The sequence below is a fragment of the Paenibacillus campi genome, from assembly GCF_034659835.1.
In the GTDB taxonomy this organism is placed as follows: Bacteria; Bacillota; Bacilli; order Paenibacillales; family Paenibacillaceae; genus Saccharibacillus; species Saccharibacillus campi.
On sequence record NZ_JAXSQZ010000001.1, the window covers coordinates 749,730 to 865,072 of the forward strand.

92 protein-coding genes (2 of these 92 cut by a window edge) are annotated in these 115,343 nt (G+C 46.5%); 69 read left to right on the forward strand and 23 right to left on the reverse strand.

The window, feature by feature from the left end; translation table 11 throughout:
• From U1I11_RS02945 to U1I11_RS02955, 3 genes are all read right to left on the reverse strand, one after another.
• Positions 1 to 10, reverse strand: the 5' portion of a protein-coding gene (locus U1I11_RS02945) for an MFS transporter (protein ID WP_322903664.1). 1,337 nt of this gene lie to the left of the window's left edge; only the first 10 of its 1,347 coding nucleotides appear in the window; its start codon is at positions 8 to 10; the stop codon falls past the left edge of the window.
• A gap of 438 nt (positions 11 to 448) precedes the next feature.
• Positions 449 to 1,093, reverse strand: coding sequence for a bifunctional 2-keto-4-hydroxyglutarate aldolase/2-keto-3-deoxy-6-phosphogluconate aldolase (locus U1I11_RS02950; protein WP_322903667.1), 645 nt, complete (start codon positions 1,091 to 1,093; stop codon positions 449 to 451).
• A 58-nt stretch (positions 1,094 to 1,151) separates the two neighbouring features.
• Complete coding sequence (locus U1I11_RS02955) at positions 1,152 to 1,949, reverse strand: IclR family transcriptional regulator (RefSeq protein WP_322903668.1); 798 nt, start codon at positions 1,947 to 1,949, stop codon at positions 1,152 to 1,154.
• A 345-nt stretch (positions 1,950 to 2,294) separates the two neighbouring features.
• On the opposite strand from U1I11_RS02955, the gene U1I11_RS02960 reads away from it, so the two are divergent.
• The 6 genes from U1I11_RS02960 (at position 2,295) to U1I11_RS02985 (ending at position 7,611) form a co-directional block, all read left to right on the forward strand.
• Positions 2,295 to 2,909, forward strand: coding sequence for a P-loop nucleotide/nucleoside kinase family protein (locus U1I11_RS02960; protein ID WP_322903669.1), 615 nt, complete (start codon positions 2,295 to 2,297; stop codon positions 2,907 to 2,909).
• A 264-nt stretch (positions 2,910 to 3,173) separates the two neighbouring features.
• Positions 3,174 to 3,716 carry a ribonuclease gene (locus U1I11_RS02965; RefSeq protein WP_322903671.1) on the forward strand — a complete coding sequence of 181 codons (543 nt, stop codon included), beginning with the start codon at positions 3,174 to 3,176 and terminating at the stop codon, positions 3,714 to 3,716.
• 119 nt (positions 3,717 to 3,835) lie between these two features.
• Entirely contained in the window at positions 3,836 to 5,323 is a 1,488-nt protein-coding gene (locus U1I11_RS02970; protein WP_322903672.1) for a helix-turn-helix transcriptional regulator, read from the forward strand.
• Complete coding sequence (locus U1I11_RS02975) at positions 5,320 to 5,802, forward strand: substrate-binding domain-containing protein (protein ID WP_322903673.1); 483 nt, start codon at positions 5,320 to 5,322, stop codon at positions 5,800 to 5,802. Before U1I11_RS02970 ends, U1I11_RS02975 begins: the two co-directional genes overlap by 4 nt.
• A 188-nt stretch (positions 5,803 to 5,990) precedes the next feature.
• Positions 5,991 to 7,010 (forward strand): ABC transporter substrate-binding protein, encoded by a 1,020-nt coding sequence (locus U1I11_RS02980; protein ID WP_322903674.1) that lies wholly within the window; start codon positions 5,991 to 5,993, stop codon positions 7,008 to 7,010.
• Between the two features lie 103 nt (positions 7,011 to 7,113).
• On the forward strand, positions 7,114 to 7,611 hold the full coding sequence (locus U1I11_RS02985; protein WP_322903675.1) for a tetratricopeptide repeat protein: 498 nt from the start codon (positions 7,114 to 7,116) through the stop codon (positions 7,609 to 7,611).
• A 121-nt stretch (positions 7,612 to 7,732) separates the two neighbouring features.
• Here U1I11_RS02985 and U1I11_RS02990 read toward each other — a convergent pair whose 3' ends face one another.
• Positions 7,733 to 8,029, reverse strand: a complete 297-nt coding sequence (locus U1I11_RS02990; protein ID WP_322903676.1) for a hypothetical protein — start codon at positions 8,027 to 8,029, stop codon at positions 7,733 to 7,735.
• Between the two features lie 269 nt (positions 8,030 to 8,298).
• Between U1I11_RS02990 and U1I11_RS02995 the strand changes: the two genes are divergently transcribed.
• Positions 8,299 to 9,024 carry a class I SAM-dependent methyltransferase gene (locus U1I11_RS02995; RefSeq protein WP_322903677.1) on the forward strand — a complete coding sequence of 242 codons (726 nt, stop codon included), beginning with the start codon at positions 8,299 to 8,301 and terminating at the stop codon, positions 9,022 to 9,024.
• Between the two features lie 123 nt (positions 9,025 to 9,147).
• Positions 9,148 to 10,269 carry a hypothetical protein gene (locus tag U1I11_RS03000; RefSeq protein WP_322903678.1) on the forward strand — a complete coding sequence of 374 codons (1,122 nt, stop codon included), beginning with the start codon at positions 9,148 to 9,150 and terminating at the stop codon, positions 10,267 to 10,269.
• Positions 10,270 to 10,394: 125 nt separating this feature from the next.
• On the opposite strand, the gene phnE (U1I11_RS03005) is transcribed toward U1I11_RS03000, so the two are convergent.
• The 4 genes from phnE (U1I11_RS03005) to U1I11_RS03020 form a co-directional block, all read right to left on the reverse strand.
• Positions 10,395 to 11,192, reverse strand: coding sequence for a phosphonate ABC transporter, permease protein PhnE (gene phnE / locus U1I11_RS03005; RefSeq protein WP_322903680.1), 798 nt, complete (start codon positions 11,190 to 11,192; stop codon positions 10,395 to 10,397).
• Positions 11,189 to 11,986 (reverse strand): phosphonate ABC transporter, permease protein PhnE, encoded by a 798-nt coding sequence (gene phnE / locus U1I11_RS03010; protein WP_322903682.1) that lies wholly within the window; start codon positions 11,984 to 11,986, stop codon positions 11,189 to 11,191. The genes phnE (U1I11_RS03005) and phnE (U1I11_RS03010) overlap by 4 nt, the downstream gene beginning before the upstream one ends.
• Positions 11,983 to 12,816: a phosphonate ABC transporter ATP-binding protein gene (gene phnC, locus U1I11_RS03015; RefSeq protein ID WP_322903683.1), complete on the reverse strand. Its 834-nt coding sequence runs from the start codon at positions 12,814 to 12,816 to the stop codon at positions 11,983 to 11,985. Before phnC ends, phnE (U1I11_RS03010) begins: the two co-directional genes overlap by 4 nt.
• Before the next feature lie 408 nt (positions 12,817 to 13,224).
• Positions 13,225 to 14,169, reverse strand: coding sequence for a phosphate/phosphite/phosphonate ABC transporter substrate-binding protein (locus tag U1I11_RS03020; protein WP_322903685.1), 945 nt, complete (start codon positions 14,167 to 14,169; stop codon positions 13,225 to 13,227).
• Positions 14,170 to 14,493: 324 nt separating this feature from the next.
• Between U1I11_RS03020 and U1I11_RS03025 the strand changes: the two genes are divergently transcribed.
• From U1I11_RS03025 to helD, 11 genes are all read left to right on the forward strand, one after another.
• Positions 14,494 to 16,512, forward strand: coding sequence for a bifunctional 2',3'-cyclic-nucleotide 2'-phosphodiesterase/3'-nucleotidase (locus U1I11_RS03025; protein ID WP_322903686.1), 2,019 nt, complete (start codon positions 14,494 to 14,496; stop codon positions 16,510 to 16,512).
• Positions 16,513 to 16,896: 384 nt separating this feature from the next.
• Entirely contained in the window at positions 16,897 to 17,457 is a 561-nt protein-coding gene (locus U1I11_RS03030; protein WP_322903687.1) for a DUF1572 family protein, read from the forward strand.
• 29 nt (positions 17,458 to 17,486) lie between these two features.
• Positions 17,487 to 17,684, forward strand: a complete 198-nt coding sequence (locus U1I11_RS03035) for a hypothetical protein (RefSeq protein WP_322903689.1) — start codon at positions 17,487 to 17,489, stop codon at positions 17,682 to 17,684.
• A gap of 358 nt (positions 17,685 to 18,042) precedes the next feature.
• Positions 18,043 to 19,485 (forward strand): serine hydrolase domain-containing protein, encoded by a 1,443-nt coding sequence (locus U1I11_RS03040; RefSeq protein ID WP_322903691.1) that lies wholly within the window; start codon positions 18,043 to 18,045, stop codon positions 19,483 to 19,485.
• A gap of 146 nt (positions 19,486 to 19,631) precedes the next feature.
• Positions 19,632 to 20,387 carry a glycerophosphodiester phosphodiesterase gene (locus U1I11_RS03045; RefSeq protein ID WP_322903693.1) on the forward strand — a complete coding sequence of 252 codons (756 nt, stop codon included), beginning with the start codon at positions 19,632 to 19,634 and terminating at the stop codon, positions 20,385 to 20,387.
• 311 nt (positions 20,388 to 20,698) lie between these two features.
• Entirely contained in the window at positions 20,699 to 21,208 is a 510-nt protein-coding gene (locus U1I11_RS03050) for a DUF2062 domain-containing protein (RefSeq protein WP_322903695.1), read from the forward strand.
• A 166-nt stretch (positions 21,209 to 21,374) separates the two neighbouring features.
• Positions 21,375 to 22,523, forward strand: a complete 1,149-nt coding sequence (locus U1I11_RS03055) for an FUSC family protein (protein ID WP_322903697.1) — start codon at positions 21,375 to 21,377, stop codon at positions 22,521 to 22,523.
• A 65-nt stretch (positions 22,524 to 22,588) separates the two neighbouring features.
• Positions 22,589 to 23,032, forward strand: coding sequence for a MarR family winged helix-turn-helix transcriptional regulator (locus U1I11_RS03060; protein ID WP_322903699.1), 444 nt, complete (start codon positions 22,589 to 22,591; stop codon positions 23,030 to 23,032).
• Positions 23,033 to 23,115: 83 nt separating this feature from the next.
• Positions 23,116 to 23,448 (forward strand): four-helix bundle copper-binding protein, encoded by a 333-nt coding sequence (locus U1I11_RS03065; RefSeq protein ID WP_322903701.1) that lies wholly within the window; start codon positions 23,116 to 23,118, stop codon positions 23,446 to 23,448.
• A 323-nt stretch (positions 23,449 to 23,771) separates the two neighbouring features.
• Positions 23,772 to 24,515 carry a type I methionyl aminopeptidase gene (gene map, locus U1I11_RS03070; protein ID WP_322903703.1) on the forward strand — a complete coding sequence of 248 codons (744 nt, stop codon included), beginning with the start codon at positions 23,772 to 23,774 and terminating at the stop codon, positions 24,513 to 24,515.
• 192 nt (positions 24,516 to 24,707) lie between these two features.
• Positions 24,708 to 27,065 carry an RNA polymerase recycling motor HelD gene (gene helD, locus U1I11_RS03075; RefSeq protein ID WP_322903705.1) on the forward strand — a complete coding sequence of 786 codons (2,358 nt, stop codon included), beginning with the start codon at positions 24,708 to 24,710 and terminating at the stop codon, positions 27,063 to 27,065.
• A 180-nt stretch (positions 27,066 to 27,245) separates the two neighbouring features.
• On the opposite strand, the gene U1I11_RS03080 is transcribed toward helD, so the two are convergent.
• Positions 27,246 to 28,193, reverse strand: coding sequence for an AraC family transcriptional regulator (locus U1I11_RS03080; RefSeq protein WP_322903706.1), 948 nt, complete (start codon positions 28,191 to 28,193; stop codon positions 27,246 to 27,248).
• A 275-nt stretch (positions 28,194 to 28,468) separates the two neighbouring features.
• Here U1I11_RS03080 and yicI point away from each other — a divergent pair, with 275 nt between their 5' ends.
• The gene (gene yicI, locus U1I11_RS03085; protein WP_322903707.1) at positions 28,469 to 30,787 is read left to right on the forward strand and encodes an alpha-xylosidase; all 2,319 of its coding nucleotides are present in this window, start codon (positions 28,469 to 28,471) and stop codon (positions 30,785 to 30,787) included.
• Positions 30,788 to 31,187: 400 nt separating this feature from the next.
• Positions 31,188 to 31,640, forward strand: coding sequence for a GyrI-like domain-containing protein (locus U1I11_RS03090; RefSeq protein WP_322903708.1), 453 nt, complete (start codon positions 31,188 to 31,190; stop codon positions 31,638 to 31,640).
• A 160-nt stretch (positions 31,641 to 31,800) separates the two neighbouring features.
• On the opposite strand, the gene U1I11_RS03095 is transcribed toward U1I11_RS03090, so the two are convergent.
• The 3 genes from U1I11_RS03095 to fsa all read right to left on the reverse strand — a co-directional run bounded on the left by U1I11_RS03095 (position 31,801) and on the right by fsa (position 34,664).
• Entirely contained in the window at positions 31,801 to 33,255 is a 1,455-nt protein-coding gene (locus U1I11_RS03095; RefSeq protein WP_322903710.1) for an MFS transporter, read from the reverse strand.
• A gap of 49 nt (positions 33,256 to 33,304) precedes the next feature.
• Positions 33,305 to 33,736 (reverse strand): MarR family winged helix-turn-helix transcriptional regulator, encoded by a 432-nt coding sequence (locus tag U1I11_RS03100; RefSeq protein ID WP_322903712.1) that lies wholly within the window; start codon positions 33,734 to 33,736, stop codon positions 33,305 to 33,307.
• Between the two features lie 247 nt (positions 33,737 to 33,983).
• Positions 33,984 to 34,664, reverse strand: coding sequence for a fructose-6-phosphate aldolase (fsa, locus tag U1I11_RS03105; RefSeq protein ID WP_322903713.1), 681 nt, complete (start codon positions 34,662 to 34,664; stop codon positions 33,984 to 33,986).
• An 829-nt stretch (positions 34,665 to 35,493) separates the two neighbouring features.
• On the opposite strand from fsa, the gene U1I11_RS03110 reads away from it, so the two are divergent.
• From U1I11_RS03110 to U1I11_RS03125, 4 genes are all read left to right on the forward strand, one after another.
• Complete coding sequence (locus U1I11_RS03110; protein WP_322903715.1) at positions 35,494 to 36,372, forward strand: methyl-accepting chemotaxis protein; 879 nt, start codon at positions 35,494 to 35,496, stop codon at positions 36,370 to 36,372.
• Between the two features lie 362 nt (positions 36,373 to 36,734).
• Positions 36,735 to 37,448 carry a uracil-DNA glycosylase gene (locus U1I11_RS03115; RefSeq protein WP_322903717.1) on the forward strand — a complete coding sequence of 238 codons (714 nt, stop codon included), beginning with the start codon at positions 36,735 to 36,737 and terminating at the stop codon, positions 37,446 to 37,448.
• A gap of 151 nt (positions 37,449 to 37,599) precedes the next feature.
• Complete coding sequence (gene fumC / locus U1I11_RS03120; protein ID WP_322903719.1) at positions 37,600 to 38,988, forward strand: class II fumarate hydratase; 1,389 nt, start codon at positions 37,600 to 37,602, stop codon at positions 38,986 to 38,988.
• A 466-nt stretch (positions 38,989 to 39,454) separates the two neighbouring features.
• Positions 39,455 to 40,234 (forward strand): hypothetical protein, encoded by a 780-nt coding sequence (locus U1I11_RS03125; RefSeq protein ID WP_322903721.1) that lies wholly within the window; start codon positions 39,455 to 39,457, stop codon positions 40,232 to 40,234.
• A gap of 186 nt (positions 40,235 to 40,420) precedes the next feature.
• Here the strand turns inward: U1I11_RS03125 and U1I11_RS03130 are convergent, their stop codons facing one another.
• The 4 genes from U1I11_RS03130 to U1I11_RS03145 all read right to left on the reverse strand — a co-directional run bounded on the left by U1I11_RS03130 (position 40,421) and on the right by U1I11_RS03145 (position 48,346).
• Positions 40,421 to 41,623, reverse strand: a complete 1,203-nt coding sequence (locus tag U1I11_RS03130) for a S8 family peptidase (protein WP_322903722.1) — start codon at positions 41,621 to 41,623, stop codon at positions 40,421 to 40,423.
• Between the two features lie 381 nt (positions 41,624 to 42,004).
• Positions 42,005 to 45,754, reverse strand: a complete 3,750-nt coding sequence (locus tag U1I11_RS03135; protein ID WP_322903724.1) for a non-ribosomal peptide synthetase family protein — start codon at positions 45,752 to 45,754, stop codon at positions 42,005 to 42,007.
• Between the two features lie 189 nt (positions 45,755 to 45,943).
• Entirely contained in the window at positions 45,944 to 47,629 is a 1,686-nt protein-coding gene (locus tag U1I11_RS03140) for a methyl-accepting chemotaxis protein (RefSeq protein WP_322904479.1), read from the reverse strand.
• Positions 47,630 to 48,148: 519 nt separating this feature from the next.
• Positions 48,149 to 48,346 (reverse strand): hypothetical protein, encoded by a 198-nt coding sequence (locus tag U1I11_RS03145; RefSeq protein ID WP_322903726.1) that lies wholly within the window; start codon positions 48,344 to 48,346, stop codon positions 48,149 to 48,151.
• A gap of 259 nt (positions 48,347 to 48,605) precedes the next feature.
• On the opposite strand from U1I11_RS03145, the gene rpiA reads away from it, so the two are divergent.
• From rpiA to U1I11_RS03225, 16 genes are all read left to right on the forward strand, one after another.
• Positions 48,606 to 49,283, forward strand: coding sequence for a ribose-5-phosphate isomerase RpiA (rpiA, locus tag U1I11_RS03150; RefSeq protein WP_322903727.1), 678 nt, complete (start codon positions 48,606 to 48,608; stop codon positions 49,281 to 49,283).
• Positions 49,284 to 49,562: 279 nt separating this feature from the next.
• Complete coding sequence (locus U1I11_RS03155; protein WP_322903729.1) at positions 49,563 to 50,189, forward strand: FMN-dependent NADH-azoreductase; 627 nt, start codon at positions 49,563 to 49,565, stop codon at positions 50,187 to 50,189.
• Between the two features lie 304 nt (positions 50,190 to 50,493).
• The gene (locus tag U1I11_RS03160) at positions 50,494 to 50,970 is read left to right on the forward strand and encodes a MarR family winged helix-turn-helix transcriptional regulator (RefSeq protein ID WP_322903731.1); all 477 of its coding nucleotides are present in this window, start codon (positions 50,494 to 50,496) and stop codon (positions 50,968 to 50,970) included.
• 203 nt (positions 50,971 to 51,173) lie between these two features.
• Positions 51,174 to 52,745, forward strand: coding sequence for an ABC transporter substrate-binding protein (locus U1I11_RS03165; RefSeq protein ID WP_322903733.1), 1,572 nt, complete (start codon positions 51,174 to 51,176; stop codon positions 52,743 to 52,745).
• A gap of 1,388 nt (positions 52,746 to 54,133) precedes the next feature.
• A complete protein-coding gene (locus U1I11_RS03170) occupies positions 54,134 to 55,867 on the forward strand; it encodes an ATP-binding protein (RefSeq protein ID WP_322903735.1) in 1,734 nt (577 codons plus the stop codon).
• A 434-nt stretch (positions 55,868 to 56,301) separates the two neighbouring features.
• Positions 56,302 to 57,057, forward strand: coding sequence for a class I SAM-dependent methyltransferase (locus U1I11_RS03175; RefSeq protein WP_322903737.1), 756 nt, complete (start codon positions 56,302 to 56,304; stop codon positions 57,055 to 57,057).
• Between the two features lie 37 nt (positions 57,058 to 57,094).
• Entirely contained in the window at positions 57,095 to 57,538 is a 444-nt protein-coding gene (locus U1I11_RS03180) for a GNAT family N-acetyltransferase (protein ID WP_322903738.1), read from the forward strand.
• Positions 57,539 to 57,954: 416 nt separating this feature from the next.
• Positions 57,955 to 58,485, forward strand: coding sequence for a hypothetical protein (locus tag U1I11_RS03185; protein WP_322903740.1), 531 nt, complete (start codon positions 57,955 to 57,957; stop codon positions 58,483 to 58,485).
• Positions 58,486 to 58,503: 18 nt separating this feature from the next.
• Entirely contained in the window at positions 58,504 to 61,305 is a 2,802-nt protein-coding gene (locus U1I11_RS03190) for a DUF6603 domain-containing protein (RefSeq protein ID WP_322903741.1), read from the forward strand.
• A gap of 22 nt (positions 61,306 to 61,327) precedes the next feature.
• Positions 61,328 to 62,755 (forward strand): hypothetical protein, encoded by a 1,428-nt coding sequence (locus tag U1I11_RS03195; protein WP_322903743.1) that lies wholly within the window; start codon positions 61,328 to 61,330, stop codon positions 62,753 to 62,755.
• The gene (locus U1I11_RS03200; protein WP_322903745.1) at positions 62,736 to 63,779 is read left to right on the forward strand and encodes a hypothetical protein; all 1,044 of its coding nucleotides are present in this window, start codon (positions 62,736 to 62,738) and stop codon (positions 63,777 to 63,779) included. Before U1I11_RS03195 ends, U1I11_RS03200 begins: the two co-directional genes overlap by 20 nt.
• Before the next feature lie 34 nt (positions 63,780 to 63,813).
• Positions 63,814 to 65,478: a Hint domain-containing protein gene (locus tag U1I11_RS03205; RefSeq protein ID WP_322903747.1), complete on the forward strand. Its 1,665-nt coding sequence runs from the start codon at positions 63,814 to 63,816 to the stop codon at positions 65,476 to 65,478.
• Complete coding sequence (locus tag U1I11_RS03210) at positions 65,468 to 67,495, forward strand: DUF6765 family protein (RefSeq protein ID WP_322903748.1); 2,028 nt, start codon at positions 65,468 to 65,470, stop codon at positions 67,493 to 67,495. The genes U1I11_RS03205 and U1I11_RS03210 overlap by 11 nt, the downstream gene beginning before the upstream one ends.
• Positions 67,496 to 67,508: 13 nt before the next feature.
• Positions 67,509 to 71,075 (forward strand): hypothetical protein, encoded by a 3,567-nt coding sequence (locus U1I11_RS03215; RefSeq protein WP_322903749.1) that lies wholly within the window; start codon positions 67,509 to 67,511, stop codon positions 71,073 to 71,075.
• On the forward strand, positions 71,059 to 72,384 hold the full coding sequence (locus U1I11_RS03220) for a hypothetical protein (RefSeq protein ID WP_322903750.1): 1,326 nt from the start codon (positions 71,059 to 71,061) through the stop codon (positions 72,382 to 72,384). Before U1I11_RS03215 ends, U1I11_RS03220 begins: the two co-directional genes overlap by 17 nt.
• Positions 72,372 to 73,670, forward strand: coding sequence for a hypothetical protein (locus U1I11_RS03225; protein WP_322903752.1), 1,299 nt, complete (start codon positions 72,372 to 72,374; stop codon positions 73,668 to 73,670). The genes U1I11_RS03220 and U1I11_RS03225 overlap by 13 nt, the downstream gene beginning before the upstream one ends.
• Positions 73,671 to 73,981: 311 nt before the next feature.
• On the opposite strand, the gene U1I11_RS03230 is transcribed toward U1I11_RS03225, so the two are convergent.
• Positions 73,982 to 75,208, reverse strand: a complete 1,227-nt coding sequence (locus U1I11_RS03230; RefSeq protein ID WP_322903754.1) for an MFS transporter — start codon at positions 75,206 to 75,208, stop codon at positions 73,982 to 73,984.
• Positions 75,209 to 75,499: 291 nt separating this feature from the next.
• On the opposite strand from U1I11_RS03230, the gene U1I11_RS03235 reads away from it, so the two are divergent.
• The 16 genes from U1I11_RS03235 (at position 75,500) to U1I11_RS03310 (ending at position 96,662) form a co-directional block, all read left to right on the forward strand.
• Positions 75,500 to 76,084, forward strand: a complete 585-nt coding sequence (locus U1I11_RS03235) for a TetR/AcrR family transcriptional regulator (RefSeq protein ID WP_322903757.1) — start codon at positions 75,500 to 75,502, stop codon at positions 76,082 to 76,084.
• A gap of 352 nt (positions 76,085 to 76,436) precedes the next feature.
• A complete protein-coding gene (locus U1I11_RS03240) occupies positions 76,437 to 78,026 on the forward strand; it encodes a PucR family transcriptional regulator (protein ID WP_322903758.1) in 1,590 nt (529 codons plus the stop codon).
• A 323-nt stretch (positions 78,027 to 78,349) separates the two neighbouring features.
• Positions 78,350 to 79,111: a hypothetical protein gene (locus tag U1I11_RS03245; RefSeq protein ID WP_322903760.1), complete on the forward strand. Its 762-nt coding sequence runs from the start codon at positions 78,350 to 78,352 to the stop codon at positions 79,109 to 79,111.
• 396 nt (positions 79,112 to 79,507) lie between these two features.
• The gene (gene uraD, locus U1I11_RS03250) at positions 79,508 to 80,023 is read left to right on the forward strand and encodes a 2-oxo-4-hydroxy-4-carboxy-5-ureidoimidazoline decarboxylase (protein WP_322903761.1); all 516 of its coding nucleotides are present in this window, start codon (positions 79,508 to 79,510) and stop codon (positions 80,021 to 80,023) included.
• Entirely contained in the window at positions 80,020 to 80,370 is a 351-nt protein-coding gene (gene uraH / locus U1I11_RS03255) for a hydroxyisourate hydrolase (RefSeq protein ID WP_322903762.1), read from the forward strand. The genes uraD and uraH overlap by 4 nt, the downstream gene beginning before the upstream one ends.
• Before the next feature lie 193 nt (positions 80,371 to 80,563).
• The gene (gene allB, locus U1I11_RS03260) at positions 80,564 to 81,955 is read left to right on the forward strand and encodes an allantoinase AllB (protein WP_322903764.1); all 1,392 of its coding nucleotides are present in this window, start codon (positions 80,564 to 80,566) and stop codon (positions 81,953 to 81,955) included.
• On the forward strand, positions 81,948 to 83,207 hold the full coding sequence (locus U1I11_RS03265; RefSeq protein ID WP_322903766.1) for a M20 family metallo-hydrolase: 1,260 nt from the start codon (positions 81,948 to 81,950) through the stop codon (positions 83,205 to 83,207). Before allB ends, U1I11_RS03265 begins: the two co-directional genes overlap by 8 nt.
• Before the next feature lie 10 nt (positions 83,208 to 83,217).
• Positions 83,218 to 84,456: a pyridoxal-phosphate-dependent aminotransferase family protein gene (locus U1I11_RS03270; RefSeq protein WP_322903767.1), complete on the forward strand. Its 1,239-nt coding sequence runs from the start codon at positions 83,218 to 83,220 to the stop codon at positions 84,454 to 84,456.
• Positions 84,456 to 86,045 (forward strand): gamma-glutamyltransferase, encoded by a 1,590-nt coding sequence (gene ggt / locus U1I11_RS03275; RefSeq protein WP_416235593.1) that lies wholly within the window; start codon positions 84,456 to 84,458, stop codon positions 86,043 to 86,045. The genes U1I11_RS03270 and ggt overlap by 1 nt, the downstream gene beginning before the upstream one ends.
• Before the next feature lie 312 nt (positions 86,046 to 86,357).
• A complete protein-coding gene (locus tag U1I11_RS03280) occupies positions 86,358 to 87,683 on the forward strand; it encodes a 5'-deoxyadenosine deaminase (protein ID WP_322903769.1) in 1,326 nt (441 codons plus the stop codon).
• Between the two features lie 435 nt (positions 87,684 to 88,118).
• Entirely contained in the window at positions 88,119 to 89,465 is a 1,347-nt protein-coding gene (locus U1I11_RS03285; protein ID WP_322903770.1) for an XdhC family protein, read from the forward strand.
• The gene (locus tag U1I11_RS03290) at positions 89,431 to 90,171 is read left to right on the forward strand and encodes a nucleotidyltransferase family protein (RefSeq protein ID WP_322903771.1); all 741 of its coding nucleotides are present in this window, start codon (positions 89,431 to 89,433) and stop codon (positions 90,169 to 90,171) included. Before U1I11_RS03285 ends, U1I11_RS03290 begins: the two co-directional genes overlap by 35 nt.
• A gap of 668 nt (positions 90,172 to 90,839) precedes the next feature.
• Positions 90,840 to 91,862 carry an FAD binding domain-containing protein gene (locus U1I11_RS03295; protein ID WP_322903773.1) on the forward strand — a complete coding sequence of 341 codons (1,023 nt, stop codon included), beginning with the start codon at positions 90,840 to 90,842 and terminating at the stop codon, positions 91,860 to 91,862.
• A gap of 6 nt (positions 91,863 to 91,868) precedes the next feature.
• Positions 91,869 to 94,514 (forward strand): molybdopterin cofactor-binding domain-containing protein, encoded by a 2,646-nt coding sequence (locus tag U1I11_RS03300; RefSeq protein WP_322903774.1) that lies wholly within the window; start codon positions 91,869 to 91,871, stop codon positions 94,512 to 94,514.
• The gene (locus tag U1I11_RS03305) at positions 94,511 to 95,029 is read left to right on the forward strand and encodes a (2Fe-2S)-binding protein (protein WP_322903775.1); all 519 of its coding nucleotides are present in this window, start codon (positions 94,511 to 94,513) and stop codon (positions 95,027 to 95,029) included. The genes U1I11_RS03300 and U1I11_RS03305 overlap by 4 nt, the downstream gene beginning before the upstream one ends.
• Before the next feature lie 574 nt (positions 95,030 to 95,603).
• Complete coding sequence (locus U1I11_RS03310; protein WP_322903777.1) at positions 95,604 to 96,662, forward strand: phosphotransferase; 1,059 nt, start codon at positions 95,604 to 95,606, stop codon at positions 96,660 to 96,662.
• Between the two features lie 76 nt (positions 96,663 to 96,738).
• Here the strand turns inward: U1I11_RS03310 and U1I11_RS03315 are convergent, their stop codons facing one another.
• Both U1I11_RS03315 and U1I11_RS03320 read right to left on the reverse strand, forming a co-directional pair.
• The gene (locus tag U1I11_RS03315) at positions 96,739 to 97,416 is read right to left on the reverse strand and encodes a tetratricopeptide repeat protein (protein ID WP_322903779.1); all 678 of its coding nucleotides are present in this window, start codon (positions 97,414 to 97,416) and stop codon (positions 96,739 to 96,741) included.
• 15 nt (positions 97,417 to 97,431) lie between these two features.
• Complete coding sequence (locus tag U1I11_RS03320) at positions 97,432 to 98,097, reverse strand: SMI1/KNR4 family protein (protein ID WP_322903781.1); 666 nt, start codon at positions 98,095 to 98,097, stop codon at positions 97,432 to 97,434.
• Positions 98,098 to 98,587: 490 nt separating this feature from the next.
• Between U1I11_RS03320 and U1I11_RS03325 the strand changes: the two genes are divergently transcribed.
• Complete coding sequence (locus tag U1I11_RS03325; protein ID WP_322903782.1) at positions 98,588 to 100,129, forward strand: tagaturonate reductase; 1,542 nt, start codon at positions 98,588 to 98,590, stop codon at positions 100,127 to 100,129.
• Positions 100,126 to 101,634 carry a UxaA family hydrolase gene (locus U1I11_RS03330; RefSeq protein ID WP_322903783.1) on the forward strand — a complete coding sequence of 503 codons (1,509 nt, stop codon included), beginning with the start codon at positions 100,126 to 100,128 and terminating at the stop codon, positions 101,632 to 101,634. The genes U1I11_RS03325 and U1I11_RS03330 overlap by 4 nt, the downstream gene beginning before the upstream one ends.
• A 467-nt stretch (positions 101,635 to 102,101) precedes the next feature.
• Here the strand turns inward: U1I11_RS03330 and U1I11_RS03335 are convergent, their stop codons facing one another.
• Complete coding sequence (locus U1I11_RS03335) at positions 102,102 to 104,129, reverse strand: beta-galactosidase (protein ID WP_322903784.1); 2,028 nt, start codon at positions 104,127 to 104,129, stop codon at positions 102,102 to 102,104.
• A 112-nt stretch (positions 104,130 to 104,241) separates the two neighbouring features.
• On the opposite strand from U1I11_RS03335, the gene U1I11_RS03340 reads away from it, so the two are divergent.
• From U1I11_RS03340 to U1I11_RS03375, 8 genes are all read left to right on the forward strand, one after another.
• Complete coding sequence (locus tag U1I11_RS03340) at positions 104,242 to 105,075, forward strand: AraC family transcriptional regulator (protein WP_322903786.1); 834 nt, start codon at positions 104,242 to 104,244, stop codon at positions 105,073 to 105,075.
• Positions 105,076 to 105,576: 501 nt separating this feature from the next.
• Positions 105,577 to 106,353 carry an alpha/beta hydrolase gene (locus U1I11_RS03345; protein ID WP_322903788.1) on the forward strand — a complete coding sequence of 259 codons (777 nt, stop codon included), beginning with the start codon at positions 105,577 to 105,579 and terminating at the stop codon, positions 106,351 to 106,353.
• Positions 106,354 to 106,664: 311 nt separating this feature from the next.
• Complete coding sequence (locus U1I11_RS03350) at positions 106,665 to 107,333, forward strand: SGNH/GDSL hydrolase family protein (RefSeq protein ID WP_322904481.1); 669 nt, start codon at positions 106,665 to 106,667, stop codon at positions 107,331 to 107,333.
• Positions 107,334 to 107,517: 184 nt separating this feature from the next.
• Positions 107,518 to 108,426, forward strand: coding sequence for an SMP-30/gluconolactonase/LRE family protein (locus tag U1I11_RS03355; RefSeq protein WP_322903790.1), 909 nt, complete (start codon positions 107,518 to 107,520; stop codon positions 108,424 to 108,426).
• A 210-nt stretch (positions 108,427 to 108,636) separates the two neighbouring features.
• Entirely contained in the window at positions 108,637 to 108,828 is a 192-nt protein-coding gene (locus tag U1I11_RS03360; RefSeq protein WP_322903792.1) for an SMI1/KNR4 family protein, read from the forward strand.
• Positions 108,803 to 109,093 carry an SMI1/KNR4 family protein gene (locus tag U1I11_RS03365; protein WP_322903794.1) on the forward strand — a complete coding sequence of 97 codons (291 nt, stop codon included), beginning with the start codon at positions 108,803 to 108,805 and terminating at the stop codon, positions 109,091 to 109,093. The genes U1I11_RS03360 and U1I11_RS03365 overlap by 26 nt, the downstream gene beginning before the upstream one ends.
• 183 nt (positions 109,094 to 109,276) lie before the next feature.
• On the forward strand, positions 109,277 to 110,461 hold the full coding sequence (locus U1I11_RS03370) for an acyl-CoA dehydrogenase family protein (RefSeq protein ID WP_322903796.1): 1,185 nt from the start codon (positions 109,277 to 109,279) through the stop codon (positions 110,459 to 110,461).
• 208 nt (positions 110,462 to 110,669) lie between these two features.
• Positions 110,670 to 111,149: a hypothetical protein gene (locus U1I11_RS03375; RefSeq protein WP_322903797.1), complete on the forward strand. Its 480-nt coding sequence runs from the start codon at positions 110,670 to 110,672 to the stop codon at positions 111,147 to 111,149.
• Positions 111,150 to 111,196: 47 nt separating this feature from the next.
• On the opposite strand, the gene U1I11_RS03380 is transcribed toward U1I11_RS03375, so the two are convergent.
• Together U1I11_RS03380 and U1I11_RS03385 are read right to left on the reverse strand one after the other, a co-directional pair.
• The gene (locus U1I11_RS03380; protein ID WP_322903799.1) at positions 111,197 to 112,195 is read right to left on the reverse strand and encodes a hypothetical protein; all 999 of its coding nucleotides are present in this window, start codon (positions 112,193 to 112,195) and stop codon (positions 111,197 to 111,199) included.
• Between the two features lie 441 nt (positions 112,196 to 112,636).
• The gene (locus U1I11_RS03385; RefSeq protein ID WP_322903801.1) at positions 112,637 to 112,813 is read right to left on the reverse strand and encodes a YjfB family protein; all 177 of its coding nucleotides are present in this window, start codon (positions 112,811 to 112,813) and stop codon (positions 112,637 to 112,639) included.
• Between the two features lie 590 nt (positions 112,814 to 113,403).
• Between U1I11_RS03385 and U1I11_RS03390 the strand changes: the two genes are divergently transcribed.
• Positions 113,404 to 113,805, forward strand: a complete 402-nt coding sequence (locus U1I11_RS03390; protein ID WP_322904483.1) for a NucA/NucB deoxyribonuclease domain-containing protein — start codon at positions 113,404 to 113,406, stop codon at positions 113,803 to 113,805.
• Positions 113,806 to 113,971: 166 nt separating this feature from the next.
• On the opposite strand, the gene U1I11_RS03395 is transcribed toward U1I11_RS03390, so the two are convergent.
• The gene (locus tag U1I11_RS03395) at positions 113,972 to 114,568 is read right to left on the reverse strand and encodes a VOC family protein (RefSeq protein ID WP_416235581.1); all 597 of its coding nucleotides are present in this window, start codon (positions 114,566 to 114,568) and stop codon (positions 113,972 to 113,974) included.
• Between the two features lie 92 nt (positions 114,569 to 114,660).
• Between U1I11_RS03395 and U1I11_RS03400 the strand changes: the two genes are divergently transcribed.
• Positions 114,661 to 115,343, forward strand: partial view of a helix-turn-helix transcriptional regulator gene (locus tag U1I11_RS03400; RefSeq protein WP_322903803.1) — the 5' portion only. Its footprint extends 259 nt past the window's final position; 683 of the gene's 942 nt are visible here — the first part of the coding sequence; it begins with the start codon at positions 114,661 to 114,663; its stop codon lies off the right edge, out of view.

A 115,343-nucleotide genomic window follows, 5' to 3' on the forward strand; every position in this document is an offset into this window, starting at 1 on the left:
GGGTAGCCATTTGTCAACACTCCTTATAATAAACTGAATATGTGAATCTAAATAAAATAAAGTTAAATAAAATAGCTAAAAAAGGTTGTTATACGAATTGAAATTGGATATAACTTTACAGCAAGCGAATCGTAAATTATAAAATAATACCGTTGATGATTGAGTATGATATCTGTTTTGCCTAGGGTCAGCGATCGTTTGTTCGTCAGTAGGTGTATAGGGTACTATCAAGTTAAATGTTTGCGTTTACAAAATAGATTGAAAAAATACAATCATTCCGCCATAACCGACAATCAACATACCACGTCCATTACATCGTCACATTGGGGAATGCGGAGCATATTACATGAAACATGCTCCGTCCAATGTATACGCTATCGTTTGCAATAGTTATTACATGTCTATATTGTACAGAACGTTGCTGTCTATAATAATGTGTAGGCTATAGTTAACGTGCTGCGGCTACAGCAGCTACAAACTCCTGCGCAGCAGCAGTCACTCGGCTATAGTCGCCGTCTTGCTGTGCAGCTTTCGTAATATAGCTACCTACACCGACGCCGATGCAGCCTGCTTGAAGCCATTCATGCACATTTTGCGGTGTTACGCCACCGGTTGGCACGATTGGTGCTTGCGGAAGTGGTGCATTGACCGCTTTGACGAACTGTGGCCCAAGCGTTTCGGCAGGAAACAGTTTCACAATGTCAGCGCCCGCTTCCAGCGTATCGAAAATTTCGGTTGGTGTGTAGGCGCCACTGATCGTTATAGCTTGATAGCGATTAGCGACATCAATCATATCCGAATTGAGCTGTGGACTGACGAGCATTTCAGCACCAGCGAGAATGGCAGCACGTGCGGTTTCAGCGTCTAATATTGTCCCTGCCCCTACCAGTACATCATCGTTTTTATATTTGTCGGACAGTGTACGAATGATGCCGAGTGCATTAGGCACACTCATTGTAATTTCCAGTGCTTTGATCCCGCCTTGAACAGCTGCGTCGGCAACCGCTAGCGCTTCTTGTTCGCTATCTAGACGGATAATCAGTACGATGCCAGTCTCAGCAATTCTGTTGAGATTGTCTAGCTTTCTCCACATTGTGTTATCCTCCAATTGGTTATTCATCTGCTTATTGCGTTGTGATCAAAGAAATCGATTAGTCAGCCAAATCGGTATACAATTGTTGTCCACGGTAGCCAAGCTGATTGGATAGTTTGAGTGCGGTTTCTTTGACCAATTGTACAATCATTTGCTCGCGTTGTTCATTCATGCTGGCATACATACTTGCAACGCTAATGGCGGCGGCTGGTTGATTCCATTGATCATAAATGGCGGAAGCGATACAATAGATTTCCAAATTATCCTCACGATCATCAATGGAATAGCCGCGTTTGCGGATCGCATGCAAGTCTTGCAGCAGTGCAGATAGCGTAGTTTTGGAAAATACGGTACGTGAAGGCAGATCGCCGTCACCGAGCAAATGGGTTACACGTTGATCCGACATTGCCGCCAGCAGAGACTTGCCCAGACCGGTCGTATGAATATAACGTCGAGAACCAAGGTTAGCGGTCGGACGCATGACCGAATAGCTTTCCGCTTTGTCTAAATAGACGACTTTACTTTTATCTTCGATCCCTAAAAAAACAGTGCTGCCTGTTTGTCGGTTCAACTCTTGCATGAGTGGCCTTGCCAAATGAGGAAGCTCAAGATTAGATACATAAGCCATCCCTGTTTCGAAAACACCAAGCCCCAGACGATACGTTTTCAGGCGCGCGTCATCCAACTCAATGAAACCTTTATACAGTAACGTTTGAACCAACTCAAAAGCACTACTTTTGGGCAAACCTAATTGTTTACAGATTTCATTTAACGTCAGTGGCAATTCGCTTTTGGCAAGCAACACAAGCAGGTCGACGACCCGTTCAGCAGATTTGTTCACACGAATTTTTTCCATATGGACTCCTTTAACATGTTGTTAAGTTCGTATATGTGAACACGTTTCGTAATATCGAATACAACGCCTATTATATAGACAACATTTTTGAAATTCAATAACTTTTCCACAAAAAAAATTGTAATTTTGTACGGAAGAAGCTATTGTAATCCAAATAAAAACGGTATACGCTAAAGCTAATGATTCGATATTAGGAACTTTGTTCGCATATGCGAACTTAAATTTTTAATAATTGTATGCGTATTCAACGTTATGCACAGATGTTGGCGCAAGTATCATCGTTGCTATTTTATCATTAGTCAGAAGTTTGCCCAATGCTTATTCAGTGGGAAAGGGAGTAATGGAATGAAATCTACAGTTATGTTTTTGATCGGTTCTGCAGGTTCCGGAAAATCGACAATCGGCAAATATATTGCGCGTAGATATGGATGTACGTATTTGGATAAAGATATCGTATGCAATACATTTAGTGGGGTGTTGCTGGAAGCGAATGGATACGCTGCTTATGAACGGGATGGTTGCGATTATTACCGTCATGTAGTTATGCCATTGGAATATCGTACATTACTGGATATTGCTAATGATAATGTGCAACTAGGTCAGTCTGTCATACTGGATGCGCCATTTCTTAGTTATTTTGCAGAGCCGGATTATGTCAAAGAACTCGTACAACGTTATGGGTGGGATTCAAATGATGTACATCCGCTTGTAGTGCAAATAAATGTAAAGATGGACGTGTTACGTAAGCGTATACAAGAGCGGAATTTGCAACGCGATCAATGGAAATTTGCACATTGGGATGAATTTGTAGAGGGGATACGACAGAACATATGTTTATGGGATGAAGTAGATCGAATTGAATATGATAACAGCGCAGATCAGCTGGATGAGGAACAGTTAAAGCAGCAATTGCATGTGCACTTCGCGCGTTATGACTCTACTCCTATCCAAGTGGATTAAGTTCAACGCTTAGGCAAGCGATTGAGCGTTACTTAAAGTTGCTTAAACATAGTATAGGCGTGCAGTTCATACTGGACGGTGCTTCGACTATTAAATGATTGGATAACGAGCATGAATTGGAGTGTAACATTCGACGGTATTGTTGTATACTTTGGTATGATTATAAGAAGTGTGATTATGATGCAAGCAGAAGGAAGATCGTCATCTGCTTGTACAGCAAACCTTTTATATTTTAACCAGACTATACAACAGACAGGAGAAATTATGTCCAGAAAAACGATATCCAGTATTCTTTTTGTCATTATTGCTGTGGTGGCGGTGTTGTTCGGAGCGAATGAGTGGAATGGCGGGCAGCAACATACTGCCGATCAAACGGCTCAGACTGCTGGAACGACAACGACTAGCCCGAATCGCTCTGGTTCAAGCACATCTTCCAGTAATGGTACAGCAAGTACAACGACTGTGGATCAATGCACCATTATTAACACATTTGACGGTGTAGCTAACTATTTGCGGCAGCATAACGGTCAGCTGCCTTGCAATTATATTACGAAAAAACAAGCCGAACGACTTGGCTGGGATTCCTCTAAAGGCAATCTCGCTAAAGTAGCGCCTGGCAAAAGTATTGGCGGCGATACGTTCAGCAACCGTGAAGGGCGATTGCCCAAAGCATCTGGTCGCAAATGGCATGAAGCCGATATTAATTACACATCCGGCTTCCGTGGAGCTGATCGTATTTTGTACTCGACTGACGGGTTGATTTATAAAACGACCGATCATTATCGATCGTTTCAGCAGATGAAATAAACGTGGCAAAGCGATAATACCTATCGATGTAACTAGGCAATATACAGTATGTACCGAAGACCATAATTTCCGCTATCGGAATGTTATGGTCTTTTTGGTGAAGGAGGTTCTAAGCAAATATGTACATTTTAAATGACATCCGGCTTCATCAAGTGCAGATGTATAGTGATGATCTGACTGACAGTGGAGCGATTGTTAATGGGGAAGCGGCTAAGTCGCTTTTGAGACCGTCTCATTTTCAGTTACCGATTGCCGTGACCGCAAAGCAGTATTTATTATGGCTCATACGCAGTGGCACAGCTTTATTAGTGCTGGACGGGCAGCCTGCAATGTACGTGTCTGCCGGGCAATGGGTGTTACTGGAACCGAATTGCCATTATGTGATACAGGATGCGTATACTCAGGCAGATGGCACTCACGATGGGATGTGCGATTTAAGGTTAAGTAGAAACTATACGTATGGTCACAAGCGCGAAGTGAATGGTGAACCGCTAAGCTGGCTGGAAATTGCCTTTGATTATATGTACGAAATAGAGTTGCCTGATCAGCCGACATTAGAGCCATCTGCCGAACGGGGGCAGGAAAAACAACAAGAACAGCCCTTTCGTCAGGCACAATCGTGTGCATTGTCCTCCGTTACCGATGAATCGATGTCTGAAATGATGGATTTTTCTGATCCTGACGCGCAGCTGCAAACTACATCTAGTATACATTTGCAACCGACAGCGGTTACCGAACGCGGTCAAAGACGATTTGTGTGCGCTAGCGCTCCTTTTGCCTGTATCGGTTTGTTGCCGCAGCGTTATGGCGACGAACTATGGCGACTTGCCGGCAAGTTATGGGTAGCGATTTCGCCTTGTACTGCACAGACGGGAGCGAACAGAGGCAATCTGGCAGACGTATTGTTTCAGCAAATTATGCATGAACTGGTCTGTATGGTGCCTGAATCTGCGTCTGCGCTGCCAGCCGTAGCGGACAACTATATGGAACGAACGATTGCCTACATGGAGCTGCATTATGCTCAGCCGATAACGAGAAATGAGCTGGCACATATTGCCGGGCTGAGTCCGTGGTATTATTCGACTTTGTTTCAGCAGCATTATCGAGTGAGTCCGATGACATATTTGAATGAATTGCGATTGCGTCGGGCGAAGGAGCAACTTGTGATCGGCAAGCGGTCTGTACGTGATATTGCCGAGCGTTGTGGCTTTCGGGATGAAAGCTATTTTCGCCGTCGTTTTAAAGCTGCGGCAGGCATCACACCGCTGCGTTTTGCCGGTCAGAGCAGGGAGCGTATTGCCGATATGTCGTATGCCTATGTTCCGCATTTGCTAGCACTGCAAATCGTACCTTGCGCTGCGATGATCAATGAGGAAAGAGATATTCATCGACGTCCGTATCATCGGTCGATTGCGGTTCCGTTGCCGCGTCAGCGCCATATGACCGATGCGTTATGGCAGCAAAATGTAACGCTGCTCGCTTCCGCAGCTCCGAGCGTCATTGTGTGCGATGATGCCAAGGAACGTATGCCGTATCGACAACAATTGGAACAGATTGCCCCTGTCTGTACATACCGTGGAAACAGCTGGATTGGCGCAGTCAGTTGAGTCAGATCGCCGAATATATGCATTGTGAGCATACCGCTTCATTATGGCTGGAGCGGTATGAGCAGGAGACTAGCATACAGCGCCAACTGCTGGCACAAACGATCGCTCGGCAGAGTGTGATGCTGCTGCGCATTAGCGGCGAACAGTTAGTCGTATATGGCAGACGAAATGTGGGCGCTGTATTGTATGATGATCTGAAGCTGCATTGTCCGTATGACAGCGAAGCGATCGAGGTGGAACAGATCGTCGAGCTAAGCTTTGTGCAGCAGTGTAATCCGGTTCATCTTTTGCTCGTTATCGATCAGGAGCCGGTATCGTTGACACACTGGGAGCGGATTCGTCATGATGAACGCTGGCAGGAGCTTGCCGCCGTACGCGGACAGACAGTGTATTTTGTCTCCGAAATGCCGTGGCTGGAATATAGCCCACTTGCCCATCAATGGATTGTGCAGCGGATACAGTCTGTTTTGCAGCGATAGCTATAGTTGGCTGACCGTTTTTGGTGGTCGTTAGCGCTGGCGTTGATTTCGTTTATTATCCGACCACATCGCACAATTGTGCCGTTGCAAGTTCGCACAATCGGTTATAGTGTAATGAACTCGCGAATGATATCATGTTGTATTAGTAAATGAGAATTATTATCAATAAAGGAGGGTATGAGGGTATAATGAACGCAAAACGAATGTCATGTATCGTTATGTTTATATTGGCGGTATGCTTACTCTTTACAGCGTGTGCAGCAACAAACGGCGGTCAGAACGAGCGTGGATCATCGTCCGCCTCCAATGCGCAAACAACGACAACGCAACCGACTTCTGCCGGTGCCGAATCGTCATCCGAGTCCGCCGTCTATCCGCTGACGGTGGAACATGCTTTAGGCAAAATTACATTAGCCCATCAGCCGGAACGCATTTATGCGCCTTATATGGAAGATGCGCTGCTGACGCTCGGTATCAAACCTGTGCTGAAATGGTCGTATGGCCCGCTCGTACAGCAATATTTGGAGCCACAGCTTCAGGATGTGCCGAAGATCGATTTTTCCGGCGGCAACAATTATGAGCAAGTGCTGGCGGCGCAACCTGATCTGATTGTGCTGTATAGCTCGGAAATGGCGGCGAATGGGGTGTATGAACAATTTTCAAACATTGCGCCTACGTATGTATTTCCAGATGCAGCTGGGGATTGGCAGCAGACGGTTCGTGTGCTGGGCAAATTGACTGGCAAAGAAGCTGAAGCTACACAGGCGATCGACAACTATAACAGGCTGGTAAAGCAGGCACACGCACAGTTGGAGCCGATCACGAACGGCAAAACATTTGCGATTATTCGTATTAAGCCAAAACAACTGAATCTGATGGAAGGCATTTATTTTAGTGGGGTAACGCTGTATCATGATCTCGGTCTGACACCGCCCCCGCTTGTTAAGGAAAAGTCGTGGAACAAATTTGCGGTGTTGTCGATGGAAGGCTTATCTGAACTGAATGCGGATTATATCTTTTATACTGTACAAGGAAGCGATGCCGTAAGCAATGAGCAAACGATTCAGTCTAGCGCGATCTGGAAGCAGCTTCCTGCCGTACGTGCCGGTCATGCTTACAAAGTGGAAAATAACTACTGGCTTGCCAGCGGAGCGATTGCCAACACACTGCAAATTAAAGATGTAGTACGACTTGTTACAGCCAAATAAATCGTTCGGACAGTGCATATGATGTGCACTGTCTTTTGGCGTTATGCTACACTGTAAAGGTTATCGACAGCCAAAACAGGAACGAGGCAAAAGGAGCAAAACGATGAATAGTACACTGGAACAATCGATTCAACACGCGGCTGAACTGCGCAGCAGTGGACAAGCAGCACAGGCAAAACAATTGCTGGAACAGCTGCTATTGCTTCATCCCGATCAGCCGGATGTGTTGTATCAGCTTGCCTGGACATGTGACAATCTAGGGTTGGAGCGTGAAGCGGTACCGTATTATGAGCAAGCATTGCAGCATGGATTGACAGGTGAGGATCGACCGGATGCATTGCTCGGTCTTGGCAGCACCTATCGGACGCTGGGACGTTATGCGGATTCGGAGCAGCTGTTACGGACAGCGATTGCGGAATATCCACAGCGCAGAGAATTACACGTATTTTATGCGATGACATTGTATAATCTAGGACGTTCCGCTGAAGCGGTTGGCTTGTTGCTGGAACAACTGGCGGCGACAAGCTCGGATGTTGGCATTACACAATACGGAAAGGCGATTCGCTTTTATGCCGATAAGTTGGATGAGGTATGGACATAGCGGACTTAGCGTCGTATAGGGCAACTGTTATGCTGTATTCGGCTACGCTTATGTAAGCCAAGTGTGATTGTATGCAAATGGGATGTACGCAACAGCAATAGCCACGAGTCGCGGCGGAACGCTATAACTCGTGGTTATTTGATGATTCCAGACGAATATATTCCAGCTCAGGCTGCTGCAAAGGCGCTTTTTCAAAACGAATATCATAATAATGATCCAGCTTGACGATCTGTACAATATCATCGGTAGTACGCAATGTTTGCGCTGTATTGCCAAGCTGAATTACGATCCCTTTATCATTGACACCGATAATTTGATAGTTGCCTTCAGTCACTTTGATGCTGCTTCGATAGACAAATGTAACAGCGATGACCGTAATTATGGTCATGGCAACAATCTGCAAGATCAGCTTTTTCACAGATCATCCCTCCGGTTTAAACATGCTTTCATTCATTCAACCATAGCAAAGTTACGTGCGGTTTGCATCCGTCCGCAGGCTGAATCATAAAGGCAATAACAAATAGACAAGGATAATCTGAATCGCCGTGCTTGGAGATAGATGTAGTGGACGCTGTGCAGGCTGCTGCAACCTGTACGACAAATTATACGTCTAAACAATGCTAGGTATTGCTGCTTGTTGCCAGCCTAGTATAAAACGGATGTTCATCAAAGGAGGATGCGAAAGCGATGAAGCAAAATCTGTACGATAATCCGGAGTTTTTTGCATATTATAGCCGTTTGCGTGCATCAAAGCTGACTTATAATGATTTCGTGGAGCAACCGGCTTTTCGTTCGTTGTTGCCTTCATTACAGGGTAAACGAGTGCTTGATCTCGGTTGCGGTTCCGGGCAATTGGCTACTTATATGTTGGAGCAAGGGGCTGCACATGTGACCGGCACAGACATTTCTGCCAGCATGCTCAGTTTGGCACCACAGCATGAACAAATCGAATATATTCAAGCGCCGATGGAACAATTGGATTTCTCGGGGAATCATTTTGATATCATCGTAAGTTCGTTAGCACTGCATTATGTGGAACAATACGAAGCGATGATACGCAAAATCGCTCACTGGCTTCGCGCTGGCGGTACGTTTATATTTTCGACCGAGCATCCGCTTGTGACCGCCAAGCTGGATAAAGAAGGTTGGGTAGAAAATGAGCAGGGCGAGCGCTTATATTATGTTATCGATCAGTATAGCCAGGAAGGAATTCGGCGTTCGCACTGGGTTGTCGATGATGTGATTACATACCATCGCCGCCTATCGACACTTATAAATGGTGTGATTCAGAGCGGGCTACGTATTGAGGCTGTGATTGAACCGGAGCCGACTGCGGAAGGTTTGGAGAAAATGCCGCAACTGGTGGATGAGCTGCGTAAGCCGTCGTTTATAGTGATTGGGGCGAGTAAATGAGCGGGAAAGCGACGGGTATACGTTTTGGCATGGGCATATATGCCATCATTCTCAATAAACAATTTGGTTGCTTGTACCGATATAGTTAGCAAGCAACCAAATTGTTGTTAAAGGGGAATATATATGCGTCTGTATCCGATTGAGATTTGCCGAGCGCTCAAAAATTTAGCATTGTATGAGTACAAGCCGCTCTATTATGTGATTACGACCGATTCCAGTTTGTATAGTATGGAGCAGCTGCCTGCACAAATTGAATGTGTGTCGTTACAGCAATGGAGCGATATGATTTATGAAGATTATAAGCAGGAACTGGAACAGTTTGTTGCTTCTTCATTTAACAAGGACGTTTATGCACTCGTTATTGCTGCTAGCGAATATCGTCTGTATCAACTATATGCGAATAGTGTAGGAGAAGATGAGAAGCTTCTTCATACAGACGGAGATGCAACAAAGCGTTTCTATCGTAGGGAGTATCATCTTGGGGATTTTGATTTTCGTACTCAATTAGGTGATGCGCTGATCGATAAATTACAGCTAGCTATAGCTATTATGCAAATAAGTTATGATGTTCATGATGAGGACATTGTAATTGCTGCGTATACAGGCGATTTTAGCGATATTGAACAAGTGGTTGATGGTCGATTGATCCATTTTGCTGATTATGTGATCGCACAAGATGTTGCCAATCGTTTAAAGCCATATGTTGATCAATATGTGCATAAGGCAGCAGATTTTGTCTTCCATGCTTCGGCGGATAACTGGCATATCGATGATAGTGTGGCGATGCGGGAAATGGTTCCAATCGATCTGTTGTACCGAATTCGTCCTGATTTGGAGCGATATGATGCGCAATTTGCACAGCTACAACAAGATTTGTCCAAGCTGCCACTATTGGAACAATTGCATTATTGGAGTACAGATGAAGGAACGGAGAAACTGGACAACTATAATAAAACATCGTATCAAGTGTTAGAGTCGATGTTGGAGCAAATACATAAAAGGGCAGTAGACCCGTTGCCATTGTGGAAACAAGCGTTGGATAAGTTACACGACAACCCGGATGATTTCTATCCTTTATCGATTTTAACGTATGTGTTGCACGAAATGAAAGTGAATGAGACGCATGCAGCGGAATTGCAGCATTATTTGAATGATGCCAGATGGGATACAGAGGCGTATCAATTTGTAATTCGTGATATTAGAGGGATGTTATTCGCTACGATTTATCCGTTGTATGCGAGTTAAGGAGCAGGGGATTTGGAATATAACAATACTTGTAATGTAGCAACAAAAAAGCGCCCCATACATGCGGAGCGCTTTTGTCATTTTCATATGCAAAGATACCACTGCATGCTGCACAGACCGCATCTTTACACAATCTTTTTCCGAATCCAACCTGAGATCAAATCCGTTAAAATAACGAGCACTATAATGCCGAGCAAAATGACGCCGACACGGTTCCAATTGCGCGAGCTGAGCGCGAACAGTAGCGGTGTACCGATGCCGCCAGCACCGACCAAACCGAGTGTAGTCGCGGAGCGCATATTAATTTCAAACCGATACAGCGCATACGACCAAAATTGTGGAATCACTTGTGGTAATACGGCAAACCAGAGCACTTGCAGTTTGCTGGCACCAGCGGCGGTGAGCGCTTCGGAGGGGCCTTTGTCGATACTTTCGATCGATTCTGCATATAGCTTGGCAAGCATGCCGACCGAATGCACGCCCAGGGCAAGCACACCGGCAAATGAACCGGGACCAACCGCTTTAATAAACAAAATCGCGACGATCATTTCAGGAAAGACACGAATGACGCTAAGCACGACTTTGCCAGTGCCGGAAATGGCGCGCAACTTGCTCATATTAGCTGCTGCCCAAAATGCGAACGGAATACAGAGAAATGCCGACACAAATGTACCAAGAATGGAAATCGTCAGCGTTTCTAGCAGCCCGCGCAGCAAATCTTCGCCGGCAGGATCATACACATAATTCCAGTCCGGATGCAAAAAGCCATTAAGAATGGACAATGATACCGATTTGGCGGTCGCTTGCACACCTTCAAAGTTTAATCCGTTAAATGCCCATAAATAAACAGCGATCAGTACGGCGATCCATACCCAGGCACGAATGCGATGCCATAGCGGTCTTTTGACAGCAATTGAATTCATAGCAACTTCCTCCGTACGACTGTACTGGCATAATCGATCACAAGCACGACTGCCAGCGTCAGTAAAATAATAATGGCGGCGCGATCATAACGAAACAGTCCGAGCGAGCGGTCAAGCAGCAAGCCGATGCCGCCTGCACCGACCAGACCGAGTACGGAAGCGGCACGCACATTCACTTCAAACGCGTATAATAAATACGACATATAATACGGCATCGCCTGTGGCAATACAGCAAACACGATCAATTGCAGCTTGTTCGCCCCGACCGCTGTCATCGCTTCCAATGGACCCGGATCGATCGCTTCGATCGCTTCAAATGTCAGCTTGGCAATCAATCCGAACGAAAAGAACAAAATCGCCAACATCCCGGCAAATGGCCCGATCCCAAACACCGCCACAAAGATGGCGGCAAATAGCAGATCAGGAATCGTCCGCACCAGATTGAGCACGAGTCGTACAGGCAGCGCAATCCAGCGATTGGATGTGACATTGTACGCACATAGCAAGGCAAACGGAATCGCCAGCAATCCGCCGAGCATCGTACCGACAAGCGCAATTTGAATCGTTTCGACCATCGGTTCCCAAATTTTCGGCAAATAGCTCCAGTCCGGGGGCACCATTTCCGCGAGTAAAATGCCCATTTGTGGCAATCCGCGTATAAGCTGATAGGGCGTAACATCGGTCTGAATGCAGCAGACGATCATCAAAGCGACAAATAGCGCCCACGTCGCATAGCGTTTATACCGCGGCGGCGCGGATAGGACGGGCGGAGTATGATTGGTGCTTGTGCTCATAACCGTTCACCAATCGCTGTTGCTGCTGGCTGCGGATCAAGTGTAACGACCTCATCGCCTGGTGCTTGTGCGCCTAGTACTTCATCACGGTGGATCGAACGGCCATAAATATGAGCGAACGCTTCATCGGTCGCTTGTTCCGGTGTGCCGTCAAATACGATCTCTCCCGCGCGCAGCCCGATAATACGTGTCGCATATTCACGCGCCAAATCGATAAAATGCAAATTAATAATCGTCGTAATGTTCAAATCACGATTAATCCGGCGCAGATCGTCCATCACTTGGCGAGTAGTTAGCGGATCAAGCGAGGCAACCGGTTCGTCCGCCAAAATAATTTGCGGTTCTTGCGCAAGTGCACGTGCGATCGATACACGTTGCTGCTGTCCGCCGGAGAGTTGGTCAGCACGACTATACGCTTTATCAACAATATTGACCCGTTCAAGCGCTTCCAGCGCCAGCTGTGTATCTTCGGCAGGGAACATACCGAGCAGCGTACGCAGTGTCGAATGGTGACCGACACGACCGGATAGCACATTGCGCAATACAGTGGAACGTTTAACGAGATTAAAGCTTTGGAAAATCATGCCGATCCCCCGGCGAATCCGTCTTAAACTAGAACCGGACGCATAGGTAATCGACTGCCCGTTAATCAAAATATTGCCTTCACTAATATCATGCAAGCGATTGATCGAACGCAGCAATGTTGATTTACCCGCACCAGACAAGCCGACAATTACGACCAATTCACCTTCACCGATCGTTAGATTAATATCGTTTAAGCCACGGGTACCGTTTGGGTATACTTTGGATACATTTTGAAATTCAATCATAATCAAACCCAACTTTCTGTATAAAATCGTGCAATATTTGCATAAGTGTCTTTTATAAGCGAACACAGGCAGCACCGCCCGCAAAAGAAGGACGGTGCTGCCTTAAACATAACGAAAGCTGTTGCCCTATAATGAGTAGCAAAAATAGGTGGTATGCTTGTTAGTACGCTACAATTCGACTGTCTGTTAAGCAAAATGAGCCATCTGTGCGCCAATACGTCGACCGTAATTGATTGAAGTAGTAAAGTAGTAAAACCGATTTGAGTCGTTCTATATGACCCTATCCATAAGCAATCAAAACGGGTTTTTCAAGCGGTCAATGTACGATGTTGACTACAAGTTGCACCGTGCAGACAGATCGGCATATGCTATCCTAAATGTATGCGGCTGACGCATACTTTGCTGGCATTATTGCGCTTGACCGACTTCTTTGGCGTATTCGCGTACAGGATCGAAGTTTTTGTCATCGCCTTTTTCATAGCCAACATGCGTATAGATATCTTCGATGATCTTTTGTCCGTCCGGATCATTGCCGATATCGATAAACGCTTGGCTAATTTTGTTGCGCCATGTTTGATCCATATCGGAGCGCACGCTAATCGTATCGTTTGGAATCGGGGCGCTGAAATGGATGACACGCGTCTGATCAAAGACGGTAGGTACGTCCTTTTTCACTGTGTTGCGTGCGTCTTGGAATACCGCGACCGCATCGACTTGACCGTTCAACAGCGCCATTACAGCCGCATCATGACCTTTGATCGTAACGCCTTGCACGTCGGTGTCTGGGTCAACGCCAGCTTTTTTCAGTTCGGCAGCCGGAAATACATAACCAGCGGAAGATGTTACATCTTGCCAGCCGATCTTTTTACCTTTCAGATCGGTTAATGTTTTGATCGGAGAATCCTTTTTCACGAGGATCATCGATTTGTAGTAGTTGACTTTTTCGGTGGTCGGCTGACCGGTTTGATCATTGACGCCATAACGCAGCGCTTGCAACAACAGATCAGCAGCTTTGCGTTTGTCATGAGCGAGCACATAAGCGTTTGGCGGCAGGAAGCCGACATCGACTTGACGGGAAGCCATCGCTTCTACGATCGTATTGTAGTCCGGCGATACCGATACGGTAACTGGAATGCCCAACTTGTCACCGAGCAGCTTTTCCAGCGGCTTCGCTTTGGCTTCAAGTGTTTCGGCATTTTGCGAAGGTACAAATTGAACTTTCAGTTCGGTTGGCACATACGCGCTACTAGCTGCTGTGCCGGAGCTTGCGGATGTGGAAAGATTGCCGCCACAGGCGGTTAAGCCAGCTGCAAGAGCCAATGTCATACTAAGAGCTGCTACTTTTTTAAACAATGTTATTTCCCCCTAGATGTCATATACATATTAGCTATGTAATTGATGATGAACAGATGTCGTACCAGTCTATATGTTGACATGTTGCAAACAGAATCGATAATGAATAAGCTCTACTGTGCATACGGTCAAGTTGCTGACTGGCAATGTTCATAAATCGTATTCTACCAGTGTTCGAAAATGGAAGGGTCAAAACAAAAGACAATTTTTGTCATAAAAATGTAAATGCTTATCCAAATGTAAACGTACATGTTTACACTATAATCATATTCATAGGATAAAGTGAGTTCGTTTGACGGATTAGAACAGAAAGGAACGGTATAGATGAGACGAGCTTCTTTTATATACGAATCAACAGACCAATCCGCGCTACAACAGCCAAAACAGTCCGATCGCTTTCCATTACGACTGCTGGCGACGACCGATTTGCATGTTAGTTTAACCGGATATGACTACTATCGTAATCAACATACGATTCATATGGGACTGTCGCGCACCGCTGCCTTGATCGCGCAAGCACGTGCCGAAACGATCAATCATTTATTGTTCGATAATGGGGATATTTTACAGGGGAATCCGCTAGGCGATTATGCGGCAGAGCAGCGCTATTGGCAAAATGAGCAGACCGGAGCAGGTGTGCATCCGCTAATTGAGCTAATGAACAGGCTGGATTATGATGCGGCAACACTGGGCAATCATGAATTTAATTATGGGCTGGACTATTTGCAGCAATGTATCGCTGGTGCGTATTTTCCGTATACTAATGCAAATGTTGAGGTGCTGGATGGGCAGCAGCGTCATTCATTGTTGCCGCCGTATGTGCTGCTACATCGTACACTGCACAATGAAGAAGGCGATACCGCCGAGCTGTGCATCGGTGTCATTGGCATCGTACCACCGCAAATTATGAACTGGGATCGCAATCATCTGGAAGGACGGGTTGAAGCGCACGATATGGTGGAAGCGGCGCGCGCTGCAATTGCCGCAGCAAGGCAAGCGGGTGCGGATATTATTGTGCTGCTGGCGCATTGCGGCTATGTCGAGCAGGATGCGCCTACAATTAGCGAAAATGCCGTATTGCCGCTAAGTCGTCTGGCTGGTGTGGATGCGCTCTTTTTTGGGCATGCACATAAAGTATTTCCCGGTGCCGAGTTTGCCGGGCGACCGGGCGTTAATTTGGAGCGCGGAACGATCTACGGTGTACCGGCTGCCGAGCCTGGTGTATGGGGTAGCCATCTTGGCGTTATCGATCTGGAATTGGAACGGTCTGCTGACGGCTGGTCGGTCGTGGCAAGTTGTGGCACAGTGCGCCCAATCGTTGACCCGGTATTAGGGTGTGCGCTGGTGGAACCTGTTGCTGAATTAGAACAAGTTGCTCAAGCTGCACACGAGCAAACATTACACTATATTCATACGCCGGTCGGACGGTTGGATGTGTCGTTGCATAGCTATTTTGCGCTCGTGACCGATACGGCGATTGTACAGCTTATTAATGAAGCACAGCGCGAGTTGGGGCGGCAGTTGCTGGCAGGAACGTCTTATTCGTCTTTGCCGTTATTGTCGGCGGCAGCACCGTTTAAAACAGGCGGTCGTTACGGCCCGCTCCACTATACCGCGATCGAACCCGGACCGCTCACATTGCGGCATATGGCAGACATTTACAGCTATGCGAACACATTTTGCATCGTACGATTAAATGGGGATGAAGTGCGTGAATGGCTGGAATGGTCGGCAGGTTTGTATGCGACACTTGTGCCTGACGATGAGCGGCAGGAGCTGCTACATGCCGCTTTTTCTCCGTTTAATTTTGATGTGATCGATGGTCTGTCGTATCGAATCGATGTGAGTATGCCGCCGCGTTACAATGCGGAAGGCGAGCTGATCAACAGCAATAATCGCCGGATTGTCGAGCTGACGTATAACGGTGAACTGGTAACAGGAGCGATGGAGTTTGCGGTCGCCACGAATCAATATCGCGCCTTTTCCACACCGCTGGCGAATCCTGACGGGCAACGTGTCATCGTGGATGCAGGCATCGAAAATCGCCAGGTGTTGATCGATTATGTGCGTCATCATGGACGGATACAGCCTGTAGCTGATCATAACTGGTCGCTTTGTTATGGAAGCGGGCAGCAGATGGATACGCAAATAGATATGCTGGAGCAGCCATCACTTCAACAAGCACAAGCCGAGCCAGTTGCTTCAAAAAAAACGATCTATGCGGTATTCCAATCTTCCCCGGATGCACGGCAGTGGCTGGATGAATATCCGCAGTTTGCTCCGGTAGGATTGGAAGCGAATGGGTTTGCTACGTATCGAATTAGCCTGAAAATGGGGATGTAGAAGTGTAGAAGTGTAGAAGTGTAGAAGTGTAGAAGTGTAGAAGTGTAGAAGTGTAGAAGTGTAGAAGTGTAGAAGTGTAGGCAAGAGCCGCCGGTTTCGATCGTTCATTTGCAATCGGTAGGGTTGCCATCTGGATAGGAGTTAGACGCTATTCGTTGTAGTTGACAATGTGATCGTAAGCTCTGACTCAACCTATAGCGCGTTGGTTGTCGTGCACAAACTGCCAAAAACCGAATCGAATATAGTGTGACCTAAGACCGCTAGGTGGATCATAGCGGTCTTTTGCCGTATTTTCCGCTCGCTGTGATCCGGTATGTGGATGAACAATATAGCCTTTGCAGAGACGAACGGCTATCGCTTAAAATTAAAACAAGAGGTGAGGAGATGGGAATAGAGTCCAATATGCTGGAAAGTGCGATCAGCCAGTTTATGTATTACAAACATTTAGGTGAACAAGCGATGCGTCAGCTTGAGCCAGCACAGTTGTTTGTATCACCGAACGAGGACAGCAACAGCATCGCCATTATCGTTAAACATCTGTGTGGCAATATGCGCTCACGCTGGACTGATCTGCTCACTAGTGATGGGGAAAAGCCGTGGCGTATGCGGGATGAAGAATTTGAATGGGAAACGGCGGATGCGGCGCAGGTATGGCATTATTGGGAGCAAGGCTGGCGTTGCTTGTTGGATGCGCTAGAACAATTGCCACCAGAGCAGTTAATGACAATCATTTACATTCGTAATGAAGGTCATACGGTATTGGAAGCGATTCAGCGTCAGTTATGCCATTATCCATATCATGTTGGTCAGATCGTATATGCCGCCAAAATGTTAAAATCGACCGCTTGGGACAGTCTGTCCATTCCTCGTCAGCATTCGGCGCAGTATAACAGCAATAAGTTTCAACAGCCGCAGCAACGCCGTCATTTTACCGAAGATGTATAAGCAGCAGACCGAATGAAGGGGTGTACAGTATGAATGGGCAACCGATGACATGGGATATCGAAATTACGGACGACCAACAGCAGCGCTTTCGGCTGCAATTTGAAAGTCAGCGTGAACTGCAAAAGTTTATTTTGACATTAACAGTGGAGCAATTGCTGGATGCGTATATCTATGATCCGCAGCAACGCAGTATGGAAGGCAAGTTGTATGTGTATCACTGCTTGTAAGCGGAAACGATGCGCATAAGCGATAGGATGTGTACGCAAACTCGTATGCTGTGAGCTGTACGTATCGCAGTCGTTGATGCTACAACGCAATAGTTTGCGTACACGCTCTAATAGGGTGACCAGCTTAAATTCAATGTCTGATTGACTACATTTTATGAAAAATATACTGAAATCGTAGCATAAGAACATTGCTGCTATGCAATATCAAACTGCTTATTTAACGCGTTCAAGGTACTAAATCGATGCGATTCAAACATTGCTGTACGATCGGTGGAGAAAAGTAGACCAGCCGCCTATCCAGACCATGTTCCGATTTTATAAACGATACGTGATATCGAATCAGGAGGACATCTACGATATGAAATTTAGCAGCATTGGCGCCCGATTTCGATTTGCCGTCCGATTTGTCACGGTAACAGCACTTACCGTTTCACTAGGTATCGATTCATCGAACGCTCCGCAGGCAGCGGCGGCTTCTTCTGCAACGCCTGCCGTAATTACGATTGCCGGGCAGCAGATCAACTGGTCTACTGCCCCATTTGTGCGCAATGGCACTACGATGATTCCGCTACGTGAAGCAGCGCTTAAATTAGGCGCATGCACAAGTTGGGATGCCGCAACCCGCTCGGTCGTCATGTACAATAACGGTGATCGAATTGTACATACACCTGGCACATCGACCATTACACTCGATGGCTATCGATTGTCGATGCCAGAAGCGTCGCGCAATATAAACGGAACGATGATGGTGCCAGCACGTTTTGTGGCGGAGGCGTTCAAAGCAAAGCTGACGCTAAACACGACCGCACAGCTCGCCACGATCGATCTCACACCGGATGCGTCGACGGTTCGGGCAACTGCGGCGCAAAATGTGGACACTTATTTGCAAGCACAAGGTTATTCCGGTCTGGCGCTTGTGGAGTCAAACGGTAAAGTCATATTAAAAAAAGGATATGGCTTGTCAGCAGTTGGCAAAGCGACCGCTCCAAATGGCATATCCCGTATCGCCTCGTTAAGCAAATCATTCACCGCTGCTGCGATCATGAAATTAGTGCAAGACGGCAAAATTAGTCTGGACGACAAATTAACGACCTACATCCCTGACTTCCCACGCGGCGATGACATTACTATCCATATGTTGCTGTCCCATACAGCAGGTTTTAACTCGAATTTTACGCGTCGTATAGGCACAACGCTACAGGATACGGTAAATGAGATCAAAACGAAGCCGCTACGCTTCGAGCCAGGCACTACGTTTAATTACAGCAATCAAGGTTATGTGTTGCTCGCGTATATCGTACAGCTGGCATCCGGTAAAACGTACGGTCAATATATCCAGCATACATTTCTCGACCCGCTGCATATGAATCATACCGGTGAAGCGACACCAGCGACGAAGACGATTGCCGGTTTTGTCAAACATAAGGCGACCGGCGCTTGGGTAGAAGGCGATTATTACTGGTCGCAATCCGGTACAGGCACCTTTTATTCCAGTTTGGACGATATGATGACATGGTATCAATCGTTTGCCAATTATACGATTTTAAATCAAACAAGTGTGGAGCGTATGTTGACCCCTCATTCCAATTTGAAGCCATATGGCTATGCGTTTCTGATTAAAAATATAGACGGCAAGCATACGATCTATCACAATGGCAGTGGCACTGGCTATTCTACCGGGTTTACGTACAATTTGGACGATGATGTGATGGTCGTGCTGCTTGGCAACCATTACGGTATAGATATCGCGAAGCTGCTCGTGCAAACGCAGACGCTGGCGAATGATACACTTATTAAATAAGCTTAGCAGCAGCCTACAGCAGCCTAAATCAGCCAGTTGATACTGCCCAAACATTCAGTGCGCATAATGAACACTGCAATGCAGAAAGCATAATTTCAATTGATCGCTGTCACGCAGGCAGCATAAGCCAAAGGAGGAATCGTCTGATGAAGTCCATTATTAACTATGCGCATCGCGGCGCATCAGGGCATTGTCCGGAAAATACAATGGCAGCCTTTCGCCGTGGCCTGGAGCTGGGAGCGACAGGCATAGAGACCGATGTACAGATGAGCAAGGATGGTATATTAGTGCTCATTCATGATGAAAGCGTACAGCGTACGACCGGGCAAGCGGGAGAGATTAGCGAGCTTCATAGCGATGAGATTCGTCGCCTTGATGCTGGAAGCTGGTATGGCAATGAATTTGCTAGTGAACGGATTCCGACATTGGATGAATTGCTTGATTGGGCAATGTCCAACGAGTTGATTTTGAATTTGGAGCTAAAAAACAATATTAAGCCCTATACCGGTATGGAGGAAAAGCTCATTCAGGCGGTGCGTGCACGCGGGCTGGAACAACGTATCCTCATTTCGAGCTTTAACCATTATGCGCTGCTGACGTGCAAACGTCTTGCACCAGACATTCGCACCGGTATTTTATATGTCGAAAATTTGGTCGATCCGTGGAATTATGCACGCAATATCGGAGCGGAAGCGCTGCATCCGTATCATCTGACAATGGAGCCATTTATCGTGCAGCATGCTAATGCGGCTGGCATTGTGAGCAATCCGTTTACGATCAATGAGCTGGAACGGATGCGTGCATTGATAGAGATGGGCTGCGCGGGCATCATTACCGATTATCCGGATCGTTTGGATGAAGCGTTACGAACAGCGACAGCGCCAAGCGCCAAGCCGTTTTAATGATCCAAGTTAATGGCTAATTATGATAAAATTGTAATCATAAACGTTTCGTCTATAAAACAGCAGCGCACCGTATACGTCATATAACGTATACGGTGTTTTTTGTATAGTATAAAGCTGTGTTTTTAGTTATTTTGTGGTATGTTTAAAGTCTGCTCCTGTCGATTGCTGGCACTGGACGACAGCGGCGAAACCACACTATATGCCACGGAAACAACGGATAAAATGACCAAACTGAAACTTTCCAAGCGTAACAGAAATGGTTACAATAATGAATATCTGTGATCCTGGCGCCGTATGGGAGACGAGCGATGAGAAAACTACGAATTGGACGCTACTTGAAGCTTAATACCATTCGGCTACTACGATTGCGGAGGGGCGCGCATCAGGTCGCAATCGGATTTGCAGTCGGGCTCATTCCAAGCTGGTATCCGTTAATCGGAATCGGCCCATTATTATCACTAGGACTCAGTCGTTTGTTCAAAGGAGCAATGCCGGCGGCGATCTTCGCGGCTTCGCTTGACTCTTTTGTGTGGCCGCTGACTTTTTTTCTGAATTATCATACCGGTCATTTGCTGGTCAGTCTGTTCCATTCGGCACGCTGGCCATCCCGTATGCTGCATATCAAAATGCCGGATTGGCCGGAGGATTATATGCAACCGCTGCATGCATCGCATCACTGGCGCGATGCTGGTATGTATTTTATTACCGGTGCTGTCGTGAACAGTTTGGTCTTTGCCGCTATTATTTATGTGGTTATTAAATGGGTGATGTTAAAATACCGCAAGCCACTACTTCAGTTGCTGCGCGGTAAAAAATAATTCTTCCTGCAACCAGTCAGCCAAACAAGGGTATTAATGTATACGCTATGTTGGTCACCGTTTTGCGGCAGTGATCAACATAGCAGCTGTCGACCGGCTAGATGAAACGGTCAGGGGTTGCCAACATAGCTAACGATCTACTACTCGATTTAAAGGAGGAACACCCGTGAACTTCGGAGCCCGCATGCTGAAGACCGGTATCGCGGTCACGCTTGCTTTATATGTAAGCTCCTGGCTCGATTTAAAACCACCCGTGATTGCGGCGATTGCTGCCATTTTTGCGATGCAGCCTTCGATTTACCGTTCGTTTCGTTATTTTCTGGATCAGATTCAGACGAACACATTGGGCGCGATTCTGGCGTTACTCGGCGGGATGGTCTTTTCCAATGACCCGATCGCTGTCGGTCTCATGTGTATCGTCGTCATTATGATCTGTCTGCGCCTCAAAATGGGCGATACGATCGGCTTGACACTCGTAACGGTCATTTCCGTGATGGAAGTGTCGGGGATGGGACAGGGACAATGGCAATTTGCCCTCAATCGATTTACACTCAGTATTATCGGAATCGTATCTGCGTTTCTGATCAATGTGCTGATCGCGCCGCCTAAGCCATTGGAACAGTTTAAAGCACAGATTGAAAGCACGTTTACGAAAATGTCGTTGTTGTTGCGTACAGCAGTATCGGATGAGATTAAAGAAGCGGTATTTCGCGAGGAAAAGCGTTCGCTTGACGGTGCTATTCAATCCCTGTCAGATAAATATAATCTGATGGAGGAGGAAATGGGCAAGCTGAATCGCCCATCGATGACGACGCAGCGGCATCTGGTCGTAGACAAACAGATGGTGACCGCGCTGCGCAAAGGGATGGACGTGCTGACGGCAATTGAGCAGCATTATTTTCAGGCGGAACGTACGAAAGAGATCGATGAATATTTCGATTCCCATCTGGAAAAGCTGATCAAATTCCATGAGCACATCCTGCTTAAATCGGATAACAAAATCAAACATAACGGCAGTGAAGCGGCGGAAGTCGAAGCCGCCAACGACAAATTTCTCGATACGATGATTGAGCGGTATCAAGAAAATTTCGGCGGTGTGCTGCGCTTGTCGATCGTCGCGGCAGTAATGTACGATTATGGTTATCAGCTGGAACGGTTACATCGACTCGTTGACCATGTGAACGGCTCATCCAACCGGGATAAAGATCATCCCAAAGAAGATTCCGGCAAACGGCTGCATGAGGAGCTACAGTCGGATTCGGAAGCACGTTCGTCGCGTGCAAGACGATCGTTTCCAACCTGGCCCTGGAAGTGAAATCCTGGGCCAGGCCATCTATACTTATTCAAATTACGTATTCGGTTTAAAGGAGATCGACGGGAATGACGAAAGGTGTCCCATATGAATTGGAAAAGTCTATCGGTTACAAATTAACCATCGCTTCACGCCTTGCCAGCAATCGTCTGAATCAGCAGTTTCGCGATGCCGGTTATCCGGTCACGTATGAACAATGGATACTCGTTTCGTATTTGTGGAAGCGGGATGGACAAACCCAGAATCGTCTGGCACGTTTGTCGCGCAAAGATCAGCCGAGCGTATCACGGCTAATTGACAATATGATTCGCCGGGGCATGGTCATTCGTGTGCCGCATCCGGATGATCGCCGCACGAATCTGATCTATTTGACCGATTATTGTCGCAGCATTGTAGACGATCTTGCCGCTAAAGCGTATCAAACGATCGAAGAAATTTTCAAAGGGTTTAGCTCGGAGGAACGCGAGTTTACGGTGAAAATGATCGATCGTATTATTAAAAACATGGATTGAGTGTAGCTGCTGCTGTTATCTTTTCGCCATCATGGTTAAGTGTATAATGATGGCTGATTAGTAAACAACAGGAGGGACAAGCGATGATATCAACGGAGGAAAGACAACGCTGCATCGAAGCTTGTATGGAATGTGTGGAAGCCTGTAACAACTGTTATGTGTCATGTTTGAGTGAGCAGCATATCGATATGATGCGAGAATGTATTCGACTTGACCGCGAATGTGCTGATATGTGCCAGTTTGCGATCAAGGCGATGAGTTCGAACAGCCCGTATGTGCAGCAAATTTGTGAGCTATGCGCGCAAATTTGTGAAGATTGTGCCCGAGAATGCGGCAAGCACGAGCATGATCATTGTCAGCGCTGTGCCGAGGCATGTCGCCACTGCGCCGAAGCTTGTCGAAGTATGGCTGCTTGAGCGGAAGCTGCGTTTAATTAAGCGGATATATCTGTGCCTATCGAAGTTTGCGCAACAACAATGACAAACGAGGCTGATTTTGATCGGTGTATAAGTGAAATTCCGTCTACATTTTGCCTCTGTAAGGTATCGATTCCATAGTGATACAGAGCCGGTTAGCAGATCGTCAAAGTCTGTTAACCGGTTTTTTCATATGTGCATATTTTAATATGGATACTGGCTCTAATATCGTTATTTATCGATATACTGTAGCCGGTTCCCGTGCAAATGACTGGATAATAGAGTATAGTAGAATATGATGTTGACGGAAAAGGAGATTATTTATGATTGCAAAAACAGAACAGGATATCGAAGGATTAAAAAAAATCGGCAAAGTCGTAGCGATCATTCGTGACGAACTCAAAAATATGGCACAGCCCGGCGTACGTACGATCGATCTTGATCGTCGTGCAGGGGAGTTATTTCAGCAATACGGCGCAATCTCGGCACCGAAGTCGACGTATGATTTTCCAGGTTATACATGCATTAGCATTAACGAAGAAGTTGCCCACGGCATCCCCGGCGATCGTGTCATTCAGGACGGCGATCTGGTGAATGTGGACGTATCCGCTTCATTGGACGGTTATTTTGCGGATACAGGTGTATCTTTTGTAGCGGGCACAGGCGATGCCAAACTGGAGGCGCTCTGTGATGCATCGATCCAAGCATTTGACGCAGCGATGAAAAAGATCAAAGCAGGCTCCAAACGTAGCAATGCAGGCAAAGCAAGTCATAATACTGCCCGCAAGCTTGGTTTTACAGTCATTACCAATTTGACTGGTCACGGTATCGGCAAATCGCTGCATGATGAGCCGGAATATATTTTAAGCTATTACGATCCGACCGATAACGATTTGTGGAAGGAAGGCAGTGTGATCGCCTTTGAACCGTTCGTTTCGACCAAAGCCGAGGAAGTATTCGAATCCGGTGATGGCTGGACATTAAAAACAGACGATGGCAGCTATGTTGCCCAGTATGAACATACACTCATCATTACTAAAGGTGAGCCGATCATTTTGACCCGCTAACAATTAAAAAGCCGCATGACAGAAGTAGAATTCTCCGTCGTGCGGCTTTGTTATTTGCAAATAGACCAAAAAAGACGTAAAATAAAAAATGCTCTGCCAAAAAGCAGAACAGTTCATCTCGTCTATATACTTATTAACGATAACATATATGTTAGGTGATTGTCAACAGTTAATTTAAAGGGGGCTGGCAGGATGGCAACAGAAGAACAAGCTTGGACGCAGGAGCAGCAACGTGTAGATGACGTAACTGCCAAAATTAAACGCAAAATGGCAGCACTGGAGCAAGAAGTCGGCGATAGTCGTGGTGATGTCGTAGGCATGCGCAAAGATTTTTGGGATGAAGTAACGATCAACTTTAGTGAGCAAGATGATGTAGGTGAGACATCGACCAGCTTGCGCCAGCAATCGCAAGTGCTGTCCGAGTTGGAGCTAAGTCACCGCCGTTCCAGTTTGACGCTGGATAAGTTGCGTCGACTGTCCAGCTCGCCTTATTTTGGACGGATCGATTTTAGGGAGCAGGGACAGGAGCGAAGCGAGCGTATTTATTTGGGTATCGGTTCGTTTTTGGATGATAATGAGGAGGATTTTCTAATTTATGACTGGCGTGCACCAGTATCGAGTTTGTATTATGATGGTGCGCCTGGGCACGCTTCATATCGTACACCGGTAGGCAGCATAGAAGGCGAGATGGAGCTAAAGCGGCAATTCGTCATTCGTGATGCCGAAATTAAAGTGCTGTTTGATACCGGTGTGACGATTGGTGATGAACTGTTGCAACAAGTGCTTAGCCATAGCGCTGACAATCAGATGAAAAACATCGTTGCTACGATCCAAAAAGAGCAAAATAGCGTCATTCGCAACGATAAAAGCCGGATGCTGATCGTACAAGGTGCTGCTGGTAGCGGCAAAACGTCGGCGGCATTACAGCGGGTTGCGTACTTGTTATATCGATATCGGGACAGCTTGCGTGCGGATCAGATGATTTTATTTTCGCCCAATTCAATGTTTAACAGCTATGTGTCAACCGTATTGCCAGAGCTGGGGGAAGAAAATATGCTGCAAACGACTTTCCAGGCGTATTTGGAAATTCGGATCGGGCGCGAATTTGATCTGGAAGACGTATTTTCACAGATGGAATATTTGCTCGCTTGGTCGGACGATGATGGGCATCCGGCACGTGTGCAAGGCATTCGTTATAAATCATCGCTTCAGTACTTCCGCGCGATTCGCTGTTATGCCGAGCTGCTGTTGCATGAGGGGATAAAGTTCAGACCGATTCGTTTCCAAGGACGCGAAATTGTATCGGCAGCGCAAATGGAGCATAAGTTTTACAGTTACGATCCAGCGGTCAAATTGGGCAACCGGATGGAGCTGTTACGTGATTGGCTGCTTAAAGAAGTGAATGAATTTGGACGCGAGGAGCGCAAACAGCCGTGGGTGGAGGAGCAAATTCAGATGCTCACTACCGACGATTATCATCGCGCGTATACGATGATGCGGCGCAAGCAAAAAAACAAATCGGTCTCATTTGACGATTTCCAATTGGAAACGGAAATGGCAGCACGCATGGTTGTGAACAATTGGCTCAAACCGTTACGCAAATGGGTGAAACGGCTACGTTTTATCGATCTAGGTGGGTTGTATCGCCGTCTGTTTGAAGATGAAACATGGTTCCAGCGTATTAATGACGACACATTGCCGGACGGCTGGGCGGAATTTGCGCCACAAACGGTCCAGCGGATGCGTCAAGGCGAGTTAGGCTATGAAGATGCGACTCCGTATTTGTATTTAAAAGAGCAATTACAAGGCTTTCGCTCCAATACGGCGATTAAACATATGATCGTCGATGAAGTGCAAGATTATTCGCCATTTCAGTTGGAATTTATGAAGCGTCTGTTTCCGCGTGCACGCATGACGGCGCTAGGCGATCTGAATCAAGCGATTTATAGCCATAATTCAGTGTTTGATGATGAGGAACCACTAATGGAGCTGTACGGACGGGAGCAGACCGAACTGATCCGCTTAACGCGCAGTTATCGCTCCACCTATGAAATCGTTGATTTTACGCGTGCGATGTTGCCGGGTGGACAAGAGATTATTCCGTTTAACCGGCGCGGTAACAAGCCTGTCATAGCATTGTACGATGATCGTGAAGATATGCATCAAGAGATTGTGCGCAATATTCATGAATTGCAACAGCAAGGTTACCAGTACACCGCGATCATTTGCAAAACAGAGAGCGAATGTACGGAAGCATATGAAGCGCTCAAAGATCGGATTACGATGCGCAAAATGACCAAAAATACGCCGGTGTTTGAAAAAGGGACGATTATTATTCCAGCGTATTTAGCAAAAGGGGTCGAATTTGACGCGGTTATTTTGTATAACGCCTCGGCAGCACAGTATGATCGTGAGGCGGAACGGAAGCTGTTTTATACCGCTTGTACGCGGGCGATGCATTTGTTATACGCTTATGCGGTCGGTGAGGTAACGCCGTTTATTAGTGCGGTAGATGCCGAGTTGTATGAGCGGCATGATTATCGCGGATAAGCGCAGTATGTTACAGCTTCAGTTGCACAGGAAATGATCGTCGCTCATTGTTCAGCGATCACAACGCCGTTTCCTGTGCAACATCAATACAACACAAAGCAGCGCGCTTGTACATTACTCGTGTATAGCGCACTGCCTTTTTTGCTGCACGGATTGTATGTTGACCGATACGATAACTCATTATGTTAACACCATATCATCGATCAATAACTCTGTCGTACGTCCGGAATGCAGCCGATTCAATTCTTTGCGATATTGCGAAGGTGTACAGCTATGATGCTGTTTGAATACGGCGATAAAATAGCTCAAACTATCAAAGCCAACTTCTAGCGAAATGTCCACAATTTTGCGATTGCTGCTTTTTAACAGACGGCATGCTTGTTGGGTTCGGTAGCGATTAATGTAATCGATCGGACTTTTTTGCGTTAAACTTTTAAAAAAGCGGCAAAAATGCCCTTCACTCATATTCACCTGCTCTGCCAGCTCACGTAAGCGCAGCGGCTGTCCATAATGCTCATGGATATGACTAAGTACCGTTTTGAGACGTTCGATCCGGTCATAGGCAATCGCAGGCGGTCGTTCATGCTCATGATCTATATGTTCATACATGGAACCGAGCACGAGATATAAGTACGCCTTTGTCGTCAATTCATACGCCACCGGTTGTGTTAGATTCACATGCACGATCTGTTGCAACAACTGTAATACATGTTGCTGCCATGCTGTACTGCCATCCATATGCAGCAGTGTCGGAGAGTTGCGCGCTAGCAAAGGGTCTAGATAGCTCGCCTGGATCGTATCATAGGAACTGCTGTCTAATAGCGACATGCCAAACACAATCGCCGCAAAGCTACATATGCTATCGTCGATCTGGTACGCAGTATGCAGCTCACCGGAATTCACAAAGATCGCTTCCCCGGCTTTTACTTCACAGCTTACCGTCCCAACCTGAAACAGCGCTTTGCCCTCGGTCACGATAATAAACTCGGGCTCCTCATGCCAATGACATTCCAAAATAATATCATCATGCAAATTGCCCATCTCATAAATGCTGACCGGATATAGCAAATTGCCATGCACCCGATCTTCACGCAGCCGTTCGCGTAGCGGCTCAACGTTTTGCATCATTTCATCCCTCCTTATCGTTTACGAGTACATATTGCTTTCATTTAAAATAATTCTGCACACCAATAAAGCCGCTATACAGATGTTCCATGTTGCATCCGTTCATTGTGAACATGTTTATGATAAATGATTTATAAGCAGCAAAATATTAATACTTTTCGTCAAAATAAAAGAAGAAAAGCGCTTTCTTAATCAATATCATTATACACATAGACGAATATAACTAACAAATGCAACTCGCTCCACTCGTAAATCGAACGCAAGAAAGGACGAAACCGATGAAATTTACCGACGGCTACTGGATGACAAGAAAAGGTTATACGATGCAGCACCCGACCGATATTCGTGATATCGTACGCAAAGGGGACGAAGTGACACTGTACGCGGCAACAAAGCGTATCGAACGGAAAGGCGATACATTAAACGGTGCATTGATCAAGGCGACACTGAGCTCGCCGATGCCAAATGTGATCAAAGTAACGTTTAATCACCATAAAGGCGGTGTTGTCAAATCACCACAATTCGAGCTAGCTACGTTAGAGACGGCGATCGAGTTCAACGATAATGAGCACGAAATGAAGCTGCAAAGCGGTGAGCTTACAGCAACCGTACACAAACATAAAGGCTGGAATATTAGCTTTGATTATGGCGATCGACATTTGACCGGCAGTGTGCACCGTGGTCCAGCTTATATTAACGGCCCGGACGACGGTATATTTTTCCGCGAGCAATTAGAGCTTGGTGTAGGCGAATACATTTATGGGCTTGGTGAACGCTTCACGCCGTTTGTGAAAAACGGACAAATTGTGGACATCTGGAATGAAGATGGTGGCACAAGCAGTGAGCAAGCGTACAAAAACATTCCGTTTTACTTGTCGAGCCGTGGCTACGGTGTATTAGTAAATCACCCGGAACGTGTATCGTATGAGATCGCTTCTGAAAATGTATCCAAAGTACAGTTCAGCGTTGCAGGTGAGACGCTGGAATATTTTATAATCGGCGGCAATACGCCTAAAGAAGTGCTGGATAACTACACCACATTAACCGGTAAACCTGCTTTGCCACCTGCATGGACATTCGGTCTATGGCTGACGACTTCATTTACGACCGATTATGATGAAGCGACGGTTAATCATTTTGTAGATGGGATGGCGGAACGTGATTTGCCATTGTCGGTGTTCCATTTTGACTGTTTCTGGATGCGTGAATACCAGTGGTGTGATTTTGAATGGGATAAGCGTATGTTCCCTAATCCAGAAGCGATGCTGCAACGTCTCAAAGCTAAAGGGCTAAAAATTTGCGCCTGGATCAATCCGTATATTGCCGAGAAATCGTATCTGTTCGATGAAGGTATGGACAACGGTTATTTAGTAAAACGACCGGATGGCAGCGTATGGCAATGGGATTTATGGCAGGCAGGGATGGGACTGGTCGATTTCACCAATCCAGCCGCTGTAGACTGGTACAAATCCAAATTAAAAGTGCTGATCGATCAAGGCGTTGATTCATTTAAAACCGACTTTGGCGAGCGTATTCCCACCGATGTCGTCTATTATGACGGCTCCGATCCGGTCAAAATGCACAATTATTACACATTTCTGTACAACAAAGTCGTATTTGAACTGCTGGAAGAACAGCTTGGCGTCAATGAAGCGGCATTGTTCGCGCGTTCGGCAACTGTGGGCGGACAGCAATTTCCGGTTCACTGGGGCGGCGATTGCTCGTCCACATTCGAATCGATGGCGGAATCGCTGCGTGGCGGCTTATCGCTCGGTGTATCCGGCTTTGGCTTTTGGAGCCATGACATTTCCGGCTTTGAAATGACGGCTGCACCGTCGGTGTACAAGCGCTGGGTACAGTTCGGTATGCTATCTTCCCATAGTCGTCTGCACGGTAATGAATCATACCGTGTACCGTGGCTGTTCGATGAGGAAGCGGTCGATGTGCTGCGTAAATTTACGCAGCTAAAATGTACACTCATGCCGTATCTGTTCGATGCGGCGGTCACCGCTTCACAGCAAGGCATACCGATGATGCGCCCGATGGTGCTCGATTTCCATCATGATCTTGCTACCCATACGCTGGATCGTCAATACATGTTCGGTGATTCATTGCTCGTCGCCCCTATTTTTAATGAGCAAGGGGAAGCAAGCTATTATGTACCTGCTGGCAAATGGACAAACTTGCTTACCGGTGCAGTCGTCACAGGTGGTCGCTGGTATCAGGAAACATTTGACTATATGAATTTGCCGTTGTTAGTAAAACCGGGCAGTCTGATCGCCTTTGGTACAGAAGCTAGCAAGCCAGATTATGATTATACGACTGGCGTACAGCTCCATCTGTTCGAACTGGAAGCAGGCGGCATAACAACCGCACGCATCGTAAGCCTGGACGGACAGCCTGCCGGCGAAGTGACCGCAAAGCGTACAGACAATACAATCGAAGTGACCACATCCGGTCAGATTAGCAACTGGTCGGTCGTACTGCGCGGCATAGCGAATGTAACTTCCGTAAGCAACGCGTCTGCAACAGCGGGTGAATTCGGTCAAATCATTACCGCCGATCAAGCGGCGACTACCGTTCGAATTGAATTGTAAGCAAAAGAAGATACAATCAAGACGCTAATGACAGGAAGCGGAGCAATTGCAGCAATTTGAGTTCGTAAAAACGAGTAGGCTGACCGCGTTAAATAGACAGTTTGCTATTGCATAGCAGCGATGTTCTAACGCTATGATGCCGCAGAATAGTATTAGCAAAGTGATACAATATCGCAATGGCAGCCATCGCTTTAATAAGCAGGCTGCCATTTTGCTATGGATTGATCTAGGGTAATATTTGCACGATTTACCGTCAAATTACTGCCTAATCTACATTAATTGTATAAAAGTTGAAATGAAAGAACGAATGTTCTAATATAATAGAAACCCCTATGCAAACAAGTTCATATGTATTGTCGTATGATACATTTACTGTCGATTATTTTAAGGAGGCTTTACGATGAAATTGTATACGATTCATTCGATCCGCACGAACAACTTTAAAGACACCGAAATGCTCGAAAAGATTCAAACAGTATGGCAGCAAGCCTATCGTCATCTAGGCGAGCAAAGTCAAACAGTGTACGGTGTGTATCACGATTATGAGAACGATTACAAAGGCGATTATTCACTTAGCACTGCAATCGCAGATCGCTACGATGGAGCGGTGGAGCTGGAATTGCCGGTTGCTACCGAATATCGTGTGTTTGAAGTACTAAGCGCTAATCCACAAGGGGTTATTCAGCAATGGAAACATATTTGGCAGCTTGAAGAACAAGGTGAACTTAGCCGTGCGTATACATTTGATTATGAACAATACGAGCCAGATGGCAAAATCACCATACATATTGCGCTCGCTCCGGCACTGATGAGCCAGGAAACAGCACAATCGCAACAACCTGCATCGATGTAAGCAGTCCAATTTTAAACAGGCATCATTATCTATTCGTGTGCTGATATACCGATAGGAATGGCACGTCCAAACAAAAGACGCAGTGACGATCCGTTTACCGGGAAAATAGCCACTGCGTTTTTTTGTGATTACATTTGTATAAACAAACATTCGAATTGATTTAATCCACTTTAATATGAATAGCTGCACTTTGCTGTGCTGGTGTCTTTTGCGCCCGTACCATATAAATGATGCCGATTATAATATACAGCACGATAAACACAACCGAATAACGATACATCGACGTATACGTCGTTGCACTGGCAATCGTGCCCAGAATCATAGCACCGAGCGCTACGCCCAAATCGAGTGAATTAAGGAACATCCCGTTAGCCATCCCACGCTGATGCGGACTAACGACCTGAATCATCCATGTTTGCATCGTCGGTTGCAACGCTCCCCAGCCTACACCATAACATAGTGCAGCGGCAAATAGTCCGAGTGTGGAATGCGCTAGCGATAGCAATAACAATCCGGCAATGAGCAGCATAGCTCCTGGCACGAGCAATGCTTTCGGTCCAAAACGATCATAGATTTTGCCGGAAAAAGGACGAATCAAAATGACAGCCAGTGCGTTAAACAGGAAAAAGTAACCCGGATTAGCGATATGCGCTTCACTCCCGAACAGCGCGATAAAGCTGACCAATCCGCCATACGTGACGGACATCAAAAAATTCAGCAAACTCGGCAACAACAGCTTGCGCTCAAAACTCGATGTTTTACGTGAATGAGTGGAGGCGACAGATGTAGCAGTGTCCGTTTTTGCCAAAACTTGCTTTTCTGTAATCCGCTGTGCAGCAGCAATGTTGGCTCGTTCGTGCTGCTCTACATTCACCGGTACGTGTGAGTCTGAACGTGGAATGGCTCCAACTTGCGCATTCACAAGCGGCGCTGTCACCATTTTTTGTGCTTGTGCTTGTGCTTGTGCTTGTGTCGTCCCATCTGTCCGCGCACGCTGTTTGCCTACGATCAAACTATAAGCGAGTGGAAACAAAATCATAATAAACAGCGATCCGATCACAACGAGCGGTGTAAAGCCATACTGTTTCTCAATCCACATCCCAATCAACGGGCCCATCGACATCGAAATGGTCGTCGACAAGCCAAAATAACCCATACCTTCTCCCATCCGATTGCGCGGAATAATGTCCGATGCCATCGTTGGAAATGTCGTACTATACATCCCAAAACCAAAGCCAAAAATGACCCGCATCACCAGCAACGCGACAATGGTGGCGCTAAAATAATAACCAACCGTACCGAGCAGCGCAATTGCCAGCCCGCCAAACAAAATCAGATTACGCTTACCAAGCTCTAACGCTTTGGCGGAAAATAGCCGTGCGACAATCGCAGACAATGCCATCAAGCTCGTACACAGGCTCACATAAAAGTCACCCGCATTAAAATGCTCCCTCATATACAGTGGGAGCGACGACAAAATCATATGCAAATTCAAAAACACGAGTAGATTACAGGCGGTTAAAACGAGAAATTCTTTAGTCCATAAGCGTGCCGCCGGGCTTTGCTCTGTTACATGGGCAGCTTGGGCAGGTATAGCGGTGTTCGGTTGTTCCATAGTCCAGTTCTCCATTTCGTTTTCTTTTAAAATACATCTTTTGCGATCGTTAGATTTCCTCTATCCGTGAGCGCAGTTCGCGTAGCAACTGGCTAAGCTGCTCCATATGTTGAGGCGTGATCAAGTGGGCGATCTCCTCATTGTGCGCTGCTTCCAGCATCTGTACCTTTTGCATTAGTTCGCGTCCTGTCTCATTCGGATAAACGAGAAAGGCACGCCGATCATGCGGATCAGTCTGTTTGCGAATTAATGCTTTGCGATGCAGCACATCCAAAATGCGTGCAGTTGTCGGCTGATCTTTATAAGCATGTGCCGCCAGCTCTTTTTGATTCATACCTTCCTGTGCACAAATGTAATACAGCACGCCCCATTGTTCAGGCGTAATATCGTATTCTTTTAGCTTGGCGCCAAACATATTGCTTACTTTGCGATATGTACTGCCTAGTAAAAAGCCGATCGAATCTAGCTCTTGCCATGTCATCCGTAACATTCCTTTCTCGTTTGCAACTATAAGGGGAGCGGTCAACCTAATTGATAAGCAAATAGTAGCATGCAAACGAATAAATAGTTGTTAATGCAATTATAATTAATGCAAGTAAATTTTGCAACAAAAAAGCGGGAATCATAGTGATTCCCGCGTCGTGTGTGGTTTCATAAGTGAATCATCGTATGTTTTGCCGGCTAGCGCTCACCTCAGTAGAAGTGAAGCAGGGCAAAATGATGATTTCTTATTTGGTGTTAGCTTCTTCTTTTACTTGCTCTTTGGCTTGTGGAACACTTTCCCAGTCTTTCAGGAAGCGCTCAATACCGTTATCGGTAAGCGGATGTTTCCACAGTGTAGGTACGAGCGAGCCTGGGATCGTAGCGATATGAGCGCCAGCCAAAGCTGCTTCTCTTACATGCTCCAGGTTACGGATACTTGCAGCAATGATCTCGGATTTCAGACCGAATGTATCAAGAATTTGACGCAGATCACGAACGAGTTGCATACCGTCAATACCGATATCGTCCAGACGACCAACGAATGGGCTAATAAATGTAGCGCCAGCTTTTGCCGCCATCAGACCTTGCGATGGAGTGAAGATTAGCGTTACGTTTGTTTTGATACCTTCTTTGGAAAGCTGGTTACAAGCGTACAGACCTTCTTCAGTCATAGGCAGCTTAATAACAACGTTCGGTGCCCATTTCGCGATTTCGTGTGCTTCTTTCAGCATACCTTCAGCGTCAAGGCTAACAACCTCAGCACTTACAGGACCATCGATAATTTCGCAAATTTCGTCGATTACGTCTTTAAAAACGCGACCTTCTTTGGCGATCAGGGAAGGGTTTGTCGTTACACCATCCACGATACCAAGACGAGCGATACGTTTAATTTCGTTAATGTTACCAGTGTCCAAGAAAAATTTCATTGCTCTCTGCCTCCTCAAAATATATATCATTTTGCCCTAGCATACAGCAATTTGCCAGCGACAATATCATCCCTCATACGGGATATGCATATGTGTACATTACCCATTGTTACACATATGTACACCCTAGTAGCAGATGTTTATTTGTGCGTACAAATTGCTTGACACAAGCTGCGATATTCTGCAAGCAGAATAAGGGCGTGCCGATAAATTTCACCTTTTAAACTTCAAATGTGAAACTTGCTATATTTAGTTTTTACCACAATTCCAAACAACATACAATGGGCGCGGTATCGTTTAACCTGCGCTTTACAATGAAGCAAAGATAAACCCAAACCAATATGTTGATTTTAGCAAAGTGATAAAACTAGATATGGTATAAAAATGGTCGATATGAATGTCAAAATGAGTCTTTCAAAAAAACTAAAAAATTTTATCGCTCATACTGCTAATGTACATTCTGCTGTCGAGCGCCTGCAAATAGCATCTTCCATTCTATCCTCTATGTAGTTCCATCTCATCTGGATAGCAAATCGATGTTCATTCTTACTTTGTATAGCAAATAAACCTTTGTTATATTATTTCGAGAAATAAGTTTGTATACTATTTAAAAGATGTCTGTTATAGTCGACATAGATTAATTAAGTGTATGGACTAAGAATAAGCCAAGCGAACCGTAATGATCGGACATAGTTGGCGCCCTATTCTCATCGATATACATCCGTTTCATTAGCCAAATGGTAGAGCGCCATTATGCATCTCAACTTACAATTTGTGATCAATAGGCATCATGATGAACAGACAATATAACAACAGGAGTGATACGGTCATGGTTCAAGGTTATGGAAATAGCGATTATAAAGCGATTGAAGATGTAAGTGTAGTAGAGATGGTCATTGAAAGTATGAAATATTTTGAACATGTAGTTGGCGATGATCTAATGCTCGGCGTCACTGATCTGCATGAGTTTAAATATTATAAACCAGCAAAAGAGCTTGATCTGGGCATTCGTCCAGGCACCCCGATTGCCAAAGATGATCCGAACTTGAACAATGCGCTTAAAAACGGGATCATTACTGTCAAACGTGTGCCAGCATCAGCGTACGGTTTTGAATTGGATGCTACATCTGTACCGCTTAAAGACAAACATGGCAATATTGTCGGTGCGATCGCCTCTGCTTATACATTGCAACACAATACATTTATGGCGAATGTAACGATCGATATTGAAAGTATTAGCCGCCAGTTAAGCGAGATGGTGCAATTGCTCGCCGCACAGTCGCAGCAGCTTTCCGCTACGGCAAGCCAAATTCAAGCCAATACCGGCAAAGCGGTTGAAAACTCCAAAGAAGTAAACCAGGTGACCGGATTTATCCGCGAAATTTCCGAACAGACTAATTTGCTCGGTTTAAATGCTGCGATTGAAGCAGCGCGTGTCGGTGAGGCAGGCGCAGGTTTTGGCGTGGTTGCATCCGAAGTACGCAAGCTATCGGTAGATACCAAAAATGCGACCCAAAATATCGAAAGCTCGCTAAGTAGCGTACAACAGTCGATTTTGCAAATGGAACGCGAAATGACAGCAGTAGCCGCTTCCTCCAACGAGCAGGCACAGCTTGTAAATGAATTTAGCGAGTTGGTTGATAAATTAAATAGCGTCAGCCATGATTTTAAAAACTTTATGGAAATATTCCTTAATTCACGCCTATAATGGTGCAGTCCGTAGTCGCATAACACGATAAAACGATCATTGGGACGGTTTGAACATACCGCCTATTTTAGATCATGAGCGGATGAAATGAACAAGCATAACGAGCAGTATTTCCCACTTGAGCTGGGGAGGCTGTTTGTTGTGCTTATTTGTGTTAATTAAGGCTTGAAAATGGACGGCGGAAGTTCGTGCCTGTATTCCGTACCGCAGTGGGTTACACTATGACTTCAGTATGCGCATACGATTGACCTAGTACGTTGCTTCAATAACGAACAAATACAACTTTTGACAGCAGCGATCATTTTTTGAATAATGAGAACAGAACAAGTGGACTGAAGCAAATGTTAGGGGGAGCGCTTCATATGAGCAAGATTTTTCAAAATGATTGGGCAGACGTGCTTGATCCGGAATTGGAGAAGCCGTATTATCAGGAGCTGCGCCGTTTTCTAGCGCAGGAGTACCGTTCTGCGACGATTTATCCGGATATGTACGATATTTACAATGCGCTTCATTATACGCCATTGTCTGCCGTAAAAGTCGTCATTCTCGGACAGGACCCGTATCATGGGCCAGGGCAGGCGCATGGATTGAGCTTTTCGGTCAAACCGGGCATCGCCGTTCCGCCATCGTTGCAAAATATTTATGAGGAGCTTCATCAAGACATCGGCTGTCCGATTCCACGGCACGGCTCGCTCGTCCATTGGGCAGAGCAAGGAGTGCTGCTGCTGAATGCCGTATTGACAGTGCGGCGTGGACAAGCGGCATCGCACCAGAACAAAGGCTGGGAGGCGTTTACCGACCGTGTTGTAGAGGCGGTCAATCAGCGTGAAACACCGGCTGTGTTTATTTTATGGGGCAGTCATGCACAGCGTAAAGGGGCGAATATCGATCGCCGCCGTCACTTTGTTATTCAATCACCGCATCCGAGCCCGTTATCAGCGCATCGTGGATTTTTGGGCAGTCGTCCGTTTTCGCGTGCCAATGAATTTTTGCAACAGCAGGGCATGCAGCCGATCGATTGGTGCGTGCCTGCTCAGCCGGTGGAGCGGGCAGCGGTATCTAATCGTCCGTCATAAGCGGATCGTGCCCATTGTATCAATATCCATTGATTTTAACGAAAACGGGTGGATTTTTGCCTGATGTAAGCGTTACAATGATAAAGGTTTAACGAAGCATTGATCCGTGGTACGATAATAGTCGATTCGACCTATAAGGAGGACTTGTTCAGTGGAATACCGTGTAGAGAAAGATACGATTGGTGAAATTCACGTTCCTGCCGATAAGCTATGGGGAGCACAAACCCAGCGCAGTAAAGAAAACTTCAAAATCGGTGGCGAAAAAATGCCGGTTGAAGTCATTTCTGCATTTGCGATGCTGAAAAAAGCAGCAGCATTGGCAAACGAGCAACTTGGCAAGCTGTCCGCTGACAAAGCGGATGCGATCGTGCAAGCGGCAGACGAGATTATGGCGGGACAATGGGAGGAGCATTTCCCACTCGTTGTATGGCAGACCGGAAGCGGCACACAGTCCAATATGAATGTGAACGAAGTGATTGCGCATCGCGGCAACCAACTGCTGGAGCAAGCGGGCAAAAGCGAGCGTTTGCACCCGAATGATGATGTGAACATGTCACAAAGCTCCAACGATACATTCCCGACCGCCTTGCATGTAGCCGGTGTGCTGGCAGTGGAAAATGATCTGCTGCCTGCAATCACGAAGCTACAGGATACATTGATGGACAAATCCAAGCAATTTATGCATTTGATCAAAATCGGTCGTACGCATTTGCAAGATGCTACACCGCTCACACTCGGTCAAGAAATTAGCGGCTGGGAAGCGATGCTGCACAAAACGAGCCGGATGATTCTACACAGCTCCAGTGAAATGAAGGAGCTGGCAATCGGTGGTACCGCAGTCGGTACAGGCATTAATGCTCATCCGGACTTCGGTCGACTCGTCGCTGAGAAAATTGCCGATATGACCGGTAAAATGTTCACATCCGCTCCTAACAAGTTCCATGCGCTGACGAGCCATGATGAAGTAGTATATGCACACGGCGCCTTGAAGGCGCTGGCAGCCGATCTGATGAAGATTGCCAACGATGTACGCTGGCTGGCAAGCGGCCCACGTAGCGGCTTGGGCGAGCTGACCATCCCTGCTAACGAACCGGGCAGCTCCATTATGCCAGGTAAAGTCAATCCGACGCAATCCGAAGCGATGACGATGGTCGTGACGCAAGTGATGGGTAATGATGCGACGATCGGTTTTGCGGCAAGTCAGGGCAATTTTGAGCTGAACGTATTCAAGCCGGTAATTATCTACAACTTCCTGCAATCGGTACGTTTGCTGACCGATTCGATCATTTCGTTTAACGATCATTGTGCAGTCGGGATCGAAGCGAATGTGGACAAAATCCAATTTAATCTCGATAATTCGCTTATGCTCGTTACCGCGCTCAACCCGTACATCGGTTACGAAAATGCAGCGAAAATCGCCAAGCACGCCCACAAAGAAGGGCTATCGTTGCGTGAAGCGGCATTGCAAAGTGGCTTGCTGACCGCAGAGCAATTCGACGAATATGTCGTGCCTTCCAAAATGATTCATCCTAAAGCGTAATAAAGGCGTTGTGCTTATCTTGTCTCTGATAAGATGAGCCGGCTTGTGCATAACAGTTAATATAGGATTAGCTGGCATAACTATAAGCACCTATTCAGGCAAGTCAAGCGATCGTATAGCCAACGGTCGCCAGGCTTGCCTGTTTATTTTGTTACAAAATAAGTAACATGCCACAGCCCCCTGATGAATCGGTACGACACAACCTGCTCACAATCGCTTGCCAAATGGCGAAACGTGCTATACAATGGCTTTATCAATTGATAATGATAACCATTATCAATTGATAAAGCTGAATGAACGCTTATCGACAAGTTGATCGGTCTAGAGCAAAAATGCGTTTGCATTCGATCGTCTCGCGTATGTTTATCGTGTATTAGTATGGATAAGTGAGCGCAAATTTGAATCATGATGCAGATGACATAGACCACTTGATGACAGACATAAGCGTCATAGAAGGGGGAGTTTGATGAGTATCTTTTCCGCGCATCTTGCGCGTTTGAGCGAGCAGCTTCAGCTTGATCCTTCCGTATTGGCTTTGCTGCTGGCAGGGGAAGAAGGAAGCCGGAGCGGAGCAACGGTAGCCGAGCTGGATGTGATTATTGTCGTTTCGGATGAGGAATTTGAACAACGTCTGCAACAAGGACGTCTCTATTATAAAATGACCGATTGTGCCGTGCAGAACGGTACAGTAACAGGCAGATATATTTCTCCGCGCTATTTGGACAAAGTGGCACGGACAGGCAGCGAGCCGGCACGGTTTGCGTTTATGGGCGCTGTGATCGTATTTTCGCGTCTGCCGCAATTGCGTACGATGATCAATGATATTACCGAATATCCGCTGCATCTAAAACAGGCGAATATGAATCGATTTTATGCGCAATTTGAGGCATGGTATCACGAATGCAAACGGGCGCTGCTTCAGCAGGAGCACTATGTGCTACATCAGTCGATTATGAATTTGCTGTTGTTTGGAGGGCGTCTTATTTTGGCTCATAATGAGATGTTATATCCGGGCTATAAATTGCTTGTACATATGTTGGAGCATGCCCAGCGCAAGCCGGAGCAGCTTTTGCAATCGATGCAGGCGATGATGGTTACACCGTCCGAAGTATGTTTGGAGCGCCTGTATCGGCAAATCCGTGACTATCGTAACTGGGTTGACGATGAGCTAAGCTGGACGGATTATGTCATTATGGATAATGAGTTACAGTGGCTACGTCAGAGCGTATCGGTTGGGGACATTTAATAGCAACGCAAAGACCGCCTGCTACCAAAAGTTACTTTTGGCAGTAGGCGGTTTTTGCTAACTAAAGCGTATGGTCGGTTTGTTTATCTAACTTTAACAGCGTGATCACGATCTGCTGTTAATTCAATGTTATTTTTAACCGTTATGCGAGCAACCGATACAGTTGTAAATGACTTTAGCTGTACATTACTTGGCGACAGGCTGATCAAACACATGCTGGAAACTAATCATGCCATTGCCGTATATATTGTCTTTGCCAGGTGCACCCAGATCGACTGTATTTTGCTCGATCAAACTGCGCAGCTGGTCATTCGTTAATTGTGGATAGGCTTGTTTAAGTATAGCCGCCATACCGCTTACGAATGGAGCAGCAACGGAAGTGCCATCACGCAGCTCATATTTGCCGTTGCTGGCAGTACTGACGATATGATCGCCAGGTGCGGTCACATCCACTTCCACACCGGTAGCGGAAAACGTAGGGCGGGACAGCTTATCATCGATGGCTGCAACTGCCATCACCTCGCTAAATTTTGCCGGGAATTGCACCGTATCTTGCTGTACGTCAGCGGTTCCTTTGTTACCAGCGGCAGCAATGAGCAAAATGCCTTGATCATGAGCCGTTTGCAGCATCGTTTGCACAGATGGAGAAGCTTGCGGGAAAGCGATGGACATATTGACGATATCCATCTTGTTCTGGATCGCCCAGTTAATGCCTTGTGCCAGTTGTTCAGTCGAGCCATTGCCTTGATTATCCAAAATTTTGACCGCATACAGGCTAGCATCCGGCGCTTCACCGATCAGTCCTTTGCCGTTATTTTGTGCTCCGATAATGCCAGCAACAAATGTGCCATGCCCATTATCGTCGGCATATGAAGATGTGTAATTGACGACAGAGACGCCACCGGCGATTTTGAGATCGGAATGATTGGAGATGCCTGTATCCAAAATGGCGACTTTAACACCTTTGCCTGTATATCCTTTTTGCAAAGCGAGTTGTGCATCGACCGTACCGTAGCCCCAAGATGCCTGTTCTTGACCTTGCACCGTAATCGCTTTGACATCAGGTGTAAATGCTTGTGCTGCCGCAGTGTACGTCATGCTTGGTTCGATATGAACGACACCGGACGTTTGGGATAGCTGTTCTTTTTGCTGTTCGTTCAAATTGAGTGCTGCCATATGCAGGTAGTCGAAAAACTCAGGATGTGCTGAGGAGACATTAGCAATCGCTTCTTTCGCCTGGATTGTGGAATATTGAACGAGATATCGTTGCTCGTTAGATGAATGATTCGAAATATGAACACTTAAAAATGCAGCGGATAAAATAGGAATTAGAATGATTGCAGATACGGTTGACTTTTTCCAGGTTTTAAACTTATTTAAACTTTTCATTAGCAAAGTAGCTCCTCAGATGTGTGGGTAGATTGATTTAAGTCTTATTACCCACTTATCATATGATTAATCAATAACTTCTATTAAATTATAACTTTTTTCGACAAAATAATCAATTATTATTATATTTTGTAATATAATGTCGATTTTAGTAATAAAACTAGAGCGGAAAAATAATTTGGTAATACGAAATTACAATTTATTGTATTTATGAACCATTTAGTTAGCATAATGTAGCATAACCGACTGACAGGTTGTATAGATTATTATACAGCTTACCTAGTTATATGACTAGGTTTTTTGACCTATGTATAAACAAAACAGCTCCCCTGTACACGGGAGCTGTTTTGCTGTATCTCATTTACATGCAATAAGTAACGATTATGCATTTAAAAATTGAGAAGGTTCTTGTTCATTTTGCACATTAACTGCAGCGGACGCAGTAAACGAAGCTGTGGATGGCATAACCGGTGTCGGGAAGTATCCGATACTTGCTGCATAGCTCAGCATAGCGCGAATAAAGTTCAGATCAGGTGCTACACATGTAATGCCATCTTGCTCCAGACGCTGAGTCGTAAGCGGGTTGGCATAGCGGAATGGAGACGGTCTGGCTCCATCGCCTTCCAGCTGTGCCATCGCCAATTGGATCGCTTCCGCAGGCTTGTTTACGGTGGAATCGAGCAGCCAGTTGCGGTATTCCTCCTGATGAAGTTGCTCAACCGGATAACCCGATTGTTGGATAAGTGTCATCAATTCGCTATAAGGAATTTGCTGTGGATTACAAATATGGAAAATGCGACCCGCTGTATCTGCTTGAAGTGCCAGATGGACGATCGAACGTGCAGCATAATCGATTGGCGTAAAATCCATCCATTGCTCTACAGATGGCGCTTTGCCGAGCAATAAGATCGCTTTGATCATCCGATAGACGGCATTGCTATCGATATTCCGTTGGAAACTGCCGGTAATGGAATGACTGGACAGATTGCCCGCTCGATAAATATTGACGGCAATGCCTTGCTGTGCTGCCCGGATGACGAGCTTTTCCGCTTCCAATTTACTGTTCGTGTACACATTGCTCGCGTACAATTGTTCCGGCAGTTGCCCGGTTTGTTGTACTTGTTGCCATTTGCCTTCCAACGATAAATCTTCCGGAATGCCCATCGTAGATATATAGTGGAAGCGAATGCCTGTACGTGTGCCCGCCAGCTTGAGCAGTTCATCGGTCGACTGTATATTCGTCTTGCGGAATTGATCGCTATCGCCAAAGTGACGCACATCGGCAGCACAGTGGATGATAGCGTCCATTTGTTGTTGTAACCGTTCGTAATCGTCAGCGCTCAAACCAAGTTGCGGTTGATCCAAATTCCCTTCAATAACGGTTACCCGATCATCAAATCCAGTCAGTATATCACGACCAAAATACAATTCCATCGTTGATTTCAGCCGATCCGTACTGCTTGTAGTGCCTGTTTTACGGACAAGTGCATAAATGTGTGCTTTGCTGTGCAGCAGTAGTTCATGAAGCAAATATGATCCAAGATAGCCGGTAGCGCCTGTGAGCAGTACACCTGTTGCAGGCAACAATTGCGCTGACTCATACGATGCTACTTGTACCGGATATTCATCCAGCTCGATCACTTCGCCAGCATGTACAAATGGCAGCAATGTCGCCTGGGCATTGCCGGGTTGTTCTGCGCGGACAGCGAGTGCCGCAACCGTTTTGCAATCAAAGAAATCGCCAATTTTGAGCATCGGATAACTGGATTTGAGCAAAGACAACACATGAATAACGTGCAGTGAGTCGCCACCGATCGCAAAAAAGTCATCTTCAATCCCGATCAGTTCACGGTTTAACACTTGCGACCATGCTTGGGCGATCTGTTGCTGCGTTGCGGTTTGTGGTGCTACATAACCAGCCGGTTGCTCGGACAGCTCGGTGTTTGGATAATTGATAAGCCGCTTGCGTTCTGCTTTACCGGTTGGAGACAGCGGAATCGCGTCCAATTGGCAAACGAATTTAGGTACAAAATAAGATGGCAAACGATCAGCCAAAAATTGTTTGATCGCTGCTGGCGATAATGTAGTGCCATCTTGAGTCGTAAAATAGGCAACGATCATATTTTGCTCGGATGCATCTTTTTTAGCGACAACGACAGCGTCTTGAATCGTTGGATATTTGTTTAAATTATCTTCAATCTCACCAATTTCGATACGATGACCGCGAATTTTCACCTGTGAATCACGGCGTCCTACGTATTCAACCGTACCATCTGGCAACAGTTTGGCAAGATCGCCGGAACGGTAAATTTTGGCGCCTTCCACATAAGGGTGGGCGATAAAAGCCGCATCCGTTTTTTCGGGCTGGTTTAAATAGCCTTTGGCAAGCCCTACGGTAGCGATATACACTTCGCCAGGCACGCCGACCGGACAAGGCATATATTCGTCATTGACGATAAACATTTCATAATTGTTAATCGGGCGACCAAGCGGCACGTTAACGACATGCTCCGGCAACGGTTCGCTTACCGTATGCAGTGTCGTGCACACCGTGCATTCAGTCGGGCCGTACACATTAACGATATGAACGGAGGCACCTACATTTTTTTGAAATGCGCGTACCCGTTCGCCATACATCGCTTCACCGGCTACTGCCAAGAGACGCAGTTTGGACAAACGTTCATAACCTTCTGGCGACAAATAAGCGGATAGCTGATTAAAAAATACGGTAGGCAAAGCGGTTACAACGGTCGTACCTGTCCGTTCAACCGCCAGCGCAAACTCCTCGATCGATACACGCTCATCATTGTCGAGCATATACATATGTGCACCGTTAAACAGCGGCGCAATCGTATCCAATACGGAAGCGTCAAAGCTATAACTGGCAAACTGTGCCATCACATCTTCAGGCACAACATGGAAGTAATCCGTCAAAATATGACCGAGGTTAATGACACCGCGATGACCGATCAATGCGCCTTTTGGTTTGCCGGTTGAACCGGATGTATAAATGACGTAAGCGAGATCATCTGCGCCGACACCGGTTTGCGGATTAGGCAACAGGTTAGCAGATGTAGTAGGAACGAGCGATTCAATCGACAACACACCGCGCAAGGTGGAAATGCCTGCTGTCAATTCATGTACTTTGTCATAATGCTCTGGTTGGGTAATGACAAAGGCGGAACGGGTATCTTGCACAATATAGTGATTGCGTTCATTCGGATGGGCAGGATCGACAGGCACATACACACCGCCTGCTTTCATAATGCCAAACAGACTAATGACACTATACAAACTGCGATCCAAAAACATCGTAACAAACTCACCTTTTTGCAAGCCTTTTTGGATCAAGAGGTGAGCGATTTGGTTCGCCTGATCATTTAACTCGGTGTAACTGTACGTCGTTTCACGATAACTAACAGCGGTATGATTCGGATATTGCAGTACAGCAGCTTCAAATGCTCCGTGGTACGTCATGTCGGTATTATACGATGTGGCAGTATGATTAAGTGCAGAATAGAGCACCTTGTCTTCGTCATTTAAAATATCGATTGCGCCAACAGACAGTGTAGGATCGTTAAGCAACCCTTCTAGTAAGCGAATATAGTAGGTGGAAAAACGAGCAATTGTAGCTGATTTGAATAAAGAATCATTGTATTCTACGACCATAATTAGTGAAGATGGTTGTGATTCAATTGTCCAGTTAATTAGTTGTCCGGATTGTGCAGGAATCGTTTGACCGAAACTGAATACCGTTTCGCTTTGGATACGTTGTCCAGGTTGAGCGGTGACAAGCTGATCATACACTTGCTGTACAACCGTCTGGAAAGCAGGCGTCTGTTCAAACGAAATATGAACAGGCACGATTCCTTTATCGGATGCGAATAAAACAGCAGTTTCGTACTCAAATGACATGCGATGAATCCAGCCAACATAAGCAGCAAGTAAAACGCTTTGCCGTTGCAAATCGGATTCCATGTTATGGATCGCATTCGCAATCGTAGCGCCGAGGTCAAACCGGTGCAGCATAAACGTATCTTTTTGGCGTTTGCGTGTATAATCAAGCGGTATTTGTAAAGCGGGAAGTTGCAACGGAAATTGGGAAGGTAGAATAGGTTCAAATGTTGACATTATGATCTCTCCTTAAAATCAGGTTGAATACGTACAGTGTGTCTTATTAAAGTTGAAAGAGAGTTGCATTGTTTACAAATTTTTTCAATTCTGTTCGCAACACCATTACAGTTCTATACAATTGGGGAGAGCTGCATAGTCGATCTACATTTCTCCCCATCATGCTATAGTTTACCAATGAACAATGAATTACTTTTTACGCACATGGAAGTGGGCAATCAGCTCTTGCAATTGCTCAGCCATATTGGAAAGCTGGTTGGCAGCATCGGAGGTAGAGATAACCGTTGCCTTTTGAGCTTCCAGTGTTTCGGACACTTTGGTACTGTTAGCGGCGGCTGTAGCTGCCGATGTTTTCAGACTGTCTGTCGTTGCGGTCATTTCTTCTGTACCGGCAGAAATTTGCTGGGTTGCACTGGAAATATCCTGAATTTGCTCGGTAACTTTTTTGGTTGCATCGTGAATTTCGGCGAATAGCATACCGGTTTGGTTAGCGATCGACATACCGTGTTCCACTTCCATCGTACCTTTTTTCATCGAAGTGACGGCATTTTCAATCTCGGTTTGAATTTCGGAAATGAGTGTGCTGATCTGATTTGCTGAATCAGCGGATTGTTCAGCCAGCTTGCGCACTTCGCCAGCAACAACGGCAAAGCCTTTACCATGTTCGCCAACACGTGCCGCTTCGATCGAAGCGTTCAATGCCAGCAAGTTCGTCTGACCGGAAATGCCTGTAATGATGCCCAAAATGTTGCCGATTTCCTGTGAACGGCTTTCCAGCAGTTCGACAGCTTTGGCGGTTTCGTGCACCGATTTGGAGATCAATGTCATCTGATCGGTTACTTTGGATACGATCTGATTGCCCTGCGCCGATTTCTGTTCCATCGCATATGCTTCGTCCGAAACGGTGGAGGAATTTTTGGCAATCGTATTGATGACCGTTGATACTTCATTCATCGATTTGGCGGTTTCGTCGGTAGCAGCTTCCTGGTATTTCATACCGTCGGCAATATCCTGTACGCTGTTGGCGAGCATAAGTGAACGGCTGCTATGGTCAGAAGCGCTATCCATTAACATTTTGGCGGATTCGGTAACTTGTTTGGAGGCGGATTGAACATTAACGATCACGTTGTTCATTTTGCCCACCATCTCGTTAAACTTATGGTTAATAATACCGAGATCATCTTTACCGGTTTTGATATGGGTATCCAGATTTCCTTTGCTCACTTCTTCAATTCCACGGATCAATTCGCGAATCGGGGAAAGTGTGCGGCGCACGATCAAAAACTGGATAATAAAGATCAAGATGAGGAAGATGACCATAATCGTAATGCCGCGCACAAGCAATTCGTGCAAACCATCCGGCACTGCACTTGCGTCGGCATCGACACCGAAGTAGGCAAAGATTTTGCCATTGGAATCTTTGATCGGATACAAGATCGTTGTCCACAATCCAAAATCATCGCTGTAAAAGCTCGTAAATGTCGTCTGACCGGTTTTGAGCATTTCGCGAAGACCGTTGGCAACAACTTCAGGCTGTGTATACATATCTCCGATATTCACGTTGCCTGCTTTAAATGCTTCCATCAGCTTGGTTGGGAAGGCGATCAAGCTTGTACCTGTTCCGTCTTTCAGTTCTGTACCAAATACATAAGCTTGAGCAATATTAGGATTATATTTATTCACATTATCCAGATATGCACGCAGTTCGCTTTGCACCGGGCCATCATAGCTTTTCTCGGCAATCGCCTGCTTCACCTCATCGGCTTTTACACCCTGGGCAAATGTGTCCGTAACTGCTTGAATCTGTCCGTGAAGCTGGTCGATCAAAATCGTTTTCTGGGTAAAATAACTGCTGACTAGCAAAATCACACCCATCAAAATGATGCTTGCTGCCGAAATGATCAAGTTCTTCGTGAAAAAAGATAGGTTCCCCAATTTGCTGCCTAATTTTTTCAATAATCTCCACTCCTGTAATTAAGTATAAAATTTGGTTTGACTCAAACGACAACGTTTCCGTCAACTTCTAGGCTTAAGTAAATTAGGTATTTAGAATTATTTTTTCTGTTCATTGGAATTGGAAGTAAACTTGAATAAAGTTAAAATTTTTCCCAATGTTAGAAATTAAATCCCAATTTACTGACTAGCACATAAAATTATATGTCGGATTTTGTAGTCATTTATGTTATAGCTAGGAGAAAATTTATCAGGAGATAAAAATACTACTTTAATTTGTAGTACTTTTAGACTATTAGCGTTTACCCTGAATGTGAACAATTGAAACATACCAAATAATGGACTTGAAAAAGTTGTTTTCGTACTTTTTTACATATTTTGGATGATTGATTTACTTTGTATTTCTGAAATACATGGGATAAAATATGGAATAGAGCCTATTTAGCCGTGATAATTACCTTGAGGATGGTCAAGCACCCATTCCAGCATGATGGACATATCCTCAAGCCGGGCAAGTTGCTGATGCAAAGAGGTGTAAGCAGCTGCTTCAGGTGTAAGCGTGGAAAGGCGTGTACGCAAATTTGTCTTTTGCGTGCTTAGTTCATGTAGTTTAGCTTTGATTTGATCTTCGGTTCGCATAAGAGTGACTCCTTTTCGCCTGGGAATAGATTGAGATTAGGATGATGTGTATTCGCCAGTTTCAGTATAGTTCAATTCATACAGGAAATCTATGCATACGCATGTATTTTGGGATAGACGTATTCAATCTATCTACATTGCTGCCTGTTGAAGCTGAAACGTAATCGATATTATTCAAGGCTCGTAAGGCAGGTTGCTTACTTAGACGCAGTGCTGACAAAACAGGCTGAAAAATCTGACTTGTGGAGTGAACGATACGATGAATATTAAGCAACTGGCTGCTGAAAAAGCGGTAGACTGGGTAGAAGATGGCATGACGATTGGATTAGGCACAGGCTCGACTGCTGTGTATGCGATTCGCAAAATCGGTGAACGGGTACAACAGGGACTGCGCATTCAGGCGGTAGCTACCTCGACGGAATCGGAAAAACTAGCGCGCGAGCTATCGATTCCGATTTTGCCGTTTGCGGAAGTGGGCATGATCGATCTGACGATTGATGGCGCTGATGAAGTGGACCCTGATTTGAATTTAATTAAAGGTGGGGGCGGCGCTTTGCTGCGTGAGAAGATCGTAGCTGCGCGCAGTCTTAAAGTGATGATCGTTGTCGGAGAAAACAAAGTTGTCAAACGTCTCGGTGAATTCCCGTTGCCAGTGGAAGTCGTTACATTTGCCCATGAATGGACGATTCAGAAGCTGGAAAGTTTGGGCTGCACACCGGTACTGCGCAAAACGGACAATGGTGATGTGTTTATTACCGATAACGGCAATTATACGGTAGATTGTCATTTTAAAGAAATTCTCAATCCAGTGCGTATGCACCGCCAGTTGAACGATATTCCAGGTGTAGTCGATAACGGTTTGTTTATCGGTCTGGCGAGTGCAGCTGTCGTGGCGTACAATAGCGGCACGATCGAAGTGATGCGTGCAGGGAAGTAACATAGCGCGAGCGCTGAATAAAGTATGCTAGCTAATGGCGCTATTTGTACAAAATTTGGTTAGAGGCTGCTTTACTTAATAGGAGTCCAACAAAAGTCCAACGATGAAGCAGATGATACAATATAGATTGACCTATTTAACCGGAAAGGCTGCATGGCAGTCGATTCCGGTTTTTTGGCGATTTTGCCCGTAACGGTTGACAAAGATGATTCGTTATACTATCTTTAAATCAAGATTTACTAATTCATAATTTGTGCAAACGCCAAAGGAGAGAAACCGATGTCTAAAGTTTTATTTGTCAAAGCAAACAACCGCCCTGCTGATCAAGCGATCACTGTACAGCTGTACGATGCCTTCCTGGAAAGCTACAAAGCTTCCCATCCACAAGATGAAGTTGAAGTGCTGGACCTGTTCGAAGAAAATCCTCCTTATTACGATGCATTCGTAATCGGTGCTAACTACAAAGCAGGTCAAGGTTTTGATGTTTCCGCTGAAGAACAAGTGGCTGTTGATCGTGTGAACCGTTACATGAACCAATTCCTGGCTGCTGAAAAAATCGTGATCGCATTCCCGCTGTGGAACTTCACTGTTCCTGCTGTGCTGCATACTTACTTCGATTACTTATCCCAAGCGGGTAAAACGTTCAAATATACGCCGGAAGGCCCTGTAGGTCTAGCTGGTGGCAAAAAAGTAATGCTGCTGCACGCAAGTGGTGGTGTATACTCCGAAGGCCCTGGCGCAGATGTTGAGCTGGCGGTTCGTTATGTAAAATCGATGCTCGGATTTTGGGGTATTACCGATGTAGAGAAATTCCTGATCGAAGGTCACAACGCATTCCCTGACCGCGCTGCACAAATTGTAGCTGCAGGTCTGGAGCAAGCGAAAGAAGTTGCCAAACAATTTTAATTGAAGTCTAACTCGTTTGACCGGCTTTCATGTTTGTCTGTGATTCCCATGACAGCGAATATTATTCAGTCAAGCAGTCGGGGTCAGAAGGAATATGAACCGTCGATGTCGAAATATACGTCTTGATGCGATTCATACTCACTGGCAGATTATGTCCGTAAAGACTGTCCGCTGCCGAATGAATGGAATGGATGTATTCATACGCGATCTTTGAAGCGATCCATAGATTTACAATGGCGCCTGGGTATACTGCATATCGTTGTAGTATACCCAGGCGTTATACATCATGAGGGAGGAACAAATCATGAAACAGGCAAACCGCACAACTGCTCCTGTTAACGATGTAGAGAAGGAGTCTCTGCATTTGTGGATGGTGCTATCGAGAGCGTATCAATCGGTTGTATCGCTGATCAATGCCGATATACACAGCTATGGTCTGAACCCGACCGAGCTTGGTGTACTCGACTTTTTGTACCATAGTGATGAACCGCAACCGCTGCAAAAGATTGGGCAGAAAGTGCTGATCTCCAGCGGTAATATTACGTATGTGGTCGATAAGCTGGAAAAGAAAAATTTGCTTGCCCGTCGTTCCTGTGATAATGACCGCCGTGTTATTTTTGCCGAACTGACCGAGCAGGGCAATTCGTTTTTTGAAAGTATTTTTGATCAACATAAGCAAGCGATTGTTGAAGCGATGGCAGGATTGACGCAGGAGGAAAAGCTGGTCGTCATTCCATTGCTCAAAAAGCTCGGCTTTGCCGCAGCTGACAAAACCGTCTGACCGATAGTTTCTATCGGTTGGACTTTTTTTGTGTGGACGCATATTAGGTTGTATAGATTGTAATGATTGACCTGTGTAAACGAGGCAGATATAGTAAGGAAAAGTCATATTTTGGCGTTTTGTAGGATGTACATACTGAATGAAGTCAGGTATCCATTTGCATATGAACATACTATATAAACATCGTTGGGGGCAGAATACAGATGAGGGTGAAATGGCTGTGGAGCGGTATACTATTATGGATCGCAGCAATCGTGTTTGCAGGCTGTAACAGCGATAACACAAGCTGGAATGGGGAGAGCAAACACGGTAGCGGCAACGTGTTAACGATCGGTACAGCTTCCAGTATAGAAAGCTTTGATCCGCACAATAACAACAATACATCAAGTGAAGCGATTCTCGTCAATATGTTTGATTATTTGCTCAAAAACGACAGTAACCAGCGCAAAATCCCCGTCTTGGCGACGTCCTGGCAACAGACTGATGATAACATATGGCGCTTTCATTTGCGTCATGGTGTTACGTTTCAAAATGGTGACCCCTTTACGTCTGCTGATGTAAAATTCACGCTGGATCGTGTTGCCAAAGATACGACACTGCGGCAAAATCGCTATTTTAACAAAATTATCGAAGTACGCATTATCGATGATTATACGGTCGATATTGTGACCGACGGCCCTGACCCGTTACTGCTCAATCGATTAAGTAAAATAGGTGCAGGTATGCTGCCATCCGCTTATATCGCAACAGAAGGGATGGACGCTTTTTTGCAAAAACCGATTGGAACCGGGCCGTATGCATTTGGGCAATGGCTTAAAAACGATCGGGTTGAGCTAGTGCGTAATGATCATTATTTTGGCGGCAAACCGAAATGGGATCGGGTCGTCTTTTGCGAGCTGCCTAATGCGGCGACCCGTGTCGCTGAGCTGCTTGCCGGGCATATTGATATTGCTACCGATATTCCGGCGCGCGACATTAAACGAATTGAACATATGGCAGGCAAAACGATTGTGAAAGCGCCGATTCAGCGTGTGTTACAAATTATTTTGCGTACGGCGTCAGGCAATGCGACAGCGAATCCAAAGGTGCGGGCGGCGATCGATTTTGCCATCGACAAACAGAAGCTTGTCGACAGTGTGGCAGGCGGCGCAGGTGTGGTGACGCGGACCTCAGTTACACCGGGAAATTTTGGTGCAGACCCCGGCTTGTATGGACATAGTTTGTACGATGCGCAGCGGGCAAAGCGCTTGTTGCAAGAGGCGGGCTATAGATCAGGCGGGCCTGCCATTCAGCTCAGTGTATCGTCCGCGTATGAACAATATGCACAAATGGTAACCTCGATGCTGGATCAAGTAGGCTTTCAAACGACATTGGAAGTGTTGGAGCCGAATGCTTTTAATAAGCGGTACAGTTCCAGATCATTTAAAGAAGCATTTATGATCGGAATCGGCAATTCTTTGTTTGATGCTTCGAACAATTTTACTCGTTATTTAAAAGCGATAGCGGTAGGCGAAACGGATTATAACAATCCTAAAGTGGAACAATTACTACAGGCAGCAGCAATCAATCTGAATCCGATCACACGTGATAAGCAGTACGAGCAAGTACAGCAAATACTGGCACAAGATCGACCAGCGATTTATTTGTTTCAAATGGAAGGCGTATATGGGGTTGACCAGCGGATCATATTTGCGCCGCGCCGGGATGAAATGTTTTACGCCGACGATATTGTGCTTGCTAGCTCCTCACAGGTATCAAACGCACAGAATGAATAGCTATATACAATTGTAAGCTGAACGTGAAGCAGACGTATAAACAAGGGTGTTGTTGCATAGACATCGTAATTGCAACGTATCATTAAAAAAATTACTTCTATTAATAATGTATAAATATTTGAGTATGCAATTTGGAAGATTGCTTTTGCGGTTATTGTCCTATTGCTGCTAGTGTTAGTTCGTAATCAAGGCATGGTGGAGAATTTATTTTATTTAGAGACTGGATAAAGTTTTTGTTGATTTAACCTTGTATAATTGAGTCATAAGGTTTATAGTAGGGCGACATGGAAACAGAACAAAGAAGGTCCGACAATAGCTGTGTCTATGTAGTCGGGCCTTTTATGTATGTATAGAATCGGTTTCTATGTAGCGATCATCGCTCGGGGCGGTCAAGACGGATTGAATAGTATGTGTAGCATTGCATAATTATTTTTAATTTGCGACTGGATTTGTGGATGGGAACTTGCTTAATTGACAGATGTGTGGGAAAATTTCACTAAAGCAATCCAACGTGGACTGTTGCAATTATTGCCAGTTGGCGTCGATCGAATAGGTATAATTCAAAGCATGCTAAAAGTCTGTTCGGCAGGGGAGCTGAACGATAACCGGCTTTTTTCATATTGCTTGGAGGCATTATTAGTGTGATCGTACAGTCGGGAGCCGACGGTCAGCGTAGGGACAAGTTGAAGTGTTATATGCGTCGTCCGCGTACGAATGAACAGATATTAAACTTATTGTGAAAGTTATGTGATGCTTGCGGAGTCATTTGTGCTACTTATGAGAGATGCCCGCTGCTGACAGGACAATAGAACAGCAGGTGAACATTTAATTATAGAAGCGGACCGATTGGCAGAACAGGTAATGATGATTCAATACCTGCAACAACCGGATTTGGTCCAGCGATTTGGGGCCAAGGGTAGGGACAGAACAAAACAGGACTCTTTGTACAGCCTCAGCTATGTAGCGAAAAGCGTACAGATGAAAAGCCTGCACTGTTCATGCACTATATCTCTTGGCTCAAACTGCTTTTATGCGAATATCGCATTATTAATTAAGAGATCGGTATTCATTTAATGTTTGCGGTTTCCAAACACGATGTGCAATGTGTTGGAAGCGATCATTTCCTAACAATGTGGATTTGATGGGAAACTACGTAATAATGACCTTTTATGTGCATCTGGTACAGTAATTAATGATGACTATTCGCAGTAATTAGCAGGTCGCGCACACTAACACGACAGTGGGCGAATTGCCTTTTCATATAGATCGGAAATTCTGGAAACAGAGTTTAGAGCCGATGAGGATGCGCCTGATGCAAGCGGAGCGATAAAACTGGCTGATACTCTGGTGACTGCTGCGGAGATTCAGCAGAATATGGGGAAGGGAAGATGAAGGCAATGACAAATGCAGAGCATGAAATTATGGTTTTGCGGAAAACAATTGAAGATCTTTCCCACCAGATTATCCAGAGTAAGCACCAGGAACAAAAAACGCTGTCCGAATTTTCCGCCATGAACAATGAACTCGTTAATTTACAGCATCTACTTGCCAAAAGCAATGCAGAGTTAAGTGAAGCACGTGAGGAAGCGGAGCTGGCGAATCAGGCACGTGCTCGTTTTCTGGCGATTATGACGCATGAGATTCGCACACCGATGAACGGTGTAATCGGGATGGCGGAAATGCTAATGTCGTCCGAATTGACGGAAGAACAAAAGCGTTCTGTGATGCTGATTCAGGAATCGGCAGAGCTACTGCTCAGTATGATCAACAATATGCTTGATCTGTCCAAAATGGAAGCAGGCAAAATGCAATTGCAAGAAGGCGTAATCAATATGCGGCTGTTGCTTGATCATATTGTACGGCTAATCGAACCAAAAGCGAATGAACACGACAATGCAATTTCGACCTTTATCGATTATCGCGTGAAAAGTGATCTGATCGGAGATGGTGGGCGTATCCGCCAAATTTTGCTCAATCTGATCAACAATGCCAATAAATTTACACGCAACGGCAAAATCGAAATCAGTGTGCAATTGAAGGAAAATCGTGCAAATCTACAGATTCTCCATATCGAAGTGTCTGATACTGGCATTGGGATTGCACCGGACCAGCAACAAAAATTATTCCAGCCTTATGCACAGGCACAGCGTCCGGAGCAGCATGGTATGGAAGGAACGGGGCTGGGCCTCTCTATCTGCAAGTCATTGGTGGAGTTGATGGAAGGGACAATTGATTTGAGAAGCGATGAAGGTAAAGGATCGGTATTCTGGTTTGATATTCCTTTGAAAAAAAATACAACTGCACAAGCGCAGCCTGAATATGAGCAAGAGCGTACGACCGGACAGCGTCACGGTAACAAATCGAATACGCCGGTCGCCCGTGTAACCGATCAACCCATTTTGATTGTTGAGGATAACCCGATTAACAGTCAGGTCATTCAGCTTCAATTGAAAAAGATGGGGATGAGCAATGTGCATATGGCGATCAACGGCCAAGAAGCATTTGATGTGTTTTTACAACATGAATATGTACTTGTGCTGATGGATAACCGGATGCCTATTATGGATGGATTTCAGGCAACACGCAAAATTCGAGAGCTGGAGCGCATGAAACTGCGCGAGCCTGTACCGATTATTGCGCTGACAGCCAATACAAGTCCTGAAGATCGGCAGCGCTGTCTAGAAGTCGGCATGGACGATATTTTGACCAAGCCGGTCAATTTGGAAAGTCTGACCCGTATTTTGCACAAATGGTTACCAGCGGCAGCGATGACCGAAAAGGCGCTTGATATGAATGTGATTCAGGAAATTATCGAGTTAAATGAAGAAGGCGATCCTGAAGTGCTGCGTACGTTGATCGATATGTATCAAAATGAAACGCCTGCCAAACTGGAGCGTTTGCAACGATTGGCAAGTGAGCGCAATCTCAAAGGACTTACCGAAGCTGCACACGAATTGAAGTCTGGCAGTCTAAGCATCGGTGTGCATCATCTGTCCAAACTGTTATCCGAGATTGAGCAAAAAGCTCGTGATGGCGAAATGGACGACATTGAGCTGTTGGTCGATTCGTTATTTCCCGCTTATGAGCAAGTCTGTCTGGAGCTGAGACAACTGGTGAATTAAGCTTTATGTAGTGGGAAAGATAACATATAAGTAGGATGATTACTTTTGTCAGCATTTAACAGAAGGTAGACAAAAAGGATGAGTATACATGTAGTGATATGATGGATCGATGCTAAGCGGTATGGAATAAAATCCTGCATTCCCAATTGGGATGCGGGTTTTTTGTTATTTTTAGCAAGTATAAAGATGGGCATCCTCTGTCAAAAAGCAACTTTATCGTGGTCGATTTCAATGTAGAAAGCGTATAGGTGGCAGCTTTTTGTCAACTAATCGATGCTTACATATAGCATATGTTCATTGCATTTTCAAATCGGAACGTATAAGCAGATCGATTATGGATGGGCGAAAGATTCAGTCTGTGGGTAATGGTATACGATGGAATGTTTGCATATTATACCAATACAATCGATGCAGACAGAAAGGTGGATTTTAGCATGAGTGGGTCTTTTCATACGGCAAGAGATTCGGAGAACGAGTATCATCAACAATTTTATAAAGAAAATAAACTGTTTGAAGACGGAAGCTGGATGTCGCGTCCGACTCCGCTGGCGATGGAACTGCTGGAACGATTACAGCAATATACACCTGCGCCACAAGTGCTTGATCTCGCATGCGGCATAGGCAGACATGCGATTCCGATCGCGCAACAGTTGGAGCAGGGCGGTAATGTGATCGGTGTTGACTTGCTGGAAGACGCAATTAAGCAGCTTCAGCAATATGCGGAGCAATACGAAGTGAGCGATCGCATTAAAGGTGTAGTCGGTGATGTGGAGCATTATGAAATCGCCCCGGAGCAATTTGATTATATCATTGCGACCGGATGTTTGGAGCATGTATCGTCACAGCAGGCGCTGCACGCTGTAATAGAGCGAATGCAGGCGGGTACACGTACAGGAGGTATTCATTTTATATCGATGACATCGTCTGTTCAACAGGTCGATCAACAGAGCGGACAGGCGGAAGCAGGCAATATTGAGCTAAATCTAGATACGACTGAATTGCTGCAATTGCTTGCACAGGCATATGATAGTTGGCAGATTATCGCTCACAAAGCAGTCGCACAGGCGATCGAAGAAAATAAAGACGATCATGATATTGAGCTACAAGGCAACTGGGTGACTTTTGCCGCGATCAAGCAGCCGCATTCGAATGAGCCGGAGCTATTGCGACAGCACGGACAAACAAGGTAAACTATGAAAGTGTGTTGGACAGACGGGAGGGACTATAATGCTTGAATTGATGAATGAACGATTGGATGATACTGAACTGCGGCAGTTATTGTCGTACGCTGTATTTCCGGATGATGAAGTATTGGATGCGGTGTTGGAACAATATCGTCATGATCCGCAGCAGCGTCTGTACAAATATGTAGAAGATGGTGCAGCGATCGGTGTAATTGGCTGTGCTGCCGATCAGGAGATGGAACAAGCGCTGCGCATTCGCCATCTGGCAATTGCTCCGGAGGAACGTGGACTTGGCTATGGACGCGGTATTATTTTGCTGCTGCTGGAACAGGAACAGCCGGCTATGCTAATGGCGGAAACGGATGCGGAAGGTGTGGAATTTTACCGCAATATCGGTTTCTCGGTCGTGAGTACAGAGCTGGATGAAGCAGCTTCGGATTCGTATATGTGTATTTTTCATGCGGATGTGGAGGAGCAGGAGGTGTAGAGGATAAGCTATAGGAAGCCGAGCTGTTCATCTGTTCATCATAACGTACGGTGAGCATAGGAATTGCGTTAACGGTTGATGACTATATTTGTTTTAATGAAGCCCGGTTCTAATGAGAATCGGGCTTTTTAGTCTAGTTTATACATTGGATTCATAGCTAATCCGATTTGTAAATTAAAGATTTAATCAAGAAATAATAAAGAAATGTAATAAAAGTTAAAGTTATCTATATAAAGGTTGTATGTGGTAATTAATTTGAATATGATAAGCGAGAGAGCAAGCAAAACCAATTTGCACTCTCTGGAAGGCAGTATTTATTTGAAAAGAATGCTGCTCAATACAGCGATTCAGCATCGTAGCTTTCAGTATACATCGTATGATCATTATACTATTTGAAATGCGAAAGGATGAATGGGATGCCTGTTATTGCTAAAGGAGAAAATGGAGCACCAAGCAAGCATATTCAAGCGTTTATTGATCTAAGATTGTTGAACTGTAATTTGAAAGGCATTTATGAATATCAGACGATTGAAGAACCGGCAGAAAAGAAAACTAAAATTTTGATTATGCCTACGGATGAAAAGCCGGAGAGCATGTTATTGACTGAATTGATTGACGAAATCAATAACATCATTAGCTCTTTTAGCGGCGGAGAGCAAGTTAGCACAGACGATATGAAAGAAACATTGAACTCGATGGGCTTAACAGTGCTTAACACGCTTCGCGTGGAATTGCGTCAATTGTTTCTGTATGTGGATAAATCGAGTATTGGAGAGAAGAAGCATTGTGAGTACGCATTCAATTTTGTCGTGCTTCATGAAGTGGCGCCGGACGAAAGTTTGAAAGTATTTGAAATCCAAAAGTTGGGGTTAGCCATTTACAATACGGATCGCAAAAAAGTAATCGAACGCATGGAGCTTCAAGATATCGACCAATTGTTGGCTTAATGTAGGAGGCGATATCTATTGAAAAGCTATGATGCTGAATCCATTTCATCTTCTACACCAACCGTCGTTTTTTACAGCGATTTTTCGATTAATACCGCTCAGTTTCAGCTTACATTTATGAAAGATATGCAAGGTATACTCGTATCAGGAGCATGGGTGAATCAGAAGACTAGATTTGAGTTGAATGATTTGACCGACTATTTTGAGATTGAGTTACCGGAATTTTTGGATTTTGAGTTTGTGCTGGAAATGGTGAAATTGAAATATTTCACCAAGGATAGCAGTTTAAGTTTTGCCGCGACGATTAAAAATTTTGGGAAATTAACTTTAGCCACTACCAAAGTCGAAAAACAAAAGAAACGAAATTATAAGATGGATTTGGAGTTTAACCGGACGTTAGAGCTGGCGCAGCTTCCGATTATCGGTAACTTTTGCGATGCTGGTGATGGATTTATATTTGAGCAAATTGGCGTCAATTATAAGCCGAGCGATGCGCTTGTATTTTCTTTTCTCTCCAAGTTGTTGATCAAACGACACTCATTAAACCTCAACATTGACTATGCCGAGTCATTAAAGTCAAAACCTGTTCGCGAGGCGAATTTGTCACCGACTCGTACGGCAAGTCAGCCTGCAACAGCTTCACCTGCATCTTCCCGCAAAAAAATATACTGGTTAGACATTAACAAAGGATTTAGCGTATTATATTTTTCTAAAATTGGCGCAAGTCTTAATAAATCCGAGCTGACGCTGTATTTGGACGCCAGCTTTACGATTGCAATGCTGCGGATTGATTTTTATGAATTGTATGTGTCCGCTTCGTTGAAAAAATTAACGGATGTCCAGTTTGGCTTGAACGGTTTGATGGTCAGTATGGAGAAACCGAGTTTTTCCTTGTCCGGTGGATTGTATAAATCGCCGGAAGAAGAAATGATGTATAACGGAGCTTTAAGTTTACGAGTGGGCTCTTATGGTTTTCAAGCATTAGGCTCTTATGGTCAAATGCCTGGTAGTAATGAAAAGACGTTTTTTGCTTATTTGATGTTGTCGCTACCATTAGGCGGGCCAGATTTCTTTTTTGTAACTGGGCTGGCGCTTGGATTTGGTGTGAATCGTTCGATTAAGCTGCCTGGAATTGAAGGTGTTAAAGATTTTCCATTTGTAGCGGCAGCAATGGGGACGAGTTCTAAGCTTAAAGCGGATACGCCGCCAAGTGTAGCGTTAAGTGCGCTTAGTAAAACGATTGTACCGGATTCAGGTCAATATTTCTTGTCCGCCGGTATTCGCTTTCTTACGTATGGTGTGCTGGAAAGTTTTGCATTGCTAAATATTGAGATGGGCAAACGTCTCGTTATTTCCATGCTGGGCTTGTCTAATGCGTCGATGCCACCTAAAGTGACCGGCTCACCGCCGATTGTGCAGGCTGAACTGGCACTGAAAATGGTGTTTGATCCACAACAAGGTGAATGTATGATGATCGCGGCGCTCACCGATCGTTCATTTATTCTTGATCCTGCATGCAAACTGACTGGCGGCTTTGCGATCGGTTTTTGGTTCAAAGGCGAGTATAGTGGCGATTTTATCGTGACGTTAGGCGGATGTCATCATCCTGAGTTTCAGAACGTTCACTATCCAGCGATTGCACCGCTTGGTATATCTTGGATCATCAGCGATCAAATTTCGATCAAAGGTGAAGCGTATTTTGCGCTTACACCGACTTGTCTAATGGCAGGTGTCAATGCCCAGCTTTTGTTTGAGCGCGGGAATTTACGAGCATGGTTTTGTGCATCGGCTGATTTTATTTTGAAATGGAAGCCGTTTTATTACCGTGCTACCGCTCAAGTTAGTATCGGTGCCTCCTATCGGGTTAGCATTTTTGGCATCGGCAAAACGTTTAAAGTTGAAATTGGGGCAGGTTTGGAATTGTGGGGGCCTGAATTTTCGGGCAATGTGCGGATTAATTGGTTTATCATTTCGTTTACGATCGGATTTGGAGCAGGTAATAGAGCGTTACCAGCGCCGATTCAGTGGAATGAATTTGCCGATAGCTTTTTGCCAGGGGCAAAGCCACAGCCTGCTGCTACGGTTCGAGCAGCTAATGCGACTACAGCCGTGAAGCTGAATACGGTTCATATGGCTGGTGGATTGATCGCTGAATATACGGATCAGCGCGGTCAAAAAGCGTATGTGTTGGACGGCTTTAATGCTGCTTTTACGGTCGAATATAAGATGCCGTGTACGGAGTTGCATTTAAATGGACAGTCATTGTTAACCGATAACGTTCAACTCGGTATCGTGCCAATGGGACTTGCGGATGTAAAAATACAGCAGCAAGTCAATGTCATGCGTAAAGAGGATCAACAGCGTGTAGAAGGATTTACTGGAACGACTCAATTGCGCAATGTACCAGCAGCATTGTGGGCGACTAAAGCGCCACAGATGAGCGATTCGCTCATTCGCGATATGCCTGTCGGGATGGCAGTCAATATGAGTGAGCCTTGTATCGTCAGACATATTTTGCCGTCTCAGGGAGCTTATGATGAAGCGGTATTGGATGAACGGGAAAGTATGACAAGAACAGCAATCTATACTGCGCCGATTTTTGCTGATGGCGTACAGTATCCGTCAGATGAGCAAACCGTCGTGCAGCGATTGCAAAATACGATTGGAAATCACGCGGTTCGTGATACGTTGCTAGCTGATACGGCAGCCGAATTTGGAACATGGGAGCAGGAGCAGCTGCATAGGCTTGCCAGTCATCCTAAAGCGGTATTGTTTGCAGCGCCAGAGCTGCGTACAATCGGCGCAATGTACGCATCGTAGCCGAACCAGAAAGTAGAGGAATATGGGGAAATCGATTCGTTTTGCCGAAATGTGTGAGCCTTCTTTAAAAGCTGGAACCTATGAAATCCAAATGGAGCCGGTTACGACTATCGATTGTCAGCTTGCCAGTGAGATTGTGGAGTTTACGGTCGCGACCGAACGATTTCACTTGCCGCCCAATCAGGTGTATTCGGTATATCCACCAAGAGAAGCGGTTGGCAATTATGAGCGTTGTTTACCGCATATTGTACTCCATCGACGTACATTGCCGTGGGAGAAAAGATTATTACCCCACTATCCGCATATGCCCTGGGTCGCTTTGCTTGTATTTGATGAGGCAGAGACAGTACAGATGAAGGAAAGCACTTGTGCGGAAGTGTTACAGCCTGAAGCCGGTGTATTTGTACCTGCTTTGTCATTGCAAACGCATGAGAAGAACGATGATGCTTGCATGTATATTCATGTGCCTGTGCCGCTGTTAACGAGCATATTGCCATATGGTGATGCATTATCGTTATTAGCACACGGCAAAGGGGTCAGCTTGGATCGTAAAGTAACCGATGCAACCGTACAGGATAATTGGTTTGCGACGGTAATTGCCAATCGGTACAACAGAGAGCCAGTCGATGAACATCCTGTGCGTCATACCGCTTGTTTAGTGTCGCTGGAAGGGTATGAAGCTTGTCTGGATAACGAGCCTAAGCGCCGAGAAGCATTGGCGGGTTATGAGCAGGCACGGATGATCGTTTTGGCAAGCTGGAGCTTTTCGATGTCACAGACCGCATTTGATTTTAGTTCAACCGTATCTTCGCTCGATGCTGCTATTCTGTCTACGCCATATGGTGGTAGTCAAGCGCAAGTGAAGCAGCTTTGCAAATTAGGGTATTTTCCGCTGAATCATCATATTCGTGACGGAAGTAAGGCAGTGTCATGGTATCAACCTCCGCTTATTCCATATGAGCAGCAACGTAGCGAGACGAAGTGCAAGCTATTTGCCGACCAATGGCTTGCTTATGATCCGGGTATCGGTATGCTGGATATTCGTTATGCTAGCGCCTGGCAGCTAGGCAAATCGATGGCATTGGCGGATCGCGCTTATGCACAGCGACTGTACGCTTGGCGTCAACAAAATAAACAGCTTGTTCGTACCGCTCGTTATCGGGAAACATTAAGCCGTCATCTGACACCGGATGTGATTGCTCCTAGCGTAGATGTGATACAAGGACGGGCGATGGTAGATTCGGATGGAATTGACATGCAGTCGACAGAAGTGCAATCTGCACCGGTCAGTTTGTTGGCGACGAGTTTTTTGCATGCTGCTCGTAATGATCAACAAATTGGAATCGCAGATAGCGGTAAGCTGGATGTGCTTAAGCAACTCAATGCGCGTTATGCTTCCATTTTAAGCGGAATAATTGGGGGATTGGACGATGAGACTATGGGCAAGTGACCAACAACAGCCGCAAGCACGTGCTGCTTCCATACTTCACAGCAGTCCAATGGCTGAGATGGAGCTGGAAAGTTCGAGTCCAACCGCTGAGAGCGATTCCGACGATATGGATCGACTGGATTCAAGTCCGATCGGTGAGCTTGATTTCAGCGAAATGGATCGGATGATTTCTAATCCGCAGGCTGAAATGGATTCACGTCCGCTAAATGCGATGGAATATACGTTTGTACAACTGGCTGGATTGAGCAAACAACAGTCTGCTCCACAAGGGGCAGAGCGAGAATTGGTGACCTGGTTAAGTGAGTGTTGCTTGCTGGACAATGTCCCTTTTCATTATTTGATTCCAACCGAGTCGATGCTGCCGCCTAATTCGATTCGTTTGTTTTATGTGAACCCGGATTGGCAACTTGCGCTGGTCGATGGTGCATGCAGTCTTGGGCGTAACGGATCGATGGATTTGGCACATGATCGACAGTTGATCGACACCGTATTTGCGCAAATTGGCAAGCAGATGAAAGCGATACGGCCGTTATTGCAACATAAGCAGGTCGATCCGCAGCAGCTTGGTGATCGGGTTGATGTGATCGGTGGATTTATATTGCGCTCGCCGCTCGTTCGTGGCTGGCGTGGACTGGAATTTCAGGCATTGTCTGCGGACGATCAAGTATTGCGTGCTTTGCGTATCGAAACACTATCGGATGAACTGTTGATCGGGCTGTTTGATGGTGTGCCTTATAAGCTGGAATTGGCTCAACCGCCGGAAGGATTTCACTTTGGCTTTTCGGCAATGAATGGTCAATATCGCAAACGAATGCGCCATCTGGATACAGGTGCATTGCTGGCAGAATCGGAAACTGTGGAAGTTGTCGTGTCCGATACTAAGGCACGCACGATCGATGTGTGCCAAACGGCTAAAAATATAGAGGCATCGTTAGGAAAAACGGTCACATCGGCTGAATTTGCCTTGCAGATGATTCAGACGCCCTATATTGGTCGTATTCAGCGGGTCGATCAATCTTCTTGAATGATTGTTTTTAATTGGAAAGGGGATAGTAACTATGTATTCATTTTTAGGCGAGCATCATAACAAGGTTCTTAATCAGATTGACTCCAAAGTAGGCGTAATGCAACTTGATTTCTCGGATGAAGCTCATTACGGTTTCTTTTTGGATGAAGTGGGCGGACTCGGTAAGTTTGAGTCGGAACATCCGGAGCTTGTACATCTGTTAGAAGATATGCGTCATCCTCGTTATCAGGAACTGGCGAGCAAGCTGTCCGCTATGGTTCCGATGAAAGGAGATACGACGAATCAAGGTTATATTGTAGGACCGCATGATTTGATGATCGTGGAGAATGTCATCTTCAATAAAAAACCGCAATCCGATCGCTTAGAAGCGACAGCTACGATCCGAGCCGAATATGTAAATAAAAAAAGAATCATTAAAGTGACTTCCGAGCTCGTTGATGTGACGACTCAGCAGGTGCTGTATTCTATGACAGAGATGGTGTCCGATACGTATTCTTACAAAGGGGAGCTTAAAGTCGAGCTGCCGTTTGATCATGAGCAAGACCCTCGTACATTGATCGTCAAAAGCTTGTTTTGGTGTTTGGATGAACCGAAGGCGCAAAGTTCAGCAAGAAGTAATAGTATGTTTGATTTTGTTAACAGTTTTGTCGCTGCACAACCTGCTTTTAGAATCACAGAAGGTTCAGAGTTTATTAAATCGTTTACGTTAAATGATCCGGTTATTCGACCTGAACATAAAAATAATCCTAATCATACACAAGTTAAAGTTTCGTATACGCGTGAAGGCATGATTCCGGATTATGATTATAAAAATGACGAAAATCCATTTAAGGATGGCAATCACGAGCGGATTATGGTGCGGCTTAAGTTTTCCACTACGATTGAAACGCAGCCAGGCTATTACATTTTGGGACTTGATGAAAACGAAGAATACCTTGTATTTTTACGGAATGTAGTAAATGGAACGATTTATCATTACGGCGGCTTTGATAAGATTGAACAAAAACAAGAAGCCTGGGATGACCAAAATCGGTGTGTCAAAATGACGATTACTTTTCCGGAAACGTGGGACAGTGTGCTGGATTTTAAAACAGTAGGTTATCAAGCGTATACAGACATTTATTTTCACGCTTCTTTTGTGGCAGTGCTAAAAAGTAGTACGGCTCCAGAAGAAGAAGTAGAGTTGGTATCTCTTTCCGTCAAAAGTGATGATGAGCCGGGCAATTATAACCTGCTCAATATTCGTTGTGCCCAAATTTATATTCAATGGGGTTGTGTTGGCAAAGAAACGGAATTGGTGATGGCGGATCGCTCGCTAAAACGTGCGGATGAGATTGCCATCGGGGATTGGTTGCTTGATGTGAATGGCAATCCTGTACAAGTACGAAACATATTTACTGGATCAGAGCATCGTCTGTACGACGTGCAAACGGCAAAGCGTCATGTTCGTGTGACACCTGCTCATATGATGAGTACGGATGAGGGATTGCGGATGGCGATTGATTTGCAAGTAGGTATGCATTTAAATACCGTCGATGGTGTCGAGCCGATCACTGCACTGGAATGGTCGATATATGATGATACCGTCTACAATTTTGAGTTTGAACAGGAAACCCTGATTGTCGGTAATGGCATTGTGATCGGAGATTCGATGCTGCAAAATCGCAAAAGGGAGCTGGCACTACATGAAAATTGATTTTCACTATTTTACAATTAAATTTCTAGCGGCTCGTTCCGGTTATAACGAAGCAGAAGCACAATTGATTGCGACCGCTTGCCAATTTTTGAATGATAATAGTGCCGACAATGCATTGAATGCGACGATGAATAATTTGTCTGCTGAAATTAAACGTCTTCGTCTGTATGTGCCTGATCCGTCAAGTGGATCAGGTATGTATAAAGTACCTTTGTTGCTGTCGGCAATTTCCGATGATCCTAATTTTGCCAAGTTAGAAGATCAAACGATTCAAGAAGAACGGCTTATTCCTTTTTCTTATTTTGCTGCCAATGCGAAGGGAAGTGGCACTAATTATAAAGTGACACCACTCAAAACATTGAGTGCGAGCACGGTATTTGGCGATTTGTTTACAAGATCAGCTCGCTTATATTCACCGCCTAGTGATCCGCAGCCACTTGCGCCAGCATCGATTCAGGCGTTGCGACGGCTTGGTATATTGCTGCATACGGTGTCAGACAGTATGGCTTACCATTTATTTAATGGCTATACAAGTAAGCAAAATGACTGGCGCATTGAAGATGCCAAAGATGTGCGTACATTTGATGATTTGACTCCACGGTACAAAACGGCTGAAATAACCAAATATCCAACCGTAGGCAAATTTAAAACGAGCAGTCTGACGGAAGATTATAATGTGCAATTCGTCGTTTCAAATTGGAGCCTTGGTACGGTTAACCCGGTTTATATCACGCGAATTAATAATGATCAATTTTTGAAAATAGCAAGAGTCGTCTACAATTTTCTGAATGAATTCCGTGGTGTGGAGCCGAGTGACCGAAATTGGCAGGATAATATTAAACCTATTTTACTGAAAGCATGGAATACGGATGCCAAAACTTATGCTGATTTAAAAACATACTGGAGCAGTCAAACACCATTGCAATATGACTATGATCCGATTGTGGCAACACAAAGTATCGTTCGTTGGGACCCGGCGCTATCACCGGAACAGCAAAGTTATTTTGATTTTGTCGTTATGTTGAAATATATGCGTGATGCTGTGACAGGTACATTACAGCTGCAAGATGATGCGGATGTGAGTATGACCAGAATGGCAGCAGTGGAGGAGGGCGTCTATATGGCGGAAGCGGATCAATCTATGCCAGAGCTGTTGGCATACAGTATGCCAGCAATAGAACCGCTGGTGGATTCGTTTACAGGTACGATTTCGGAACCGCAATTTAACGGGGAACAGTATGAAATGATCTTGCAGGCGTCTTTACCTGCCAAAATACGCTCATTAACAGTGAGCATATCGATCCAAGATACAGAGCGTGCAGAACAGATTTATTCCAATACGTATAAGCTGCAAAATATTAAAACGATTACAGATAAAATAGTATTGTTGATTCCGCATAAAACGCAACATTTGCAAGCCCGCGTAGTGTTGAAATGGATGGAAGATGGTCAATCCCAACAGCAGTTTATTACTCATAATTATACGATTAAAGGAAACGATGAGGTGGTATTGAATCAGCATTTGCAACAACCTCGCCATCGGGATGGAAGACCGGCGATTCAAGTAGTTAACGGTTCCCAAAGTGTAACGGCGGATTATTGTTATCCGAAAAATGCGATGTACATTTCGCAGCAAAAAGAACGATTGCTTGATTTGTATTTGCCGATTGATTATCAACTGCAACTGGCAGCCGGATTTTCGATGGCAGATTATACACAACCGGACATCGTGCTACGTACAGCCGATGGAGACGTGATTAAATATTGCAACAATTCCAAATTTGTAACGGTAGAGTTTAATGAAGAAACCGGTCTGATTGAAATCCAAGCTGAAGAAGAATGGAAAAATCGGATTTTGGTGAACACTTATCCTGCCAGTATTGCCAAAATGAAATTGTCGATGTCGCTGCAATTGAAAGTGATCTCAGACGATGAAGAAGGCTACCGATTGGTTGTAATTAATACGGATCATAACAACGAGTTAATTACCGATATCGAATATTTATGGAATCTGTAGGGAGTTGTAGTTGATGACAATCAATGCTCGTACCGATCTGTTATGTGTGCCGATGCGTGTGGATGCGATGATGGTCGGTAAAAGCCCAGCATCTCCGATATTTGCTAATATTCCCGATGCGTATGACCGACTGGCTGCCCATCCACTGGGAATGTATGTACCGAGTGGATTGATGAATATGAAAGAAACCGAAAAGCCTGGTGTGCATATTAGCTGGCTATTACCTGAAGGATTACGACAAGGGTTTCAAGCGGATCAGACGCAAGAACCGGAATATCCGCGTGTGCCTGAACGCTGGACTGTGACCCGTATATGGTGTTCCCAGCAAGAGCCTGATCGCATACAATGCAAACATTGGATCGTTGAAAGTGATGCGTTAGAAAGCGTATGTGATAATCATTTGCACAATGAAGACAGTTTGACCTTTCCGTGGCTGGATGATCCGAATGTTCCGTATCGTATTTTGGGCAGGTCTTATCCGTTTGGCAGCGATGTGAAGGAACCGCAAACACGACTGAACGAACTGTCTGCCAAAGGGCCCGGAAATCCGGCTTTTTCTGCCATGTATCCGTATCATGTGAATGTGTTTGGCTTTTACGATCAATTGCTAGATGACGATGGGAAGCGGCTTTGTCACGTATCACTACAGTATACGGTGCGGGGATATTACCGGGACGGGCTGCCATTGATTCAAACAGCCGATGATTGTCATGAGCGTTATGGCTGGACAGCACCCGCACGGTTACAATATCCCGCATCACTCGCACTACATGGCGGAATTACAAATTTGCCTTGGGTAGATGATACGACCGATTATAATAGCCCGGTCATTGAGCGGCTCAAGCAACCGCAATTAGCATTTGGCAATACGTCTGTAGAAGCGGTAGCGGCGTTGTATGGTCAACATGAACAAAATGATGAACGGTTGATGCATGTTCTGTTTAACGGTCAAAGCCAGCGCCTGTTAAATTTGAACGGTATGTATCAGACCGATTATGCGGAACATGAACGGCGTTTTCAAATCGCTAGCGAGCAAACGAGGTACATATTGCGCAGCCAACTTGAAAATGACACGTATGAAACCGCGCCATCGTTAACCGTTGCCGAGCAGACGCGCTTTCGTGCGTTACAGTCCGGCTTAGAGCAATGGTATCACCAACAATTTGCGCATGCTGCCAAACAATCGTCGATCTATGATTTATGGTACAAATATATGCTCAAAGCCTATCAACCTATGAACGATACGGTAGCAAAGAAAAACATTACACAATGGATGAGTACGTATAAGGCACAAATGGAAACCGCCATGAGCGAACTGGATAGCATGGAGCAGCAACTGCGAGCGCTACAGCAGGAATTGGACATCGCAGCAGAGCAATTGTCACGCTCGATCGAAGATCGATACAAGCTGGAAAAAACGGCAGGCAGCCGCTATTACGAACCTAATGCGCCTGCTCTGCTATTAGCTGGCGCTGGACGTGGAACATGGATACATGGAGCATCGACAACAACTGAAGCGCCCGCTTTGGTTTGCCGATTGTTGTCTGAAACGGTCGCTGCGTTACAGTTTGAGTTTACATTGCGCAACAAGGCGCATACGGTGCTGTTAGAGACGAGTGACTTGTTGACTGACGAGCAACAGAGCGGATTGTATGCTGAATTGCTAATGGAATCATTATGGTTTAGCGGCTTGTTCGTCGATCGGATTGTAACTGTGATTGGGCGTAAACTTGAGCTGCTTCCATTTACAGCTGCTGAACGGAAGCAATTAAGCGAAATCGTACAGCATATACAGCAGCAAGGCACCTACCGTACAGCTAATGATCATCAGCAGCTGCCTGATGCTATATGTATGCATGAATGGAAAGCGCCGTGGAATCCGGTGTTATTATGTTGGAAAGGTATCTATTATCCTGATCCCGACCTGATTAGCGCCACGCCGCAATTGCACAATTGGACATTTAATGAAACCGATTATGTGTTTAGCGGTGCAGAGGTGGATACGCGCAATCCGGTTATATTAGAAGGGCGTATTTACTTGACCCCTTATGTCGCGCAATTGATGCAAACGATGGCGGTAAAGCAGTTTGGCGATCAGTTGCCGCGACATTTACAACGACTGAATCTGGCTGACTATTTATCCCAAGTATTGGATGGATTTAATGCTGCCTTTTTGATGAATGGATTGGATTTGACCTTTCCGATCTTTGTTATGAATAAAGGTAGCTCCGAGCTGGCACAGCAGGTAGCTGCCGCCTTAAACGGCCATACGATGGAGCAGCCGCGATTTGGTTCGTTTTTCTCACCTTTGCGTGGCGGATTTTTCAAGCTGGATACATTAAAGTTAATCGATACTTTTGGGCAATCGCAACAGATCGAGTGTACCCATTATGCCGTCTCGGAAGATATGCGACGTTATGCACATGAAGTGGTCGATCAATATATTATGTTGCCGCCTCGTTTTATGCAGCCGACACGACTTGATTTTCATTGGCTACAGGCACGGAGCGATGAATATTGCGATTTTAGTCTTGCCGACTCACCGATTTGTGGTTGGATGATTCCGAATCATACCGATCAATCACTGCTTATTTATGATGAACAAGGCATTATGCTGGGCAGTTTGGTGACGACTGCTTTTGCGGGCAGGGATGTACAGTGGAGAAATGCGCCGGGAATATCTCAGCAGCCTGGTGTGCGTGTAGAAGCGGATCAAGCGGTGTCAGATGATATGCCAGCACGCATGAATCCGGATATGCGAGCTTTTTTAACTGAAATGTTGCGTCGGAGCGAGCAAGAACAACAGGATGTACTGACTCCATTTTTGGAAATTGTTGATTCTGCGATGTGGGATATGGATCAACAACAATCGGCGGATGCTAGCGGATTAAGTTTGTTTGTCGGTAAGCCGCTTATTTTAGCTAAGGCGACGATCCAACTTGTGCAAGCTGGGCCTCCGGCGCAGTATAAATCCAATCCGGGCGGAAGTCCGCAACATCTACAACCGGCAAGCCAGTCCAATGACATCTCGATTCAGCAGTTTCAGATGCCGCTGTGGATTGGGGAAGAACGTCATACCGGTGATGGAGCAGTTGGATTTTTTGTACTGGATGGTGAGCATGATTACACTCGTTTTAACAGCGCTTTTATTCAAGGGATGCCACAATCGGATTATTTGCAACCGAACTATCGCCTCGATCTTGCCGTTGACGCAGGAGCTGCTTGTACGAAGATCGCCGTTATTTTGGACCCGATGGAGGCGATTCATCTGCGCAGTGGAATGTTGCCTGTATCCGAGCAACGTATTCCGCCGGATCGCATTGAATCTGGAATGGAGCAGTTGTATTTAACATTATATACAGGGCCATTACTCGTTGGCGAAGGAGGATGGTTAATGCCGTTTACACGGCTACCGGAGCGCGATTGGACATTTGTTACGCCTGGAGATGAGGATGTCTGGCTTGAAATCGAAAGTTTGCAGCCAGCGAATGGCAATGCGTTTCTTGCTAAACCGCCTTTTCGTGCGGTAGAAGGATGGCTCAAGCTTAAAGCAGGAGGTACACATGAATCAAAATCCTAAACTGCAAGTCGATCGACTTGATAACTGCAAGTATATGATGGATGTGAACGAGAATGTGATTGCGGTAAATGCCCATACGACATTGACCAAAAGCAATCCAGTCAAAAATCGACTGACCTTTCAACTGCTCAACCCGGAGCGTGCCAAAGAGATCGTGTTTAACAATCCCGATCAACTTTCAGCTGAAGATATTGTGAAAAAGCTGCAACAAGGTGAATCGGTGGCAAATACGTCCTATATTAAATTTTTCGTTCCTTATGGTGAGCGTGAGCGCGATTTTATCGATGTAGAGCGTGCCAAATTGTTGTCTTTTACGACAGAAGGCGAAGGCTGGTCTGCTTCCCAAGGCGTCATTTTTAAAGATGAGGACAGTAATCAACCGTATATGAGCTTTGTGCTCAACTGCCTTAAACAAACGGTGATCAGAACGCTGTTCAGTTTGTATTTTCATTGTGATAATATTCAATCTTATGCTCCTCCAGGGCAAACGTATGTGTATGCCGAAATTCAAAATACGGTCGGCATTAAAGACGTGACCAAAATGTTTCCGATTCAAAAAGTAGCTGCCAAGCCGCGTATCCATAAATTTTTCTCCGCTAAAACGACACTCGGTGGAGCAGCTCATGACGAGGCTAAACTGGAATGGGCAATTAGCGGGGCTGAGCGGGGCGAATTGTCTCCAGATGAGGTTGATATTTTTTCATTGGCGGCGCCGGTACTGCAAGTGACACCTGGACGGAGCAGGCAGTATCATTTGTCGGTAAAAGGAAGCGGTTTAACGACTAATGCTTATATTAACGTATATACTCGACCGCCAGAAGTGCAAAAGCTGGCATACGATCGTAACCAACAGCATATCGTCTGGCAAACGGATTATAGCGATACGGTGCAGATGAAGGTCGATCATGTGCAGACGACAGTAGCATTACTCGGTTCATCCCCTGTCTCATTGGAAGGGAAATCGCAAGCGGTGCTAAAAGTAACCGGGTATTTATACACTGAGTTAGTCGGGGTGGCGCTTAAAGGTTATACATTGGAAAAACCGCAATATTTTAGCAGCCGCATGCGGCTGTATGCTCAATATACACATACGCGCTGGAGCTGGAAAACAGACGCGATAGATCAGGTGACGTTACAGTTCACTGAAGATGGCTGGACTTGGTATAAACATACGGTTAGCGCTACAGGTGAATTTGAGTATGTATCGGCAGAGCCGATTGTCGGCGCGAAATTAGTATGCACCAAAGCGGATGGCAGCATCTATACGACGCTTTGTCTGGACAAGGAGGCGGAGCAGTGGAACGTTTAATGCAAGCAAATGTACATGGAAGTAAGCAGATCGTCTTAAGTGAACATGTTAACGGGCAAGATTTAATTACCCGCAATTCGATTGATATTGAGATTGTGAATGTTAGTAGTGTGCAAACTGCTTTTTTTGTGAATCAGTTGCCGACCGGAGCGGCAGTGCCCGATATCGATGTCGAGCAGGATCAAGTATCGGTCATTTATATTCATTTTCTGATCGGCACGGGAGAGGCTTATTTGACAGAGTCCAAGTGGGCAGAAGGGATGGAATGTCATGCTCCATATGATTGGAAAATGGAGAAGGTGATCGATTCCGAGCAATATGGCGTATATTTCAAACTGTATCCGCTTAAAGATATAGGTCTTGAGCCGAGAAACAAAATTTATTTTAGCCTGACCAATCTCGTTTCGTTCGGTCAATCAAGTAAAATGGTATACGTCGCTGTGCGCTTTGGCGATGTGCTGATGGAAAGTATGGATGTAGTGGAGGATGAGGAACAACAGCAGATCATCAGTGCGGATGGGACTGATTTTTTGGCTTATTTTAAAACATCCCCCTTGCGTATCGTGCATCTCCAATGTGATCGAACGAGAGTCGCCGTTGGAGATAAAGTGAACGTAAGCTGGGCAGTTGCCGGTAAAGCAAGTAAATGCGTGCTCACACCAGGCGATCTCGTTGTCGAGCGTGTAGGTAGCATGGAGATCGAAGTGTTTGATGATACGACATTTCAGCTCTATGTGTTTGATGACGATAAGCAGCTTTCGGAGACGACGACCGTTTATGTTGATGCTGCGACGATCTCTGCTTTTACATGTGATTTGCCTGACTTAAAAGCGGTGTATGGACAGCATATTACGCTGTTGTATGAAGTGAAAAATGCGGTCAATGTGTATTTAAATGAAGGGATCGGACGTTTGACGGCGCAGCAACGTGCTGTTCGTGTAACCCCATCGCAAGCTTCGACTACGTACCAATTAAGCTGTATGGGCGCCAAAGGACTTGTGCAAAAAGAGCTGACGGTCGTTTTAACCGATTTGCTGGAGCTGCTTTCTTATGTATTTAATCGGATTAAACGTGCGGATGGAAGTTATAGTTACACATTACAATGGGTGGTGGCTCATTGCACGTCGATTCAGGTCACCACTTCTGATGGAGTGGAACATAGCCACGGGCAAGCACAAGGAACCGTTAATTTTACAAACGCTTCAGCTACACCGCTTTCATTTACATTGGATTGTACCGGTTCTTCCGGGCAGACGATTCACAAACAGTATTTCGCTAACGCGTAAGGTTGAAGTAATGCTTACCATAATAAGAGACTGGCGCGAGCAGTAAACTTGAATGAGTAAGACGACTGTATAGATTCGATATCAACAGACTGCCATCTGACGGATGGGCAGTCTATTGATGTTGGTTGTGCCTCCTAGGCTACTAGGATGATCGCTTTAACTATATAGTTTGCTGTTGCACAGGTTTCTGCTATGAATCAGGAGCGCGCGGATATAAAGCCAATATTGAAAACAGTCAAGATGCCACTTTACTGTATAGACCACTATGTAGCGATAGTGAAATGAGCCATTTATGAATTCGCGCTTTCCATTTATAGTCGTGAGGGATTGTGTTTTACAGTGACCGATAAGCAATAAGCGCGTGTCATTGCCCAAAATAACAAAGCCGCACCGCTAAACGTTAACCCAAGCCAACATACACCGTTCCAGCCGTAATGGGCGTACGTCCAGGTGGCGGTGAGGGAGCCGAGTGCGCTGCCGAACGAATAAAATACCATGTACCCGCCAGTTAAGCGGCTTTCCGCTTCGGGATATGTGCTTATGATCATACTTTGGCTAGTTACATGTACCGCTTGCACTGCCAGATCAAGCATAACAATGCCGATGATAAGAAACCAGATACTGCTATACATATTCCACATCAATAACCATGATAGCATGAGCAAAAGCAAAGCTAATCCGCTTGTTGTTTGTGCATAGCCACGATCTGCCCAAGCGCCTGCACGTGAAGCAGCGATCGCACCGGCGATACCTACAATGCCGAACATGCCAATCACACTATGGGATAAATAAAATGGTGCTGTACGAAGCGGAAAAATAAGCGCTGTCCATAATGTGCCAAAGGTCGCAAAGATAAACAGCGCCAATACCGCACGTATGCGCAACATGGGCAATTTGTGGAACAGTTGTAAGGTGGACAAAATGAGCTGGGCATACGATCGTGGAGTCGAGGCTAAGGGTGGCGCTGGCATATAACGATAGAGCAGCATGACGATTAATAACAGCATACCCGCAGAGCAGCCGTAGACAGAGCGCCATCCTGCCCAATCGGTCAGCAACCCGGCGAGCACACGTGCTAGCAAAATGCCGATAACGATGCCGCTCGTAATGAACCCGATCGTTTTGCCGCGCTGATCAGGTGAACAGCTGGAAGCGGCGGCAGCGATTATCGTCTGGGCGACAACAGCGAGTGCGCCTATTGCACTTATGCTGATCCAAAATAGGATAGTGCTTGATGCGGTTGCAATAAGCAGTAGGCAGATGACAGACAGCAGCATTTGTCCAATAATCAACTTACGACGCGGCAGCAAGTCACCGAGTGGTACGAGAAACAACAAGCCGAGCGCATAACTAATTTGCGTGACCGTAATGACTGAACCGGCTAATGCTGCCTGCATATGCAAGTCGGCTGCAATAATATCTAGCATCGGATGGACATAATAAATGTTCGCGACCGACAGACCACAGGCGACCGCAAGCAGCAAGGTGATCGGTAAAGATAATGTGGCACTGTTGCGTAATGATGGAGCAGCATACATAATAAGACCTCTTTTCTGTACCATTTGGTATTTAATTAAAGGTGAATATAATCGTTTTAGCGGATATTGTCAAGCAGTGAAATAGAATAGGATCGCGCTGAAACGAATAATGCGGATTGCGTAAATATGTTGATGGTGAGAGGAGGTTGATCAAAATCTAAAGGTTTTTACTGTATTTTTACTACGTTATCTAGCTCATCATTATGTTATGATATATAGATGGCAAGTACAGCAATCGCTAATATAATAGGTTTTATAATAAACTAATCGGTATAAAAAGAGGTGTTCATTTTGGCGCGCAAACGCGAATTTGATGAGGAACTAGTGTTGCAGAAGATTATCGAGCTGTTTTGGCAAAAAGGTTATGAAGCGACATCGATGGCGGATATAACAGCCGTTACTGGCTTGCAAAAGCCGAGTGTATATGCCGCTTTTGGCGATAAAATGGCTTTGTTTGAACGAGCGTTGCGCCAGTACAATCATCAGCATGCACTGCGCATCGGTCGTTTGTTGCAGCAAGGGGCAACAGCCAAGCAGTCATTTGAGCTATTGTTTGAGCAGTTCATTGGGGGGGATGGTGAACATCGTTCGCAATATGGTTGTTTTTGTATCAATACGATCGTTGAACTGGCGCCGCATGATGAGCGATTTGCTGTGTTGACACGAGAGCATCAAATGTATTTGAGTGCACTGTTCACACAGCGGTTGGAGCAGGCGATTCGGCAACAGGAATACGCTGCCGATTATGATGCACGAGGTTATGCACAGACGCTTGTCACCGGTATGATCGGCTTGACGGTAATGTTGAAAACGTCGCCTGATCCTGCTTTTGTAAGGCAGACGATTCGCATATTGCTGTCTTCACTACTAGGATAGGCTGATTCGATAACAGATGATGGGATGTGTTAATCATATAAGCCGCTCCTTTCTTAGCTAGCACGGCTCGGCATATGTTGTAGCGCTAGAAACGTATAGCTAAATCGGTCATGCAATGCAAATGAATAACGTATCTGTGCAAACTTCTGCAAATGGGCATATTTGGGCGGAATATACAAGATAGTACGTTAAACAATTTCTATGTTATAATACGTGACAATATTTGAGTTTAACGGCTCCTATCGACTGTTCAAGCGCACAGGAGTTCGGCTGAAAACGGTAAACGATACTGTGCTGTAGCATTGATCGGTACAGGAAATGCAAAGTGAACGATGGGGGAGAGGGTGCTCGTATGCAATTGACTGTCAAGGAAGCGCTGGCGGTCTATCCGTTATCGGAGGCGCGTCTTGTTGCGGGTGCCGGGGGAACTTCCCGGCTGATGAAGTCGGTGAATGTGATGGATGCACCGGATATCGCGGATTGGATTAAAAGTGGTGAAATGCTATTTACGACCGCTTTTTTAATGAAGGACGATCAGGAGGAAGCGATCAAGTTGATGCGTAAGCTCAACGAACGTGGCTGTGCTGGCATGGGGGTTAAGCTCGGTCGGTTCTGGGATGTCATTCCCCAGGCGATCATTGAAGAAGCGGATCGGTTGCAATTTCCGTTGCTGGAATTACCGTTTGAATTTACATTTTCCGATCAGATGAATGCGTTGTTCCAAGTGGAGCATGAGCGCAGTACAAAGCTATTGCAATCGGTATTGCACAAACAGAAACAGCTAATGCAATTCGCTTTGAACAAAGATTCACAAATGAATGTGTTTGCTGCGCTGGAAGACATTATTCGTTATCCGGTGGCGATTATTGGCTCGCGTGGTCATGTGCTGTACAATAGCGGCGAAGGCAAAGAAGATGGTTTGCTACAAGGTTGGCCGTGGAAAACGGCGCTAACGCGTGTGAAATGGAATCAGGGCAGTTGTTACCGAGTGCCGATTATGAAGCGGGATGAGCAGTATGGATTTTTGCTCGTATTTACCGATACGGCGATGCAATTGCGTGAGGAGGAGGAACTGTTCCAGCAGGCTGCCGAGGTGTTGGCGTTCCATATGGATACGACGTATCGCGAGCATATTAATCCGGGCTTACAGGACAAAATGCGCACACTAATGGCAGAGCATCTGTCACGCCGCATTTCGATTACCGATTTGATGCAAGGTGCTGAGCGACTGGGCATGAGTCTGTTTGGCGGCGCGTATCAATGCGTGCTGACGACGTTGGAACCACAGGCATTTTCGTCGGAAAAGCGGCTGGCGCAAATTCATCAGGAACTGCAATACAATCCGCTGATGCAGCTTTTTCCGTCTCAGCATTTTCGGGTGGAAGAAGGTATTTTGTCGATCTATACATGTCCGTCGGAACGTGATTATGGCGAGGAGCTGGCTGCGTTTCTGATGACTCGGTTTGAAGATATGGCAGAGCTGGCAAGCGACGGCGGCAGTCCGCGCTTCTGGATTAGCAATATTAAGCTAAAACCGGAATCGTTTCGCGAGGCGTATCAAGAGACGGTGGAGACACGCAAGCTGGCACGGCGCTTTGGCATGGCGCATATGGCGCTGCAATTCCATACGCTGGAATTTGCTTATGTGTTCCAGCATGTGCCAGAGCATATTATGGAAACGTATTGTAACAAAGTGCTGGAACCGCTCATGATTCGCGATAGCGATCCGAATCAGGTGTTAATGGGCACGCTCGAAGCGTTTGTCGAAAATGACGGTTTGATCAATGAGGCAGCCAAACAGCTGTATGTACACCGCAATACGGTCACTTACCGGATGGACAAAATCGGCAGTCTGTTGCAAATGGATTTTAAAAAGACGAATGATTTATTAAAGTTGAAAATGGTGTTTACGTTTCGGAAGTTTTTGAAGCATAAGCAGTAGTGATTATATTTCAAAATGAAATTAAAATTTGTTGAATAAGTTGAATAAAAAGAAGCCATTCTTTTAAGATGGTCTTCTTTTTTGTTTTAAAATTTCCTTAAAAATCCATAAATATATTTACTTGGAATAAAAATAATTGTAGTATATTATTGTGGTACTTGTATCTAAGTTTAGAATTACAATAATTTCTAAATGATAAAATTATTATAAAGGAGGCATTAAATTTATTATATTACCAAGGTTAGTATAGTGTATTCTAAACTTTAGATTTATAAGTACTCATTAGCTTTAACTAAAAAAATCAATATACGAAGCGTGTGAAAATGCGAAAAATCGTTAGTATTATGTTTGTTTTTATGAGTTTCTTCTTTTTTATATCAAATGTAAATGCTCAGTCATTTCAAGAAGAACCTAATGATCCTTCGACTTATATTACATATTTAGAATCTTTGCCTGAAAAATCTAAAGTAGTTTTAAATGATAAAAGTGAAAATGAAATTCAAACATTTATCAATCAATTTAATAGTTTGTCTTCAGATAAACAACAGAAATTGGTGGATTATTTGAGAAATCCAGAATTTATAAAGGAAATTTCAGAAGCTCAGTATTTAGATACTACTGATAAAAATGTGTCATTATTTAATGGTGATGTAGCTGTATCATCAACTGTTTTATACATTAATGATAGTAGTGAATCTCAACAAGAGATAGTTGCTAAAGCAGTCGGTGATTCTTATTTTAAATATGCGAAGCATACCGCTACTACTACTGTTTTTGGTCTAGACATCGTTAAAACATCTGCTTATATACAGGTCGAAATAAAGCAAGTTGCTCCAAATACGAGTAAGATTGTGAAAATTCTTGAAGGAGGAGGGATTGTGGAGCAGAACTATATGCCCGGGTTAGATATTTCAAAAAGTGTGAATCCAGCATTTTTAACTTCTGACGGCACTATTGCAACTCAAAAAGTAATTTGGGGTTGGAATTTTGTGAAATCTGGTCTCGGGTTAGTTGTAGGGAATCGAGAACAATGGGTGCAAATAAATAAAGCAGGTGTATCTACTGGAGGAGCGGCTAACCTTTAAATCTCTTTATTATTTTGTAAAGGACGTGTTTATTATAAAAAAAAAATTGTGACTATAGTTGGGATTGTCTTCGCAGTTATGTTAATACTTTATATTGGTTCTATTATACTGTATAACATTTCTCCTACTACTGAATTGATAGAAAAAAATGGACTGTAATAAAAAGGGTATGCGTAATATTTACTTACGTATACTCTTTTTTATTAACTAGCAAACAAAATTACAGTTGATTAATTTTTAATATTAATTTGATATATGCTTTGGTTATATTAAGGCACGATTCACAAAACCATTCTGCAATGTTATTTTATATAACAAAAAAATAAAGGTTTAATTGATATGTTCACTTACCTGACGTAAAATGATAAAAATAAAACGAATAATGAGGCGATTATAGTGGAATTGACATCACAACCGTGGCAATCGTGGACGAAGGAACAATTCACAACGCAGTTTAGTGGACTATATGAACATTCACCTTGGGTAGCGGAAGGGGCATGGACAAAAGCTCCTTTTTCCAGCTTACAGGATGTGTTAGCTAAAATGAAAGCGGTCGTAGATGAAGCCGGTACGGAAAAACAGCTGGAATTGCTACGTCAGCATCCTGATCTGGGGGCGCGGATTCAGATGACCGAGCATTCGCAATCCGAGCAAGCAGGTGCTGGGCTGGACAATTTAACTGCCGAACAATATGAAAAGCTGTCGCGTCTAAACCGTGAATATACAGCAACGTATCAATTTCCATTTATCCTCGCTGTTAAAGGTAAACATGCAGCGCAAATTCTCGCTATAATGGAGCAGCGCAATGGGCAGCCGTGGGAGCAGGAATTTGCGACCGCACTCGCCCAAGTGCATACGATTGTCGGTTTGCGTATGCACGATTGGGCAGAACGCGCAGGGCTAAACGTATGAGCGGCAAGCTGACGACGCATGTGCTTGATCTTGGACAAGGCTGTCCAGCGGTAGGTGTGCTAATCGAATTGTATGATGTTGCTGCCAGTGCGCTCATCGGCAAGGCGGTGACTAATCGTGACGGACGTGTCGATGCGCCGCTGCTAAGTGAGGAGCAGATGAAGGCAGGACGGTATGAGCTGCGCTTTTATGTGGGGGATTATTATCGCACATTGGCATTACCGGCAGCCGAAACATCGATTTGGGATGTGGTGCCATTGCAATTTGAAATTCGGGATGAAAGCAGCAATTACCATATTCCGTTGTTGATCTCGCCAGGCGGGTATAGCACGTATCGCGGAAGCTGATAAAGCTAAGATGAAGGCATAGCCGTCAAGTAAATAACAACAGATTATAGATATAATAGTATATTGTTGCAATTGAAAAGCAAGTTTGTATACACGCTCTAAACTACTAATTAGCGTAAGATAACATACGGGTACAGGCTGCAAAAGGCTACATTTCCAAAGAGTACAAGGCGGATCGAGAGGAGGAGCGGTTATGGTACAGCGGCTAGATTGTATTGTTCAAGGCGGACTTGTCGTGTTGCCGGATCGGGTCGAGGCACTCGATATCGGTATACATGACGGCAAAATTGTAGCGCTCGCTCCCTCATTGACGGACGCACAAGCAGAGCGCACGATCGATGCGGCTGGGTTGTATATTTTGCCCGGAGCGGTAGATATTCATGTTCATTTTAATGAGCCGGGTCTGGCGGCGTGGGAAGGCTTTGTGAGCGGATCGGCGGCGCTGGCGGCAGGAGGCATTACGACATATGTGGATATGCCGCTTAACGGTGTGCCGCCAACGACGAATCGGGAACGGCTAGAGTTAAAACAACAGGCAGCACAGGGCAACTCTTATGTCGATTATGCGCTCTGGGGCGGGCTAGTAGCGGGAAATGTACATAGCCTAGCAGGGCTTGCCGCTGGCGGCGTAACTGGTTTTAAAGCGTTTATGTCTGAGCCGGGCGGCGATGGAGACGATATTTTCACACGTGCCGATGAGGAAACGCTGGCGGCGGGTATGCAGGAGATTGCTCGCCTCGGACATGTGCTCGCTTTGCATGCAGAAGATGAAACGATCGTAGCGGCGCTCGCTGCACAGGCGCAGGCGGAAGGGCGTATCGGTGAGCTGGATTATGCGCATGCTCGACCGATCGCAGCGGAAGTGCAAGCGGTGCGGCAGGCGTTGAAGTTAGGACGCGAGACGGGATGTGCACTGCATTTTGTGCATATTAGCAGCTATGAAGCGGTAGAGCTGATTACAGCGGCGAAAGTAGCTGGACAGGATGTAACGGTGGAAACATGCCCGCATTATTTGGTGCTGACCGAGCAGGATTTGCTTCATAAAGGGGTGGTCGCCAAATGTGCGCCACCGCTGCGATCGTCCGCTGAGCAGGAGCGGTTATGGGGAGCGGTACAGGCGGGAATGATCGATATTGTAGCGTCCGATCATTCTCCATGTCCGCCGGAAATGAAGCTGACCGACAATTTTTTCCAGGCATGGGGCGGCATTTCCGGTGCGCAGAGCACATTGCTGCTTATGCTGGAAGAAGCGGTTCACCGTCGTCGTATATCATTGCCTACAGTCATGTCGATGTTGGCACAGCGTCCAGCCGAGCGACTCGGACTGGCGCATTGCAAAGGCAGCATTGCCGTAGGGATGGATGCTGATCTGGTGCTGGTCGATTTGAACCGTGGCACGGTGTTGGCACAGGAACATTTATATGATAAACATCGTCAAAGCCCGTATGTCGGCTATTCATTTTCGTCAACGATTGTAGGGACGCTCGTGCGTGGCATAACTGTCTATGACGAAGCAACAGGTCTTGCCGCTGAGCGGATAGGACGCTGGATCGCTTACAAGCCTGGAGGTGTAACATATGGCTAAATCAACAGCGCAGACGGCAGTATTGTTAGAGCAATATTGTGAACGGCTACAGCCGATGCTCGATTGGCTTGCCGGTTATGGTGCCGATCCGCAAGGCGGTGTAAGTCGTCTGTTATATACAACAGAATGGGTAGACGCGCAAGCCGCACTAGCGCACTATATGACCGAGCATGGGCTGGACGTCTTTTACGATCAGGCAGGCAATTTGACAGGTAGATTGCTCGGAACTGAGCCGGAGCAACCGTCGATTGCGACCGGATCGCATATCGATACGGTCATTATGGGCGGTAAATATGATGGCGCTTATGGCGTCGTTGCTGCTGTGCTAGCACTTGCTTATTTAAAAGAAGCGTACGGACAGCCGAAGCGTACGCTTGAAGCGTTATCGCTAGCCGAGGAAGAAGGCAGTCGGTTTCCGCTGACGTACTGGGGATCGGGTAATATTGCAGGTAAATATACGGTAACCGATCTGCCTAGTGTGCATGATCGTGATGGCGTGACACTTGCCGAGGCGATACAGGTAGCTGGATTTGGAGCGCAGTCGCCGTATCGTTCCGGTCGCCGCGAGCTGGGGGCGTATATCGAGCTTCATATCGAACAAGGCTGTGTGCTGGAGCGCAGTGGGCAGCACATCGGCGTAGTGACTGGTATCGTAGGGCAACGCCGGATCGAAGTGCGGGTAACCGGAGAAAGCAATCATGCGGGTACAACACCGATGGGCTGGCGCAGCGATTCACTCGCCTGTGCTGCCGAGATGATTACAGAAGTGCGGCGCAGCGCATTGGCAGCAGGCGATCCGCTCGTCGCTACGGTAGGCAATATTCAGCCTTTTCCCGGTGTATCGAATGTGATCGCAGGGGAGACGATGTTTACGCTGGACATTCGGCATTTGGATAGCGTTGTGCTGGATGAGTATACCGAGCGCTTGCGCAGCGAGTTTGCCGGGATTGCTGCAAGGGAAGGCATGACTTTATTTTGGCAGGAAAATCTACGGGCAGAGCCGGTGCTGATGAATGCGGATATGATTGCTGAATTGGAGCAAATTTGCCATCAACATGGCATTAACAGTCGCCAGATGCCGAGCGGTGCCGGACATGATGCCCAGATTTTTGGCATGACTTGTCCGTCCGCGATGATCTTCGTTCCAAGTCGGGACGGCATTAGCCATAATCCGTTGGAATATACAGCACCAGAGGAGCTTGTGCAAGGTTTCCGTGTATTAACGCAATGGTTATATCAAACTGCTTATTGAGGTGAACGTGATGAAACAGTATAAAGAGCTTTCCCCGCCGCCGCGTACGATTATGACCCCGGGACCGGTCGAAGTTGATCCGCGTGTGTTGCGTGCATTGTCGTATCCGATTTTGGGTCAGTTTGATCCTGCTTTTACCGAATTGATGAACGAGACGATGGAAATGCTGCGCGGTCTGTTCGTGACCGATAATCAATGGTGCTATCCGATTGACGGTACATCACGTTCCGGTCTGGAAGCGGTATTAGTGAGCATTATTGAGCCGGGCGATCGTGTGCTCGTGCCGATCTATGGACGGTTTGGACATCTGTTAACCGAAATTGCCGAGCGCTGCGGTGCCGAGGTGATGACGGTGGAAACGGAATGGGGCACGGTATTTCAGCCGGAGCAGGTGAAAGAAGCGATATTGAGCTTCCGTCCGGCGATTGTCGCGATGGTACATGGTGAGACATCGACCGGCTGTATGCAGCCGCTGCGTGAGATCGGTCACTTTTGCCGTGAACACGATATGCTGTTTGTCGTCGATGCGGTCGCTACGATTGGTGGTGTACCGCTATATACGGATGATTGGAAGCTGGATGCGGTCATCGGTGGTACGCAGAAATGTTTGTCTGTACCGTCTGGTATGGCACCGATCACGTACAACGAGCGTATTGAACGCAAAATTTTGGCACGTAAAAGTATTGAGCGCGGGCTGCGTACATCGGTCGATGAGATCAATAGCCGCCGCATTAGCAGCAATTATTTTGATCTGGCACAGCTGCAAGATTATTGGAGCCCGGCAAGATTAAATCATCATACTGAAGCGACATCGATGTTGTACGGGTTACGCGAAGGATTGCGCATTTTGCATCAGGAAGGGTTGGACGCACGATTTGAGCGTCATCGCCAAAATGGAGCGGCGATCGTTGCCGGGGTGAAGGCGATGGGATTGGAACTGTTTGGCGGCGATGAGCAGCGTTTGCCGGTGGTGACCTGTATCGAGATTCCGGCAGGGATCGATGGCGAGAGTGTACGCTCGATGTTGCTAAATGATTTTGGGATTGAGATTGCCAGTTCGTTTGGACCGCTAAAAGGACGCATTTGGCGGATCGGCAGTATGGGTTACAGCAGCAGTCGCAAAAATGTACTGCATGTGCTCGGTGCACTGGAAGCGACACTCCTTTATCACGGGGTGAAGCTGTCTGCCGGAGCGGGCGTACAAGCTGCGCTGCAAGTGTATGCAGGCAAGGAGGAAGTTACATGCTGATGAACATTATGCCGCAATCGCGCAGGGGGATGGTTGCTGCGCCTCATTATCTGGCTAGCCAGACCGGGGCGTTCATTTTACAATCCGGCGGAAACGCTATTGATGCTGCCGTCGCGATCAGCGCGGTGCTTGGTGTAGTGTATCCGCATATGACCGGTGTTGGCGGGGATGCGTTTTTTCTCATTCATGACGGCAAAACCGGTATGGTGAATGCATACAACGGCAGCGGTCGCTCCGGGTTAAAAGCGACCGCTGCATATTATATTAAACAAGGTTTGGATACGATCCCACAGCGCGGGCCGCTGGCGGCGGTGACGGTGCCAGGTATGGTTGACGCATGGGAAGCGGTATGGAAAAAGTACGGCAAACTGCCGTGGGCACAAGTGTTGGAAGCAGCGATCCGTTATGCGGAGGAAGGCTTTCCCGCTTCGCCAAGTTTGGCACGCTGGACGGTGCGCGATCTGGAATGGTTGCGCCAAGACCGATATTTAAACGATACGTTTTTGCGTGATGGGCAGCCGTTGCAGGAAGGTGAGCTAGTATTACAGCCGCACTTGGCTGACGTGTTGCGCGGTGTATCGATAGAAGGACGGAGTTATTTTTACGAAGGCAGTCTCGGTCAGCGGATCGGTGCTGCGACCGAGCGTGATGGTAGTCCACTCACGGCGGATGATCTGGCAGCCCATCATGGCGAATGGGTAGAGCCGGTTCAGACGAATTATCGCGGGCATGATGTGTATCAATTGCCACCGAATACGCAGGGCTTTTCGCTATTGATGATGCTCAATATGCTGGAACATACCGATGTGTCGTCGATCGCCCGCTTTTCGCCAGAATTTTACCATCTGATGGCGGAAACGGTCAAAAAGGCGTTCCGCGATCGGGATCGTTATTTGACCGACCCAGCCTTTCGCGCTATCCCGTTGGAGCGCTTGTTGTCCAAATCATATGCAGCTGAACTATGGTATGAAATGCAGTCCAGCCCGCAGGCAGCCGAGCAGGTGTCAGCGATGATGGGACAGGATACCGCGTATGCGGCGGTGACGGATGATGAAGGCAATGCGGTTTCGTTTATTCAAAGTTTGTATTTTGACTTTGGTTCCGCTTATGTGCCGGATGGTTGCGGGGTTATTTTGCAAAATCGAGGTTCGTTCTTTTCGCTCGATGATCGCAAGCCGAATGTGCTTGAACCGCGCAAGCGTACATTCCATACGCTTATGCCGGGTATGGTGTTGAAACAGGGACGGCCGTTTTTACTGCTCGGCACACAAGGCGGTGAAGGTCAGCCGCAGACGCAGTTGTCGATTTTGACTGGAATTATCGATTACGGACTGAATGTGCAGCAGGCGATCGCTTTGCCGCGTTGGTTGTACGGTCGCACATGGGGCGATGCCAGTGATACGCTCAAAATCGAGCATCGTTCCTACGAGGACATTTCGTCCCGTCTGGAAGCTTATGGTCATACGGTGGAAGCAGTACGCGATTATGATGCGCTGATGGGCGAAGCGCAGGGTATTTTGATCGATGAAAACGGCATATTTAGCGGCGCAGCTGATCCGCGCAGTGACGGTCTAGCGATCGGTATTTAAGCGAACATGAGCTTGGATTGGTTATAACTGCAAGCGACTGTAAATGCTATGACCGCAAACAGCTCACCGTTGGCATAAGTCAAACGATAAATATTGAAGCTGACAAAAGATAGATGGATACAGAAATGATCTAGCAAAATATAGAGCAGGCTTAAGCCGGATGCGCTTGGGAAAAGGTAGCGCTACACATGATCGTGTGTGGTGTCAGCTTTTTCAAGCGCTCCGGCTTTGCTGCAACATTGCGTTCGATTGCTGTATGATGGCAATGTGCGCAATGTTGTTGCCGCGAGCAGACTAGAGGGGGAAATGAGAGTGGGAAGCATACTGATCCGTCAGGCGCAATTGGTAACGATGAACGAAAGTGAAGACGTATTTATCGGTGATGTGCTCGTCGAACATAATAAAATTACGAAAATCGGCACCCATCTGGATGATCATGCCGACCGCGAAATCGATGCGCGTGGCAAAACATTACTGCCTGGTTTTATCCAGACGCATATTCATCTTTGTCAAACGATCTTTCGCGGACGTGCTGACGATATGGAGCTGATGGACTGGCTACGCAAACGAATCTGGCCGCTTGAAGCTGCCCATGATGAAGAATCGATCTATTATTCCGCTTTGCTCGGCATCGGTGAGCTTATTTCCAGCGGCACGACGACGATCTGTGATATGGAGACGGTGCATCATACCGATTCCGCGTTTCAAGCGATGGCACAGAGCGGTTTGCGTGTCATTTCTGGCAAAGTGATGATGGATCATGGTCATGATGTACCCGAGCCACTACAGGAAAAGACCGACGAATCGCTGCAAAAAAGTGTTGATCTGCTAGAAAAATGGAACGGCTTTGGTGGCGGGCGCATCCAGTATGCCTTTTGCCCACGTTTTGTCGTCTCGTGTACGGAAAGACTGCTCACTGAAGTGCGCGATCTATCAGCGCGTTATCATGTCAAAGTACACACCCATGCTTCAGAAAATCGCGGCGAAATTGCGCTCGTAGAGCAGGAACGCGGTATGCGCAATATCGTATACCTCGATCATATCGGGCTGGCGAATCCACGCCTCATTTTGGCACATTGCGTATGGCTGAGTGAAGAAGAAAAGCAGATTTTGCACAAACGTGGCGTTAAAGTGACCCACTGCCCTGGTTCCAATATGAAGCTTGCTTCCGGCATTGCCGAAATTCCCGATCTGATGAACCGTCACATTCATGTGGGCATCGGTGCCGACGGTGCGCCGTGCAACAACAATTTGGATATGTTTCAGGAAATGCGCATGACCGCGCTCATTCAAAAAGTACCGCATGGGCCGACGATAATGGATGCACGTACCGTACTGCGAATGGCAACGATGGGCGGTGCCGAAGTGCTCGGTCTATCCAAAGAAATCGGCAGCATCGAAGTGGGCAAAAAGGCAGACCTCGTACTGCTTGATCTGAACGATTATCATACATTTCCCGCTTATGATGTGGATGTGTATTCACGGGTCGTTTATTCGGCTGGTCGCAGCAATGTGGATACAGTACTTATCGATGGACAGATCGTATTTGAAAACCGTCAAGTGCGGACGATCGATCGTGCGATCGTTATGCACGAATCGGACAAAGCGATTAAACGTCTGCTGACGCGGATTGGCTGAGTATATCGACAAATCTAATATGCCGACCATTTTCAATATATAGTTTGATGTTGTGCGGATTACGGCTATAAATAAGGTCATACAGCGGATGGACAGCCAATATGGAAAGCGGTCAATGAACTGGCAGCTTGTCTCAAATACATTTACAGTTTGTCGATCTAACCATTGCTTGATGATGAATAGGTTAGGGTACGTTCAAACACAATTTCCATTTGAGACAGCCTGCTAGCAGCTTGTTTCAATTAAAAACAGATTTCAACTTACTGCAATGGGTTTACGATGAAGCGATCATAAAATAGGCATAACCTAAGCATAAGTTCAACGACGACGATGCACCCATGCTTAAACCAAGTGACGATTTAATTTGGCTTATGAACTATTCTGAACTCCATAATTACAATACATGCTGTAAACACGGGAAAGGAGCGGGAGACGATGGATATGAAAGATTTGTGTGAAGCAGCGCTGCGAGAGGATAAGCATCATATCCGTACCGTGCTTGCAACGGTTGTCCATGTGCAAGGGCATGCGTATCGCAAGGAAGGAGTCTCTATGATTCTGACAGAGGATCGCCGTCATTATGGCACGATCAGCCCGGGCTGCCTGGAAGACGATCTGTGTGCCCGTGTACAGCAGACGTGGGACAGTGAACACGTATGTATAGTGGAATATGATATGCGTCCGAAAGACGATCTGTCTTGGGGCGAAAATATAGGCTGCGGCGGCTTGCTGCATATTTTGCTAGAACCGGTACGTGGCGAATTGCTGACATTGCTTAAGACGATCTACAATCGGCTTGACGCAGGCGAAATCGTACGGCTGACCCGCCAATTTGGCGCTCAAGACGAACGGGTCACGTATCATTTGTTCAGCGGGCATCATCAATTGGAGGCACATAATAGTTACGGTTCGGGTTCGCCCGGTTTGCATGCCACTGGACAGCGGTCTGAGGCAGGGCTGACGTTGTTCAATGGAGGCGCTACTGAAGCATACGCTATAAACGAGAACCAGCTGGAGTGGATAGGTGAAAAGGTAACCGGCAAGGAGATCGTTGACCCGTTAGCGACCGACCTGTCAAAGGTTAATCTGCACACAGCTACTCCGACTCCGCCATCATTTAACATCATTGATGCTGACCGACAATCGGAATCGGTATCACAGCGATCGATTGCAGACAACGCTCACAGACTTATTTTGGCTCATCATGAAAATCAGGCAGTAGAGGCAACGGCTGATGATACTAAGACGGAAAAACAGTATACATTTATCCGTACGTATCGCCCCAAACCGCGCCTTATCGTCATTGGAGCCGGAGACGATTCGCGCATGGTCAGTACGCTAGCGCAGGCGGCAGGTTTTGAAGTGACGGTTGGTGACTGGCGTCCGGCGTTGTGCACAGCAGAGCGTTTTCCCGGTGCCCGTTGTGTGAGTGGATTTCCGCAGGAGCTGTATGAAATGATCCGTCCAAGTCAAGGCGATTATATGCTGCTGATGAGCCATAATTTTCCGCGTGAACGTGAATGGGTTGAATTGTTGCAGCATTGTCCGTATGCTTACCTCGGTATTATGGGTTCCTCTACACGCACCCAACGATTGCTGGACGGATTGCCGGATTACCCGAATGTGCATGCACCGGTTGGGTTGGCGATTGGAGCGGACGGCCCGGATGAAATTGCCATTAGCATCGCTGCCGAGTTAATTGCGGTCAAGCGTGGCAAACAGCGATCCAATCGGGAGGTTGCCGGTTATGAGCATCGTCGCACTCGTACTGGCAGCCGGTAAAAGTAGCCGTATGGGCAGCGATAAATTGTCCATGCGGCTGGATGCCGTTCATGATGATCGTGTAGCCGTCGCGGATGTTTCGTCGCCTGTCGAAGCAGCGATTGTGGACAATATCGCTAATGAGCATGTTCGTTCAGAGCAGAATGAAACGGATCATTATACAGTCGGTGGGCGTGTAGTGTCTGTATTGTTACAGGTGAAACAGCTATCGTCGATTATCATCGTACAATCACCGCAATCTTCGGTCGCCTGGCAGCAGCAATGTCAGCGCTGGCAACAGCTTTACAGCGAACGTGTACAGCTTGTGCATTGTGAGCACGCTGCGCTGGGCATGTCCCATTCGCTTCGCTGCGGTGTGCGTCATGCGCGCAGCAGAGCAACGCAAGCGATCATGATTGTGCTTGCTGATCAGCCGCTGCTGGAACCGGCGCAGTTCGAGCAATTGGCCACACATTGGCTCCGGCAACGAGAGCTTGATTATGTCGCCGCAGCTAGTATGGAAGGAGCAGCACCACCGCTTATATTTGCCGCATCCGTATGGGATCAACTGGAACAACTTGCCGGCGATCAAGGGGCGCGTCGTTTGTTAACTGATACCCGCTGGCAGGGAGCGTATGTGCCATTGCCAGCGCATTGTTTTTGGGATGCTGACACGCCGTTAGCGTTGCAACGGATTCGGAAGTATTGGGCAGAGTACGTTCAGTAGACAGGGCGGACAGGGAAGAACGAAGAACGAAGAACGAAGAAGGAAGACCGTTCAGCAATGGAATACGCATACATTCATTGTTGCACAATCTGAAATCGAAGACGCCACGGGGACAGCGTACAGAGCTGTTCTGGTGGTTGTTGGCGTTTCACCTATAAGCTTCAAGCTGATTCGGTTTGTATGTAGCTGACTTTCGTTCATATGCAAGTCAGAGGTCATTTTCGTCCAGTAATGACATGTAGGCAAACCGAAATGCGGATTAGACCGAAAATATACATCAGCAGAACATATATCATAAACTTAGCAAGTTCCCCCTGTTTAATACTAGGTTAGATTTTTAGGAATGAATGGATAAACAAACGTAATAGGAGAGATCAAAGCAACCGAAAAACTAAAGTGGGTCAAAATTGTATAGAACAATATAGAATAAAGCGAAGGTTTTTGTGTTAATTAATATTACATAAATAAATAGAATTGCCGAATAAAAAATGAATAAATTTTAAATAATCATTCAAAAGTGATATAAAAATGAACGAATTAATGCAAAAGAACAAAAATTAGAGCTAATACTCATTTTTCTTACAAAATGAAGTTAATTTAATTGACGTGAAATATAAACTTCTATAATATAGTTTCAATATTCAATTTGGGAAACGGAGGGTGGCACTATGAATACATCGATGAGCCATAACGATCTGCCGCCAGTGTATACACCTATTGTATGGGAACCAGCCGATGCGGAAGAAGCGATCACTTTGAAAAGACAGCATGGTGCGGATGCAGTCTGGGTTGCTGGTGGGACGCTGCTGCGCACACAGTGGGAAGGCGGTATTGCGCCATTGCCGAAACATATGATCCGGCTGGATACGCTTGCAGGCATATGCGCGATTACCGAGGAAGCGGATTATATCGAGGTAGGCGCACTTGCCACCTTAAAACAATGCGGTCAACATGCCGCATTACAGCAATATGCTAACACATTATATGTGGCATGTCGCCATATTGCGGCACCGGCAGTACGGAATGTGGCGACGATCGGTGGAAATGTCGCTTCGGCTGTTGGCGATGCGTTACCTGCATTGCTTGTGCATGATGCAAGTCTGCTTTGGGCGGATGGTGAGCATACGACACTAACATATGAGCAGGCTGCGATCGATTGGATGGAACAAGTACGTGCGGGACGACGCAGTTTGCAAGCGGTGTTGCTCGGTATTCGTTTTGCTAAACTTCCGATGTTATGCGGGCAAGCGCTGGAACTTTGGCAAGAGGGAACGGTCGTGTCAGCGCTGGACATGGCACCAAACGCTGTATCCTACTGGCGGGATGATAGCGGCAAACGGTGGCATGAACTATGTTTTTTTCGTAAGCTCGGTCGGCGGGAAGCGTTTACGCCATCACTCGTAACGGTTGCGCTGCGTTGCTGGATGAGCGAACAGGGCGAACTGACACAGGTGCGGGTGGCGGCAGGCGGTGGCTCCGGGCTAGCGATGCGTCTGTTGCAATGCGAAGCGCTACTGGAAGGGCGTAGCTATGATGCCGCCTGGTTGCCGGAGCTTGCCGCAACAGCGGCACAGGAGTTTGTTAGCTACAGCGATCCATTTGCCGAGGCAGCTTATCGCCAGCAAAGTGCAGGTAATTTGCTGGCAGCGGGATTGTGGGAAAGTATACAGGAATTAGCGGAAGGGAGATGATCGTCAATGTTGCTGAATCGTGAAAATAGCGGAGATCGCTGGCGCAAGCGTCGCGACGGCAAGGAAAAAGTAACCGGTGAGTTGCGTTATCTAACCGATATGACAGCGGAAGGCATGTTGTATGGGCGTGTGCTACGCAGTATTCATCCCCATGCCCGCATCGTATCGATTGATATAGCGGCTGCGCAAGCTTGTGCAGGTGTGGTCGCGGTCATTACCCATCTTGATGTGCCTGGCTTAAATCGGTTTGGGATCGCTACGCCGGATCAACCTGCATTATGCGAAGACCGTGTGCGTTATATCGGTGATGCGATTGCAGCGGTCGCGGCGGAAACGCCGGAGCTGGCGGAATATGCATTGTCGCTCATTCATGTGGACTATGAAGTGCTAGAGACGATTACCGATCCGCTCCGTGCGCTGGAGCAGACGGCGCCATTACTACATCCGACAGGCAATGTGTTGCATCGTACGTCGGTAAAGCAAGGCGATGCCGATGCAGCTTTTGCCCGCTGTGTTCATATCGTACATGAGACATACGCTACACCGCGTCAAATGCATGCTTATATGGAAACAGAAGGCGGTTTGTTCGTACCGGAGCAGGACGGTCGCCTGACCGTCTATGCGCCAACACAGCACGGCTATAAAGATCGGATGCAGATCGCCCGTATACTCGGCTGGAAGGAGGAGCAGATTCGTGTCATTTCCAGCCCGATCGGCGGTTCATTTGGCGGTAAAGATGAATTGAATGTACAGCCGTACGGCTCGTTGCTAGCGCTCAAAACAGGGCGTCCAGTGAAGCTGCACAATTCGCGCAAAGAATCGGTACGAGCGGGGTTAAAACGACATCCGATGCGCATCGAAATGGAAACCGGCAGTGATGAGTATGGACGTCTAATTGCGCATCGCGTGCGGATTGTGGCGGATACGGGAGCATATGCGACATTGGGCGCGCCGGTGCTGAATTTTGCGACCGAGCATGCGATGGGACCCTACCGGATCGCCAATGTCGATATTGAAGGGGTATCGGTCTATACGAATAATGGTGTATCCGGTGAATTTCGCGGCTTTGGCGGCAATCAGGCGATTTTTGCGATGGAAGGGCAAATGGATCGGCTGGCGGAAAAGCTCGGCATGGACCCGTGGCAATTTCGTATGCTCAATCGCCGTCAGCCGCATGATCCGGGGCCGTTGCAACAGCAAATTTGGCGCACCAATGGACTGTATCAGGTGATGGAGGCGCTGGAACAATCAGATATTTGGCAGCGTAGACAGACAATGCTTAAGATCGGTAGAGAAGCCGCACAGAGGCTGGCACATATAAGTGGAGCTGACAGTGCACAGCCATCGCAGCCGCCGCAACGACCGTGGATTAAGCGTGGCATCGGTGCTGCACTCGCGATGCATGGCGCCGGGCTTGGTTACGGTATCGAAGACCCGGCTGGCGGACGTTTGTCGCTGAATGAATGTGGGCAGATCGAGGTTGCTTTTAGCTATGAGGAGTTTGGACAAGGATTAATTGCTACGATGGAGATAATGCTGATCGATCTGTTTCATTGTGAGCCAAGCGATATTAGCATCATTATCGGGGATACCGACCGTGTACCACATAGCGGTTCCAGTACAGCTTCTCGCTCCACTACGATGGCATGGATGGCGTTACAACGACTGAAAACGCCGTTTTTGGAAGCTGTTTTGCGGGCAGCGGAACGGTTAACCGGAATTTCGGCAGCTGAGTTGACGACCGGAATTGGGGGGATTTGGCGCAAGGGAGAAGCTCGGGAGCAAGCGGGGGCACGGACATTATCCCGGCAAACGGATGGCTCATCAGTGGATCATTTATGTTCATCGGCTACCGCTGTATCCGTAATGGATGATCATTTGCACACGGCGGTTGACGATGCGATTCATCGCTTCGGCTATAATGTACAGAACGAAGTGGTGAACGAGACGTTGGGACAAGCGGCAAAAGAGCCAACAGAGCACCAAGGTGAAGGGCGCGCTGCTGCACGATCGTCATCGCCAGACTCGGAGCGGGTACAGGCAGCGGACGCAGATATGTTTTCTGCGGGCGCACTCGTTATTACTTACCGCGAGCTTGCCACTGCAGCGGCGCTAGATGAGCTTATATTTGATACGCAATTTCAATATCCAACGACACCGGATGCGGTTATGGGTGGGCATTTCCTGTATACGTATGCGGCGGTCGCTGCCGAGGTGGAAGTGAATACTTTAACAGGCAATGTACGTCTGCTAGATACGTACCATACGGTCGCTGCTGGTCCGGTCATTAACCCGATGGGCTTTATCGGTCAGATTGAAGGTGGCAGTGTGATGGCACTCGGTTTTACGCTGACCGAAGATTCGGTCATGGATGGCGGTCATTATATGACTAAAAATATGGATACGTATATGATCCCAACTATTCAGGATATGCATCGCTCGCTGCAAGTTGAGGCGATTGAAGACTTGCCGGAAAACGATCCGTTTGGACCACGTGGGATCGGTGAAATCGGTTCGGTTGCGCTCGCGCCGGCGATTACGGCAGCGATTCGGCAAGCAACCGGTGTGTGGGTGAACCATTTGCCAGTTCCACGCGAACGACTGATCCAGCCGCTTGGTGCATGGCAGCAGGAAGGAGTGAGTCCACGATGAACAGAACGAATACGAACTGGAATGCTACCGTTAACGGGAAGCAGTGTGAGCTGGACATCGCACCGTCCCGCCGTCTGCTTGATGTGCTCCGTACCGATCTAGAATTGACCGGCACGAAAGTGTCTTGCGAAATCGGACGTTGTGGCGCCTGTATGGTGTTGATCGATGGACAACCAGTCAACTCCTGTTTGACGATGGCGTATCAATGCCACGGCAAAGCGATTACGACAATCGAAGGTTTACAAGGTGACACGCCAGCCGAGCTGCATCCGATTCAGGAGGCTTTTTTGGAAGAAGGCGGTTTCCAGTGTGGCTATTGCACACCAGGTATGATCATATCGACCAAAGCGCTGTTAGATCATAACGAACAACCGGATGAACAGGCGATCAAAGAAGCGCTCTGCGGTAATCTGTGTCGCTGTACCGGGTATGGTGGCATTATGCGTGCAGTGGAGAGTGCAGCGGTTAAATGTAAAGCAAGTGCGGTAATACCAGCGGTAGCGGAGCAGTTGTAGCCTTATCGTTAAAATACAATACAGGCAAGCAGCAATATATCGTGCTGCCCAAGCATTTGTCGCTCGTATGCAAATGATGCAAAATAAATCCATCTCTAATCAGCAGCATTGAATTCTGTCCATCAGGGCAGCAATGCTGCTATTGTCATTTTGGCGCGTATTGCTGTCGTATTTGGGTATGCTAACAACGATAAGTTTACAACTTCACTACGAAAAAGTTTTCACACGGGCTTGTTCGTGTTATTATATAGCTTTGGTGCCGGATTTTGCGTCAAAGGCAGGAAGTAATCTTGTTTGTGGCGAATAAAATATAGATCAATTAACAATGGCCGTAGGGCTTGAACATGGTAAGGGAACACCCGGAATCGGAAGGATGCACGAATTTGTACCGGAATGCATGAAAAGGTATGGAGCAGGCAACAGCAAATGCCTGTATTATGGAACGACTGCCGGAATGATCGGCTGATCATTCATCTGCCCTGTAACACGTACGGCTGGCACGGGCAGCAAGCGCCTGCCATGTCGGTATTCTCCCTTATCTGCATAGGACTAATGGCAACAAGGAGGGGAATTTTTGGAACGCGAAGCAATTGATTCAATGGAACAACTGGCAGATCACTTTTTCCCGTCCGGGAATTGGCATATGGTAGAAGGAAAGGGAGGCATGAACAATACGACGATGTTTATCGATCATGCCTCTGAACGGTATGTATTGCGCCGTTATGAAACGCATCGCGAGCCGGAAAAAGTACGTTATGAGCACGAAGTGCTAGCTGCTTTGCCGCAAGTGCTGGATGGGTTGTCGATCCCGAAGCCGGTGCGTGATCGTTATGGCGATACGATTTATGTGACTGCCGCTGGCGCGGCGGCAGCGAGTAATGGCAGACTTGCCGCCCTTTTTCATTATATGGATGGCAGCAATCCGGAGCTGGTCACCGATGGGCAGCTTATTCATTTTGGACAAACGGTAGGACGTCTGTCCCAAGCGCTCGCGCAGATCGAGATTGATCTGCATCCGGTATACCCACCGTATTATCGGTTAGGACAATCGTATCCGCTGTGTAGTCCTGGCAGATTGGAAGCATTTTGCGCCAATCCGCCGGAGGATTTTGCCGCGATTCGCGAAACGTTGAATCGGATTGGAGAGCGGCTTGGTGAGCAGCTTGTACGGATTGCCCGGCTTGCTTCTTTGCCGCATCAGCTCATTCATGGTGATCTGAACGCATCGAATATGTTGCAGTCAGAAGACGGGCAAATTACAGCGATTCTTGATTTTGAATTTGTGACTCGGGATTTGCGGGCGATGGAGCCGGCGGTATGTTTGTCCGATATGCTCGGTAGTATGGAGTGGGGCGCGGAAGATGAACGCCGCTGCACCGCCTTTTTGCAAGGATATGCGTCGATCGTCACTTTGACGGAAGCGGAAGCGGTGCGTTTGCCGCTGCTCATTCTGTTGCGGCGGATGGATGTGTTTATGCATTTTCTAAGTCGTTATTTTGAAGGGATCGATCAGGCGGATGTGGTCATTGCGCAGGCGAAACGTTTGGATGAGGGCTTGAACTGGTACAAACAAAGCGGCCCCCTGCTCAAAGCAGTTAGCCGCCGCATTTTTGGATATGATGACATAAATTAAAACAGCGTGATCGTGTATCGTATTTGCTGGATCGAACTTGTATTATAGGTTGGACCCATTCGTTGTTGTACGATGCTCATGAACCGACCAGACTGCGCAGCCAGCTACGGATTGCCCATCCGCGCTCGCTGCGTTTTTTGTATTTGGGCAATGAACGGTAGATCATTACCGCTTCTTGAAAGGCAGCTTTCGCTTCCTGCTCCCGACCGAGCGCGTGATCAAGCTGACCGAGCATATAATAGGCGCGGCAGGAGGAAGATTGAATATTGCGAAAGCGTTCCAGTAGATGGAGCGCTTTTTCGCTATCATGGTGAGCATAATAGCTTGCCAGGCGCAAATACGGCTCGCCATATTTAACGCGCGGATTTAACTCCAACGCTTTGTGCATATACTGTTCGCCGGTTGCAGGTTCACCGGTATGCAGCATAGCGGTACCGAGGTCATCCCAATATTCGGCGGATTCTGCATACGCCTGACCGATCTGCTCCAACCAGCGCCGTGCTTCGCCATAGTGACGACGCTCTAACAGCAACCTTGCTAGCTCATAGCGTGACGACATATCGCTTGGACTGTTTGCCACCTGTCGCCGCAATGTACGCATACGGCTCATCCGTCGCAACGGCTTGACCACACTCGGAAACATTCCGACAAAGCGGCGATCTAACACATAAATGATCGCGAGCAACACAATCAGCGCGAGAAACGGGTTGCCAAGCAACCACCAGAGCAGCGAAAAAATAAATATTTTACCCATCGGAAAGCCTCCTTGCTAGTGTTTGCGATTTTCAAACACTGCCTCCATCATTTCATCAAATGATGCAAAAATCGGCTCCATCCTTTTTTCCAATAAGGCGCGCCGATCTTCCTGGGCAGAGGCGTCCGGCAATTCGTATAGCGTATCAAGCAAAATCCAGACGATCGGGCAATCCCCATTGTCCATCAGCATGGCGGTATCGAAGCAAACGATGCCTTGACCGTCTTCACCGATTGCAAACGGGATATACCCCGTATCGTGAAATACCGACCATTCCTGTAGCATTCGCTTCACTGCGGACAATCCGTGCGCGGTATCCAGCGTAGGAAATATAAACGAACGGCAACCGCCTGCATAACCATCTGCTGTTAATCGATTAGGCAGCTCCCAATCCAGCAAATGACACGCTTGCAAAAAGGCACGATAGCGAAGTGGCAACTGCAGTTTACATTCCTGTTCAAGTTGCTCAATCTGCGCATTAGTGATCGAGGAAGGAATTGGCTTCCAGACCGCCCAGTCGTCATCTTCCAGCAGCGGTTCCGGAATATAGTCATTGCTACCGCGCATATCGATTGGAATCGTCTCCGCTATTGTCCAGAATAGAATGCGAGAAGCAGGATCATTGTACATCCCTTGAATACGTGCACGGATAGGGTGGATATACGCTTGTTCAGTTAGCATTATAAGCATCCTTTCTATATCGGAATGTATACATACTCTACAATGGAGCGGTATAGTCGTCCTATCTACGTAGCGCCATTCGTTATCATTTCTAAACTATTGCCATACGTATCGGTCGTAAAAAGAGGACGGCAAACTGTCTATGCACACCGGATTGGCAATAGTATGCTGTGGCTATACATCCACCCATTTTACATCTTGTAACAGCCAGATTCGACACCCGCCATACGATTTCCTATAACGTGCAAACTATAGTAAAAATGGAGCGAATCAAGCCTTCGTTTCAACGTGGAATTAAATTTGGCGCACGGCTATTTTTTTTTCACTATTTTAGTCTAAATGATGTTACAATATGTGGCAAGAAATGCTTTTGCTCCAAAATGTTCACGTTAACATTATAAGCTTGTTATCGGTTAGTTGCTCTTTTTGATCGTGTTTAGACCAGATCGGATCGAACGCGATCGTTATTAATTTCGATGGGGGTTCATTTATGACAACGAGCAAAACACAACCACTGCTGCGTCATCAGCTGACGAGTGAAAATGAACGACGACGGCATAATGTCATTCGGCAACAGCCGCTCAAAATATTGCAGATCGGTGAAGGCAATTTTTTGCGCGGTTTTGCCGATTGGATGATTCACGAAATGAATGCGAGCGGCAAATACCACGGCAGCGTCGTGCTCACACCGCCAACGCCACGCGGTGCGCCTAAGCTGGACAAGCTTGCCGAGCAGGAAGGGTTATATACGCTTGTACAGCAAGGTTTGCAACATGGGGAAAAGGTGGAAAAGCGCCAATTGATTTCGGTATTTCGCGAATATGTGAATCCATATGGGGATTGGGAAGCATTTTTGCGACTGGCAGAGTTGGAATCGCTCGATGTGGTCATTTCCAATACGACTGAAGCGGGTTTGACATATGTCGAGCTTGATTATGTGCCAGGCGAACCGATCGTAAATTATCCGGCGCGTCTGACCGTATTTTTGCAGCGCCGGTTTGCGACATTTGGTGCTAATCCGCAGCGTGGGCTGATGATTTTGCCGTGTGAATTAGTGGAAAATAACGGCGATCTGCTCAAAAGTTATGTGCTGCGTTATGCACAAGCATTCGGATTTGGCGACGATTTTTGCCAGTGGGTAGAGCAGCATCAATTGTTTTTGAACAATTTGGTTGATCGGATCGTCACCGGGATGCCACAGCCGGAGGAATATGCACGGCTGACGGAAGGGTGGGGCTATGAGGATCATTTTTTGACGTCGGCAGAGCCGTATTATATTTGGATTATTGAAGGAAGCCCGTCATTAGATCAGCGTTTGCCGCTTGTACAGACCGGGCTAAATGTAAAATGGACGCATGATTTGCAGCCGTATCGCCAGCGCAAAGTGCATATTTTGAACGGAGCGCATACGCTGATGATGCCCATCGGTCTGCTGCATCATATTCATACGGTACGCGAGCTGATGCACAATGAGCGTTTTGGCAACTGGGTTAAGCAGACGATTGCTGAGGAAGTGATCCCGTCGTTATCGCTCCCGGCGGCAGAGCTGCAACAATACGCGGAAGAAACGTACGAACGTTTTTACAATCCGTATTTGGAGCATCGTTTGCTCGATATTGCGATGAACAGTTTAAGCAAATTTCAAGCGCGTATATTGCCTGTATTGAAAACGTATACAAAAATCAATGGGCAGTTGCCGCCACAGCTTGTGCGTAGTTTTGCCGCTTTGCTGCTATTGTATCGGGTACAACCGATCGAGCATGAAGGCAGCACTGTATTCCGCAGTTTGACGCTGGATGGACAGCCGCTCGATATTCGCGATAATGGCGAGTGGTTACAATACATCGCCCACCATTGGAATGAAAGTCAAAGCACTGCCAAGCCGGATGGTCAACCTATTACCACTAATGCTGTTGCCATCAACCGGATTTTGAGCGATACCCGTATTTGGGGAGAAGATTTGACGGTCATTCCTGGGCTAGCGCAGCAGGTGACAATGAATTTGAATGAGTTGGAGGCAGAGCGAAGATGAATACGATGATTCGAGATTATATCGCCATTCAGAAGCAGGATGATGTGATTATCGCGCTACGTGATATGGAGGCAGGCGATACATTATTGCTAGATGAAGGACAGGTGCTGACGGTTACCGACGCTGTACCGCGTGGACACAAAATCGCTGTGCGCCATATTGAACCTGGACAAGATGTGCTCAAATACGGCTTTTCGATCGGACGTGCTACAGCACCGATCGAGCCGGGACAATGGATTCATAGTCACAATTTGCATACCGGCTTGTCCGGCACGCTGCAATATGAATATGCACCGGCAACCGCATGGCAACCGTCCGCATTGCCACAACATCTGCAAACATTCGAAGGTTATGTGCGTCCGAACGGTGAGGTAGGTATCCGTAATGAGCTATGGATCATCAACACGGTCGGCTGTATTAACAAAACATGCGAAGCGCTCGCCCGCATCGGACATGCTGAGTTGGTAGGGCGTGTCGATGGTGTATATCATTTTCCGCATCCGTTTGGCTGCTCGCAGCTTGGAGATGATCTGGAATATACGCGTCAGCTATTAACATCGCTTGTGCTGCATCCGAATGCAGCCGGCGTGCTTGTGATCGGGCTTGGCTGTGAGAACAATCAAGTCGATGTTTTCGCCGCCGGCATTCCGGCGGAGTATGCGGATAAAATCCGGTATTTAAAAGCGCAGGAAGTGGACGATGAGCTGGAAGCAGGAATGGCATATTTGCAAGAGCTGGCGGAAATCGCTGAGCGTCAGCAACGTCAAGCGGTGCCGCTGTCGGCGCTAAAGTTAGGTTTAAAATGCGGCGGTTCCGATGGGCTGTCCGGCATTACAGCGAACCCGCTCGTCGGCACCGTTGCCGATCTGCTCGTTTCGGCGGGCGGTACGGCAATTTTGACGGAAGTGCCGGAGATGTTTGGCGCAGAGACGATTTTGATGAATCGCGCTGCTAGCCCGCAGGTGTTTCACGATTTGGTGGAGTTAATTAACGGGTTTAAGCAATATTTTGTTAATCACGGGCAAAATATTTACGAAAATCCGTCGCCAGGCAACAAAGCAGGCGGCATTACGACACTTGAGGAAAAGTCGCTCGGCTGTACGCAAAAAGGCGGTCATTCCCAAGTCGTTGATGTGCAGCGTTATGGCAATCGGGTGCAGCGTCCAGGGCTGAACATTGTCGAAGCGCCGGGCAATGATCTCGTATCGGTCACAGCGTTAGCGGCGGCAGGTGCGCATATCGTGCTGTTTACGACCGGACGCGGTACGCCATTTGGCGGCCCTGTGCCAACGGTTAAAATCGCTACCCAATCCGAGCTGGCGCACCGCAAAAAGCACTGGATCGATTTTAATGCCGGTCAACTGTTGGAAGGCAAAACGATGGAACAGGTCGGATTGGAGCTGTTAGAGCAGATCGTCGATATCGCCTCCGGACGGCGGGAAACGAATAGCGAGCGGCATGGATTCCGTGAAATTGCTATTTTCAAAGACGGCGTTATTTTATAAAAAAATAGAGTTGCCTTGTAAAATGGAAACGTTGCGGCTAAAATATGGAAGTGAACGTATACCGTTCACGATGTGAGCGAAAAGCCAACTTTCGCTGTCGATATCGACAATCGTATACGTGGCAAGCAAGTGATCAATAACAAAAAGGCGATGTGTGCTGTTATTCGTATCGGTTTACAAGTCGTAATAAGCACTGAAGATTGTACATTATTATCCAAATTATCCAAGCGATCGTACAAGCACTGTTCCAACTATAATAGAAATTAATATGACGACGATCGTCCATATACGAAAAGTAACCGAGCCTATTCGATATAACAATGACGTGCTGAACGATCTAAGTGATCGTTTCGATGAAACAAGCGCAAGATGAGCAAATTCGACAAAAATAGCGATACGTAAAATGTATTTTTCTACATTTACGTATCGCTATTTTCATGTTACAATAGGCACAGTAATGGATGGCATTATTTTACAGATAAAATAATTGTTCCGTTACCTGGCACCTCGATGGAAGAACCTGTCGGCTGATGATCTAGCATATTGTTAGTTTGCAGTGAACCGAGCTTAACCGTTGCTGCTTCAGCGTTATGATTGAGCAGAAACAGAAACGCTTGCCCATCTTTGACGCGGCGTCCGGCTTCCACACCAGCCGGTGTATCCAGCACAGGTTCGATCTGTTGCTGCTGACACAGATGTTTCAGCAAGCCGGCAACAAACGCTTCTTCACCATCCGAGGCAACATACCATGCTTCACCTTGACCGAATGTATGGCGTGTCAGTACAGGCATGCCTTTGTAAAAGTCTGTGCCGTATTCGGCAAGCACGTCGGCTCCTTCGGTATGCAGTAGATCGCATAACATACCGCATTCATAGCTGCCGCTCAACTCGCCAAGCGTTGTTTGCATTACGATCGAGTTGCGCATCGATGGCAGCAATGCGTCGATCTCCTCAACCCAGATGCCGAGCAGCTTGCGCAGTTCACCCGGATAGCCGCCCAGTGTGACGAGATCATGCTCGTTCACAATGCCGCTAAAAAAGGTCGTGACAAATGTACCGCCATTTGCGGTGAATTGCTCAAGCTTTGCGGCGAGCCCCGGCTTCACCATATACAGTACAGGTGCGATTACAAGCTTGTAGCCGCTCAGATCGGAATCGACGGAGACGATGTCTACTTGCACATTACGGTCATACAATGCTTTATAATACTTATGAATTTGTTCGACGTATTTTAGCGCAACCGTTGGTCCGCTTGATTTGTCGAGCGCCCACCAGTTGTCCCAGTCGAACAAAATCGCTACGCTCGCTTCAATTCGCGAATCGAGTAGTTGATCGCCCAATGTTTGCAACTCCTGTCCAAGCGTACTCGTTTCACGAAACACGCGTGTATTCGCGTGTCCGGCATGCTCAATGACGGCACCGTGAAACTTTTCGCATGCTCCGATCGAACGGCGGAGCTGGAAAAACATCACTGTATCGGCACCGTGCGCAACAGCTTGGTAACTCCATAGCCGCATGACACCCGGACGTTTGAGCGAGTTGTACGGTTGCCAGTTTTGCTGGCTTGGCGTTTGCTCCATCAGCATGAACGGATCACCATTTTTCAGACCGCGCATCAGATCATGCGCAAGAGCGGTGAAGCTGACCGGTGTATTCAGCCCCGGATAATTGTCCCATGAAACGATGTCCATATGTTTAGCCCATTTGAAGTAATCAAGCGGTTTGTAAAAGCCCATGAGATTCGTTGTGATTAACGCATCCGGAATGATGGCGCGGATCGCGTCATATTCAAGACGATAGCACTCCAGCATGCTGTCGGAATTGAAGCGTGTATAGTCGAGCGAAATGCCCTGAAAGCTAGAGCTGTGTTCGCCCCATTCCTCACTGCGATTGTCTGGCACAACAATCTCATCCCAATCGTAAAAGGTGTGGCTCCAGAAAGCGGTATTCCACGCTTTGTTGACGGCATCCAGCGTACGATAACGCTGTTTCAGCCAGACGCGGAACGCTTTCTCGCAGTTGTCGCAATAACACTCGCCGCCATATTCGTTAGAAATGTGCCATACGAGCACAGCGGGATGCTCGCGGTAGCGTTCCGCCAGCTTGCCGGCAATTTGCGCCGAGTAATGGCGGTAGGTTGGACTGTTCGGACAGGAGTTGTGACGGCCGCCAAATTTGCGCTTGCGACCGTCTTTATCGACTCGCAAAATGTCTGGATAACGGGTAGCCATCCATGCCGGATGCGCACCCGTACTTGTTGCCAGACAAGTATAGATACCGCTTTCATAAAGGCTGTTAATATAGTCGTCCAGCCATTCAAATTGGTATGTAACTTCGTCTGGCTGATTGCGTGCCCACGAAAAAACGTTGAGCGTAGCGATATCGATGCCTGCCTGTTGGAACAGGTTCAGGTCTGCAAGGTGAGTTTCATGATCCCATTGTTCCGGATTGTAGTCGCCGCCATAAAACAATTTAGGAAGTTTGCTGCTAATCAACGCTGTCACTCCTTGTATAAGAATAATTCTATACTAAACGATAACAAACCCTTGTAAAATATAAGATAATTACACTATGATATTAAAATAAGGATATAGGATGTGAACAATCATGTACGTTACCAATCCGCATCGCCGCTTTTTTAGCGAATTGAAAGACTTACAATTACCGATCCATATGGAAAGTATTGGCGAAAATCCCGATCAGGAAAGCATCGAGCGTCCAGACGGTTATCCGTGTTATCACTGGCTGCAAACGGTACGAGGTGAAGGTGAATTTGCGTTTGGTGGGGCACGTTATTTAGTAAAGCCCGGTTCAGGTGTACTGCTCGCTCCGCGCGATGCGCATAGCTATCGTCCGGTTAGCGGCATTTGGGAGACGACGTATTTAACGTTTGGCGGCCCGCAGTCGCTTGCGCTGTTGTCCACATTCGGTCTGTCGCATTCGGCGTATTATGAATGGGATCGCGATTGTGAACTGGAATTTTTTACAGGGAGCTTGCTCGGTCAAATTCGCAGTAACCGCGATTTGTCAGGACTAGATACAAGTGCCGATCTGTATCGTTTTTTAACGCTGCTGAAAAAGCACGGACGCGTGAACAATTTGCCGTCACTATCGCATACGGTAGAACGTCTTGCACCGCTGATGAGCTTTATGGAGGCGCATTATGATGATCCGAATATCGGGTTGGAAGATATGGCACAGCAGGTCGGTGTGAGCGCACGACATCTGAACACACTGTTCCGGCAAACATTTGGTATGACAGCGTATGCGTATTTTATTTTGCTCAGGCTGCGTAAGGCGAAGGAATTAATGACACTGTATCCGCGCATGACGATCAAAGAAGTGTCCGGTCAGGTCGGTTTCCGTGATTCGAGCCATTTTGTCGCCACATTCCGCCGTTTGGAAGGGGTAACACCAGAGCAATTCCGCAATCTTTATTAGGGGAGCGTCCGATCTGTGATCGATTTGGCAGCAATCGGCGTATTGCGGTAAAGATTTATCATTGAAACGATTAACTAAAGCGCTTACAATGTAAACGATTGGACAATCAAATTTAACTTGTTCGTCGTTGTGGCATCTTGAGCTTGCTTGGTAGTAGCATCTTGATCGTGCTTCATTGTAACTTTACATTCATTTCAAGCCCTTATTTACAGCGATATTAATAAGCAATCAAAGTTAATAGGTAAAGCGGTCAATGTACGGTGCCAAGCTGCCGTATGCCCGCCGCAGTCCCAATCAACGCATGTTATTGCGTACACACCCTGGCTTGCGAGCCAGGGCATATTTTTGCAAACGACGACGATGATGCTATGATGAGGACAAGATGGCATACAGACGGTTGTACACTTTTAGCATAGGGGGCTGGGCTGCATCTGTATGGAAGTGGAGTAAAGCGGATGATAGTAGCTTGGCGCATCACAAACGAAGAAGCGGAGGATACATATGGAACGCATTTGGATTGCTGATGAACATATTGTTGATGAAACCGGGGCGCGCCCGTATTTGGAGCCGTATTTGTTGCCAGGCGCGCACAGTGCGATCATCGTCTTGCCAGGCGGTGGGTATGAAATGAAAGCCGATCATGAAGGCACACCTGTAGCGAAGTGGCTAAACGAGCAAGGCATTTCCGCGTTTGTATTGCAATATCGGTTGACACCGAAGCATCGCCGCACACCGCTAGCGGATGGACAGGCAGCGATACGGCATGTTCGCGCCTATGCGACACAGTACGGTTTGCGACCGGATCGGATCGGTATTCTCGGCTTTTCGGCAGGTGGTCATCTGGCGGCGATGACCGGAACCGTCTTTACGGAGCAGGCTGTGATATTGCCGGATGGAAGCACCGAAACGGTCAGCTCGCGTCCCGATTTGATGGTGCTTTGTTATCCGGTCATTACGATGGAAGGCTACGGTCACGAAGGCTCCAAACGGGCATTGCTCGGCGCCGATGCTTCGCCAGAACTCGTCATGGCGCACAGCGCCGAACGTCAAGCGACTGCCGCTACGCCGCCAGCATTTCTATGGCATACCGCAGACGATGGCGCTGTACCTGTGCAAAATAGTTTGCGGATGGCGCTGGCGCTGGAACAGCATGGCATTCCGTTTGAGCTGCATGTGTATGAACATGGCGGGCATGGAGCAGGGCTAGCGATCGGGCATCCAGCGATGGGCAGTTGGACAGAACGCTGTGCAGACTGGTTGCATCGTCAAGGCTGGTAACCTTAAGGCGTGTGTGTCAAGTGAATACGTGCACAGTCACAATCGGTACATAGCTATTCATGTCGAGTCGTAGGCTGTTTTCATAAAATTCAGCCTCAAGTTCTTATCAATGAAGATTTCAGTACACAATCAAAATTAACATTTAACTTGGTCAAGGTATTGATAGGCTGTCTCAAATGAAAATTGTGTTTAAATGTACCTAAATCGATTCAGCACCAAGCGATGGCTAGATCGACAAACTGTAAATGTATTTAAGACAAGCTACTAGGCAACACCTGAATATAATAAAAAGACAGAAGGGATGGATGAAAATGAAAATAGAGCCTAACAGCATACTATTAATGATCGGAGATTCGGTTACTGATTGTGGTCGTGCCCGTCCGGTCGGTGAGCACGGGGCGATCGGGGACGGTTATGTCGGTCTTGTCGATGCGTTATTGAATGCGGCTTATCCAGATTACAATCTGCGTGTGCTGAATACCGGCACAAGCGGGGATACGGTGCGCCATCTGCAAGCACGCTGGCAAGAGGATGTGCTGGCTCATGCGCCGGACTGGGTAGCGATTATGATCGGCATTAATGATGTTTGGCGTCAATTTGATCGCCCGGCTGATCCCGACCAGCATGTGTATTTGGAACAATATGAAGCAATATTGCGTCAACTTGTGCAGGACACATTGCCTCAAGTAAAAGGTCTGGTGTTAATGACACCGTATTATATGAGCACAACCGCTGAAGACCCGATGCGTGCCACAATGGACATTTACGGACAAGCGGTTAAACGGATCGCTGCCGAGACAGGGTTACCGTTAGTAGACACGCAAGCGGCATTTGATCGGATCAGTGAGCATCTCTATCCGGCAATATTGTCACAAGGCTGGGATCATGTGCATCCAAACACGAAAGGGCATATGGTACTGGCACGTGCATTTTTGCAAGCGATTGAGTACGATTGGAGCAGAGGCTTTGGTGGGGCATGACGGAGGAAATCGTCAGCGGGCATTCGCTATATGTTTAAATATGTGGAGTTTAATGTTGTGAATGCGCTTGTTTTCACGCTATGATGCTGGAAAACGAGCGGTTAATGAGCTATTCAATCAGCGCAGCATCGTTTGCCAAGTGAACTTGCTGAAATTGAACTTATTATGCACAGGAGGCGGTACGATGGAGCGGTATGAAGCGGAATTAATATTGGATGCGCAAGCGAAACTAGGTGAAGGTCCTAGCTGGGATGAGCGTTCGCAGCAGTTGTTATGGGTTGATATTGAAGGCTATAAGCTACATCGTTATGACCCTGCTACTGGCGAAGATCAGGCGCTTGATGTGGGCGAGCATATCGGTGCTGTTGTACCGTATACCGAGGATGAAGTTATCGCTGCGCTGTTTAGTGGCATTTACCGTATTCATTTGCAAACAGGTGAGAAAGTGCTAATCCATGACCCGGAAGCAGGACGTCCTGGCAATCGATTTAATGATGGCAAATGTGATCCATTCGGTCGTTTTGTAGCCGGTACGATGAGTTTGGGCGACGAACAGAAAGCGGGCGCGCTGTATAGTATGGACACGACCGGTCATGTACGGTTGCTGCTAAGTGAAGTTTCGACTTCAAACGGGCTGGCATGGAGCGCAGATGGTCGTATTTTCTATTATATTGATACACCAACATTGACGATTCGTGCATTTGACTATGATGCAGACGATGGCTCGATCGCGAATGGTCGTGTAATTGCTGAAGTGGATGAGCGTGAAGGCAATCCAGATGGGATGACGATTGATGCGGAAGGCATGTTATGGGTAGCTCGCTGGGGTGGACGCCGTGTGTCCCGCTTCGATCCTGCCACCGGTCAAGTGATTGCGGAAATTGCGGTCGCTTCGGAAAAGGTGACTTCATGTGTATTTGGCGGCGCTGAGCTGGACGAGCTGTATATTACGACCGCACGCGGCGATATCGATCCTGGTGATAATACCAAGCAAGATGGTGGATTGTTCCGCGTTCGTCTAGGGATTAAAGGCACACCTACCATTGCGTTTAATCTGGGACAGCCTGCGCATGAACTGCCTGCTACAAAGTAAGCGCCCGATCCTCATTCACTACCATTGCACAACAAAAGACGTATGTAGCCGTAGCTCTGTTATATGGAGCTGCGGCTTATGTCGTTTGCAATGGTAGCTTAGGAATGATCGGCAAACGAATCGATCCATTGATCGATAATGAGCGCCAGATACAACTGGCAGCTGTCTGTATTCATCGTAGTACATAATCAAAAGGAGTGTGATCGGCGCATGATCTTTACTGTTGTACAATGTGAGCAAGCATTGACCGAGCATGATCTGGATACATTGGAACAACAGTTGGGACGTAGCTTTCCGCCTGCCTATCGCCAGCATTATTTACAATATAACGGTGGCTATTTATCGGAGCAATGGAGAGAGCGGGAGCGATTTGGCTTTGGCGGCTTTGATTCGATTCGTTAATTTCGTTGAATTTGCACGTTTTCATCATTATGGGAAATTGCCAGCCGAGCAATTGTATGCCGATCTGTTGGGAAATTTTCCAGAGCTAGCGTATTTGTTTACGTTTGCTTATGATCAGGGAGGGCATGACTTTTTGATCTCACTGCAGGCAGTGTCGGATTACGGTCGTATTTGTATTTGGATTATAGATACGGAGGAATTGTTATTCGTTGCCGATTCATTTGCACAATTTTGGCAGCGGCTGCGAACGGAATTGGCAGAATGAGCTTGTAACGATCGCGCTGCATACGAATATGTGCGTAATGAGCTGGATTGGATGCTGAGCATTATAGCGTTTAAAGCACATTATATGGGTATGATATGAACACAACTATGTTTTAAAATGAGATAAACAATATGACCAACATAGAGATGCAATTGGGCAATCGGTGTGGAGGAGGAATTGGATATGACTGGCAAACGAATCGATCAATTTATTCGTAATGAACGTGAGGCAGAACTTGTCGCATGGGCAGATGAGCTTGCTGTACGTTTTGCGGAACGAGCAGCGAAGCATGATGCGGAAGGAACATTTCCGTTTGAAAACTTTGCGGAGTTGAAGGAAACAGGCTATGCGAAACTAACCGTCAGCCGTGACTATGGTGGAGAGGGGCTATCGCTGTATGAATGGCTACTTGTACAAGAGCGAATCGCTCGTGGCGATGGTTCGACCGCGCTAAGCGCAGGCTGGCATGGCGGGATGATGCTGCATTTTCGCGAGGCAGACGGTTGGCCAGAGCCGACCTTTTCGGAATTTTGCCGCGATGTAGTGGAACATGGCAATATGATTAACAAATTTGCCAGCGAACGTGGTACAGGTAGTCCGACCCGTGGCGGACGCCCGGAAACGACTGCTGTGCGTACCGATGGCGGCTGGTTATTAAATGGACGCAAAACGTACAGTACACTTAGTCCGCTATTAACTGACTTTATCGTAAGTGCTGGATTAGCTGGACAGCCGGAGATTGGCGATTTTCTAATTCGTTCGCGTGCAGGGATCGAGGTGGAGGAAACATGGAATACGCTAGGGATGCGTGCAACTGGTAGCCATGATGTCGTGCTGACCGATGTGTTTGTGCCGGATCGTCAAGTGCTCAATCTGTACCAGCCTGGTGCGCCCAAAAGCGGGCGTGATGATGGGGACGGCTGGCTGCTGCATATTCCGGCTTGTTATTTGGGCATCGCGTATGCGGCGCGTGATTTTGCGCTGCGTTATGCTGCCAATTATACGCCGAATAGCCTGACCGAGCCGATTGCCACGCTGCCGCATATTCGCCAGTGGATCGGACAGATCGAAAGCGAACTGCGACTCGCTCGTACGCTTATGTATGATGTGGCAGATCGCTGGGATCGTTTGCCAGAGGAGCGCAAGTTGATGCGTCCTGACTTCGGCTTGGTTAAATACAATGCGGTACAGCTTGCCAACGCGGTCGTGGACAAAGCGATGAAAATTGTAGGCGGCGCTGCTTTATCCAAAAATTTGCCGTTAGAGCGTCTGTACCGCGATGTACGCGCCGGTCTGCACAATCCGCCGATGGAAGATGCGGTCATGCAGATGATGGCACGTACGGCGCTGGCAGAACTGGATGAATAGCTGCCAGCACAGAATCAATGATGAAATGATCAAGCATGATGCGTTGGAAATCGAATCGGGATTAGCGGTGTAGATGAATGGTGCGAGGGCGAGCGGCTTTACGAAATTTCAATCTTCGCTCTCGCACGATACATGGATAGTATATATGCTATCATTCAACAATCGTATCGCATAGATGACTATAAGACGAAACAAGGAGGGATGATTGATGTCGCAACGTTTGCACGACTGGCAACAATCGAGCACAGATGAGCGTTTACAAGCATTGCTGCGAATCGACTCGGCATTACAGCCGGCAGAACTGCAATTGTTACTGGCTGCGGCGGTCGATGTACAAAGCGATGATATTTTGCGGATTGAGATTTGGAAAGTGCTCGGTTTGTACAGTGATGAGCAGCAACAGCCGACTGTGCGCGCGTTGATTCATCGTCACTGGGCACAGGAGCAGGATGAAGAATATGTGCAGATTGCGATGTTGGAAGCATTGACAGCGCTGCATGTAGAGGCAGACGATATTCAGCTGGCGTTGTCGATTGTAAAAAGTGATGAGTATATACTCGTACGCTCGGCAGCATTTGCGCTTTTGCGACGCAGTCTGCCTTTGCCGCAAGCTAGGAAAGCGTTGGTACAATTGCGGGATGATGCTGATTTTGGTAGTGTGGCAGTGAAGTTGGTGGAGCGATTGTAAATGTGAAAGGGTAATTGGTATTATTCATTTTTATGAAGTATTGTTCTCTATTGGTACCCCTGCTCATTTATTTCGTAAGTAATTTCAATACTCCAACTATCTTTACTGGGATATACAGTGATTTTCGATATTATTTTATTTTTACCACTTATATGTTGCGCAAGCATATACCCTGCGCTTTGACAATTATCCGTTCCTAATAAAGCAAAAAAGCCGTCCTGGTTATCGGTGAAACTAACAGGTTTTGTAGCGTTTGTTCCACAAAGTAGACGCGCAACAATATTTGTTTGAGCGTTGGTGATATTTTCTCTTTTGAACTTTTTTAATGTATCAATATAATCTGCTTCATTCTTATTCTGGGTCTGATTTTTGCTGAGACTAAAATTAATTGCTTCTAAATATTGATGCCATATTATATCCGAATTTTGTAATCTTGTTTTGGTTTTTTCATGATCATCTAGTCCACTATTATTACTTATTGCAATGATATTTCCTTCTTCAAGATCAAAGTTGTTGTGATAAGCGACAAACTTTGATTTCTTATTATCCGCTGTCATACTTTTTGTTTTTACTTCATATAAATTTAAATTTTGTTTTGATTGCTTAATCTCGGAAGAATAGTTTTTATAAAATCTAGTTTTTTTCTCATCATTTTCTTTATCAAGAATTTGTTGATATTGCTTACCCTTTTCTGAGTTAGGGTCATTTTCAATGGATTCCTTTATTTTTTTGTATAGTTCATTCCCTTTTTTATAACAATACCTATATGCTTTTTCAATCGTTGTTTTTATTTCAGACTTATCCTCACTATTTGCCCACTTAGAGTAGTTCAAAAGAGCATTATCTTTAGGTAGTATTGAAGTAAAATAATCCTCCTTATCCTCCTCTTTATTACTCTCATTTTTCACCATTTGAAGAATAGCTTGATTTCCTAATATTTTTGGCATATCTAATGTAGGGTGTATCATTTTAAATGGCTGTATCGGGCTTTTGACAGTTGAGGGTGTAGGAGGTACGTAGAGGTTTTTCGTTTTATGTTGATACAAATGAGCCATCTCCTTAGTTAAAGGGTACAAGCAAAGTGATTTAAGTGATGTTGCTAAAATAATTAGTGCACTAAGCGCTCTGTTAGCAGCAGTAAATTAATTATAGGCTATCGTTTGAAATCAATCCATAAAAATCACTCTGTTGCAGCCTGCAATACATTCATTGTTGCTAAGTCTATCCACGTTGTACCAGCAGTTTTGAATATTTTTATAAACAGCGTAACTTGCATATTCACTATAGTACAAGTCAGCTACAGTTTCTTCATGAAAATACAAATAACACAAACCCGCCAACCATTCTTATCGTGAGCGATTGGTGGGTTTGCGTGTTTCTGAACTGGACAAGCATTTCGTCATGCCTAGCGATCAGCAGCCTATACATCTGCTAACTACACATCTGCTAATTGCACAGCCGCATAACGAGCTCCACACATCGCCCGATTAAGCGCGAATGTCGAGTGTGCTTCCCAATGTCGGATGAGGAGCTTGCTTCAACATCTCAGCCAATTGTTGGCCTTGTTGCTCAGCCATATCTTTGGACAGTGACAGTACCTTAATACCGACGGCCTGTGACAGCGAACTCTGACTCAATGAAGTGGACAAAGAAGCGATATCCATGAATACATTCCTCCTTTCTTGCCTTCAAACAGGGCATATGTTTATTATCGGTGCCAGCGTGGAGCGTAGTAACCTTTGGTTCGTAAGTATCATAGCCGATACTGTAAGAAAATAGCAATCTTCACGATGATGCAGAAAAAAAAATCGCATTTTAAGCTAATTTTTAGGTTTGTATCAGCTTTATTTCAGCTTGTGCGTTTAACATACAGACATACCCCTTTTGATATAAATATTGCCTACACCCTGCCCGATCCCAGGCAGGGTCCTTTTTTGTGTAACAGCAGTTTTGGATCGGTTTCACATGACGCTACATAAAAACGAGCATAATGATAGCTTAAATGTAATGTTAGCATTACAAACACAGATTTTACAATCTTAATATGTTTAATCCAAAATTTAACATAAAAAGATTTAAACTTTACATTCATTCGCTTAAAATGGTATTAGATTCCAGTTCGCACTTCATTCACAGCACAAATTAACTTTATATTATGCTTGCTGCGAACTACTTGCAAACGAGGAATTATATTATCGCAGAAAGCGAGCTGATTGTATTGAAACGATTGAAAAAGCTAGGCATGATGTTAATGATGATGGTGGTGTTGTTAACGACACCGACACTGCTGCAAGGTGAACACAATGTGCAGCACGCAACCGCAGCCGCAGCGTATGATTACACACTGACATTCCCGTCTACCCGCTACCCGGAAACGGCGAGTCATATTCGTGATGCGATTGCTGACGGTCACTCGGCTGTATGTACGATCGACCGTTCCGGTGCGGACGAGCGCCGCGAGGAATCGCTCAAAGGCGTACCGACCAAAAGCGGCTATGATCGCGACGAATGGCCGATGGCAATGTGTCTGGAAGGCGGCGCAGGTGCAGATATTCGCTACATAAGCCCATCCGACAATCGGGGCGCAGGCTCTTGGGTTGGCAACCAGCTGACCAAATACCCGGATGGTACACGCGTGAAATTTATCGTGAACTGATCCACATACCGATGCACATAGAAACAGAAACGAAAGACCCGATTCCTCTTGCGAATCGGGTCTTTGATCGTATAGCTGGAGCAAGTCGAAATTGCATGTTCATCCATTCGCTATTCATCCATTTGCTGTTCAGCCGTCCACGTTCTGTCCACCGTCAAATCTCGTTTTAAAATGCATGCCTGGTCACTGTAAACTGAAACACGACGCCAAATGGATCACGTACTGCTGCATAACCGGAGCTAAACGAATTGGGCGCAAATGGAACGATAATGTTACAGCGCGCATCCGCAATCATATGATGATATAGCAGTTCCATATGTTCATGCTGACGGGATTGCAGGCAGAGCGAGAATGAGGAGCCATGCTGCCACGGTTGTTCGAGCTCGACGGATGCTTCTGCGATCATCAGTTTGTTGCTGCCGAACTGTAATATGGAATGCGTAATATGCTGTTCCTGTCCGGGTTGTACGTGAAAGCTGTCGTCCATCGCGGCAAGTTGAGCGTATGTGACTTTGAGCAATACGGTTGCGCCAAGCTGCTCATAAAAGGCAATCGCTTCCGCAGCTTTGCCGTTTAGCGATAGAAACGGAATCACTTCGGTTTGGGCTGAAATCGACTGCGCTCGTGCTAACGTGTCATCGGTTTGCTTGGCGTTCGTTTGTGCTGTACGCGCTGGCTCTGTGTTCGTTTGAGCTGCCGTGAATGGCGTTGTGGTAGATGATGCTGTCGTTTCTGTCGTCTGTGCCATTTGTTTTTCGTTCATGATGAATCGCCTCCTGTATTGTGATACAGTACAAGCATAACGAAATAAGGTGCCAAAAGATGACACCTTTATAATAGAAAAAGGGGATCACAATGAACAAAGCGGAACGGTTACAACAAATGCAGCGTTATGTACATCGGCAGCGTCGGTTTACGCTTGGCGAGCTGATGGCACAGTTTAGTATTTCACGTCGCACGGCGATTCGGGATGTAGAAGCATTGGAAGCGATTGGTGTGCCGCTTTATGCGGAACATGGACGATATGGTGGGTATCGACTGCTAGATACGGCGACATTGCCACCGGTTTCATTTACAGCGCAGGAAGTGCTGGCATTGTATTTTTCGATGCAGGCGTTGGAAAGTTTGTCAGGTGCTGCGTTTGGGGTATCATTTGCCTCGATTAACGCCAAGTTTCTAGATATCGTCTCCCCACAACAGCAGCAACAGATCGAACAGTTTCGCAATCGGGTCGCCTTTTATTATGGGATCGAGGCGGAGCCGGGAGCATGTTTAGAACAACTGCTACTGGCTGCTGCCGATCAGCGAATTGTACGTATCGGCTATCGTTCGGGCGAGCGTGTAAGTCAACGCCGGATACAGCCATTTGCCATCTATGTGATGGATGGGTATTGGTATTGCCGCAGCTATGATATGGATAAACGGCAATATCGCGTCTTTCGCTGTGATCGTATCGAGTCGATTGTGCGCACAGACGAGCCAAGTGAAACGATATTTACACATGTGGATTTGCATACTGCACTTACGCTACGGCAGCC

Bases quoted from the DNA above. Each gene is read 5' to 3' on its own strand.
- U1I11_RS02950 (WP_322903667.1), bottom strand. From the start codon at position 1,093: ATGTGGAGAAAGCTAGACAATCTCAACAGAATTGCTGAGACTGGCATC.
- U1I11_RS02955 (WP_322903668.1), bottom strand. From the start codon at position 1,949: ATGGAAAAAATTCGTGTGAACAAATCTGCTGAACGGGTCGTCGACCTG.
- U1I11_RS02960 (WP_322903669.1), top strand. From the start codon at position 2,295: ATGAAATCTACAGTTATGTTTTTGATCGGTTCTGCAGGTTCCGGAAAA.
- U1I11_RS02965 (WP_322903671.1), top strand. From the start codon at position 3,174: ATGTCCAGAAAAACGATATCCAGTATTCTTTTTGTCATTATTGCTGTG.
- U1I11_RS02970 (WP_322903672.1), top strand. From the start codon at position 3,836: ATGTACATTTTAAATGACATCCGGCTTCATCAAGTGCAGATGTATAGT.
- U1I11_RS02980 (WP_322903674.1), top strand. From the start codon at position 5,991: ATGAACGCAAAACGAATGTCATGTATCGTTATGTTTATATTGGCGGTA.
- U1I11_RS02985 (WP_322903675.1), top strand. From the start codon at position 7,114: ATGAATAGTACACTGGAACAATCGATTCAACACGCGGCTGAACTGCGC.
- U1I11_RS02995 (WP_322903677.1), top strand. From the start codon at position 8,299: ATGAAGCAAAATCTGTACGATAATCCGGAGTTTTTTGCATATTATAGC.
- U1I11_RS03000 (WP_322903678.1), top strand. From the start codon at position 9,148: ATGCGTCTGTATCCGATTGAGATTTGCCGAGCGCTCAAAAATTTAGCA.
- phnE (WP_322903680.1), bottom strand. From the start codon at position 11,192: ATGAATTCAATTGCTGTCAAAAGACCGCTATGGCATCGCATTCGTGCC.
- phnE (WP_322903682.1), bottom strand. From the start codon at position 11,986: ATGAGCACAAGCACCAATCATACTCCGCCCGTCCTATCCGCGCCGCCG.
- phnC (WP_322903683.1), bottom strand. From the start codon at position 12,816: ATGATTGAATTTCAAAATGTATCCAAAGTATACCCAAACGGTACCCGT.
- U1I11_RS03025 (WP_322903686.1), top strand. From the start codon at position 14,494: ATGAGACGAGCTTCTTTTATATACGAATCAACAGACCAATCCGCGCTA.
- U1I11_RS03030 (WP_322903687.1), top strand. From the start codon at position 16,897: ATGGGAATAGAGTCCAATATGCTGGAAAGTGCGATCAGCCAGTTTATG.
- U1I11_RS03035 (WP_322903689.1), top strand. From the start codon at position 17,487: ATGAATGGGCAACCGATGACATGGGATATCGAAATTACGGACGACCAA.
- U1I11_RS03040 (WP_322903691.1), top strand. From the start codon at position 18,043: ATGAAATTTAGCAGCATTGGCGCCCGATTTCGATTTGCCGTCCGATTT.
- U1I11_RS03045 (WP_322903693.1), top strand. From the start codon at position 19,632: ATGAAGTCCATTATTAACTATGCGCATCGCGGCGCATCAGGGCATTGT.
- U1I11_RS03050 (WP_322903695.1), top strand. From the start codon at position 20,699: ATGAGAAAACTACGAATTGGACGCTACTTGAAGCTTAATACCATTCGG.
- U1I11_RS03060 (WP_322903699.1), top strand. From the start codon at position 22,589: ATGACGAAAGGTGTCCCATATGAATTGGAAAAGTCTATCGGTTACAAA.
- U1I11_RS03065 (WP_322903701.1), top strand. From the start codon at position 23,116: ATGATATCAACGGAGGAAAGACAACGCTGCATCGAAGCTTGTATGGAA.
- map (WP_322903703.1), top strand. From the start codon at position 23,772: ATGATTGCAAAAACAGAACAGGATATCGAAGGATTAAAAAAAATCGGC.
- helD (WP_322903705.1), top strand. From the start codon at position 24,708: ATGGCAACAGAAGAACAAGCTTGGACGCAGGAGCAGCAACGTGTAGAT.
- U1I11_RS03080 (WP_322903706.1), bottom strand. From the start codon at position 28,193: ATGATGCAAAACGTTGAGCCGCTACGCGAACGGCTGCGTGAAGATCGG.
- yicI (WP_322903707.1), top strand. From the start codon at position 28,469: ATGAAATTTACCGACGGCTACTGGATGACAAGAAAAGGTTATACGATG.
- U1I11_RS03090 (WP_322903708.1), top strand. From the start codon at position 31,188: ATGAAATTGTATACGATTCATTCGATCCGCACGAACAACTTTAAAGAC.
- U1I11_RS03095 (WP_322903710.1), bottom strand. From the start codon at position 33,255: ATGGAACAACCGAACACCGCTATACCTGCCCAAGCTGCCCATGTAACA.
- U1I11_RS03100 (WP_322903712.1), bottom strand. From the start codon at position 33,736: ATGACATGGCAAGAGCTAGATTCGATCGGCTTTTTACTAGGCAGTACA.
- fsa (WP_322903713.1), bottom strand. From the start codon at position 34,664: ATGAAATTTTTCTTGGACACTGGTAACATTAACGAAATTAAACGTATC.
- U1I11_RS03110 (WP_322903715.1), top strand. From the start codon at position 35,494: ATGGTTCAAGGTTATGGAAATAGCGATTATAAAGCGATTGAAGATGTA.
- U1I11_RS03115 (WP_322903717.1), top strand. From the start codon at position 36,735: ATGAGCAAGATTTTTCAAAATGATTGGGCAGACGTGCTTGATCCGGAA.
- U1I11_RS03125 (WP_322903721.1), top strand. From the start codon at position 39,455: ATGAGTATCTTTTCCGCGCATCTTGCGCGTTTGAGCGAGCAGCTTCAG.
- U1I11_RS03130 (WP_322903722.1), bottom strand. From the start codon at position 41,623: ATGAAAAGTTTAAATAAGTTTAAAACCTGGAAAAAGTCAACCGTATCT.
- U1I11_RS03135 (WP_322903724.1), bottom strand. From the start codon at position 45,754: ATGTCAACATTTGAACCTATTCTACCTTCCCAATTTCCGTTGCAACTT.
- U1I11_RS03140 (WP_322904479.1), bottom strand. From the start codon at position 47,629: ATGGGTGTGATTTTGCTAGTCAGCAGTTATTTTACCCAGAAAACGATT.
- U1I11_RS03145 (WP_322903726.1), bottom strand. From the start codon at position 48,346: ATGCGAACCGAAGATCAAATCAAAGCTAAACTACATGAACTAAGCACG.
- rpiA (WP_322903727.1), top strand. From the start codon at position 48,606: ATGAATATTAAGCAACTGGCTGCTGAAAAAGCGGTAGACTGGGTAGAA.
- U1I11_RS03155 (WP_322903729.1), top strand. From the start codon at position 49,563: ATGTCTAAAGTTTTATTTGTCAAAGCAAACAACCGCCCTGCTGATCAA.
- U1I11_RS03160 (WP_322903731.1), top strand. From the start codon at position 50,494: ATGAAACAGGCAAACCGCACAACTGCTCCTGTTAACGATGTAGAGAAG.
- U1I11_RS03165 (WP_322903733.1), top strand. From the start codon at position 51,174: ATGAGGGTGAAATGGCTGTGGAGCGGTATACTATTATGGATCGCAGCA.
- U1I11_RS03170 (WP_322903735.1), top strand. From the start codon at position 54,134: ATGAAGGCAATGACAAATGCAGAGCATGAAATTATGGTTTTGCGGAAA.
- U1I11_RS03175 (WP_322903737.1), top strand. From the start codon at position 56,302: ATGAGTGGGTCTTTTCATACGGCAAGAGATTCGGAGAACGAGTATCAT.
- U1I11_RS03180 (WP_322903738.1), top strand. From the start codon at position 57,095: ATGCTTGAATTGATGAATGAACGATTGGATGATACTGAACTGCGGCAG.
- U1I11_RS03185 (WP_322903740.1), top strand. From the start codon at position 57,955: ATGCCTGTTATTGCTAAAGGAGAAAATGGAGCACCAAGCAAGCATATT.
- U1I11_RS03195 (WP_322903743.1), top strand. From the start codon at position 61,328: ATGGGGAAATCGATTCGTTTTGCCGAAATGTGTGAGCCTTCTTTAAAA.
- U1I11_RS03200 (WP_322903745.1), top strand. From the start codon at position 62,736: ATGAGACTATGGGCAAGTGACCAACAACAGCCGCAAGCACGTGCTGCT.
- U1I11_RS03205 (WP_322903747.1), top strand. From the start codon at position 63,814: ATGTATTCATTTTTAGGCGAGCATCATAACAAGGTTCTTAATCAGATT.
- U1I11_RS03210 (WP_322903748.1), top strand. From the start codon at position 65,468: ATGAAAATTGATTTTCACTATTTTACAATTAAATTTCTAGCGGCTCGT.
- U1I11_RS03215 (WP_322903749.1), top strand. From the start codon at position 67,509: ATGACAATCAATGCTCGTACCGATCTGTTATGTGTGCCGATGCGTGTG.
- U1I11_RS03220 (WP_322903750.1), top strand. From the start codon at position 71,059: ATGAATCAAAATCCTAAACTGCAAGTCGATCGACTTGATAACTGCAAG.
- U1I11_RS03230 (WP_322903754.1), bottom strand. From the start codon at position 75,208: ATGTATGCTGCTCCATCATTACGCAACAGTGCCACATTATCTTTACCG.
- U1I11_RS03240 (WP_322903758.1), top strand. From the start codon at position 76,437: ATGCAATTGACTGTCAAGGAAGCGCTGGCGGTCTATCCGTTATCGGAG.
- U1I11_RS03245 (WP_322903760.1), top strand. From the start codon at position 78,350: ATGCGAAAAATCGTTAGTATTATGTTTGTTTTTATGAGTTTCTTCTTT.
- uraH (WP_322903762.1), top strand. From the start codon at position 80,020: ATGAGCGGCAAGCTGACGACGCATGTGCTTGATCTTGGACAAGGCTGT.
- allB (WP_322903764.1), top strand. From the start codon at position 80,564: ATGGTACAGCGGCTAGATTGTATTGTTCAAGGCGGACTTGTCGTGTTG.
- U1I11_RS03265 (WP_322903766.1), top strand. From the start codon at position 81,948: ATGGCTAAATCAACAGCGCAGACGGCAGTATTGTTAGAGCAATATTGT.
- U1I11_RS03270 (WP_322903767.1), top strand. From the start codon at position 83,218: ATGAAACAGTATAAAGAGCTTTCCCCGCCGCCGCGTACGATTATGACC.
- ggt (WP_416235593.1), top strand. From the start codon at position 84,456: ATGAACATTATGCCGCAATCGCGCAGGGGGATGGTTGCTGCGCCTCAT.
- U1I11_RS03285 (WP_322903770.1), top strand. From the start codon at position 88,119: ATGGATATGAAAGATTTGTGTGAAGCAGCGCTGCGAGAGGATAAGCAT.
- U1I11_RS03290 (WP_322903771.1), top strand. From the start codon at position 89,431: ATGAGCATCGTCGCACTCGTACTGGCAGCCGGTAAAAGTAGCCGTATG.
- U1I11_RS03295 (WP_322903773.1), top strand. From the start codon at position 90,840: ATGAATACATCGATGAGCCATAACGATCTGCCGCCAGTGTATACACCT.
- U1I11_RS03300 (WP_322903774.1), top strand. From the start codon at position 91,869: ATGTTGCTGAATCGTGAAAATAGCGGAGATCGCTGGCGCAAGCGTCGC.
- U1I11_RS03305 (WP_322903775.1), top strand. From the start codon at position 94,511: ATGAACAGAACGAATACGAACTGGAATGCTACCGTTAACGGGAAGCAG.
- U1I11_RS03315 (WP_322903779.1), bottom strand. From the start codon at position 97,416: ATGGGTAAAATATTTATTTTTTCGCTGCTCTGGTGGTTGCTTGGCAAC.
- U1I11_RS03320 (WP_322903781.1), bottom strand. From the start codon at position 98,097: ATGCTAACTGAACAAGCGTATATCCACCCTATCCGTGCACGTATTCAA.
- U1I11_RS03325 (WP_322903782.1), top strand. From the start codon at position 98,588: ATGACAACGAGCAAAACACAACCACTGCTGCGTCATCAGCTGACGAGT.
- U1I11_RS03330 (WP_322903783.1), top strand. From the start codon at position 100,126: ATGAATACGATGATTCGAGATTATATCGCCATTCAGAAGCAGGATGAT.
- U1I11_RS03340 (WP_322903786.1), top strand. From the start codon at position 104,242: ATGTACGTTACCAATCCGCATCGCCGCTTTTTTAGCGAATTGAAAGAC.
- U1I11_RS03345 (WP_322903788.1), top strand. From the start codon at position 105,577: ATGGAACGCATTTGGATTGCTGATGAACATATTGTTGATGAAACCGGG.
- U1I11_RS03350 (WP_322904481.1), top strand. From the start codon at position 106,665: ATGAAAATAGAGCCTAACAGCATACTATTAATGATCGGAGATTCGGTT.
- U1I11_RS03355 (WP_322903790.1), top strand. From the start codon at position 107,518: ATGGAGCGGTATGAAGCGGAATTAATATTGGATGCGCAAGCGAAACTA.
- U1I11_RS03360 (WP_322903792.1), top strand. From the start codon at position 108,637: ATGATCTTTACTGTTGTACAATGTGAGCAAGCATTGACCGAGCATGAT.
- U1I11_RS03370 (WP_322903796.1), top strand. From the start codon at position 109,277: ATGACTGGCAAACGAATCGATCAATTTATTCGTAATGAACGTGAGGCA.
- U1I11_RS03375 (WP_322903797.1), top strand. From the start codon at position 110,670: ATGTCGCAACGTTTGCACGACTGGCAACAATCGAGCACAGATGAGCGT.
- U1I11_RS03385 (WP_322903801.1), bottom strand. From the start codon at position 112,813: ATGGATATCGCTTCTTTGTCCACTTCATTGAGTCAGAGTTCGCTGTCA.
- U1I11_RS03390 (WP_322904483.1), top strand. From the start codon at position 113,404: ATGATGGTGGTGTTGTTAACGACACCGACACTGCTGCAAGGTGAACAC.
- U1I11_RS03395 (WP_416235581.1), bottom strand. From the start codon at position 114,568: ATGAACGAAAAACAAATGGCACAGACGACAGAAACGACAGCATCATCT.